This is a genomic window from Pseudomonas sp. GW823-FHT02C02 (assembly GCF_058797635.1).
The window spans coordinates 1-115,343 of sequence record NZ_JBXAJV010000018.1; the positions used below are offsets into that span (position 1 = coordinate 1).

Annotated in this window: 98 protein-coding genes, 1 rRNA gene, 1 other RNA gene and 2 pseudogenes (1 of these 102 running past the window's edge); 68 read left to right on the top strand and 34 right to left on the bottom strand. The window is 59.1% G+C overall.

The features are described from left to right. The 7 genes from rrf to yfiB form a co-directional block, all read left to right on the top strand. A 5S ribosomal RNA gene (rrf, locus tag AC1ROI_RS26520) occupies nt 1-85 on the top strand; the annotation flags it as partial. Between the two features lie 156 nt (nt 86-241). Next, on the top strand, nt 242-3,694 hold the full coding sequence (recC, locus tag AC1ROI_RS26525; protein WP_102595238.1) for an exodeoxyribonuclease V subunit gamma: 3,453 nt from the start codon (nt 242-244) through the stop codon (nt 3,692-3,694). Then, the gene (gene recB, locus AC1ROI_RS26530) at nt 3,691-7,380 is read left to right on the top strand and encodes an exodeoxyribonuclease V subunit beta (protein WP_102595237.1); all 3,690 of its coding nucleotides are present in this window, start codon (nt 3,691-3,693) and stop codon (nt 7,378-7,380) included. The genes recC and recB overlap by 4 nt, the downstream gene beginning before the upstream one ends. Further along, complete coding sequence (gene recD, locus AC1ROI_RS26535) at nt 7,377-9,488, top strand: exodeoxyribonuclease V subunit alpha (protein WP_102595236.1); 2,112 nt, start codon at nt 7,377-7,379, stop codon at nt 9,486-9,488. The genes recB and recD overlap by 4 nt, the downstream gene beginning before the upstream one ends. 114 nt (nt 9,489-9,602) lie before the next feature. Beyond that, nucleotides 9,603-10,178, top strand: coding sequence for a regulatory sequestration protein YfiR (gene yfiR / locus AC1ROI_RS26540; protein WP_010463742.1), 576 nt, complete (start codon nt 9,603-9,605; stop codon nt 10,176-10,178). Then, a complete protein-coding gene (gene dgcN, locus AC1ROI_RS26545; protein WP_102595235.1) occupies nt 10,175-11,443 on the top strand; it encodes a diguanylate cyclase DgcN/YfiN in 1,269 nt (422 codons plus the stop codon). The genes yfiR and dgcN overlap by 4 nt, the downstream gene beginning before the upstream one ends. A 6-nt stretch (nt 11,444-11,449) precedes the next feature. Then, nucleotides 11,450-11,953: an outer membrane lipoprotein YfiB gene (gene yfiB / locus AC1ROI_RS26550; RefSeq protein WP_010463740.1), complete on the top strand. Its 504-nt coding sequence runs from the start codon at nt 11,450-11,452 to the stop codon at nt 11,951-11,953. On the opposite strand, the gene AC1ROI_RS26555 is transcribed toward yfiB, so the two are convergent. Continuing rightward, nucleotides 11,950-12,897, bottom strand: coding sequence for a LysR family transcriptional regulator (locus AC1ROI_RS26555; protein WP_010463739.1), 948 nt, complete (start codon nt 12,895-12,897; stop codon nt 11,950-11,952). The two genes, yfiB and AC1ROI_RS26555, sit on opposite strands and share 4 nt — an antisense overlap. Nucleotides 12,898-13,060: 163 nt before the next feature. On the opposite strand from AC1ROI_RS26555, the gene AC1ROI_RS26560 reads away from it, so the two are divergent. Further along, nucleotides 13,061-14,587 carry a CoA-acylating methylmalonate-semialdehyde dehydrogenase gene (locus tag AC1ROI_RS26560; RefSeq protein ID WP_102595234.1) on the top strand — a complete coding sequence of 509 codons (1,527 nt, stop codon included), beginning with the start codon at nt 13,061-13,063 and terminating at the stop codon, nt 14,585-14,587. Between the two features lie 10 nt (nt 14,588-14,597). After that, nucleotides 14,598-15,485, top strand: coding sequence for a 3-hydroxyisobutyrate dehydrogenase (mmsB, locus tag AC1ROI_RS26565; RefSeq protein ID WP_077747330.1), 888 nt, complete (start codon nt 14,598-14,600; stop codon nt 15,483-15,485). A gap of 219 nt (nt 15,486-15,704) precedes the next feature. Here the strand turns inward: mmsB and AC1ROI_RS26570 are convergent, their stop codons facing one another. Next, nucleotides 15,705-16,049 (bottom strand): cupin domain-containing protein, encoded by a 345-nt coding sequence (locus AC1ROI_RS26570; protein ID WP_007946320.1) that lies wholly within the window; start codon nt 16,047-16,049, stop codon nt 15,705-15,707. 520 nt (nt 16,050-16,569) lie between these two features. On the opposite strand from AC1ROI_RS26570, the gene AC1ROI_RS26575 reads away from it, so the two are divergent. The 11 genes from AC1ROI_RS26575 to AC1ROI_RS26625 all read left to right on the top strand — a co-directional run bounded on the left by AC1ROI_RS26575 (nt 16,570) and on the right by AC1ROI_RS26625 (nt 31,268). Next, a complete protein-coding gene (locus AC1ROI_RS26575; RefSeq protein ID WP_102595233.1) occupies nt 16,570-17,139 on the top strand; it encodes an acyl carrier protein in 570 nt (189 codons plus the stop codon). Between the two features lie 8 nt (nt 17,140-17,147). Continuing rightward, nucleotides 17,148-18,422 (top strand): beta-ketoacyl-[acyl-carrier-protein] synthase family protein, encoded by a 1,275-nt coding sequence (locus AC1ROI_RS26580; RefSeq protein WP_102595232.1) that lies wholly within the window; start codon nt 17,148-17,150, stop codon nt 18,420-18,422. 1 nt (nt 18,423) lies between these two features. Then, nucleotides 18,424-19,482, top strand: coding sequence for a beta-ketoacyl-[acyl-carrier-protein] synthase family protein (locus AC1ROI_RS26585; protein WP_102595231.1), 1,059 nt, complete (start codon nt 18,424-18,426; stop codon nt 19,480-19,482). Next, on the top strand, nt 19,479-20,774 hold the full coding sequence (locus AC1ROI_RS26590; RefSeq protein WP_083375108.1) for a beta-ketoacyl-[acyl-carrier-protein] synthase family protein: 1,296 nt from the start codon (nt 19,479-19,481) through the stop codon (nt 20,772-20,774). Before AC1ROI_RS26585 ends, AC1ROI_RS26590 begins: the two co-directional genes overlap by 4 nt. Further along, a complete protein-coding gene (locus AC1ROI_RS26595; RefSeq protein WP_102595230.1) occupies nt 20,771-21,988 on the top strand; it encodes a beta-ketoacyl synthase N-terminal-like domain-containing protein in 1,218 nt (405 codons plus the stop codon). The genes AC1ROI_RS26590 and AC1ROI_RS26595 overlap by 4 nt, the downstream gene beginning before the upstream one ends. Nucleotides 21,989-22,033: 45 nt before the next feature. Beyond that, a complete protein-coding gene (locus AC1ROI_RS26600) occupies nt 22,034-24,904 on the top strand; it encodes an aminotransferase class III-fold pyridoxal phosphate-dependent enzyme (protein WP_102595229.1) in 2,871 nt (956 codons plus the stop codon). Between the two features lie 9 nt (nt 24,905-24,913). After that, nucleotides 24,914-25,651, top strand: a complete 738-nt coding sequence (locus AC1ROI_RS26605) for a 3-oxoacyl-ACP reductase family protein (protein ID WP_083375105.1) — start codon at nt 24,914-24,916, stop codon at nt 25,649-25,651. Then, nucleotides 25,648-26,412, top strand: a complete 765-nt coding sequence (locus AC1ROI_RS26610; RefSeq protein WP_102595228.1) for an SDR family NAD(P)-dependent oxidoreductase — start codon at nt 25,648-25,650, stop codon at nt 26,410-26,412. The genes AC1ROI_RS26605 and AC1ROI_RS26610 overlap by 4 nt, the downstream gene beginning before the upstream one ends. A gap of 2 nt (nt 26,413-26,414) precedes the next feature. After that, a complete protein-coding gene (locus tag AC1ROI_RS26615) occupies nt 26,415-27,713 on the top strand; it encodes a DUF1302 domain-containing protein (RefSeq protein ID WP_102595227.1) in 1,299 nt (432 codons plus the stop codon). A 69-nt stretch (nt 27,714-27,782) separates the two neighbouring features. Continuing rightward, nucleotides 27,783-28,619, top strand: coding sequence for an outer membrane lipoprotein-sorting protein (locus AC1ROI_RS26620; protein ID WP_010463723.1), 837 nt, complete (start codon nt 27,783-27,785; stop codon nt 28,617-28,619). Between the two features lie 33 nt (nt 28,620-28,652). Next, nucleotides 28,653-31,268, top strand: a complete 2,616-nt coding sequence (locus AC1ROI_RS26625) for an efflux RND transporter permease subunit (protein WP_083375103.1) — start codon at nt 28,653-28,655, stop codon at nt 31,266-31,268. A gap of 64 nt (nt 31,269-31,332) precedes the next feature. On the opposite strand, the gene AC1ROI_RS26630 is transcribed toward AC1ROI_RS26625, so the two are convergent. The 3 genes from AC1ROI_RS26630 to AC1ROI_RS26640 all read right to left on the bottom strand — a co-directional run bounded on the left by AC1ROI_RS26630 (nt 31,333) and on the right by AC1ROI_RS26640 (nt 33,465). After that, nucleotides 31,333-31,743, bottom strand: a complete 411-nt coding sequence (locus tag AC1ROI_RS26630) for a MerR family transcriptional regulator (RefSeq protein WP_102595226.1) — start codon at nt 31,741-31,743, stop codon at nt 31,333-31,335. A 200-nt stretch (nt 31,744-31,943) separates the two neighbouring features. Then, nucleotides 31,944-32,519 (bottom strand): NAD(P)H-dependent oxidoreductase, encoded by a 576-nt coding sequence (locus AC1ROI_RS26635; protein ID WP_077747337.1) that lies wholly within the window; start codon nt 32,517-32,519, stop codon nt 31,944-31,946. 55 nt (nt 32,520-32,574) lie between these two features. Continuing rightward, the gene (locus AC1ROI_RS26640; protein ID WP_102595225.1) at nt 32,575-33,465 is read right to left on the bottom strand and encodes a LysR family transcriptional regulator; all 891 of its coding nucleotides are present in this window, start codon (nt 33,463-33,465) and stop codon (nt 32,575-32,577) included. A 209-nt stretch (nt 33,466-33,674) separates the two neighbouring features. Here AC1ROI_RS26640 and AC1ROI_RS26645 point away from each other — a divergent pair, with 209 nt between their 5' ends. After that, nucleotides 33,675-34,439, top strand: a complete 765-nt coding sequence (locus AC1ROI_RS26645) for a sulfite exporter TauE/SafE family protein (protein ID WP_102595224.1) — start codon at nt 33,675-33,677, stop codon at nt 34,437-34,439. Here AC1ROI_RS26645 and AC1ROI_RS26650 read toward each other — a convergent pair. Then, nucleotides 34,429-34,743, bottom strand: coding sequence for a putative quinol monooxygenase (locus tag AC1ROI_RS26650; protein ID WP_010463717.1), 315 nt, complete (start codon nt 34,741-34,743; stop codon nt 34,429-34,431). The two genes, AC1ROI_RS26645 and AC1ROI_RS26650, sit on opposite strands and share 11 nt — an antisense overlap. 161 nt (nt 34,744-34,904) lie before the next feature. Between AC1ROI_RS26650 and mdaB the strand changes: the two genes are divergently transcribed. The 8 genes from mdaB to AC1ROI_RS26690 all read left to right on the top strand — a co-directional run bounded on the left by mdaB (nt 34,905) and on the right by AC1ROI_RS26690 (nt 43,547). Further along, nucleotides 34,905-35,495 carry an NADPH:quinone oxidoreductase MdaB gene (mdaB, locus tag AC1ROI_RS26655; protein WP_102595223.1) on the top strand — a complete coding sequence of 197 codons (591 nt, stop codon included), beginning with the start codon at nt 34,905-34,907 and terminating at the stop codon, nt 35,493-35,495. 136 nt (nt 35,496-35,631) lie between these two features. Beyond that, nucleotides 35,632-36,543, top strand: a complete 912-nt coding sequence (locus tag AC1ROI_RS26660; protein ID WP_077747341.1) for a LysR family transcriptional regulator — start codon at nt 35,632-35,634, stop codon at nt 36,541-36,543. 103 nt (nt 36,544-36,646) lie between these two features. Further along, nucleotides 36,647-37,540: an NAD-dependent epimerase/dehydratase family protein gene (locus AC1ROI_RS26665; RefSeq protein WP_083375098.1), complete on the top strand. Its 894-nt coding sequence runs from the start codon at nt 36,647-36,649 to the stop codon at nt 37,538-37,540. A 205-nt stretch (nt 37,541-37,745) separates the two neighbouring features. After that, a complete protein-coding gene (locus tag AC1ROI_RS26670; protein WP_083375097.1) occupies nt 37,746-39,191 on the top strand; it encodes a SulP family inorganic anion transporter in 1,446 nt (481 codons plus the stop codon). 182 nt (nt 39,192-39,373) lie between these two features. Continuing rightward, complete coding sequence (locus AC1ROI_RS26675; protein ID WP_102595752.1) at nt 39,374-40,723, top strand: GntT/GntP/DsdX family permease; 1,350 nt, start codon at nt 39,374-39,376, stop codon at nt 40,721-40,723. A 15-nt stretch (nt 40,724-40,738) separates the two neighbouring features. Further along, nucleotides 40,739-41,599, top strand: coding sequence for a MurR/RpiR family transcriptional regulator (locus AC1ROI_RS26680; protein ID WP_077747344.1), 861 nt, complete (start codon nt 40,739-40,741; stop codon nt 41,597-41,599). 1 nt (nt 41,600) lies between these two features. Continuing rightward, nucleotides 41,601-43,058, top strand: a complete 1,458-nt coding sequence (locus AC1ROI_RS26685; protein ID WP_102595751.1) for an N-acyl-D-amino-acid deacylase family protein — start codon at nt 41,601-41,603, stop codon at nt 43,056-43,058. 120 nt (nt 43,059-43,178) lie between these two features. Then, on the top strand, nt 43,179-43,547 hold the full coding sequence (locus AC1ROI_RS26690) for a glyoxalase superfamily protein (protein WP_010463700.1): 369 nt from the start codon (nt 43,179-43,181) through the stop codon (nt 43,545-43,547). A gap of 117 nt (nt 43,548-43,664) precedes the next feature. Here AC1ROI_RS26690 and AC1ROI_RS26695 read toward each other — a convergent pair whose 3' ends face one another. Further along, nucleotides 43,665-44,528 carry a methyl-accepting chemotaxis protein gene (locus AC1ROI_RS26695; RefSeq protein WP_371857859.1) on the bottom strand — a complete coding sequence of 288 codons (864 nt, stop codon included), beginning with the start codon at nt 44,526-44,528 and terminating at the stop codon, nt 43,665-43,667. Then, nucleotides 44,523-45,584, bottom strand: a pseudogene (locus AC1ROI_RS26700) (methyl-accepting chemotaxis protein); the annotation flags it as partial. The gene AC1ROI_RS26695 and the pseudogene AC1ROI_RS26700, both read right to left, overlap by 6 nt. Before the next feature lie 263 nt (nt 45,585-45,847). Between AC1ROI_RS26700 and pmrG the strand changes: the two are divergent. Beyond that, nucleotides 45,848-46,519 (top strand): lipopolysaccharide core heptose(II)-phosphate phosphatase PmrG, encoded by a 672-nt coding sequence (pmrG, locus tag AC1ROI_RS26705; protein WP_102595749.1) that lies wholly within the window; start codon nt 45,848-45,850, stop codon nt 46,517-46,519. 26 nt (nt 46,520-46,545) lie between these two features. Beyond that, nucleotides 46,546-47,409: a phosphatase PAP2 family protein gene (locus AC1ROI_RS26710; protein ID WP_102595748.1), complete on the top strand. Its 864-nt coding sequence runs from the start codon at nt 46,546-46,548 to the stop codon at nt 47,407-47,409. Here AC1ROI_RS26710 and AC1ROI_RS26715 read toward each other — a convergent pair. The 12 genes and pseudogenes from AC1ROI_RS26715 to AC1ROI_RS26770 form a co-directional block, all read right to left on the bottom strand. Further along, nucleotides 47,360-48,799 carry an ArnT family glycosyltransferase gene (locus AC1ROI_RS26715; RefSeq protein ID WP_102595747.1) on the bottom strand — a complete coding sequence of 480 codons (1,440 nt, stop codon included), beginning with the start codon at nt 48,797-48,799 and terminating at the stop codon, nt 47,360-47,362. The two genes, AC1ROI_RS26710 and AC1ROI_RS26715, sit on opposite strands and share 50 nt — an antisense overlap. Nucleotides 48,800-48,883: 84 nt before the next feature. Then, a complete protein-coding gene (gene rimJ / locus AC1ROI_RS26720) occupies nt 48,884-49,471 on the bottom strand; it encodes a ribosomal protein S5-alanine N-acetyltransferase (RefSeq protein ID WP_010463690.1) in 588 nt (195 codons plus the stop codon). A gap of 58 nt (nt 49,472-49,529) precedes the next feature. After that, nucleotides 49,530-49,769 (bottom strand): annotated as a pseudogene (locus AC1ROI_RS26725) (RAD55 family ATPase); the annotation flags it as partial. Nucleotides 49,770-50,045: 276 nt separating this feature from the next. Then, nucleotides 50,046-51,452 (bottom strand): DUF2252 domain-containing protein, encoded by a 1,407-nt coding sequence (locus tag AC1ROI_RS26730; protein ID WP_102595868.1) that lies wholly within the window; start codon nt 51,450-51,452, stop codon nt 50,046-50,048. Between the two features lie 96 nt (nt 51,453-51,548). Then, nucleotides 51,549-51,956 (bottom strand): PIN-like domain-containing protein, encoded by a 408-nt coding sequence (locus tag AC1ROI_RS26735; RefSeq protein WP_077747352.1) that lies wholly within the window; start codon nt 51,954-51,956, stop codon nt 51,549-51,551. Next, complete coding sequence (locus AC1ROI_RS26740) at nt 51,953-52,645, bottom strand: DUF433 domain-containing protein (RefSeq protein WP_102595867.1); 693 nt, start codon at nt 52,643-52,645, stop codon at nt 51,953-51,955. Before AC1ROI_RS26740 ends, AC1ROI_RS26735 begins: the two co-directional genes overlap by 4 nt. A gap of 308 nt (nt 52,646-52,953) precedes the next feature. Then, nucleotides 52,954-53,211 carry a hypothetical protein gene (locus AC1ROI_RS26745; protein WP_077747354.1) on the bottom strand — a complete coding sequence of 86 codons (258 nt, stop codon included), beginning with the start codon at nt 53,209-53,211 and terminating at the stop codon, nt 52,954-52,956. A gap of 34 nt (nt 53,212-53,245) precedes the next feature. Next, nucleotides 53,246-53,629 (bottom strand): DUF6124 family protein, encoded by a 384-nt coding sequence (locus AC1ROI_RS26750; RefSeq protein WP_102595866.1) that lies wholly within the window; start codon nt 53,627-53,629, stop codon nt 53,246-53,248. A 491-nt stretch (nt 53,630-54,120) separates the two neighbouring features. Next, nucleotides 54,121-54,288, bottom strand: a complete 168-nt coding sequence (locus tag AC1ROI_RS26755; protein WP_169856481.1) for a hypothetical protein — start codon at nt 54,286-54,288, stop codon at nt 54,121-54,123. A 172-nt stretch (nt 54,289-54,460) separates the two neighbouring features. After that, a complete protein-coding gene (locus AC1ROI_RS26760; protein WP_102595865.1) occupies nt 54,461-54,979 on the bottom strand; it encodes a DUF4411 family protein in 519 nt (172 codons plus the stop codon). Next, on the bottom strand, nt 54,976-56,148 hold the full coding sequence (locus AC1ROI_RS26765; protein WP_102595864.1) for an ImmA/IrrE family metallo-endopeptidase: 1,173 nt from the start codon (nt 56,146-56,148) through the stop codon (nt 54,976-54,978). Before AC1ROI_RS26765 ends, AC1ROI_RS26760 begins: the two co-directional genes overlap by 4 nt. Nucleotides 56,149-56,434: 286 nt before the next feature. Further along, nucleotides 56,435-57,358, bottom strand: coding sequence for a hypothetical protein (locus AC1ROI_RS26770; protein WP_102616840.1), 924 nt, complete (start codon nt 57,356-57,358; stop codon nt 56,435-56,437). Nucleotides 57,359-57,775: 417 nt separating this feature from the next. Between AC1ROI_RS26770 and AC1ROI_RS26775 the strand changes: the two genes are divergently transcribed. The 10 genes from AC1ROI_RS26775 to AC1ROI_RS26820 all read left to right on the top strand — a co-directional run bounded on the left by AC1ROI_RS26775 (nt 57,776) and on the right by AC1ROI_RS26820 (nt 72,534). Continuing rightward, nucleotides 57,776-58,708, top strand: coding sequence for an NAD-dependent epimerase/dehydratase family protein (locus AC1ROI_RS26775; protein WP_102593585.1), 933 nt, complete (start codon nt 57,776-57,778; stop codon nt 58,706-58,708). A gap of 62 nt (nt 58,709-58,770) precedes the next feature. After that, nucleotides 58,771-61,584, top strand: a complete 2,814-nt coding sequence (locus AC1ROI_RS26780) for a bifunctional glycoside hydrolase/polysaccharide deacetylase family protein (RefSeq protein WP_102593586.1) — start codon at nt 58,771-58,773, stop codon at nt 61,582-61,584. Further along, entirely contained in the window at nt 61,562-65,155 is a 3,594-nt protein-coding gene (locus tag AC1ROI_RS26785) for a tetratricopeptide repeat protein (RefSeq protein ID WP_102593587.1), read from the top strand. The genes AC1ROI_RS26780 and AC1ROI_RS26785 overlap by 23 nt, the downstream gene beginning before the upstream one ends. 28 nt (nt 65,156-65,183) lie before the next feature. After that, nucleotides 65,184-65,702 (top strand): hypothetical protein, encoded by a 519-nt coding sequence (locus AC1ROI_RS26790; protein ID WP_010463662.1) that lies wholly within the window; start codon nt 65,184-65,186, stop codon nt 65,700-65,702. 5 nt (nt 65,703-65,707) lie between these two features. After that, the gene (locus AC1ROI_RS26795; protein ID WP_042932393.1) at nt 65,708-67,075 is read left to right on the top strand and encodes a PelD GGDEF domain-containing protein; all 1,368 of its coding nucleotides are present in this window, start codon (nt 65,708-65,710) and stop codon (nt 67,073-67,075) included. Then, entirely contained in the window at nt 67,053-68,042 is a 990-nt protein-coding gene (locus AC1ROI_RS26800) for a tetratricopeptide repeat protein (protein ID WP_010463659.1), read from the top strand. The genes AC1ROI_RS26795 and AC1ROI_RS26800 overlap by 23 nt, the downstream gene beginning before the upstream one ends. Next, on the top strand, nt 68,039-69,553 hold the full coding sequence (pelF, locus tag AC1ROI_RS26805) for a GT4 family glycosyltransferase PelF (protein WP_010463656.1): 1,515 nt from the start codon (nt 68,039-68,041) through the stop codon (nt 69,551-69,553). The genes AC1ROI_RS26800 and pelF overlap by 4 nt, the downstream gene beginning before the upstream one ends. Continuing rightward, nucleotides 69,554-70,924, top strand: a complete 1,371-nt coding sequence (gene pelG / locus AC1ROI_RS26810) for an exopolysaccharide Pel transporter PelG (protein WP_010463655.1) — start codon at nt 69,554-69,556, stop codon at nt 70,922-70,924. A 193-nt stretch (nt 70,925-71,117) separates the two neighbouring features. Then, nucleotides 71,118-72,074, top strand: a complete 957-nt coding sequence (locus AC1ROI_RS26815; protein ID WP_172792225.1) for an enoyl-CoA hydratase/isomerase family protein — start codon at nt 71,118-71,120, stop codon at nt 72,072-72,074. 37 nt (nt 72,075-72,111) lie between these two features. Continuing rightward, entirely contained in the window at nt 72,112-72,534 is a 423-nt protein-coding gene (locus AC1ROI_RS26820; protein ID WP_102593588.1) for an organic hydroperoxide resistance protein, read from the top strand. A 307-nt stretch (nt 72,535-72,841) separates the two neighbouring features. Here AC1ROI_RS26820 and AC1ROI_RS26825 read toward each other — a convergent pair whose 3' ends face one another. Then, the gene (locus AC1ROI_RS26825) at nt 72,842-73,765 is read right to left on the bottom strand and encodes a LysR family transcriptional regulator (RefSeq protein WP_083375082.1); all 924 of its coding nucleotides are present in this window, start codon (nt 73,763-73,765) and stop codon (nt 72,842-72,844) included. Between the two features lie 143 nt (nt 73,766-73,908). Here AC1ROI_RS26825 and AC1ROI_RS26830 point away from each other — a divergent pair, with 143 nt between their 5' ends. The 11 genes from AC1ROI_RS26830 (at nt 73,909) to AC1ROI_RS26880 (ending at nt 84,214) form a co-directional block, all read left to right on the top strand. Next, entirely contained in the window at nt 73,909-75,462 is a 1,554-nt protein-coding gene (locus tag AC1ROI_RS26830; protein ID WP_083375081.1) for an MFS transporter, read from the top strand. A gap of 23 nt (nt 75,463-75,485) precedes the next feature. Then, complete coding sequence (locus AC1ROI_RS26835; RefSeq protein WP_083375080.1) at nt 75,486-76,679, top strand: MFS transporter; 1,194 nt, start codon at nt 75,486-75,488, stop codon at nt 76,677-76,679. 369 nt (nt 76,680-77,048) lie between these two features. Beyond that, on the top strand, nt 77,049-77,807 hold the full coding sequence (locus AC1ROI_RS26840; protein WP_102593589.1) for a thioesterase II family protein: 759 nt from the start codon (nt 77,049-77,051) through the stop codon (nt 77,805-77,807). A gap of 10 nt (nt 77,808-77,817) precedes the next feature. Next, the gene (locus AC1ROI_RS26845) at nt 77,818-78,618 is read left to right on the top strand and encodes an AfsA-related hotdog domain-containing protein (protein WP_102593590.1); all 801 of its coding nucleotides are present in this window, start codon (nt 77,818-77,820) and stop codon (nt 78,616-78,618) included. Between the two features lie 22 nt (nt 78,619-78,640). Then, on the top strand, nt 78,641-78,946 hold the full coding sequence (locus tag AC1ROI_RS26850; RefSeq protein WP_083375077.1) for a hypothetical protein: 306 nt from the start codon (nt 78,641-78,643) through the stop codon (nt 78,944-78,946). Beyond that, nucleotides 78,936-79,640, top strand: a complete 705-nt coding sequence (locus tag AC1ROI_RS26855) for an SDR family NAD(P)-dependent oxidoreductase (RefSeq protein ID WP_102593591.1) — start codon at nt 78,936-78,938, stop codon at nt 79,638-79,640. The genes AC1ROI_RS26850 and AC1ROI_RS26855 overlap by 11 nt, the downstream gene beginning before the upstream one ends. A 29-nt stretch (nt 79,641-79,669) precedes the next feature. Then, a complete protein-coding gene (locus tag AC1ROI_RS26860) occupies nt 79,670-79,924 on the top strand; it encodes a phosphopantetheine-binding protein (protein WP_083375075.1) in 255 nt (84 codons plus the stop codon). Beyond that, entirely contained in the window at nt 79,921-80,940 is a 1,020-nt protein-coding gene (locus AC1ROI_RS26865) for a 3-oxoacyl-ACP synthase III family protein (protein WP_083375074.1), read from the top strand. Before AC1ROI_RS26860 ends, AC1ROI_RS26865 begins: the two co-directional genes overlap by 4 nt. 24 nt (nt 80,941-80,964) lie before the next feature. Further along, nucleotides 80,965-81,639 (top strand): HAD family hydrolase, encoded by a 675-nt coding sequence (locus tag AC1ROI_RS26870; protein ID WP_083375073.1) that lies wholly within the window; start codon nt 80,965-80,967, stop codon nt 81,637-81,639. 2 nt (nt 81,640-81,641) lie between these two features. After that, nucleotides 81,642-82,832 (top strand): cytochrome P450, encoded by a 1,191-nt coding sequence (locus tag AC1ROI_RS26875; RefSeq protein WP_158243822.1) that lies wholly within the window; start codon nt 81,642-81,644, stop codon nt 82,830-82,832. A 26-nt stretch (nt 82,833-82,858) separates the two neighbouring features. Further along, on the top strand, nt 82,859-84,214 hold the full coding sequence (locus tag AC1ROI_RS26880) for an ANL family adenylate-forming protein (RefSeq protein ID WP_083375071.1): 1,356 nt from the start codon (nt 82,859-82,861) through the stop codon (nt 84,212-84,214). A 26-nt stretch (nt 84,215-84,240) separates the two neighbouring features. Here the strand turns inward: AC1ROI_RS26880 and AC1ROI_RS26885 are convergent, their stop codons facing one another. From AC1ROI_RS26885 to AC1ROI_RS26925, 9 genes are all read right to left on the bottom strand, one after another. After that, a complete protein-coding gene (locus AC1ROI_RS26885) occupies nt 84,241-85,143 on the bottom strand; it encodes a LysR family transcriptional regulator (protein WP_083375070.1) in 903 nt (300 codons plus the stop codon). Between the two features lie 164 nt (nt 85,144-85,307). After that, nucleotides 85,308-85,701: a transfer-messenger RNA gene (ssrA, locus tag AC1ROI_RS26890) on the bottom strand. Between the two features lie 115 nt (nt 85,702-85,816). Then, complete coding sequence (locus tag AC1ROI_RS26895; RefSeq protein WP_010463560.1) at nt 85,817-86,068, bottom strand: PA2433 domain-containing protein; 252 nt, start codon at nt 86,066-86,068, stop codon at nt 85,817-85,819. Between the two features lie 366 nt (nt 86,069-86,434). Next, nucleotides 86,435-86,710, bottom strand: coding sequence for a PA2433 domain-containing protein (locus AC1ROI_RS26900; protein ID WP_010463558.1), 276 nt, complete (start codon nt 86,708-86,710; stop codon nt 86,435-86,437). Nucleotides 86,711-86,916: 206 nt separating this feature from the next. Further along, nucleotides 86,917-89,727 carry an FAD-binding and (Fe-S)-binding domain-containing protein gene (locus tag AC1ROI_RS26905; RefSeq protein ID WP_102593592.1) on the bottom strand — a complete coding sequence of 937 codons (2,811 nt, stop codon included), beginning with the start codon at nt 89,725-89,727 and terminating at the stop codon, nt 86,917-86,919. Then, nucleotides 89,724-90,395 (bottom strand): LutC/YkgG family protein, encoded by a 672-nt coding sequence (locus AC1ROI_RS26910; protein WP_077747379.1) that lies wholly within the window; start codon nt 90,393-90,395, stop codon nt 89,724-89,726. The genes AC1ROI_RS26905 and AC1ROI_RS26910 overlap by 4 nt, the downstream gene beginning before the upstream one ends. Further along, nucleotides 90,395-91,849, bottom strand: coding sequence for a LutB/LldF family L-lactate oxidation iron-sulfur protein (locus AC1ROI_RS26915; RefSeq protein WP_010463552.1), 1,455 nt, complete (start codon nt 91,847-91,849; stop codon nt 90,395-90,397). Before AC1ROI_RS26915 ends, AC1ROI_RS26910 begins: the two co-directional genes overlap by 1 nt. Then, a complete protein-coding gene (locus AC1ROI_RS26920; protein WP_010463550.1) occupies nt 91,846-92,670 on the bottom strand; it encodes a (Fe-S)-binding protein in 825 nt (274 codons plus the stop codon). The genes AC1ROI_RS26915 and AC1ROI_RS26920 overlap by 4 nt, the downstream gene beginning before the upstream one ends. 151 nt (nt 92,671-92,821) lie before the next feature. Further along, nucleotides 92,822-94,516 (bottom strand): lactate permease LctP family transporter, encoded by a 1,695-nt coding sequence (locus AC1ROI_RS26925; RefSeq protein ID WP_102593593.1) that lies wholly within the window; start codon nt 94,514-94,516, stop codon nt 92,822-92,824. Nucleotides 94,517-94,778: 262 nt separating this feature from the next. Here AC1ROI_RS26925 and AC1ROI_RS26930 point away from each other — a divergent pair, with 262 nt between their 5' ends. Continuing rightward, on the top strand, nt 94,779-95,546 hold the full coding sequence (locus AC1ROI_RS26930) for a GntR family transcriptional regulator (protein WP_010463546.1): 768 nt from the start codon (nt 94,779-94,781) through the stop codon (nt 95,544-95,546). A 49-nt stretch (nt 95,547-95,595) separates the two neighbouring features. On the opposite strand, the gene smpB is transcribed toward AC1ROI_RS26930, so the two are convergent. Beyond that, nucleotides 95,596-96,078 (bottom strand): SsrA-binding protein SmpB, encoded by a 483-nt coding sequence (gene smpB / locus AC1ROI_RS26935; protein ID WP_007900551.1) that lies wholly within the window; start codon nt 96,076-96,078, stop codon nt 95,596-95,598. Between the two features lie 118 nt (nt 96,079-96,196). On the opposite strand from smpB, the gene AC1ROI_RS26940 reads away from it, so the two are divergent. The 3 genes from AC1ROI_RS26940 to AC1ROI_RS26950 are packed head-to-tail and all read left to right on the top strand — an operon-like array spanning nt 96,197 to nt 98,349. Next, nucleotides 96,197-97,600, top strand: a complete 1,404-nt coding sequence (locus AC1ROI_RS26940) for a sodium-dependent transporter (RefSeq protein WP_010463541.1) — start codon at nt 96,197-96,199, stop codon at nt 97,598-97,600. Between the two features lie 7 nt (nt 97,601-97,607). Next, nucleotides 97,608-98,042, top strand: a complete 435-nt coding sequence (locus AC1ROI_RS26945) for a type II toxin-antitoxin system RatA family toxin (RefSeq protein WP_102593594.1) — start codon at nt 97,608-97,610, stop codon at nt 98,040-98,042. Then, a complete protein-coding gene (locus AC1ROI_RS26950) occupies nt 98,035-98,349 on the top strand; it encodes an RnfH family protein (protein WP_102593595.1) in 315 nt (104 codons plus the stop codon). The genes AC1ROI_RS26945 and AC1ROI_RS26950 overlap by 8 nt, the downstream gene beginning before the upstream one ends. A 61-nt stretch (nt 98,350-98,410) precedes the next feature. Here AC1ROI_RS26950 and AC1ROI_RS26955 read toward each other — a convergent pair whose 3' ends face one another. Then, nucleotides 98,411-98,938: an outer membrane protein assembly factor BamE gene (locus tag AC1ROI_RS26955; protein WP_010463534.1), complete on the bottom strand. Its 528-nt coding sequence runs from the start codon at nt 98,936-98,938 to the stop codon at nt 98,411-98,413. A gap of 97 nt (nt 98,939-99,035) precedes the next feature. Here AC1ROI_RS26955 and fur point away from each other — a divergent pair, with 97 nt between their 5' ends. Then, a complete protein-coding gene (gene fur / locus AC1ROI_RS26960) occupies nt 99,036-99,440 on the top strand; it encodes a ferric iron uptake transcriptional regulator (RefSeq protein WP_003197684.1) in 405 nt (134 codons plus the stop codon). Between the two features lie 75 nt (nt 99,441-99,515). Here the strand turns inward: fur and recN are convergent, their stop codons facing one another. Then, nucleotides 99,516-101,189: a DNA repair protein RecN gene (gene recN / locus AC1ROI_RS26965; RefSeq protein ID WP_010463523.1), complete on the bottom strand. Its 1,674-nt coding sequence runs from the start codon at nt 101,187-101,189 to the stop codon at nt 99,516-99,518. A gap of 239 nt (nt 101,190-101,428) precedes the next feature. On the opposite strand from recN, the gene grpE reads away from it, so the two are divergent. The 8 genes from grpE (at nt 101,429) to AC1ROI_RS27005 (ending at nt 111,894) form a co-directional block, all read left to right on the top strand. Then, complete coding sequence (grpE, locus tag AC1ROI_RS26970; RefSeq protein WP_077747384.1) at nt 101,429-101,995, top strand: nucleotide exchange factor GrpE; 567 nt, start codon at nt 101,429-101,431, stop codon at nt 101,993-101,995. 103 nt (nt 101,996-102,098) lie between these two features. Further along, nucleotides 102,099-104,015 carry a molecular chaperone DnaK gene (dnaK, locus tag AC1ROI_RS26975; RefSeq protein ID WP_077747385.1) on the top strand — a complete coding sequence of 639 codons (1,917 nt, stop codon included), beginning with the start codon at nt 102,099-102,101 and terminating at the stop codon, nt 104,013-104,015. A 297-nt stretch (nt 104,016-104,312) separates the two neighbouring features. Next, nucleotides 104,313-105,437, top strand: a complete 1,125-nt coding sequence (gene dnaJ / locus AC1ROI_RS26980; RefSeq protein WP_010463516.1) for a molecular chaperone DnaJ — start codon at nt 104,313-104,315, stop codon at nt 105,435-105,437. Between the two features lie 10 nt (nt 105,438-105,447). After that, nucleotides 105,448-106,251 (top strand): 4-hydroxy-tetrahydrodipicolinate reductase, encoded by an 804-nt coding sequence (dapB, locus tag AC1ROI_RS26985; RefSeq protein ID WP_010463514.1) that lies wholly within the window; start codon nt 105,448-105,450, stop codon nt 106,249-106,251. A 258-nt stretch (nt 106,252-106,509) separates the two neighbouring features. Continuing rightward, entirely contained in the window at nt 106,510-107,646 is a 1,137-nt protein-coding gene (gene carA, locus AC1ROI_RS26990) for a glutamine-hydrolyzing carbamoyl-phosphate synthase small subunit (protein ID WP_010463512.1), read from the top strand. Nucleotides 107,647-107,766: 120 nt separating this feature from the next. Further along, nucleotides 107,767-110,988, top strand: coding sequence for a carbamoyl-phosphate synthase large subunit (gene carB, locus AC1ROI_RS26995; RefSeq protein ID WP_010463509.1), 3,222 nt, complete (start codon nt 107,767-107,769; stop codon nt 110,986-110,988). Then, on the top strand, nt 110,985-111,461 hold the full coding sequence (gene greA, locus AC1ROI_RS27000) for a transcription elongation factor GreA (RefSeq protein WP_010463507.1): 477 nt from the start codon (nt 110,985-110,987) through the stop codon (nt 111,459-111,461). The genes carB and greA overlap by 4 nt, the downstream gene beginning before the upstream one ends. A gap of 28 nt (nt 111,462-111,489) precedes the next feature. Beyond that, nucleotides 111,490-111,894: an MFS transporter gene (locus AC1ROI_RS27005; protein WP_102593596.1), complete on the top strand. Its 405-nt coding sequence runs from the start codon at nt 111,490-111,492 to the stop codon at nt 111,892-111,894. Between the two features lie 9 nt (nt 111,895-111,903). Here the strand turns inward: AC1ROI_RS27005 and AC1ROI_RS27010 are convergent, their stop codons facing one another. Then, on the bottom strand, nt 111,904-112,212 hold the full coding sequence (locus tag AC1ROI_RS27010) for a YhbY family RNA-binding protein (protein ID WP_008057408.1): 309 nt from the start codon (nt 112,210-112,212) through the stop codon (nt 111,904-111,906). A 105-nt stretch (nt 112,213-112,317) separates the two neighbouring features. On the opposite strand from AC1ROI_RS27010, the gene rlmE reads away from it, so the two are divergent. From rlmE to folP, 3 genes are all read left to right on the top strand, one after another. Next, a complete protein-coding gene (gene rlmE / locus AC1ROI_RS27015) occupies nt 112,318-112,947 on the top strand; it encodes a 23S rRNA (uridine(2552)-2'-O)-methyltransferase RlmE (protein WP_008005470.1) in 630 nt (209 codons plus the stop codon). Between the two features lie 202 nt (nt 112,948-113,149). Then, the gene (gene ftsH, locus AC1ROI_RS27020) at nt 113,150-115,063 is read left to right on the top strand and encodes an ATP-dependent zinc metalloprotease FtsH (RefSeq protein ID WP_010463496.1); all 1,914 of its coding nucleotides are present in this window, start codon (nt 113,150-113,152) and stop codon (nt 115,061-115,063) included. Between the two features lie 8 nt (nt 115,064-115,071). After that, nucleotides 115,072-115,343, top strand: partial view of a dihydropteroate synthase gene (gene folP, locus AC1ROI_RS27025; protein ID WP_102593597.1) — the start only. 580 nt of this gene lie beyond the right edge of the window; the window shows 272 of its 852 coding nt (coding positions 1-272); its start codon is at nt 115,072-115,074; its stop codon lies off the right edge, out of view.

Consider the following 115,343-nt stretch of genomic DNA (forward strand, 5'->3'; position numbering starts at 1 on the left):
ATCCCATCCCGAACTCAGCAGTGAAACGATGCATCGCCGATGGTAGTGTGGGGTTTCCCCATGTGAGAGTAGGTCATAGTCAAGATTAAATTCCGAAACCCCTATCTGCGTATGCAGGTAGGGGTTTTGTTTTGTCCGCAGGAAAGTTCGTACAGCAACATCGGACGGCTCCCGGCTGTCACAGTCTCCCGACAATGCTAAGGTTCGGCCCTAGCTTTTGTATTTTTCCAAGGAAGCCTTTATGCCGGACGCGACGTCCCTCAGTGCTGGTTTTATGGTGGTTCACGGTAATCGCCTGGACGAGTTGCGCACTCTGGTGGTCAGCTGGATGCGCCGCTACCCGTTGGCTCCCTTGGAAAATGAAATCGCCCTGGTACAGAGCAACGGCATCGCCCAGTGGCTGAAACTGGCTCTGGCTGAAGACCCTGAAGAAGACGACATGGGTGGCTGCGGCATTGCGGCAGCCATCGACGTTCAACTCCCAGGCAGCTTCATGTGGCAGCTCTATCGCATGGTTCTGGGTCGTGATGAAATTCCGGTCAAATCCCTGCTCGATAAAGCACCACTCACTTGGCGTCTGATGCGTTTGCTTCCCCAGTTGATCAATCAACCGCACTTCGAACCGCTGCAACGCTTCCTTACCAATGACACTGACCTGCGCAAACGCTACCAACTGTCCGAGCGGCTGGCTGATCTGTTCGACCAATACCAGGTATACCGGGCCGACTGGCTTGAAGATTGGGCGGAAGGTCGTCATCAATTGCGAAACGGCCGAGGCGAAGCCAAGCCCCTGACCCCAGCCAACTGCTGGCAGGCAGAGTTATGGCGGGCTCTGTTGCTGGATGTGGGTGAGCAAGGCATGGCGCAAAGCCGTGCCGGTGTTCATCAACGGTTCATCGAGCGCATCAACAGCCTCGACGTGGCTCCCAGCGGATTACCTTCCCGGGTCATCGTTTTCGGGATCTCCTCTCTCCCGGCGCAAGCGCTCGAAGCTCTCGCCGGACTGGCGCGATTCAGCCAGGTTCTGCTTTGCGTACACAACCCATGTCGTCATCATTGGGCAGACATCGTCGCCGATAAAGACCTTCTGCGGCATCAATACAAGCGTCAGGCTCGCAAGAGCGGAATGCCTGTTGTGCTTGATCCGCAAACCCTTCACCAACATGCACACCCGCTATTGGCGGCATGGGGCAAACAGGGGCGGGACTACATCAATCTGCTCGACAGCTACGACGATCCCAACAGCTACCGCTCGGCATTCCGTGATGGGCGCATCGACTTGTTCAGTGATAGCCAGCCACAGACCATGCTCAACCAGTTGCAGGACGACATCCTTGAACTGCGCCCCTTGAATGAAACCCGCGAGCTCTGGCCGCCTGTCGATCTCAATCAGGACGAATCCATTCGTTTCCACATCGCCCATAGCGCCCAGCGCGAAGTGGAAATCCTCCACGATCAGTTGCTCGCACGCTTCAGTGCCGATCCAGACTTGAAGCCTCGCGACATAATCGTGATGGTTCCGGATATCGACAGCTACGCTCCGCATATCCGTGCAGTCTTCGGTCAACTTGATCGCTTCGATCCGCGCTTCATCCCCTTCACACTGGCGGATCAAGGCCAGCGCGGTCGAGATCCGCTGCTGATTGCTGTCGAACATCTACTCAAACTTCCCGACAGCCGTTTCCCCGTCAGTGAGATCCTCGATTTGCTGGATGTTCCTGCACTGCGCGCTCGCTTCGGTGTCGAGGAACGTGACCTGCCCACCCTGCATCGCTGGATCGAAGGCGCTGGTATTCGCTGGGGGATGAATGCCGAGCAGCGCGCGGGTCTGGGTTTGCCTCAAGAACTGGAGCAAAACAGTTGGCGTTTTGGCCTGCGCCGGATGCTGCTTGGTTATGCCGTCGGCAGCGCCGCTGCTTGCGAAGGCATTGAGCCTTACGACGAGATTGGCGGTCTGGATGCTGCGCTCATCGGTCCTTTGGTTGCGCTGCTGGACGCGTTGGAGATTGCCCATCAGGAACTGACTCAACCTGCACCGCCTAAGCAATGGGGCGTCAGGATGCAAGCTTTGGTGCAGTTGTTCTTCCAGGCCAGCAATGAACATGACGACTACTTGCTGGGTCAACTTGAAGAACTGCGGGAAACCTGGCTCGAGACCTGCGAATCAGTGGGCTTGCATGATGAGCTGCCCTTGACCGTGGTCCGTGAAGCCTGGCTGGCAGGCCTCGACCAGGGCCGGCTGTCCCAGCGTTTTCTGGCCGGAGCCGTCAACTTCTGCACCTTGATGCCGATGCGGGCGATCCCCTTCAAACTCGTCTGTCTGCTCGGGATGAATGACGGAGATTACCCGCGTGCACAACCGCCGCTGGACTTTGATCTCATGGGCAGTGATTACCGCCCGGGTGATCGTTCCCGGCGCGAGGATGATCGCTATCTCTTGTTGGAAGCCCTGTTGTCGGCACGTGACCAACTCTATATCAGTTGGGTCGGCCGTAGTATTCGGGACAATAGCGAGCGCCCAGCCTCGGTACTGATTGGTCAACTGCGCGATCATCTTGCCGGTGGTTGGCGATTACAGGTCGACAGTGAAAAGCTGCTGGAATCGGTGACTCAGGAACACCCGCTGCAACCCTTCAGCGCACGCTATTTTCATGAAGGTAATGACCTGTTCAGTTTCGCAAGCGAGTGGCAGTTGCTTCATCAAGCCAGTGAACAGGCAACGGACATCAAGCCCCTTGATGCCTATGTTCAGGAAGAGCCGCTGAGCCTCGGTCAATTGCAGGATTTCCTGCGCAATCCCGTGCGACATTTTTTCAGTCAGCGACTCAAGGTGTTCTTCGAAGCGGCTGAAGCCCCCTTGGCCGACGAAGAGCCCTTCGTACTCGACGCTCTCCAACGCTATAGCCTCAGTGACAGTTTGCTCGAAGCGGCGCTCGGGCAACTGGATCACGTCGATCATGCGCTTGAGGCCCAGGCAACGCGTCTGCAAAACAGCGGGCTCTTGCCCATGGCCGGTTTCGGCGAATGCCTGCAGCGAGAGTTGATCGAGCCGCTGCCGGATCTGTTGCAGCGTTATCAACAACTCCTTACGTTGTGGCCAACGCCGCTGACTACTGCATTGCCTGTGAATCTGGAACTGGAAGGCCTGCGCCTGGAAGGCTGGCTCAGTGGCCTGCACCAGCGTGCGGATGGCGGCCTGTTGTCGATTACCACGATTCCCAACAGCATTGGTTCGATCAAGACCCGCAAGTGGCATCGGCTGACGCGACCTTGGGTCAATCACCTGGTCGCTTGCGCCAGCGGCATGTCGATGACCACCGCGCTGGTCGCCAGTGACGACAGTCTGCTACTGGCCCCTTTGGAGCAGGGCGCTGCACGTCATGCCTTGAGTAACCTGTTGCAAGCATGGCAAACCGGCATGCGCCAACCCCTGCCGATTGCCGTGAAAACCGCCTTCGCGTGGCTCTCTCAAACCGACCCGGCCAAAGCCGACGCCGCTGCTCGCAAGGCCTATGAAGGCGACGGTCAAACCACCGACGGCGAACGCCGCGAAAGTCCGGCACTGGCACGACAGTTCGCTGATTACGACGCGCTGACCGCCGAGGAGACTTTCCCCGATTGGTGCAACGCTTTGTACAAACCGATGCTTGAAGCCCCCTGGCGTTCATTGACCAGCGAGGAGGCGCGCTCATGACCACGAAAACACCGCTGGCCCTGGCTTTTCCCCTGAGCGGCAGCCAACTGATCGAAGCCAGCGCCGGTACCGGCAAGACATTCACCATTTCTGCGCTGTACTTGCGTCTGGTCCTTGGTCACGGTGGCGAATCGAGTGGGTTTGGGCGTGAACTCTTGCCGCCGCAAATCCTCGTGGTCACGTTCACTGATGCCGCGACCAAAGAGCTGCGCGAGCGTATTCGTACCCGACTGGCCGAAGCGGCCCGATACTTTCGTGACGAGACCCAGGCACCCGATAGCCTCATCGCGGAGTTGCGTGACCAGTACCTCCCGGAACAGTGGTCCGGCTGTGCAAACCGTCTGGACATTGCCGCGCAGTGGATGGATGAAGCCGCCGTCTCGACCATTCACAGTTGGTGCCAGCGCATGTTGCGTGAGCACGCGTTTGACAGTGGCAGCCTGTTTACCCAGACCCTGGAAACCGATCACAGCGACTTGCTGGGTGAAGTCCTGCGTGATTACTGGCGGCTGTTCTGCTATCCGATGCAAGGTGATGCGCTGAACTGGGTGCGGGGTAATTGGGGAGGGCCAGCGGCGTTATTACCGCGAGTACGTAGTTTATTCGCCAGTGAGCGTGACAGCACTGAAGGCAAGGAGCCTGCCGAGCTGATCGCCGAGTGCTTGCAGGAACGGCGACTGGCCTTGCTCGAACTCAAGATGCCCTGGCGCCAATGGGCGGACGAACTGCTTGCCATCTGTCACCAAGGTGTTGCGAGCAAAAGTGTCGATGGTCGAAAGATGCAGGCACGTTATTTCGAACCCTGGTTCGAAAAGCTCAAAGCATGGGCTGAAGATGAATCCCTTGAGCAACTGGATATCGGCACGGGCTTCACTCGCCTGACGCCTGACGGCATGGCCGAAGCCTGGAAAGGCGACGCCCCCAGTCATCCGGGGCTGGACGCCATGCCCGGGCTCAAGGCCAGCCTCGACGGCTTGCCAACCCCCGACGCGGCCGTTCTGCAACATGCTGCGCAATGGGTCGGGGCACGGTTCGAAGAAGAAAAACGCCGCCGCGCGGAAATGGGTTTCGACGACATGTTGCTGCGCCTCGATGCGGCGTTGCAATCCGAGGGTGGTGAACGCCTGGCGACCTTGATCCGCGAACAGTTTCCGGTGGCGCTGATCGATGAGTTCCAGGACACCGACCCGGTGCAGTACCGGATTTTCGAAAGCATCTATCGCATCGAAGACAACAACCCTGAAGGCGGCCTGTTTCTGATCGGCGATCCCAAGCAAGCGATCTACGCCTTTCGTGGCGCCGACATCTACACCTACTTGCGAGCCCGCCAGGCCACCGCCGGCCGTCTGCATACCCTGGGTACGAATTTCCGTTCCAGCCATGGCATGGTCAATGCGGTGAACCATGTCTTCGAGCGCGCGGAGTCTCGTGAGCTGGGGCGCGGCGCGTTTCTGTTTCGTGAAAAGAACGGTGAGAACCCGGTACCGTTCCTGCCCGTCGAGTCCCAAGGGCGCAAAGAAGTTCTGCACATCGATGGCCAGCTCGTGCCGGCTCTGAACATCTGGCACCTGTCCGCCGATCAGCCGCTGTCCGGCGTGGAATACCGACAAAAACTCGCCGCCGCGTGCGCCAGTGAAATCACCGCGTTACTTAATGGTGGCCAGGAAGGTCGGGCAGGTTTCATTGAGAAGGACATGGACTTCAGGGGCCTGCTACCCGCAGACATCGCGATTCTGGTTCGCGACGGCAAAGAGGCCCAGGCCGTGCGTGGCGAACTGTCTGCACGCGGGGTGCGCAGCGTTTATCTGTCGGACAAGGATTCGGTGTTCGCCGCTCAAGAAGCCCACGACCTGCTGACCTGGCTCAAAGCCTGTGCCGAGCCGGATGTCGAGCGACCGCTGCGAGCCGCATTGGCCAGCATCACGCTGAACCTTTCCCTGGCGGAACTGGAGCGGCTGAATCAGGACGAACTGGCCTGGGAAGCGCGGGTCATGCAGTTCCGCGGTTATCGCGAGCTATGGCGCAAGCAAGGCGTGCTGCCCATGTTGCGGCGCTTGCTGCATGACTTCCAGTTGCCTCGATCGTTGATCGCCCGCAGCGACGGCGAACGGGTACTGACTAACTTGCTGCACCTGTCCGAGTTGTTGCAACAAGCCGCTGCGGAGCTTGATGGCGAGCAAGCGCTGATTCGTCATTTGTCCGAGCATCTGGCGTTGTCCGGTCAGGCCGGCGAAGAACAGATCCTGCGTCTGGAAAGCGACGAGCAACTGGTTAAAGTCGTGACCATTCACAAGTCCAAGGGCCTTGAGTATCCCTTGGTGTTTCTGCCGTTCATTTGCTCGGCAAAACCGGTGGATGGCAGCCGTTTGCCGCTGCATTACCACGATTCAAACGGCAAGGCGCAGGTGACTTTAAAACCGACTGCGGAGTTGATCGCCCTGGCCGATGATGAACGTCTGGCGGAGGATCTGCGTTTGCTCTATGTCGCCCTGACCCGGGCGCAACATGCCTGCTGGCTGGGTGTGACCGATCTCAAGCGCGGCAATAACAACAGCTCGGTGCTGCACCTTTCTGCATTGGGTTACTTGCTCGGCGGTGGTGCCCCTCTGGCCGAGTCCGCAGGTTTGAAACGCTGGCTCGAAGACCTCCAGCAGGACTGCCCGGCGCTTCTGTACGGTGATATGCCGCCAGCGACGGCCGAGCATTACCATCCGCCACGCAATGACGCGACGTTGCTTGCGCCGCTGATACCCAAGCGCAAGGCCAGTGAAAACTGGTGGATTGCTTCGTACAGCGCTTTGCGTATCGGCGACAGTCTGAGCGTAGGCAGTGACGAGGCCCCGGAGAACCCGCAGGCGCAAAAGCTCTTTGACGATGAACGTCTCGATCCGCAGGCGCCACGAGAAGTGGCCGTCGGTGGTGCCGATATCCATCGGTTCCCCCGCGGCCCCAACCCCGGCACCTTTCTCCATGGTTTGCTGGAGTGGGCCGGTGATGAAGGTTTTTCTGCTGCACCACAAGTCGTGGAAGATGCCATTGCCCGCCGCTGCAACCGCCGAGGCTGGGAAGGCTGGATCACCACGCTGAGTGATTGGCTGCAGCACTTGCTCAAGTCTTCGTTGCACCTCGGCGGGGGGCAGCCTCCGGTCGTGTTCGAGCAGCTCACTCAATACCGCGTCGAGATGGAATTCTGGTTCGCCAGCCATAAAGTCGACGTGCTCAAGCTCGATGAACTGGTGCGCCAATACACCCACAACGGCGTCGCCCGGGTCGCCGCTGAACCGGTCTCGCTCAACGGCATGTTCAAGGGTTTCATCGACTTGACGTTCGAACACGACGGCCGATATTACGTTGCCGACTACAAATCCAACTGGCTGGGCCCTGATGACGCGGCGTACACCGAGCAGGCCATGGAGCAGTCGATTCTCGACAATCGTTACGACCTGCAATACGTGTTGTACCTGCTGGCCCTGCATCGCCAGCTCAAGGCGCGGCTTGCCGACTACGATTACGACCGGCATGTCGGTGGCGCTCTGTATTTGTTCTTGCGCGGCACACGGGCATCCACCCAGGGCGTCTATTTCTCCCGTCCGCCCAGAGAGCTGATCGAGCGTCTGGATCGACTCTTCCAGGGCAAGCCAGAACCCAAGGCCGAACCCGCCTGGGAACAGGGAGTATTGTTATGAGCCGCACCTTCGCCGATTTGCTGCCCACGTCATTGGCAGCCGAAACCATGGCGGATCTGGCACCCCTGAGTCGTGCCGATGACTTGTTGCTTTTACTCTCGCGCTGGGTCGAACGCGGCTGGCTGCGGGCGCTGGACAAAGCCTTCGTGGCCTTCCTCCACGAGCTTGCCCCCGACGACGATCCGTTGGTGTTGCTTGCCGCCGCATTGACCAGCCACCAACTGGGTCACGGCCATGTCTGCCTGGACCTGTTCGAGACGCTCAAAGAGCCGGATTTTGCCCTGTCGCTGCCACCCGAAGGCGATCTGCAAAGTGGTGCGATGCTGTTGCCGTCGCAACTGCTTGAAGCGCTGGATGGCGCCCATTGGTGCAAGGTCCTGGCGTCCAGCCGTCTGGTGGCTCTGGCGGTCGATGGTCGTGAGGCTGCGCAATCGCGGCCCTTGGTGTTGTCGGGCAAGCGCCTGTACCTGCGTCGCTACTGGGTTTACGAAAGACGCATCGACAACGCCCTTCGCCTGCGCCTGGCTGAACACGAAACAACGCCGAATGACTTGCCCCAGCGACTCACTGGTTTATTCGGTCCAGCCAGGCCCGGCGAAGTGATCGATTGGCAGAAACTCGCCTGTGCCCTGGCTACCCGCAGTGCGTTCAGTATCGTCACCGGCGGCCCGGGGACCGGTAAAACCACCACGGTCGTGCGGTTGCTGGCATTGCTCCAGGCGCCAGCGGTGGAGGCCGGCAAACCGTTGCGAATTCGCCTTGCCGCACCCACCGGTAAAGCGGCGGCACGGCTGACAGAATCCATCAGCCAGCAAGTCCGGACGCTGGAAGTCGATGAAAACGTAAGAAACAAGATCCCCTCTGACGTGACTACCGTGCACCGCCTGCTTGGCAGTCGCCCCGGTACCCGGCACTTCCGTCACCATGCCGGTAATCGCTTGCCGCTGGATGTGCTGGTGGTGGACGAAGCCTCAATGATTGACCTGGAGATGATGGCGAACTTGCTCGACGCGATGCCGGCTCATGCCCGGCTGGTGTTGCTCGGTGACAAGGACCAACTGGCATCGGTGGAGGCCGGCGCCGTGCTTGGTGATTTGTGCCGCGACGCCGAGGCCGGTTGGTACAGTCCGCAGACGCGCCAGTGGCTGGAGACGGTCAGTGGTGAAAGCCTGCTGGCCAGCGGTTTGCAGGAAGACACTGACGCGACTCACCCCCTGGCCCAGCAAGTGGTGATGCTGCGTCACTCGCGCCGGTTCGGTGAAGGCAGCGGCATTGGCCAGTTGGCGCGATGGGTCAATCAGCAGCAACCGGAGGAAGCCCGCACGTTGCTGGCTGCTCGAAGTCACGCCGACGTGTTTTCCCTGCCCCTCAAAGGTGAGCACGACCGGGCGCTGGAACACTTGCTGCTCGAAGGCCATGGCGACGGACCGCAAGGTTATCGCCACTACCTGAGTGTGCTTCGCAGCCAGCGGCCACCGCTCGACAGCCTGCTCGAAGACTCCCGCTGGACCGATTGGGCGCGTCAGGTATTGCAAGCTTTCGACGCCTTCCAGTTGTTGTGCGCGGTACGCAAAGGGCCATGGGGCGTGGAGGGATTGAATCAACGTGTAACCGCCGCGCTGCTCAAGGCTCGAGTGATCGACAGCGACCAGCAGTGGTACGAAGGTCGCCCGGTATTGATGACGCGTAATGACTATGGCCTGGGGTTGATGAACGGTGATATCGGTATTGCCCTCAAACTGCCGGAACGTGATGGGCCTGAGGCTGGCAAGCACGTACTGCGTGTAGCGTTCCCGCGCAATGATGGCCAGGGTGGCGTGCGATTTGTTCTACCGAGTCGACTCAACGATGTCGAGACGGTTTATGCCATGACCGTACACAAATCCCAGGGCTCGGAGTTTGCCCATACGGCGTTGATTCTGCCGGATGCCCTGAACCCTGTACTGACCAAGGAGTTGATCTACACCGGGATCACCCGGGCCAAGAACTGGTTCACCTTGATCGAGCCACGGGCCGGAGTGTTTGAGGAGGCCGTGCGGCGCAAGGTCAAGCGCTTGAGCGGGTTGATGCTGGAGTTGGACGATGGGGTTGAGCCGAGCCATCGATAGGCTGGCGTGTACGCCGGAAACTGTCCGAAGTGCCGTAGTGCACCGCCTCGCTGGGGGGTAAACGCTATGCTATCGTTGCGACATTATTTCGTAACATCGAAGAGAATCCCCCGCATGAAGGTGGCTGTCTGGACGACAGGGCGCGTCGTTAGCCGCAAGCAAGTGCTGCTCGCGGGGCTCCTCTGCTTGCTGACCGGTGTCGTGTTCGCTCAATCGGAAACCCCGGTGAGCATGGCCGACCAACGTGCCAGATCGGTCACTCAGGTTGTCCTCGGGATTCTCAGTTATGCGCGCTGGCCTGTTGAGCCTGCGCAACTGCGCCTGTGCGTGGTCGGCCCCACCGAATACACCGACGACCTGGTCAAGGGCACAACCCAAGCCACCGGCCGGCCCGTCACTGTGCGCCGGCTGTTGGCCGACAATCCGTCGATCGTCGGTGAGTGCGATGCGGTGTACATCGGCAAATTGACCGACGACGAGCGCCGCCAACTCTTTGCTTCGCTGACAGGACGCCCGGTGTTGAGCATCAGCGAGAGCGATGATCAATGCACCGTCGGCAGTCTGTTTTGCCTCAGGGTCACTGATGATCAGGTATCTTTTGAGGTCAACCTCGATTCCGTCGCCCGTAGCGGCGTGCGCATTCACCCCAGTGTGCTGCAACTGTCCCGCCGCAAGCCGGCGGCGCCATGAGTCTATTCAAACCGGGTAGTCGTCCAACGTTGCGCTCGGTCATTGGCCGGGGACATTTGATCGTCGCCCTGGTCGCCGTGGCCATGGCCAGCGTCTCGCTGACACTGCTGGGTGTATTGGCGTTGCGGGTGTATGCCGACCACAACCTGCACCTGATCGCACGCTCGATCAATTACACCGTGGAAGCCGCGGTGGTGTTCAACGATAAAGCCGCTGCCACTGAGGCCCTGGCATTGATCGCCTCTACTGAAGAAGTCGCTGACGCCAGGGTGCTGGATGAAAAAGGCCGGTTACTGGCCCGTTGGCAGCGACCGGAAAGCGGCTTGCTCTCTGATCTGGAATTGCAGATCGCCAAAGCTTTTCTGGAAAAACCCATTGACATGCCGATCGTTCATCAAGGTCGGGAAATCGGCAGCATTCAGCTCACCGGTCACGGTGGCAGCTTGATGCGTTTTCTGCTCAGCGGCCTGATGGGCATTATTCTGTGTACGGCCATCAGCGCCTGGGTCGCACTCTATCTGGCACGCCGACAACTTCGCGGGATCACGGGGCCTCTGCGAAGCCTGGCCGCCGTAGCCCACGCCGCCCGCAGCGATCGAGCCTTCGACCGGCGCGTGCCACCCGCCGATATCGCTGAACTCGACAACCTGGGCAACGACTTCAATGCCTTGCTCGATGAACTCGAGTCCTGGCAGACCCACCTGCAAAGCGAAAACGAAACCCTGGCGCACCAAGCCAGCCACGACAGCCTCACCGGATTGCCAAACCGGGCGTTTTTCGAAGGCCGTCTGATGCGTGCACTGCGCAATGCGCACAAGCTCAATGAGCGCGTGGCTGTGCTGTTTCTCGACAGTGACCGGTTCAAGGAAATCAATGACAGCTTCGGTCATGCCGCCGGCGACGCCGTGCTGGTTGCCGTCGCCAACAGGGTTCGGGCGCAGTTGCGTGAAGAGGATCTGGTGGCGCGGCTGGGCGGTGACGAATTTGCGGTGTTGCTGACGCCGCTGCATAAAACCGAAGACGCCGAGCGGATCGCTGACAAGATCCTTGCCAGCATGGAAGAGCCCATCCCGTTACCGGGTCATACCCAGGTCCTGACTTCACTCAGTATCGGTATCGCCGTGTACCCGGATCATGGTGCCACCCCGGGCGCATTGCTCAATGCCGCCGATGCGGCGATGTACCAGGCCAAGCGCCTTTCCCGAGGTGCGCAGCACACGTCCGGGGCGGAGCACCCGGTCGCCCACGTACACACCAGGAGCTAAATTGCCGTGTTCTCAATTACCCAGCGTTCCCCGCGATTTTTCGCAATCACCTTGTTCATGGCCGTCCTGGCATTGACCGGGTGCCAGACCGCACCGCAAAAGGGGCTGACCCCGGCGCAAATCACTGTACTCAAACAGCAAGGCTTCGAGCTGACCGATGAGGGCTGGGCGTTCGGTCTATCCGGCAAAGTGCTGTTTGGCAGTGACGATGACAGCCTGAACGCCGCCAGTACCGGGATCGTCCAACAGATCGGCAAGGCCTTGCTGGGTGTCGGCATCGAGCGAGTGCGGGTCGACGGTCACACGGATGCCTCGGGCAAAGAGTCCTACAACGAACAACTTTCCCTGCGTCGCGCGAAAAGCGTCGGCAAGGTGCTGACCACGGTGGGCATGAAAGAAGAAAACATCCAACTGCGCGGTCTTGGCAGCAGTCAGCCGGTGACGTCGAACGACACCGCCTCTGGCCGCACCGAAAACCGCCGGGTATCGATCGTGGTGAGCGCCGATTAGTCGGCGAACAACATCTCCCGGCTTTCGCCCATCAACAGACTCTGATTCTGCTCGGTGACCGAACGGATGTAATCCCACAACAGGGTAATCCGCTTGAGCTTCCTCAGATCCTCCCGGCAGTACATCCAGAACTGCCGCGTGATGTTGATCTCTTCCGGCAACACCGGAAGCAAGCGCGAGTCCTGCGCCGCGAGGAAGCACGGCAGAATCGCCAATGACCGTCCTTGCTGCGCCGCCACGAATTGTGCGATCACGCTGGTGCTGCGCAAGTTGGCGCTGGCGCCGGGCAACACATTCGCCAGGTACAACAGCTCCGAGCTAAACGCCAGATCGTCGACATAACTGATGAATGAATGCTTGCCCAAATCTGCCGGGCGGCGGATCGGCGGGTGCTTGTCCAGATAATCCTGCGTCGCATAAAGCTGCAGTTTGTAGTCGCAGAGTTTGCAGCAGACGTAAGGGCCATGTTCCGGGCGCTCCAGGGCGATGACGATGTCCGCCTCGCGCTTGGACAGGCTGATGAAGTGCGGCAGCGGCAGGATGTCCACCGAGATCGCCGGGTAGGCGTCGACAAAATGGCTCAGCTGCGGGGTGATGAAAAAACTGCCGAAGCCTTCGGTGCAACCCATGCGCACATGCCCGGACAGCGCCACGCCGGAGCCTGAAACCTGTTCGCAAGCCATGTGCAGCGTGCTTTCAATCGATTCCGCGTAACCGAGCAATCGCTGACCTTCGGTGGTCAGGACAAAACCGCTGGTCCGGGACTTCTCGAACAGCAATGTACCCAATGCCGCTTCCAATGAACTGATGCGCCGCGACACGGTGGTGTAGTCCACCGCCAGGCGCTTGGCCGCAGTACTGGCCTTGCGGGTGCGGGCGACTTCGAGGAAAAACTTGAGGTCATCCCAGTTCAATGAGCCTAACGACGTGATGTTTTTTTGCATGATGGACCGGCTTTTATGTGCGTTCTTATTAGAAGTTTGCACATCTATACTCCAAAAACAGTCCGACAACCAATTCGCGACACACGCCTCATCTCAAGGCTGCTTTCTCGCCTTGGCTCTCAAGATAGTTCTCTAGATAACAACAACGTCCCGGAGACCCAACATGAACGCATCGCTCACGCCAAACGAAACCACTGTGCAAACGGTCAAGCTGTTGATCGACGGCGAGTGGGTCGAGTCCCAGACCGCCGAGTGGCACGACATCGTCAACCCGGCCACCCAGCAAGTGCTGGCCAAGGTTCCGTTCGCCACCGCGCAGGAAGTGGACGCCGCGATCAGTGCTGCCCATCGCGCCTTCCAGACCTGGAAGCTGACGCCGATCGGCGCGCGGATGCGCATCATGCTCAAGCTCCAGGCGTTGATTCGCGAGCACTCCAAGCGCATCGCCGTGGTGCTCAGCAACGAGCAGGGCAAAACCATCGCCGACGCTGAGGGCGACATCTTCCGCGGTCTGGAAGTGGTCGAACACGCTTGCTCCATCGGCACCCTGCAAATGGGTGAGTTCGCCGAAAACGTCGCCGGCGGCGTCGATACCTACACCCTGCGTCAGCCCATCGGCGTCTGCGCCGGCATCACCCCGTTCAACTTCCCGGCGATGATTCCGCTGTGGATGTTCCCGATGGCCATCGCCTGCGGCAACACCTTCGTGCTCAAGCCGTCCGAACAGGACCCGATGTCGACCATGCTGCTGGTGGAACTGGCGATCGAGGCCGGCGTTCCAGCGGGCGTGCTCAACGTGGTGCATGGCGGCAAGGACGTGGTGGACGCGCTCTGCACCCACAAAGACATCAAGGCTGTTTCCTTCGTCGGTTCGACTGCGGTCGGTACTCACGTCTACGACCTGGCCGGCAAACACGGCAAGCGCGTGCAATCGATGATGGGCGCGAAAAACCACGCCGTGGTTCTGCCGGATGCCAATCGCGTACAAGCACTGAATGCGCTGGTCGGCGCCGGTTTCGGCGCAGCGGGCCAACGTTGCATGGCCACGTCCGTGGTGGTGCTGGTGGGCGCGGCCAAACAATGGTTGCCGGACCTGAAAGCGCTGGCGCAAAAACTCACCGTGAATGCCGGCAGCGAGCCGGGCACTGACGTTGGCCCGGTGATCTCGAAAAAAGCCAAACAGCGGATTCTCGACCTGATCGAGAGCGGCATCAAGGAAGGCGCCAAGCTGGAGCTGGATGGTCGCGACGTCACCGTTCCAGGCTTCGAGAAGGGCAACTTTGTCGGCCCGACCCTGTTCTCCGGCGTGACCCCCGAGATGCAAATCTACACCCAGGAAATCTTCGGCCCGGTGCTGGTAGTCCTGGAAGTCGATACCCTCGATGAGGCCATCGCACTGGTCAACGCCAACCCGTTCGGCAACGGCACCGGCCTGTTCACCCAAAGCGGTGCGGCCGCGCGCAAATTCCAGACCGAAATCGACGTTGGCCAGGTCGGCATCAACATCCCGATTCCAGTGCCGGTCCCGTTCTTCAGCTTCACCGGTTCGCGCGGCTCCAAACTGGGCGACCTCGGTCCGTATGGCAAGCAAGTGGTGCAGTTCTACACTCAGACCAAGACGGTCACCAGTCGCTGGTTCGATGACGACAGCGTCAACGACGGTGTGAACACCACCATCAACTTGCGTTAAGGAGCGGGACATGAAAATCGCTTTTATCGGTCTCGGCAACATGGGCGCGCCGATGGCGCGCAACCTGATCAAGGCCGGCCACGCACTGAGCCTGGTGGACCTGAACAAAACCGTTCTGGCGGAGCTGGAACAACTGGGCGGCAGCATCAGCGCTTCGGCCCGTGAAGCGGCGCAAGGCGCGGAACTGGTGATCACCATGCTGCCCGCCGCTGTGCATGTACGCAGCGTGTGGCTGGGTGAGGACGGCGTTCTCGCCGGTATCGGCAAAGGCGTGCCAGCCGTGGATTGCAGCACCATCGATCCGCAGACTGCGCGCGATGTGGCAGCCGCTGCGGCCAAGCAAGGCGTGGCCATGGCCGATGCGCCAGTCTCTGGCGGTACGGGCGGTGCGGCGGCGGGGACGCTGACTTTCATGGTCGGCGCCACGCCTGAACTGTTTGCGACCCTGCAACCGGTGCTGGCGCAGATGGGCCGCAACATCGTTCATTGCGGTGAAGTCGGCACCGGGCAAATCGCCAAGATCTGCAACAACCTGCTGCTGGCGATTTCCATGGTCGGCGTCAGTGAAGCCATGGCGCTGGGCGATGCCCTCGGCATCGACACCACCGTGCTGGCGGGAATCATCAACAGTTCCACCGGGCGTTGCTGGAGTTCGGAGATGTACAACCCGTGGCCCGGCATCGTCGAAACGGCACCGGCCTCGCGCGGTTATACCGGTGGTTTCGGTGCCGAACTGATGCTCAAGGATCTGGGGCTGGCCACTGAGGCGGCACGTCAGGCGCACCAACCGGTGGTGCTCGGCGCGGTGGCCCAGCAGTTGTATCAGGCGATGAGCCAGCGTGGGGAGGGTGGTAAGGACTTCTCGGCGATCATCAACAGCTATCGCAAACCCCAGTAAGAAGTTTTTCCGGGGAGTGTGATTAAAGGCTTTTGTGGCGAGGGAGCTTGCTCCCGCTGGTTCGCGAAGCGGACCTGATGCCCGTGAACGAGGTGCGTCAGATAAAACGCAGTTGCTGATTTTACGGCTGCTTCGCAACCGAGCGGGAGCAAGCTCCCTCGCTACAAGGAATACGTATTTACCGGGAGACCACGTCGGGTGGTCTCCCGGTTTTTTGCATCAGGCAAACACGAAATACTTGCGCACGGTTTCAACCACTTCCCACGTGCCTTTCATCCCCGGCTCAATGACGAAAATATCACCGGCACGCAGATGGATCGGCTCTTTGCCTTCCGGGGTGATGATGCAATACCCCTCGCGGAAATCGCAGTATTCCCACTTCACGTATTCCACATACCACTTGCCCGGCGTGCAGATCCAGGTGCCCATGATCTTGCTGCCGTCTTCGCTGGTGTAGGCGTTGAGGTTGACGGTGTGCGGGTCGCCTTCGAGTTTTTCCCATTTGCAGGCGTCGAGCACCGGCAGCGGATGAGTATCGCGAAGAACGGTAATAGGTGCGGTCATGTGGACTCCGGGGCAGTGGATTAGAGAACTGAAGCCGCACCCTATAGCGCCCCGCACTCGGTCAGTTGTCTGTGCTCGACACTCAGTTACCCAGAAGCGCTGTGCCGATTTGCCTGATCGGCTTCTAAATTCTCAAGGCGCATTATCTAAGGGGTAGGTTGAAAGTTATGAAGTTATAACTGTTTTCTTATCCGGTTTTTATTATTGGTACGTCTGTGCTGTCAGCCAGAAGTTAATACTTTCGAGCCCCTCTCTATTTAGCCGGCGATACAGTGTGCACCCCACCATACGCAGCCTTTGTTAAGTAAATAAGTCGACAGGCGTGGGGCTTTGCACCAATCGAGTGCGGTGCGCAGGCCTGTTAGGACGTCTGTCTCAAGTTGTTAAAAAACTTTGAATAGTTCGTTGACTCTCCCCTTAAGGGCAGAGTTTAGATTTCCGCCGCGTCAGAAGTTGCTGTGGGAAAAGTTACTTCTCACATACGGAATTCATGAAGCAATCACGATATAGGGAGATAGAGATGAACAATCCATTGGAGTTGGAAAACGTCATTGTCAGCACCCGCGAGATCCTCGCGCAACTGTTGGTGATGAGCGCCGATGATATCGATGAGAACAGCAGTATCGTCGAGGATCTCAGCGCCGATTCGCTGGACATCGTCGACCTGAGCTTTCAACTGGGCCGTCAGTATGGCTGCACCTTGCCCAAAACCAGCGTGCTCGATCACGCCGTCGCTGTCTGCGGCGACGCCGGCGAGTTCCTGGCCAGCGGTCGCATCACTGAAAACGGCAAGGCCTTGCTTGAACAGAGCCTCAGCGCCTACTTCCCGGATCAACTCCAGTCCGGCATGCAACCGGCGCAGGTATTTGCCGCCACCACCGTGCGCAACTGGGCGCAACAGTGCCGCAACCTCTTCAACTATCTGCCGCAGAACTGCCCCGATTGCGGCGCTCAAAAAGCCGTGCTGAACGAACGTCAGCAAGTGGTCTGTGACGCGTGCAGTGCGCGGCTGGTGCCGGCCGACGGCGACGAGGTTTCACGCCAACTGGTGGAGCAATTTGTGGCCACTCACGTCAAAGAGACGGTGTAGGAGTTCTCATGCGGGCACGAGAAGTCTATGTGACCGGATTCGGTCTGGTGGCGCCCATGGCACTGGACGCCGCCACGTTGTTCGAGCGGATCTGCCAGAAGCAGTCCTGTGTTCGCGAACATCCACGGTTCAAGGCGCTGGGCTTCAACAACAGCGCTGCCGGGTTTATCGATGACGGCCAGTGGCAGCAGATCGCCGCGGGTTTCGGCGGCAATGCTGCGCTGCATCCACGGCAGAGTGTGCTGGCCGAGTTCGTCGCTCGACAAGCCATTCAGCATGCCGGTCTGACCCCGACAGCCTTTGCTCACACCCGCAGTGGATTGTTCCTGGGGGCCAACAAGTACTGCGCGGACAGTCACGATCTGCACCGGGCCAGTCGCTGCATGGATGAGTCCGGGCGTGTCGATCTGGATCAACTGCTGGATAACCCGGCGGCGTCGAGCGCGGTCTTCGGGCGCCGGGTCGATCAGCAGACCCAGCACCTGGCCGAGATGCTCGGTATCCGCGATCACATTTCGACCCACTCCGATGCCTGCGCCGCCGGCACCATGGCGATCGGCAGCGCCTACCGGGCGATCGAGCGCGGTGAAATCGACCTGGCCATTTGCGGTGCCGTCGAACTGATGGCCAACGAGTTGCCGTACTACATGTTCAACAGCCTGGGCGCGCTGTGCCAGGCCGACCTGCCGGCAAGCGAGCAGAGTCGACCGTTCATGCCGGACCGCTGTGGCTTCGTGATCAGCGAGGGCGCGGCCATGATCATTCTCGAATCGGCCGAGCATGCGCAACGTCGCAAAGCCGCGCCGTTGGGGCGCGTGCTGGGTTACGCGAATATGTGCGAGGCACAAAAAATGACCTCCAGCAGCCGGGACGGCAGCAAATACGAGGAATGCATGGAAGCTGCAATCGAAGACGCCGGGCTGCTCAGCAGCGCCGTGCAACACGTCAACACCCATGGCACGTCTACCCAGGCCAACGACAGCTGCGAGGCGTTGGCCTTGCAGCGCGTGTTCGGCGAGTGCCAGGAACATGTGACGTTCACTGCCAACAAATCGGCCATCGGTCATTCCCTGGCGGGCAGCGGCGCGATTGAAGCGGTGCTGTCATTGATCAGCCTGCGGGACGGCGTGCTGTTGCCGACCTTGAACTACGATCACGACCGCGCCGAATACCTCTCACTGAAGTTTCTCAGCGAGCCGGTGCGCCAGTCGATCAATGTGGTGATGTCCAATTCGTTCGGGTTCGGCGGCGTCAACAGCTCGCTGGTTCTGGGGAGGGCATGACATGAGCATTGCCGTTTTCATCCATTCTGCCGCCGTGCTGAACGCCGCCGGCAGCGAATGTGCCGACCTGCTCGGAACGCCACCTTCGCCGCAACCGCTGGCATTTGACGCGACGCGACGGGCATACCCGCTGCCGACACCGCGTCTGGCCAGCGATCTGTTCGACCGCAAAATCCAGCGCAGCGTCGAACCTCAAGGCCTGCGGCTGTTGTATTGCGCGGCGCGTCTGGCGCCCGCGCTCGCGGCCCTGCAACTGCCTCCGGCACGGATTGCCCTGACGGCGGCCATTCCAGAAGTCGACGCGCCAAGCCCTTGCTGGGACGCGGTGCAAGCGATCGGCGAGCAACCGCTAAAGCCACTGGCGCAACTGTTGGCCAATACACCGCCGCTGCATGCCCTGACGCTGCTCAACAGCAGCGTGATGGCCTACGTGGCCGAAGCGTTGCAATGCCACGGGCCGATGGGTGGGTTCTGTTCCCAGGAAAACGCCGGACTCGATGCCTTGATCGAAGCCTGCCAGCAAATTGTCGAGCAACGTGCCGAAGCGGCGCTGGTGGTCAGCAGCAGTCCGAACCTGACGCCCGCCCTGTATCTGCGTGAACCCTATCAGGCAGACGAGCCGACTTATGGCGAAGGCGCCGCGGCACTGCTGCTCGGCTCGACGCCTTCGCGCACCAACCCGAAGGCCTTGCGCATTGCCGGGTTCGCCCGGGGTTACAGCGCTGATCCGCAACGGGGCGCAGCGGTTGCCCGGCGGGTGATCGACCAGGCACTGAGCCTGGAAAAACTGTGCCTCGGTGACGTCCAGCAAATCGTCGCCAATCCTGAGGATGCGCAACTGATGAGCCTGTTCGCCGACCGACCGCAGGACGTTCGCAGCACTCATGCCATGACCGGCGATCTTGGCGCCAGCGCCTTGCTGACCGAAATCGCGCTGGCCTTGCACCTTACCCACAACGCTTCGGCGACACCTGGCTATACGCTGTTGGTCAGCCATAGCCGCGCCGGTCATTGGGGCGCCTTGCTGCTGGCCAGTGAAACCATGGAGAAGCACACATGAGTGCGACACGGATTGTGATTACCGGCATGGGCGCCGTGACCGGGTTCGGTTTCGAATGGCAGACCCTCTGGGAAAAAATGCTTGGCGCCGAACATTGCGTGCGTCCATGGCAGCCCGACGGGGTGGAAGACGGCACGTTCCCGGTGCGCTACGCCGCGGCCGTGGATATGAGCCTGTTGCCTGAGGCCCTGCAGGACCACCCGGCCTGGACCGTTGCATTGGAAAAACGCAGCCGTTTTGGCTGGGTGGCCGCCACCCAAGCGGTGAAAGACAGCGGACTTGCTCCTGAACAGCTACGTGAAGCCGCCGTACTCTGCGCTTCGGGCGCGCCCCAACACATGCTGGCCGACATGCTGTTGACTCAGGCACCGGATGGCTGCACCCCGGGCTGGCAACACCTGATGCCCCGCGCCGGGCAGGTCAGTACCGAGGGCTCGCTGCGTCAGAGCAATGATCGACTGGCTCGGGTGATTGCCGACGGTTTGGGTTGCGAAGGCCCGGTGATCAATATCAGCAGCGCATGCGCCGGAGCCTCCCAGGCCATCGGCAATGCTTTTCAGATGATTCGTCGCGGTGAAGTGAACGTGGCGATTGCCGGCGGCGCCGATTCGGTGCTGAACCTCGACACCATGGCCGCGCTGTACCTGCTCGGCGCGGCATCGAGCGAACAGCGCTGGGGTGTCGATTTGTGCCGGCCATTCGACCGTGATCGCAGTGGCCTGATTGCCGGCGAGGGCGGTGGTTTCTTGGTACTGGAAAGCCTTGAGCATGCGTTGGCGCGAGGAGCGACGCCGTATGCCGAAGTGCTCGGTTTCGGCAGCAGCCTGGACGCCTACAAAGTCACCGCCCCGCAACCCGAAGGTCGGGGCGCGGCGCTGGCGATGCAAGCCGCGCTGGACGACGCCGGCCTGCGTGCGCAACAGATCGATCTGATCAACGCCCACGGCACCTCGACGCCGCTCAATGACGTCGCCGAAACCCTGGCGATCAAAAGTGTGTTCGCCGAGCACAAGCACTACCGGTCCCTGGCCATCAGCGCCAACAAGTCGCAGTTCGGGCATTTGATTGCCGCTGCTGGCGCACCCGAATGCATGGTCACCGCGCTGGCGTGCCTGAACGATCTGGTCACGCCGACAGTGAACCTGCATGAGGTCGATGAGCAATGCGACCTGGACTATTGCGCCGGACAAGCGGTCAGCCGCCGGGTGGATTTTGCCTTGAGCAACTCCTTCGGTTTTGGCGGCCTCAACACTTCGCTGGCCTTGGGCAAATATCGGGAGCACGGACAATGACGGGCGCTACTGTGCGCGTTGCCATCGCCGGCAGCGGTTGCGTATTACCCAGCGGCTGGGGCGTGCAACGCTTTTGGTCAGCGGCCAGTGAAGCCCGCAGCGGTATCGCTTTGCTGCAGTCGAAACTGTTCCACAGTGAGCGCGTGACGGCGTTCGGGCATGTCAGTGATGAAGACCATCAAACCAGTCGCCAGGACGTGGCCCAGAACCTCCAGCGTTACTGCCCGCCGGCTGTGATCTGGGGCGTCAGCGCGGTGCGTCAGGCGTTGGTCGAAGCCGGGCTTGAACCAGGCAATGACGGGCTGCGCTACGGCCTCTATTGCTGCCAGGGCGGTTATACCCATCCGTCGTTGGCGGCCTATGGCGAGTTGCTCCACGAGTGCCGCGATGAGTCCGGTGCCGACATGCGGCGCCTTGCTCAACGGGTGTTGCGGGAGCGCGCGCTCGACCCGTTCCTGGTGCTCAAGAGCCTGAGCAACGGCTTGCTCGGGGTTGTCAGTCTGGCGCTGAAACTGGAGTGCGAATGCAACGCCTACATGCAAGGCGTGGCCGGCAATCTGGCGGCGTTGCGCGAGGCATGCGCGGCGTTGCAAAGCGGTCGTATCGATGCGGCGATTGTGGTCGGTGCCGGCAGTGAACTCGATCCGTTGGCGCTGGCCGCACTGGCCGAGGCTGGCGTGATCAGCACCGACGGTTCGCAAACCTTGCGTGCATTCGATCGCCAAGGCACGGGGGGGATTGCCGGTGAAGGCGCGGCGGCATTGATTTTGCGCAGGGCCGACGATCTACCGGATGGGCCGCAGACCTGCCTGTCGGGACTCACCGTCCATCCACGACTGGGGTCGTTGAACCTGCCGGACAAGCAGGTCGATCTGCTGGTCAGCAGCGCCAGTGGCGATCCGCACAAGGACACCGACCTGGCACGGACGCTGGCCCGCGCCGGTGCCTCGCATATCACCAGTAGCGTGCCGGTGACCGGCATTCTCAGCGGCGCGCCGAGCCTGGTCGACCTGATTCTGTCCCGTCATGCACTGCAGGCCCAGCGTGTGCCGCCGATCATCGGGTTGCAGCAACCGGTGGAACCGCAGTTGCCGTTTGTGCTCGGTGAGGGCCGGGACGCGGTGCTGCGCGACTGCCTGATCATCAACCGTGACGACAACGGTTTCAGCGCCTGTTACCAGCTCGACTATCAGGCGGCCGGTCAGCCGTTTTGAACGTAATGAATCGCTTCTATTTTCTGATCAAGGGATATGACTTTTATGGATTACCGCGATTACGTACGACCTAAATTCGTTGAATTGATGCAGGCCCTGGGCCTGGAATGCCAGTTCCACCGGGCGCTGGGCAGCAAGCTGTTTCACCTCGACAAACAAGGCGCAGAGGTGACCGTCACCGACTTTCTGGGCGGTTACGGTGCGGCGTTGTTTGGCCACAATGACCCGCAGTTCGTCGACCAACTCTGCGGCCTGTTGCGCGCCGATGTGCCGTTCAATGCGCAGATGTCCGTGCGTGGCGCCGCCGGTATGCTGGGCCGCGAACTCAGCGAGGCGTTCAATCGGGAGTTGAACAACAACGAGCGCTACATTTCGACCTTCTCCAACAGTGGCGCCGAGTCGGTGGAAATCGCCGTCAAGCATGCCGAATACCGCCGTCAGAAAACCTTGCAGAAGCAGTTCGACGAACGGGATTTCGCCCTGGCCAACCTGACCGCCAGCGACAAGGCCTATGTCGAACTGGACGTTGATGACCTCGACCTGCCCGTCGGATTGCTGCCGGAAAATCTGTCTTACGTGACCGTGCGCCAAGTGGTGGAAGCGGTGCGTCAACACAACCTCGCGCAGTTGCATGTCGAGCCGGTATTCGTCGCCCTTCGCGGCAGCTTTCACGGCAAACTGGTGAACACCGTCCAGCTGACGTACGGCAAACAGTACCGTCAGCCGTTCGCCCGTTTTGGCCTTAACGTCGAGTTCATCGATCCGCAGCAACCCCAGCAGCTCTTGGATTTGCCGGCCCGCCACACGCGGCATTGGCTTAGCCTTGAGTGGAGCGGCGAGACCTTGCAGGTACGTCGTGACGCTTTCAGCGCGATCACGGCGGTGTTGCTCGAACCGATCCAGGGCGAGGGCGGCATCAACGAGTTCGCCAACGAGTTCTACCTGGGCCTGCGTCGCCTGTGCAACGAGCAGCAATGCCCGCTGATCATCGACGAAGTGCAATCGGGTTTCGGCCGCACCGGCACTTTGCTCGGCGCCAGCCATTTCAACTTGCAGGGCGATTACTACTGCCTGTCCAAAGCGTTGGGCGGTGGCCTGATGAAAATTGCCGCGACGGTCATCCGTGCCAGCCACTACGAAAACGATTTCAGCTACATCCACAGCTCGACCTTCGCCGAAGACGATGCCTCGTGCCATATCGCCCTGTCGGCATTGCGCCGCTTGTTTGCCAACGACAGCGCGATGCTCAAGGAGGTGAACAGGAAAGGCGAATACCTCAAGTCGTCATTGCTCGAACTCAAAGCCGCGTACCCGGACGTGATTGCCGACGTGCGTGGTCGAGGGTTGCTGCTGGGGTTCGAACTGCACGACCTGACCGGCACCAGTTCGCTGGTGCAGGCGTCGGCGCAGTACAACGATGCGCTGGGTTACATCATTGCCGGCTACCTGCTGCAATTCGAATCGCTGCGGGTCGCGCCGTCGGGCAGCAACGCCAACGTGATTCGCCTGGAGCCGCCGGTGTGCATCACCTTCGAGGAAATCGACGGCTTGATCGGCTCGTTGCAAAAGGTCTGCGACATGCTGCGTCGCCGCGATGCCTTCCCGCTGGCGGCGGGTGTTTGCGCCGACAGCATCCCCGAAGTACCGGCCCGCGAGGTGAGCTTCAAGGAACCTGAACACCTCCCAAAGCCTGACGAGAACGTTCGCGTGGTGGCGCGCGTGGCGTTCATCAATCACCTGATCGATTCCGACATGCTCAGTGATGTTGACCCGTCGCTGTCGACCCTCAGCGCCGAACAGAAGCGCGAGTTCATCAAGCGTATGGCCCCGGAGCGGCGTGCTGCGCCAATCGGCCCGGTGCTGATTCGTTCGAAACTCGGTACCGCCGTGGAATTCACCCTGTACCCGTTGTGCATGGACTCCGATGCCATGGCTGCGTACATCGCCAGTGGCGACCTGGACACCATCCGCGACGAAGTCGGTAATCGCATCCGTGATGCCCGGGCGGATGGCTACAGTGTGGCCGGTCTGGGCATGTACACCTCGATCGTCACCAACAACTGTCAGGCGCTGAAAATCCCCGACATGGCGCTGACTTCCGGCAATGCGCTGACCATCGGCATGGGCCTGGAAGCGATCGAGCAAGGCTGCAAGCAGCAAGGCCTGGAATTGAGCCAACAGACGGCGGCGGTGGTCGGCGCGGCGGGCAACATTGCTTCGACTTACGCTTCGTTGCTGTCCACCAGTGTCGAACACCTGATCCTCATCGGCAGCGGTCGCGACGGCTCACTGCGGCGCCTGGAGAAGACCGCCCAGCTGATTTACGCCGAGGCCGCCCGCGCGATTCTCAAAGGTGTCGCCGAGCACGACCGCCTCGCCAGCCGCTTGCAGAAACTCGACGGCATCGACGCGTTGTTGCAGGCCCAGGGTGCTGGCGCCGACCTCGGTTTGCGAGTGCAGCGTCTGGTCGAAGAGCACCTGGGTGCGAATGCGTTCATCACGGTCAGCAATGACCTTGAGGTGCTGAAACAGGCGCGCATCGTGCTCTGTGCGGCGAATGCCCCTCAACCGTTTCTCGGTGCCGATCACTTCGCCGAAAACAGCGTGATCTGCGACATCGCGGTGCCGCTGAACGTCGATCAGAACCTCTCCAGTCAACGGGCCGACGTGTTGTACATGCACGGCGGGATTGTCCAGACACCGTTGGGCGATGGCCTGATTCGTAACGTGCGCGCCTACCTCAAGGAAGGCCAGTTGTATGCCTGCATGGCGGAGTCGGTGTTGATGGGGTTGTCCGGGATGAAACAGCACTACTCCTACGGCGATATCAGCCGCGAGCAAGTGCAGCAGATTCGTGCCCTGGCCGCGACCCACGGCTTCAGCCTCGCGCAGTTCAAGACTGACAACTCACTCTAAGGAACGGTCATGCCGAATAAAGTAGCAGTGGTGACCGGTGGCAGTCGTGGCATCGGCCGGGCGATTGTCCTGGCCTTGGCCGGCGCGGGTTATCAGATCGCATTCAGTTATGTACGCGATGAAGTGGCCGCCATGTCCTTGCGCGACGAGGTTCAGGCACTGGGCCTCGAGTGCCTGGCGCTGCAATGCGATGTCAGCAGCGGCGACAGCATCAAAGCCTTTTTCGAACGGGTCGACGAGCATTTCCAGCGTGTCGATCTGCTGGTCAACAACGCTGGCATCACCCGTGACGGGTTGCTGGCGACGATGCCAAGCCGCGACATCGTCGAGGTGATCCAGACCAACCTGATCGGCACCTTGCTCTGCTGTCAGCAAGTGGTGCCGGGCATGATGCGCCAGCGCAGCGGTTGCATCGTCAACATCAGCTCGGTGGCAGCGCAGAAACCCGGCAAGGGGCAAAGCAACTATGCCGCGGCCAAGGGCGGTGTCGAAGCGCTGACCCGTGCCCTGGCAGTGGAACTGGCGCCGCGCAACATTCGGGTGAATGCGGTGGCGCCGGGCATCGTCAACACCGAAATGAGCACGGCGCTGATCGGCAGTCAGGAACAGGAAATCCAGTCACGGTTGCTGATCAAGCGTTACGCCGAACCTCATGAGATAGCCGAGGCGGTGCTGTACATCGCCGATCGCGGTTTGTACCTGACGGGTGAGGTCCTGCCGGTCAACGGCGGGTTGAAGATGCCATGAGCCGGACCATTCTGATTACCGGTGCCGCCAAAGGCATCGGCCGGGCGGTGGCAGAGAATTTTGCCGCCGACGCCGAGCACCGCTTGATCCTGCTGGATCTGGATTTACCGGAACTGCAACGCTGGGTCGACGAACAACACGGGCAGATCAAGGCCCGTGTCGAAACCCATTCGGCGAATATTGCCGACCTGGAGGGCATGGAAGCCTTCTTCAAAATGCTCGCCAAACAGGTGGACTACGTCGATGTGCTGGTCAACAGCGCCGGCATCTGCAACGAGAACGAACCGGAAGATTTGCACAACTGGCACAAGGTGATTTCGGTCAACCTCAACGGTACGTTCTACGTCACTTCTTTGTGCCTGCCGTTGATGCCGGACCGCGGGCGGATCATCAACATGTCGTCGATCCTCGGCCGCGCCGGCAAGGTCCGCAACACCGCGTACTGCGCTTCGAAGCACGGCATCGTCGGCATGACCAAAGCCCTGGCGCTGGACCTGGCACCACGGTTGATCACCGTCAACGCGATTCTGCCCGCATGGATCGACACGCCCATGCTGCAAGGTGAACTGGCGGCGCAAGCGGCCATTGCCGGGCTGACCCAGGAACAGATCCTGCGCAACGCCAAGAAAAAACTGCCGATGCGCCGCTTCATTCAAAGCGAAGAAGTCGCGGCGATGGTGCGTTACCTGGCCAGCCCCGAAGCGGGCGGGGTCACCGCGCAGAGCCTGGTGATCGACGGCGGTGTCGGGTTGGGAATGTAACCATGCCGGGATCACACATTAACCGCGCCACGTGGGCGGTATTGGCCTGCATGGTCGCGCCGCCGGCGCTGGCTGAATTGACGGTCGACGACCTCAAGCCGGATTACGCCGACGCCGAGGTCGGCGTCGCCACCGCGTTGCGCCTGCACGGTGACGACCAGATCACCCAGAAGGCCATGTATTTCAAGGCCAACCTGGAAGACAACTGGGACGGTGGTTACTACAAGGCCAAGGGCCGGGTGCGTTACGACGCCCGCTACGACGGCAACAATCCGTACAGCGAACGGGCGCGGGACAAATACCGCTTCGACGCCGACTGGCGGCATCTGTACTGGGGCCAGTCGGTGGGCGACGGCGAGGTGACTGTCGGCTGGCAGCAAGTGGTCTGGGGCCGTGCCGATGAGTTGCGGGTGCTCGACCAGATCAACCCGGTGGACTATCGCGATGGCCTGACTCCGCTACTGGAAGACAGCCGGATCGCGGTGCCCATGGTGCGGTTTGCGCAACCGGTGGGCGAGTGGGAACTGGAGGCGCTGTGGGTCACCGACTTTGTGAAAAACCAGCCGCCGGTGGCGGGCAGCGAGTTCGACGCACCGTTATTTGCCGCGCCGGATCCTCAGTATTTCCTGCTCGATTCCAAACCCGGCTACGACGGTGACAAGGGCTTTTCGTATGGCCTGAGCGCCAACGGCCGCATCGGTTCGGTGGACACCAGTTTCGTCGCACTGAACGCGCGCCAGCAGGACCCGGTGTACGCCGTCGAAGGCCTGGCCGATGACGGCCGCACGCGACTGGAGCGCCAGTTTCCCCGTTACACCATGGGCGGCGCGGGGCTGGCGATCGACGCCGGTCACAGCATCGTGGTGCGCAGCGAAATTGCCTGGTTCGACAACTGGCGGGTGACCAATCCGACCCGCGCTTACGGCGCCGACAGCACCTCGATGGTCAAGTCGTTGCTGGGCGTCGACTACTTGCTGCGTGACTGGCTGATTTCCGTGCAGTGGCAGCAACAGCAATTGCTCGACTGGCAAGACGGCATGCTGCAAGACAAGCGCGAGCACCTGTTCACCTTATCCGCCGAGGGCACCCATTGGCAGGACCGACTCAAGAGCCGGCTGGTGGTCGCCGCCTCGCCACCGTTTAACGACGATGCGCTGTTGCAAGGCATCTTCACTTACAAACCGGTGGACTGGATCAAACTCGGGCTGGAAGTGGATGTGTTCTTCGGCAAGCCCGACAAGCCCTTCGGCGAGTATGACAACCGCGATCAAGTGCGGTTGTCCGCCGGTTACCTGTTTTAACCCTATGACGCCTGCGTGCCCCTGGCGCATGGGCTCGACCATATTCATCTGACGAAAAGGGAAGTTCCCATGTTGCCGCTATTCAAAAGTCTGACCGCCGCCGCATTGATCCTGAGCGGCGCTTGCGCCACCGCCGCCGACGGCAAGAATGCCGATGAAATCATCCGCCAGGTGCGGGATCGAAACGACGGCAAAAGCTTCATGTCCCAAGTGTCGCTGATCCTCCACGACAAAAAGGGCAATACCCGGGTTCGCGAGTTCACTTACCTGCAAAAGGATTACCCGGACAGCGACAAATTCAGCATGTATTTCTCCGCCCCCACTGACGTGCGCGACGTGGCTTTTCATATCGAAAACCCCCATGAAACCCTGGGCCAGGAAGACAGCCAGTGGATGTACTTGCCGGTCAGCCGCCAGACGCGGCGGATCTCCACCACCGACAAGCGCGGCTCGTTCATGGGCAGCGAGTACTCCTACGCCGACCTGGACAAGATCAGGGTCAAGGATTACACCCAGACGCTGGTCGGCGAGGAACAGGTCAAGGGCCGCGACTGCTACGTGATCGAGCGTGAACCGGCGTCGCCCGAGGTGCTGGCCAAGACTGGCTACAACAAGCTGAAAGTGTGGATCGACAAGCAGAATTTCCTGGTCATGCGTCAGGACTTCTTCGACGTCAAAGGCGTGCTGGTCAAGCAGATGCGCACGCAAAAGGTCGACACCATCGACTCGATCGACAGCATCGTGTTGAGCGAAACCGAACACTTCATCGACGGCACGCGTTCAGAGATGCGCTTCAACCACCTGCAATACAACGTGCAACTGGAAGACCGTTTGTTCACCCAGACCGCCATCAAGCGCGGGCTGAAAACCGGCGACGTGCCGGACTTTGCCGTGTCTGCCCGCTAAGCACCGATCCCGACGACCCTGGAACGCATGATCATGGAAAGATACCTGAACTTCGTCGAGCGCTATGCGCGGGCGATCGTTTTCCTGCTGGTGGCGGTCACGGCGTATTTCACCTATACGCTGGGCTCGCTGATCTCCGACACCAACCCTTACTTGCTCAAGGAAACCCATCCGGCGCGCAAGACCATCATCGACTTGCAAAGCGAATTCACCGGCACGTTTGACTCGGTGATGGTGGCAATCAACAACCCGCAGACGGTGTTCAACAAGCCGACCCTCAACGCACTGTTTTCGATGTCGCAATCGGTGCGCAAGATGATCCTGGCCAACGACGCCGACAAGGAACAGTTGACGCAAATCGTTGCGAAGCACCCAGACGACAGTCGTGCACAGTTGCTGGCGCGGGACATTCTGGAGAACGGTTTTTCCCAGAACGACTACGCCCAGGCCAAGGCCCTGCGTGATTACGCCAAGAGCCAGAACTGGGATGCCCATGATCAGCTGTTCCTGACTTTTCTCGCCGAGCGAATCAACCCGATCCGTGAAATGGCGTCGATGGGCGACCTGGAAAACATCGTGCTGACCGGCGATGGCGAGTTGCTGATCCACAAGACCCTCAACGCCTACGACATGGACCCGGCGCTGGTCGAGTCGCAGATCATGGGCAACGAGCTGATGGTCGACGGGGTCGTCTCCAAGGACAAGAAAGTCGCGATGCTGGTGGCCGAGCTGGGCACCAAGCAAGACGACGCCCAGGCGCAACTGCGCGCCTACCAGATCGTGCGCGGCATTGTCGCGGACTATCAGGCAGCGCACCCGGAGTTCAAGGATGAGATCTTCATTGCCGGCATGCCGATCTTCATCGCGGCCCAGCAGGAGATCATCGACCATGACCTGGCGGTGCTGTTTCCGATTGTCTTTTTGTTGATCACCCTGCTGTTGATTTTCTTCTTCCGCAAACCGCTGGGCGTGCTGTTGCCGCTGTTCAATATTCTGTTCTGCACCATCTGGACACTGGGCCTGATGGCTTTGTTGCGGGTGCCGTTCGACTTGCTGACCAGTGTCCTGCCGGTGTTTTTGTTCACCATTTGCTGCTCGGATGCGATCCATGTGATGGCCGAGTATTACGAGCAGAAAAACGCCGGTAAAAGTAACCGTGAAGCCAATCGCGAGACGCAACGGCTGATGGTGGTGCCGGTGGTGTTGACGACGGTGACCACCATCGCCACCTTCATGATTTCCACGACCAACAACATCGTCAGCATCCGCAATTTCGGCGTATTCATGTCCATCGGCCTGACGGCGGCGCTGATTATTTCACTGTTGCTGATTCCGGCCTGGATTTCGATCTGGGGCAAGGACCAGACTCCGAAAACCCTCGCTGCCGTGCACAAGGAATCGATCATTTCGCGTTATCTGGTGGCGTTCTGCGCGCGGTTGATCCAATGGCGCAAACCGATCTTGATCGTGACGCTGCCCTTGCTGATCTTGATGACGGTGTTCACCTTTCGCGTCGATATCGAAGACTCTGGCATCGCCTACTTCAAGCCCGAGAGCCATATTCGCGTTTCGGACGAGTTCATCAACCAAGCCGGGGTCGCGGGCACGGCACCGGGCTGGATCGCCATCGACAGCAAAGAGCCGCGCGGCGTGCTGACCACTGAAGTGGTGCAGTTCATCGACAAGCTCGACCACTTCATCAAGCAGCAACCGCACGTCAGTTACGGCTATTCCCTGGCGACTTACGTCAAGCGCATGAACCTGGTGCTCAACGACATGAACCCCGACTACTTGCGCGTGCCCCAGGCGCTGGAGCAGGTGACGTCGGTCAATGATGAGGGGCAGGTCGAGCGGTTCGAGGTGCCGGGCAACTCACTGATCGAGCAACACGTGATGCTGTTCGAGAACGGCGGCGGCTCGGACCTCAATAACGTGCTCAATGCCGACTATTCCAAGGCGTTGACGCTGTACACCATGACGTCGTCGGTGGCCAGCGACTACCAGGCCATGCTGGATCAGCTTGATGCCTGGTTGCTGGTGAACAAACCGGCCAATCTCGAAGTGACGCACGCCGGCACGCCGTTGATCTGGACCGGCGTGTTGCAGGAAATCACCCAGGGCCAGGTCTTGAGTTTTTCCCTGGCGTTGCTGGTGGTCACGCTGATGATGATGTATTGGCTCAAGTCGGTACGGTTGGGCGTACTCGGCATGCTGACCCTGTTGACCACCTCGGTGACGGTCTATGGCTTCATGTTCCTGTTCGGCATCGAGCTGAACATCGGTACGACGCTGGTGACCTTCCTGGTGGTGGGTGTGGTCGATTACGCGGTTCACCTGCTGTCACGGATCAAACTGTTGGTGCAGCAAGGCATTCATATCGACGCGGCCATTTTGCAGGCGATGCACAGCGTCGGCCGTTCGACCGTGGTCAACGTGGTGATTTTCTCCGTGGGATTCATGGCGCTGCTGTTTTCCGACTTCAAGCCGATTGTCGATTTGGGCGCACTAGTGGCGATGGCGCTGTTTTCCAGCGGTGTCATGACCATTCTGCTGGTGACGCTGGTGTCGCCGTGGTTCTTCGCCGCGATTGTTCCGGTGGCGCCGCTGCCGGAAAAAGATCGAGCCGCAGGGAAGCCCGCCTTGATCTGACCTGATGACCGGCAGCGCAGGCGCGCCAGTGACATGCGAGGGATCATCCTGTGCAGCAGGGTAGTCAGTTCAGCGTATTGCCCGGGTTTTTTTCGCCATAGCGGGCGATACGCTCGAACTGACATTCTTCTCGGGCATCGTTGAGGTTGTCTTCGAATTCTTCGAGGCCGTTGTGCAGTTGCTGTAGAGCGACGATCTGGGAGACCAGCTCGGCCTTTTTTTCGGCGATCGCTTTTTGCGCCATGTCCCACGGGAATTCGTCACCGTGGTAGTTGTTCAACATCAACCGCAGCTCTTTGAGCTTGAAACCCAGTTGCTGGGCGCACTTGATGAACGTCAACACCTCGACACTCTGCTGGCTGTAGATACGGTATTTGCCTTCACGCTTGGGCTCGGGTAATAGGCCGATTTCTTCGTAATGGCGAATGCTTTTGACTGTGGTGCCCGACAGCTGGGCGGCTTTGCCGATATACATAAAGATCCGTCTCGATGATCAAACAGGGCGTAGCGCGACCAGACCTCATGCCTGATCGGAGCGAATAATATAGTGAATAACATTCAATGGTTGCAGCGGTGTGTAAATGACGCGCACAGCCGACGAACGACCGCTTGAGAGGGGGACGTGAGGAAGGGCTGACGGCGAGGGTGCGCCGTCAGCAGGCAGCGAAGGGTGCGTCAGCTACCGGCGGTAACCCGGGCCTGTTCGAGCCAGGCGTCACGCTGGGTCGACTTCGAACCCAGGATCGGCCCGAAAGTCAGGGTCTTCAACGGCTTGATGCCGCAGAACTCCAGGGTCGTCTTGCGCATCTGGTGCAGGCCGGGCATGTGATAGACCCATTTGTAATACCAGGGCGGCGTGTCCATGGTCACCAGCAGATGCGCGGTCCGGCCCTTGAGCAGTTTGTCGGGGAAGGCCTTGCCCTCACGGTATTTGAAAGCAAAACCGGGCAGGAAAATGCGGTCGAGAAAGCCCTTCATCAACGCCGGTATGCCGCCCCACCAGATCGGATAAACGAACGTCAGGTGTTCGGCCCAGGTGATATCGGCCTGGGCTTGCAACAGGTCCGGCTCCAGCGGCTGGATAGTGTTATAGCCATGGTGCAAGACCGGATCAAAGTCCAGCGCATCCAGACGCAGCAGGCGCACGTCATGTCCGGCATCCTTGGCGGCCTGGACGTAAGTTTCGCTCAACGCCCCGCAGAAACTGTCGGTGGAGGGGTGGCCCAGAATCACGAGCATTCGTTTGCTCATCGCGTGTACTCCTGAAATGAAGCCCGCAGCATAGAGTCTGCCCCTTACGGTAGAGTCAAGGCGTTCCCGGCGTCAGCGCCTCCAGCAAGGCCCGGGCGTAACCGGGCAGGCTGTCGACATCACGGGCACAGATTTTCAGGGTGCGGTTGGCCCAGTCTTCGGGAAGAGCGCGGGTCGTGACCCCTTGTACCTGTGGCCAGCGCTCGATGGCCACCCGCGGCACGATGGCCAGTCCTGCGCCGTGCGCAACCATGCGAATGACCCCGTCGAAGCCGTCGGCACGAATGCGGATCGGCATGCGCTGGCCAATGTGCAGGGCCTGTTCTTCCACGTGGATGGCCAAGGCACTGCTGGCGCCCAGGGCCACATAGTCATGGTTCAAGGTGTCGGCGAAGGTCAATGATGGCTGGTCGGCCAAGGGATGATCAGGAGGCAGAATCAACACCAGCGGGTCCTCGCGAAACGGCCGGGTGTGCAGGTCATCGGTGTCCACCGCGTCGGACACGATGCCGAGGTCTGCCGCCCCTTGGCGCAGCGCATGGGTGATGCGGGCGCTGGGCAATTCTTGAAGGTCGATGTCGAGGTTCGGATGCTCGCGCAGAAAGTCGGCGAGCAACTCCGGCAGGTATTCGGTGATCGCGGTGGTGTTGCACAGCAATCGCACCTGACCTTTGACGCCTTTGGCGTATTCGGCCAGATCCTGTTGCAGGCGCTCGGCTTGTTGCAGCAGGGCACGGGCGTGTTTCGCCAGGGCTTTGCCGGCCGGGGTGGGTGTGACACCGCGCCGGCCACGCTCAAGGAAGTCGATGCCGAGGGAGGATTCCATGGCCCGGATTCGGGCGCTGGCCGCTGCCAGGGATAAGTGGCTGCGGGCGGCACCGGCAGTGATGTTGCCGGTGTCGAGGATGTTCAGGTAGAGGCGCAGGTCGGTCAGGTCGAAGTGCATGGCAGCAACCTCTAAATATGTGTTGCCTGGAAGGGCGCTTTCGCGAGCAGGCTCGCTCCGACATTGGGAAATGCGTTTTAACTGTGGGGGCGAGCCTGCTCGCGAAGGCGTCAGTCGTAACGACGCAGTTGTCAGCCTCTTGTCAGGCAAGAGGCTGCCTCAGTATATGGCAGATTTTCAACCCGCCAATCCAGGCTCACCATGGCCCCATGAATACTCTCTCTGCGTTCTATCAAAACCTCGGCCTGACCCTTTCCTTGCTGGTGATCGCCACATTCCTGCTGGCCGGCATGATCAAAGGCGTGATCGGCCTCGGATTACCCACCATCGCCATGGGCCTGCTCGGTCTGGCTATGGCCCCGTCACAGGCTGCCGCGCTGCTGATCATCCCGGCAACCCTCACCAATGTCTGGCAACTGGCATTCGGTGGGCATTTGCTCGGTTTGATCAAACGGTTGTGGCCGATGCTCCTGGCGATCTTCATTGGCACCGGGGCAGGCACGGTGTGGATCGGCATGGCCGGTGGTCAGTGGGTGGTGCGGGCGTTGGGCGGGGCGCTGATGCTCTATGCACTGAGCGGTCTATTTCTGCCGGCGTTGCGCGTGAGTGGTCAGAGCGAACGCTGGCTTGGTCCGCTGTGTGGAGTTGTGACGGGCGTCATCACCTCGGCCACCGGCGTCTTCGTGATTCCGGCGGTGCCGTATCTGCAAGCACTGGGTTTGAGCAAGGATGAACTGGTGCAGGCCCTGGGCCTGTCGTTCACCGTCTCGACCCTCGCCCTGGCCGCCGGCCTGTTATGGCGCGGCGCCCTTGGCGGTGGTGAACTGAGTGCGTCGTTGCTGGCGTTGATTCCTGCAGTGCTCGGCATGTTGCTCGGCCAATGGCTGCGTCAGCGGATCAGCGCCGTGCTGTTCAAGCGCGTGTTCTTCATCGGCCTCGGTGTGCTCGGCGGCCATTTGCTAATCAACGGGTAGCGGAGGACGGGCTAATCATCTCGATGGCGCGGATATCAAAATCCCGTTCCAGGTATTCCATGCGCATGTCGCGGAACTGCTGCATGTGCGGCAGGTTCGAGTGCACGTCGAGGTGCGCCTGGGACTGCCAGATCTCGTAGAAGATAAACAGGGTCGGGTCCTGTTTGTCGCGCAGCATGTGGTACTCGATGCAGCCGGGCTCGGCGCGACTCGCTTCTACATGGCCGCTGAAAAACGCTTCGAAGGCGTCGGATTTTTCCGGGCGGGTCTTGGCGTGCAGGATGAAGCCTTGCAGTTCACTCATCAGAAATCTCCTCAAGTTCAGAATCGGCGCAAGTTTATGGCAACAATCCCCTGTTGATTCGTGCGTATTGGTCAAATGTATTTTGCGAATTCAGCGCTTATTCCGCGCGAGGCAGCTCGTTACTCTGCTGCCATCGAATTCCTGACCTTCCGAGATTTCTCATGAAAAAAGTCCTGTTGCTCAATGGCGGCAAAAAGTTCGCCCACTCCGATGGCCGCTACAACACCACCCTGCATGAAGCCGCGTTGAGCGTGCTGGATCGCGGCGGCATCGATGTAAAAGCCACCTTCATCGACGAGGGCTACGACGTTGCTGAAGAAGTCGCCAAATTTCTCTGGGCCGACGTGATCATTTATCAAATGCCCGGTTGGTGGATGGGCGCACCGTGGACGGTGAAGAAGTACATCGACGAAGTCTTCACTGAAGGCCATGGCAGCCTCTACGCCAGCGACGGCCGCACCCGTTCCGACGCCTCGCAAAAATACGGCAGCGGCGGTTTGGTGCACGGCAAGCAATACATGTTGTCGCTGACCTGGAACGCACCGCAGCAAGCCTTTGACGACCCGACCGACTTCTTCGAAGGCAAAGGCGTGGACGCGGTGTACTTCCCGTTTCACAAGGCCAACGAATTTCTCGGCATGAGCGGTTTGCCGACGTTCCTGGCGGTCGATGTGATGAAACGTCCGAATATCGAGGCTGATGTGGCGCGTTATGAACAGCACCTGACCGAGGTGTTCGGCCTCAAGGCGTGAGCTCGGTTACTATCGATACCTGAAGCCAGAACCTGTAGGAGCCAGGCTTGCCAGCGAAGGCGTTTTAGCGGACGCCTTCGCCGGCAAGCCTGGCTCCTACAGAGGCCGGCGCTGAATTGATCGATGAGGGGCGTCCGTGAAAGCCAGATCCGATGAGTTGCAGATTTTCGTCTGCGTGATTGAGTGCGGGTCGATTTCCGCGGCGGCCGAACAGGTTGGGCAGACGCCTTCGGCGGTCAGCCGCACGCTGTCGCGGCTGGAGGCCAAGCTCGATACCACGCTGATCAACCGCACCACGCGGCGCATGGACCTGACGGAGGAGGGCAAGTATTTCTTCGAGCACGCCAAGCTGATTCTCGATCAGATGGACGAGCTCGAAGAACGCCTGACCTCACGCCAGCAAACCCCGTCCGGGCGTCTGCGGATCAACGCCGCCTCGCCGTTCATGCTGCACGCCATCGTGCCGTACATCGACGAGTTCCGCCGCCTCTACCCCGACATTCAGCTCGAACTCAACAGCAACGACCTGATCATCGACTTGCTCGAACAAAGCACCGATATCGCCATCCGCATCGGCGCACTGGCCGATTCAACCCTGCACGCACGCTCACTGGGTTGCAGCCCGCTGCACATCCTCGCCAGCCCGGCGTACCTTGAGCAACACGGCACGCCAACGGCGGTTGCAGACTTGGCCGGGCATGCGTTGCTGGGCTTTACCCAGAACGAGGGCCTCAACCAGTGGCCGCTACGGTATGTGCACGGTGATCGCTGGCCGATTCAGGCATCGATCAGCGCCTCCAGCGGTGAGACGATCCGGCACCTGGCGCTGGAAGGCCAGGGCATTGCCTGTCTGTCGCACTTCATGACGATCGACGACATTCGTGCCGGTCGGTTGCAGGTGCTGCTGGCGGATTTCAACAGCGGCTATCGCCAACCGATCAACGCGGTGTACTACCGCAACTCGCAACTGGCCCTGCGCATTCAATGCTTCCTGGACTTCATTCAGGGCAAGTTGGCGGCTTATGCGAATGCGAACTTCACAGGCTGATTCGTGATCCCTGCGCAAGAGTGATTTGGGTCAGCGGGTCTGTTTCACCACGGGACGGTCCTCGATACTCAATGCATCACTTATTCACGCAGGGAGTTTCTCCATGAACGTATTCGTTACCGGCGCTGCTGGTTTCATCGGCGGCTCCATTGCCACCGGTCTTGTCCGGGCGGGCCATAAAGTCACCGGCCTGGTTCGCAACGCCGACCAAGCCACTGAACTGAGCGCAATCGGTATCATCCCGGTGATCGGCACTCTTGACGACAGCGCACTATTGGCTGAACAGGCCCGCGCCGCCGATGCCGTGATCAACGCTGCCAGCAGCGACCATCGTGGCGCGGTGGAAGCCTTGCTCAATGCGTTGCGCGGCTCCCACAAAGTGTTCCTGCACACCAGCGGTTCGAGCATCGTCGGCGATGCCTCCGGCGGTAAAGCCAGTGACGTCATCTACTTCGAAGACAACCTGCCGGAACCGACCGTCGACAAGGCTGCCCGCGTGGCCATCGACAACCTGATCCTCGCCGCGGCGAAAGACGGCGTGAACTCGGCCGTGATCTGCAACACCCTGATTTACGGCCACAGCCTGGGCGTCAATCGCGACAGCGTGCAATTGCCGCGCTTGCTCAAACAGGCGCGTAAAAGCGGTGTGGTCCGACATGTCGGCACGGGTCAGAACATCTGGTCCAACGTACACATCGAAGACGTGGTGTCCCTGTATCTGCTGGCACTGACCAAAAACGTCCCGGGCACGTTCTACTTCGTCGAAAGCGGTGAAGCGTCCTTCATCGACATGACCACGGCCATGGCTGAAGCCCTGAAACTGGGCAAGGCGCAAGACTGGCCGTTGAAAGACGCCGAAGCCGAATGGGGTTATGAAATGGCCAACTATGGCCTGGGCTCCAACAGCCGGGTGCGCGGCAAGCATGCGCGTGAATTGCTGGGCTGGGTGCCGAAGCGGACGTCGGTGGTTGAATGGATTCGGGACGAGATGGTTTGAGTTCGCTTTAGACCGCGTCGCTGCAATCGCGAGCAGGCTCGCTCCCACAGTTTGATCTTCACAGGACACAGATTTTGTGTGTAACGGAGATCCACTGTGGGAGCGAGTCTGCTCGCGATTGCGTTTTCAGCAACCCGACAACTGGCCGGGTCGCCCCCGATTCCGTAACATCCGCACCCTCTCTCCCTGTCGTGTTCGATTCTCCATGAAACCAAAACGTCTGCGCGCCGATGTCCTGGCCGGACTCACCACTTCTTTCGCCCTGCTCCCCGAATGCATTGCCTTCGCGTTGGTGGCCCACCTCAATCCGCTGATGGGGCTTTACGGCGCGTTCATCATTTGCACCCTGACCGCGCTTTTCGGCGGGCGGCCGGGGATGGTGTCCGGTGCGGCGGGTTCGATGGCGGTGGTGATCGTCGCGCTGGTGGTGCAACACGGCGTGCAGTATCTGCTCGCGACCGTGTTGCTCGGTGGCCTGATCATGCTGGCGTTCGGGCTGCTGAGGCTTGGCAAACTGGTGCGCATGGTGCCGCACCCGGTGATGCTTGGGTTCGTCAACGGCCTGGCGATCATCATTGCGCTGGCGCAACTCGAACACTTCAAGGATGGCGAAACCTGGCTCAGTGGCACGCCGTTGTACCTGATGACCGGGTTGGTGGTGTTGACGATGGCGATCGTTTACCTGCTGCCGCGCCTGACGCGTGCCGTGCCGCCGGCGCTGGTGGCGATCCTGAGTGTCGGGCTGGCGGTGTATCTGCTCGGCCTGCCGACGCGCACCTTGGGCGACATGGCGCACATCGCCGGCGGCTTGCCGACGTTCGCGCTGCCAGACATTCCCTGGAGCCTGGACACCCTGCGCATCATCGCCCCCTACGCGATCTTGATGGCGCTGGTCGGCCTGCTGGAAACCCTGCTGACCCTGAACCTCACCGATGAGATCACCGAAAGCCGTGGCTTCCCGGATCGCGAGTGCGTGGCGTTGGGCGCGGCCAATATGGTCTCGGGGGTTTTTGGCGGCATGGGTGGCTGCGCGATGATCGGTCAGACCGTCATCAACCTCAGTTCCGGTGGTCGTGGCCGGCTGTCCGGGGTGGTGGCCGGGGTGCTGATTCTGCTGTTCATTCTGTTTCTGTCGCCGCTGATCGAGCGCATTCCATTGGCCGCGCTGGTCGGCGTGATGTTTGTGGTGTCGCAGCAAACGTTCGCCTGGGCGTCGTTGCGGGTAGTGAACAAGGTGCCGCTGAACGATGTGTTGGTGATTGTGGCGGTCACGGTCATCACCGTGTTCACCGACCTGGCCACTGCCGTGTTGTGCGGGATCATCATCGCGGCGCTCAATTTTGCCTGGCAGCAGGCGCGCGAGCTGTATGCCGATGCTCATCTCGAAGCTGACGGAAGCAAGCACTATCACCTGCATGGCACGTTGTTCTTTGCCTCGACTACGCCGTTTCTCAATCAGTTCGACCCCGCCAACGATCCGCCTGTCGTGACCATCGACTGCCGCCACCTGAGTTTTGTCGACTATTCGGCCATCGCCGCGCTGAAGACTTTGCGTGAACGCTACGCCAAGGCCGGCAAGCATCTGCGGGTGCTGCATTTGTCCGAGCGCTGCAAGAAGCTGCTCAAACGTGCCCGCGTGAATCACGACTGAAATCAACGCAGGCGCGATGTAAATCCGCCTGCCTGATTTTCATATCCACCGACCTGGCATACCTCTGCGCGACATCCCTTACCTCTGCACGAAAATAACTTTCACCTCGTTTGAATATCGCGCCTCGAAATGATTTAAGAGTTTCACAATCCATTCGACGTGACCCTTTCGAGGAGTACCGCATGACCCTGTCCTTCGGCTATTGGCTGCTGGTGTATGCCGCCATCGCCATCATTGCCCTGATCGTTCTGATCGCCCGCTACCGACTCAATCCGTTCATCGTCATCACCCTGGTTTCCATCGGCCTCGCGCTGCTGGCGGGCATGCCGCCGTCCGGGGTGGTCGGCGCTTACGAGGCCGGGGTCGGCAAGACCCTGGGGCACATTGCACTGGTGGTGGCGCTGGGCACGATGCTCGGCAAGATGATGGCCGAGTCCGGCGGTGCGGAGCAGGTGGCGCGGACCTTGATCGACCGTTTTGGCGAGAAGAACGCGCACTGGGCGATGGTTTGCATCGCCTTTCTGGTCGGGCTGCCGCTGTTCTTCGAGGTCGGTTTTGTATTGCTGGTGCCGATTGCCTTTACCGTGGCGCGGCGGGTTGGCGTGTCGATCTTGATGGTCGGTTTGCCGATGGTCGCCGGCTTGTCGGTGGTGCATGCGCTGGTGCCGCCGCACCCGGCAGCGATGCTGGCGGTGCAGGTGTATGGGGCGTCGGTCGGACAGACCTTGATGTACGCGATTCTGATCGGCATTCCGACCGCGATTATCGCCGGTCCGCTGTACGCCAAGTTCATCGTGCCGCGCATTCAACTGCCGGCGGAAAACCCGCTGGAGCGGCAGTTCCTCGACCGCGAACCGCGCGACAGCCTGCCGGGGTTCGGCATCACCATGGCGACCATTCTGTTGCCGGTGGTGCTGATGCTGATCGGTGGCTGGGCCAACCTGATTTCCACGCCGGGCAGCGGTTTCAACCAGTTCCTGCTGTTCATCGGCAACTCGGTGATCGCCTTGCTGCTGGCGACCCTGCTGAGTTTCTGGACCCTCGGCATCGCCCAAGGCTTCAGCCGCGAATCGATCCTCAAGTTCACCAACGAATGCCTGGCGCCGACCGCCAGCATCACTTTGCTGGTCGGCGCCGGCGGCGGTTTGAACCGGATCCTGGTGGACGCCGGCGTGACCAACCAGATCGTCAGCCTGGCCGACGAATTTCACCTGTCGCCGCTGATCATGGGCTGGCTGTTCGCGGCGTTGATGCGCATCGCCACCGGCTCCGCCACCGTGGCGATGACCACCGCCTCGGGCATCGTCGCGCCGGTGGCCATCGGTCTGGGGTATCCGCACCCCGAGTTGCTGGTGCTGGCGACCGGCGCCGGGTCGGTGATTTTTTCCCACGTCAACGACGGCGGCTTCTGGTTGATCAAGGAATACTTCAACATGACCGTTGCCCAGACCTTCAAGACCTGGACGGTGCTTGAAACCATTATTTCGGTGGTGGCTTTCGCGCTGACCGTGGGTCTTTCTTACCTGATCTAACCGGAGCCGCCTGCCGTGGACATCCTCTACCAGATCCGCGCCCGCCAGGATTCCTTCAGCGCCGGTGAAGGACGCATCGCGCGGCTGATGCTCAACGACGTCGGCTTTGCCTCGGCCGCCAGCCTCGATGAGCTGGCGCAGAGGGCGGAGGTCAGCACCGCCACGCTGTCGCGGTTTGCCCGCACGGTGGGCTGTCGCGACCTGCGTGATCTGCGCCTGCAACTGGCCCAGGCCAGCGGCGTCGGCAGCCGCTTCCTTGACCCGGCGGGGACACCGGATCAGTCGGCGTTCTATGGGCAGATCGTCGGCGATATCGAGTCGACCCTGCGTCAGCATCTGTCGGCGTTCGACGAGTCGCGGTTCGCCGATGCCGTGAAACTGCTGGGCAAGGCGCGGATGATTCATGCATTCGGCCTGGGCGGTTGTTCAACCTTGTGCAGCGATGAGCTGCAAGTGCGGCTGGTGCGATTTGGCTACCCGATTGCGGCGTGCCACGACCCGGTGATGATGCGCGTCACCGCCGCCAGCCTTGATGCCGAACGCGCGGTCATTGCCTGCTCGCTGACCGGCATCACCCCCGAACTCATCGACGCGGTCGAACTGGCCCGCAACTACGGTGCACGGATTATCGCCATCACCCGGGCCGACTCGCCGCTGGCGCAATTGGCCGATGTGCTGCTGCCGCTGCAAGGTGTCGAAACCTCGTTTATCTACAAACCGACGGCGGCGCGCTACGGCATGCTGCTGGCCATCGACGTGCTTGCCACCGAGCTCGCGCTGGCCAACCCTGAAGACAATCAAGAACGTCTGCGGCGGATCAAACTCGCCCTGGACGATTACCGCGGCGGCGACGATCGTTTGCCGCTGGGAGACTGACATGATGTACGACACGCTGATCCGCAACGCCTTGGTCATCGATGGCAGCAACAGCCCCGGTTACCCCGCCGATGTGGCGATTCAGAACGGCCGCATCGCGCGCATCGGCGACTTGCATGAGGCGACCGCCCGCGAAGAAATCGACGCTGCCGGCCGCGTGCTGGCGCCGGGTTTTATCGACGTGCACACCCATGACGACACGGTGGTGATCCGCCAGCCGCAGATGCTGCCCAAACTCAGCCAGGGCGTGACCACGGTGATTGTCGGCAACTGCGGGATCAGCGCGTCACCGGTGAGCCTGCGTGGCGATCCGCCCGATCCGATGAACCTGCTCGGCACCTCGGCAGCCTTCGTTTATCCGACGTTCAGCGCTTACCGCGCAGCGGTCGAAACTGCGAACACCACGCTGAACGTCGCCGCGCTGGTGGGCCATACCGCGTTGCGCAGCAACCATCTCGACGACCTGTATCGCACCGCCACGCCTGATGAAATCAGCGCGATGCGCGAGCAGTTGCGTGAAAGTCTTGAGGCGGGCGCCTTGGGGTTATCCACCGGTCTGGCCTACGCCAGCGCGTTCTCGGCGTCCACCGACGAAGTGATGCAACTGACTGAAGAGCTGACGGCGTTCGGCGCCGTGTACACCACCCATTTGCGCAGTGAATTCGAACCGGTGCTGGAGGCGATGGACGAGGCGTTCCAGATCGGCCGGCATGCGAAATCCCCGGTGATCATTTCCCACCTCAAGTGCGCGGGGGCCGGTAACTGGGGGCGCAGTCCGCAATTGCTGGCCTCGCTTGAGGAAGCGGCGAAAACTCACCCGGTGGGCTGCGATTGTTATCCCTACGCGGCAAGTTCTTCGACCCTGGACCTCAAGCAAGTCACCGACGCCCATCGCATCACCATCACCTGGTCCACGCCGCACCCGGAATTGGGTGGCCGCGACTTGATGGACATCGCCGCCGAATGGAACATGCCGTTGCTTGACGCTGCACGCCGTCTGCAACCGGCCGGCGCGGTGTACTACGGCATGGACGAGGCCGATGTGCGAAGAATCCTCGCCCATCCCTTGTCGATGGTGGGGTCCGACGGATTGCCGGAAGATCCGTTCCCGCATCCGCGCTTGTGGGGCGCTTTCCCACGTGTGCTCGGACATTTCAGTCGCGACGTCGGCCTGTTTCCGCTGCATACCGCCGTACACAAAATGACCGGATTGTCGGCGGCGCGTTTTGGCTTGAAGCAAAGGGGTGAGATTCGTGAAGGGCATTGGGCGGACCTGGTGTTGTTCGATCCGCTGAGCATTCGCGACGTGGCGGACTTCAGTGACCCGCAACAGGCGGCCGAGGGGATTGAAGGTGTATGGGTCAACGGCGTGTTGAGTTACAGCGATGGCCAGGCGAACGGGAAACGGGAAGGGCGGTTTCTTGCGCGGGAAGGGGATTTGCGTGACGGGTTTCAGTAGGCATTCCGAGAAATACGTCACAGTGATGGCACATTGCGATTAAAGAAAGCCAGCGCCAAGCCGAAGCGCTGACATCCAGCCCAACTTCAACGGGTGTCTTTTCAGTCAGGGAGCAACCCAATGAGCTTCGGCAAAACCACCTCGATCCTGCGGATTTTCGACGAGGCCAAGGCATTGGAATTCTACGTCGACTTTCTGGGATTCACCGTCGACTGGCAGCATCGCTTCGAGCCGAATTCCCCGCTGTACCTGCAAGTCTCCCGTGGCGAATGCGTGCTGCACCTGTCCGAGCACCATGGCGACGGCACGCCGGGTTCGGCCCTGCGCATCGAGACCGATGAGCTCGAGGCCTTCCAGCAGCAACTGCTGGCGAAGGCGTATCCGTTTTCGCACCCGCAGATCCAGGCCATGCCCTGGGGAAGCCAGGACATGACCATCAGTGATCCGTTCGGCAACCGGTTGGTGTTTACCAACGCGATCTGCCTGTAAAAAGCTTCATCAGTTCCTCCAAATCACCCGTGAGCGTTACGGACGGATAAATGCTCCGTAAAAATGACGAAGCCCTTTATTTAAAGGGCTTCTGCGGGGCTGGAGAGCGGCGGTGCTTTAAACCCTGAAGTGACTGACCATCATCTGCAACTGATTCCCCAACCGCGCCAGCTCAACGCTGGACTTGGCCGTTTCATCGCTGGCGGCGGCAGTCTGTTCCGACACGTCGCGCACGTTGATGATGCTGCGGCTGATTTCTTCGGCCACGGCGCTTTGTTGCTCGGCGGCGGCAGCGATCTGCTGGTTCATCGACTGGATGTTGGACACCGTGCGGGTGATGTTTTCCAGCGACGTGCCAGCCTTGCGGGTCAGGGCCACGCTGCTGTCGGTCAGGGCGCGGCTGTTGTTCATCACGGTCGACACTTGTTGGGTGCCATTCTGCAGACCGGCCACCAGGCCTTCGATTTCTTCGGTGGACTTCTGTGTGCGCTGGGCCAGGCCACGGACTTCGTCGGCCACCACCGCAAAACCACGACCGGCTTCACCGGCGCGCGCGGCTTCAATGGCGGCGTTGAGGGCCAGCAGGTTGGTCTGTTCGGCGACGGCCTTGATCACGTCCATGACGCTGCCAATCTTGTCGCTTTCCTGTTGCAGCACACTCATGGCTTCGGTGGAGCGCGCCACTTCAGTGGCCAGGCGTTCGATCTGGGCGATGGCTTCGTTGACCACTTTATCGCCTTCGCGGGCTTCACCATCAGCGGCGGCTGCGGCCAGGGAGGCTTCTTCGGCGTTGCGCGCGACTTCCTGCACGGTGGCCGTCATCTCGTGCATGGCGGTGGCCACTTGATCGGTTTCGATCTTCTGGCTGTTGACGCCGGCACTGGTTTGCTCGGTGACGGCGGACAGTTCCTCGGCAGCGCTGGCGATCTGGGTCACACCGTCGCGGATGCCGCTGATCAAGTCACGCAGGGTCACGCCCATGCGTGCGATGCCTTGCTGCAACACGCCGAGTTCATCGCGGCGCGTCACTTTGACGTCTTGGGACAGGTCGCCGCTGGCGATGCGTTCGACCACGGCCAGGGTGTCGCGTAGCGGGCCGGTGATCTGACGGGTGATGATCACGGCTGCAATGATGCCCACCAGCAATGCCAGCAATGTGCTGATCAACTGCAGTGTGCGCGCCTGGGCGCTTTCGGCGTCGCGACGGTCGAGCTGGATCTGATACAGCTGCTCGCTCAGGGTCACGATGGCGGCGCCCTGGTCGGTCATTTCCTTGCGCGCCTGCACGGCATCGCTGTTGGCGGCTTTATAGGCGATCAACGCGCTGCGGTAATTGCCAAGTGCGGTTTCCAGCTGACGCAGGGCATCTTGCTGGGTCTCGGCGAAATGCACGTTCAGCGGTTTCAGGCTGGCAATTGCTGAATCCAGTTGGGCGACGGCTTTTTGCTCGGTCTCGGCATTGGTGGTGGCGGTGTAGCCGCGCACTTCGTAGCGGGCCAGGATGAACGCTTCCTTGGCGGTGGTGACGGCCTGGAATTGTTCGAAACGCCGGTCACTCAGGGGCATTTGTTGCACGCGGGTGCTGATGGCGTCGATTAGCGTGCTGGCTGTTTCAGCGTTGGCGGCCATGGTGTCGCGGGCGCTGTTGCCGGTGCGGTAGGCGCTGCGCATCTTGTTCAGCGACGTCTTGTAGGCGTCGATGTAAGTGCCTTGCTCTTTGAGCAGCTTGAGGTTTTCCGGGCTCTTGAACTTCGACAACAGCGATTGTTGCTGAGCGGAAAAGGCGTCAAGGGTGGTCTGTACGTTCTGAGCGGCGGTTTCGTCGCCGTTGGTCAGCATGTATTGCAGGCGAACCACACGAAGCTTGGTCAAGCCGGAGTTGAGCTGGGTGATGTCGCTCATCCAGTTGCTGCGGTCAATCAACCCGCCCAGGCTCGTCCAGCCGGTCAGGGCCAGTACGCAGGTCAGTGCCAGGACCAGGCCGAACCCCAGGCCCAGTTTCATGTTCACGCTGATGTTGCCGAACCAGCTATTCATCAAATTCCTCCAGGAACGTTGCGCTTTCGATCGTCAGTTGGCTGGAAGATTGTTGTTTTTTTAGGTGCCAGCAAGGGTGTGTAGCAGGCCTGTATCGGCAGCAATCGCGAGAGCTGAAAGGTTTTTGTCGGACTGATTCTGTAACAAGGTTTTTGTGAGCGGCTTAAGCTTTTTTTCACATGGGTTTCACCGGCTGCCGACGCGCGCCTCTCTACCCTCGCGGCTTCGAATAACAATGGTGCATGCCGGCGAGGCGGCTTGATGTGGAATTGAGACTGAGTCTGTTCGGGATAAAACGCTCAATTAACCTGAGCTGTTTGACCCGCCATCGAAACACCGTAGTGGTGCTGGCCTCGGCGCTGCTGGTCATTCCATTGATCGTATGGCTGTTGCAGCCGGCCGCTGTGCCGGACTTGGCCCATGGCAATGTGGCGGGCGCACGAACGTTGGCCACCGAATGGGCCAAAGGCGACGTCATCGTGCTGGTCCGCCATGTCGAGCGCTGCGATCACTCGAAAGCCGCGTGCCTGAGTGGCAACGATGGCATTACCGATCGCTCGCGCAGCGTCGCGGTCAGTGTCGGTGCGCGGTTCGAACAGTTGGGGTTGGACAAGACCGATATCTACAACAGCCCGATGATGCGCACGTCACAGACGGCCGGCTACATGTTCAACAAGGTCGGTGTGGGCGAGGACTGGCTGGTGAGCTGCAAGGGCACGATGCTGCGCGATGCCCTGGCGCACAAAGTGGCGGGTCGCAATTTGATCCTGGTGACCCACAGCGAATGCATGGCGCAACTTGAAAAAGACCTCAAGGTGTCGACCTCCACGCTCGGTTATGGCGCTTCATTGTTTATTTCCGCCAGAAAACCTCTGATACCGAAAATGCTCGGCTTCATTGAAGCCTCTGACTGGCGTTCGGTGACCACCGAATGAATTTTTCCTATGGATCTGGACAGACGATGCTGACTTCTTCCCGCAACCGCTTTTACTGGGCGAACTTCGGTATCCCGTTGGCCTGCGCGGCCTTGGTTTTCCTGATGTTCGACATGACCCGGATCGACATCGCCTTCAGTAATCTTCTGTTTGATCCGGTCGCTCAGATCTTCCCGCTCGACAAGGTTCACTTCTTCGAAAAGCTCACCCACAAGTGGGCGCGCATCATTCCGAACTGGACCGCCGAGATTGCCTTGATCGGTGCGATGCTGTCGTTTGTCTGGCCGCTGATCAACACTTCAAAGCATCCTCGCCTCGGTGGTTTTCTGGAGCGGAGCAAGGCGGCATCGGTGTTGCGATTTGCCAACGAACATCGTCGGGATTTTCTGTTCGTCGTCTTCGCATTTGCCATCTGCACCGGCGTGATCCATTTCCTCAAGGCGCACACCAGCGTGTACTGCCCGATCGAAACAACCCTCTACGGTGGGAAATTGCCCCACGTGGAGTGGTACAACAACTTCCAGCTGTTCAGGGAGGCCGGTGATGGCCGTTGCTGGCCGGGTGGCCATGCTTCCGGCGGTTTTACCATGCTCGCGCTGTACTTCGTGGCTCGCCGCTACCGCTGGCGCTACTCCAAGGCGCTGATGTACGGAGCGTTGCTGCTCGGTTTCGTCTATGGCACGACACGTGTCCTGCAAGGCTGGCACTACATGTCCCACACCTTTTGGGCCGGGATCTTCGTGTGGCTGGCCTGTTTGCTGACGGCGTTGCCATTTTACGGACGAGCGCTGCTGGAGATGCCGGTGCTGCAAAAGGCTGAAGCGCCAACCGTCGAGCCGCTTACTGGTTCACAAAGTAGTAAGCCTGACGCCCCACCTTCATGCTCTTGAGCACTTTCAACGGCGCGGCCGGTTCGATTTCACCAGACATGACCGCCACGTTGGAGGGTGAGGCCGCCAGAAACTCATGCAGTTGCGCCTCGGTGTCCAGGCCCTTGAGCACTTGTCGGGTGTAGAACACGCTGGCACCGCCTACCCGTTCGTTGGCCTGGAACAGGGCGATGTGTTGCCCGTTGGCCTGCATCGTCTGGATCTGTGCAGTCAACGGCAGGAAGGACAGTTTGCGGTCCGCATGGGGCAGCGCCCATTGAGCGGCGGCCAGGTAGCTGCCAATCACCAACGCGATCACGCCAATGGCTGCGCCGCGTCGATGCCGTGCGATGTGCCCCAAAAGGTTCGAGGCCCCTTCGCGCATCTTCAGCCGCTCGAACAGAACGCTCGCATACTCCGCCGCAATCACCGCCGCCGCAGGCGTCATCGACATGAGATACACCGTGCGCTTGCTCGACGCCAATGTCAGCATCACAAACTGCGCCACGATCCACAGGGTGAAAAACAGCAAGTAACGATTGGCCATCAGGCGTTTGCGAAAATGCCACAGCCCCAGGTACACCAGGATATTCCACGGCAGAAACGCCTGGGGCAGCTTGGCCAGGTAGTAGTAGTACGGTTCGTAATGCCCGGCCTCGACGAAGGATCCACTGAAGCGCCCGACACTGTTGGTCAGCAGCACTTCCCCCACGGCCTGCGCACCACCACGCTGGTACAGCACGGCGAGCCAAATCATCAGCGGGATCAATCCAGCCAGCGTCAGTAAACCGGGACGCAACCAGTCGTGGATTTTCAGGCGCCTGTCCATCAAGGTCTCGGCCAGCAGATAGGCGAAAATCACCACGCCCGGCATCGCCAGGCCGAGGACGCCTTTGCTCAGTGTGGCGATAGCGATTCCCGAGGCGAACAGCAGCGCGTTGCCGGGCGTCGATTGACGTTGCCCCTGAAAGAACGCCAGCAACGCCAGGGTCACGCCGAGGGCGAGCAACGCGTCTTCACCGACGCCGCGCACGTTGCTCCAATAGCTGGCCATGGTTGCCAGAAAGATTCCCGCCGTCCAGGCAATCGCCTTGGGCCGGCCGAACCGCCGCAGCATCGCGTACAACAGCATCACGCTGAACAGCCCGGCGAACGCCGAGGCCAGTCGCACCGCCCACGGCGTGCCGCCAAATGCACGGATGGCGCCGGCATCGAGCCACAAGCTCAAAGGTGGTTTTTCCAGAAACGGTTCGCCGAACAAACGGGGCGTTACCCAGTCGTTGTCCAGGTGCATCTGCATGGCGATCCCGGCCACCCGGGCCTCGGTGGACCCTTGCAGTTGATGATTGCCCAAGGCAAAGAAAAACAGCAGGGCGGCCAGCAGGAACAGTGAAGTGGCGGGACGCGACATAGGCTTCTGGCTACCGAGCAGGTGGACCGGGAAGCCCGAGCATACGGTGCGAATGCTTAATGAATTGTGAACGACCGCGAAATATTACGAGAGGCGCCTGGACCAGCGCTGTTCCGGGGTTTCAAAGCGATCATTGATCAACGCGGTCAACACGTGATCCTGCCAGCGCCCGGCGATACTCAGGTAGGCCTTGGCGTAGCCTTCACGTTCAAATCCCAGACGCTCCAGCAGCCGCGCGCTGCGTTCGTTGCCGGGGATGTAATTGGCCATGATCCGGTGCAGTTTCTGCTCATCGAACATGTAGCCGATGCCTGCTTCCAGTGCTTCCTGCATCAAGCCTTGGCCCTGACGGGATTCGTCGATGTGGTAACCGAGATAACACGCCTGAAACGCTCCGCGAGTGATGCCGCTGAAATTGCAGGCGCCGATCATCTGGCCGTTGTCCGGGTCCAGCAGCGCGAAATGCACCGCCAGGCCGGCCTCGAACGCACTGGCTTGCACCTCAAGGCGCGGACGAATGTTTTCAGGGCTGTGGTAGTCGGAGGGGCGAATCGGCGACCACCGGGCAAGGTGCCTTTGGTTGCGCCGGTAGAAATCGCTTTCCAGCGCCGCCTGTTCGGGGGCGAGCACCGCCAGCGTCAAGCGTTTGCAGGGCAGGGACAACAACGGCATAGGGCGCTCCGGTTCGGGGGGATCGTCGCGCAAGCATTACGCGACCAACGGAAAAACTCTGCAGGCCGTTATCATCGATGCTGTACAGGCGCAATTCATCGGAATGGGCGCTGACTTGAACCTTGACCACCGCCATGATGCGCAACAAGCGGCTCTGCACTTCGATGTAGCGCTGGACAATGATTGCATCGGTGAGAAACGCCGTGCCGTAAGGGCTGAAACGCAGGTCGGTGCAGCGGTCTTCCAGTTCCGAGGTCAGCAACACACTGACACCGATGCTCGTCAGTGCGGTGACGAAAACTCCGGCAAACCTCCGCCCAGCACCTCGTCCAGTCCTGGCACGCCGGTGGCAGACATCGAGGGTACACACAATAAGGTGGTTGGGCGTGATTGGCGACAGTTCCAGAGGAGACACTGGGTGACACCGAGCGCCGCTGGTCGATCAAAAGGCAAAAAAAAGCCCGCGGGAGGGCGGGCAAACCGTAGTTTCTTGAATGAGCGGGAGCACTGTACCGGTTGGGGGGAGGTGGTGGGGTGAAGAAAAGTTCATGTGTGGATGGACCGCGTTACCCGCTCAGGGCAAATGATCTGCCGCAAAGTCTGCCTCGGAGCGAGCCTGTAACCGGCCCTTGCGGCAGGCCTGCTGGAATCGCTCAAAGTCTTGCTCATTCTGCGTTGCATAACTTTTCGCATACTTGAACAGCGCGTCGGCCAGCGCATCGCTCTTGCCGATGTAACCGCTGATCTGCGCGGCCTGCCCGGACGATTTGGCATGCGCGCGAGCGAGGGCGCGACCACAGACGCGACCATACGCGGCGAAGGTGTCCGCATCGAACGTCTCGAGTTCGGCCGAGATTTTCATGTCGCGCAATTGCCGCACGTAGAAGTGTCGACCGCTGGGGCCGGTGGTCCAACCGAGAAACAGGTCACTGGCCGATTGCATCAATCGTTGACCCTCAACCACCCGCTGACCGTTATGCCGCACTGTTGATTTTGTCTTCACGTAATCGGCCAGTACCGAGCGCCGTGCTTCCTTGAATTGCAGGAACAGCGGGAATTCCTGATCGTCGGTCAGCAAGACCACCAGACAACGGGTGCCAACACTGCCGACACCCACCACTTTGAACGCCATGTCCTGGGCGTGAAAACGTGAATACAACGCCCGTCGGTCAGCCTGCAGCGTGCCGGGATACTCACGCATGAAGGCGTCGTAGATTGGCCGCCAATCCGAGTGGCGTAGCCAGTCATCATCGGCATCCAGCAATGTGGTGTTTTTGTGCAGGTGGAAAATTTCCGGCAGGTCATCGCGAATGATCAGTCGACCATCGGCGTCACGTTCGCTGATTTTCGGCAGTAGCTCGGCGTGGGATCGGCCCTCGGCCTTTTCGATGGCACGCTCGATATGCTCCAGCGTTTTTTTGTTCGCCTGCTTGCGCAAGTCGTCGTAACGGATGGACTCGTACCAGGTTTCCAGCGAGCTTTGTTCGGCGCACTCGAGCATGGTTTCCTGATAAGCGCTGACCACTCCGCGGCAGACCGTCTCTTCGATCGTTTCGCCATGACGCAGATCGCGGGCGGCCACTACGATACTCGCCACCAGCCGTTTAACGTCCCACTCCCAAGGGCCGGGATGGACCTCGTCGAAGTCGTGGACGCCGAACAACAGATTGCGTTCGGGCGTGGCAAACCCGCCGAAATTCATCAGGTGGCAATCGCCGCAGATCGGTGAGGTCAGGCCCATGTTTGGCGTGGAAGCCAGGTCGTGGGCCTGCAAAAGCGCGGTGCCGCGATAAAAGCTGAAGGGGGAGACGAGCATGCGGCCGTAGCGGAGTTCGATCAGGGACTTGATTCGGCCTTCGCTTGAGGCTTTGATCAGTGGGAGCGGGTCGCGGTTGGTTTTTCCCATGGACGCATGGGAATTGCGGGGGCAATTCTTGCGGGCGTCCTTGCCTTGCTTCAAGCGGTCTTTGAGGGGGGTCATGGGGGCTCGCTGTAGGCGGTGTGCGGATTGAGTGTAGATGGCCATACAGAGCGCGAAATATTCGATGAAATAAAAAGCCCGATTATTAGTCGGGCTCTAAATTTTTATCTGATCAAATTTCCCGTGTGAAGGAAATTTCCACGGGACGCGGAATGCTGCGCCGCCTCTGATCAAGTTTGCTTGAGTTGTAATGGCGGGCCACCAACGCACCAAATTATGTGCCTTGTTCCAATAGGATTCGTTTCCCCAGTGTTTAGCCAAGCAAAACACGGGTAGGCCACATTCGCGAAACGCCCGTTTTTCAATATCGCCTTTTGTAAATTTATCTTGAGAGATAACGGCCCAGCCGCCTTCGTCGCTCAGTACTGAAATCCAATCAACGTCCGTGGTGTTCTGCGGAAATTTATCCTTCAGTGGCAATACCGAATGCCCGTCTGCTTTGGTCAGCTCATTTAATGCGCGGGCAAGGGCGGGGGGAAGATTGTTGTCCAGTAAGAAATTCAAGCAGCATTCCTTTGCTCAAAATTGACCGCCGCTTCAACTGCTGCTGTAGGAATCTCATAGAGGAGTGCCACACGTTTGGTGTTTTCCCCTTCTGTCTTGTAGGCGCTAAAAATTGCCGCCGTATCGATTCCCGTGCTTCCAAGAACTGGTTTCCCAAAGTTCCGGGAGGGATCCAGAACGATCGCTTTACTGCGTTTTACCGGATACCAGCGCTGAGCGGCATCTGATCCCGTGTAATCAATGCCTTCATACAACGAAGGTTTGATGACTTGCTCAAACGCGTACTGTCGTTTGATCAGGTCGAGAAGGGATTCATCCCCTGTTTCGCTCATGACAGTGGCGAAAATACGCCGACCATCGGTTTGAAAACGTTTGCAGGTAAATGGATAGGCTTGATTGAACATCTCTTTTGCTTGCTGCGAGGCATTGCGGATGGCTTGCAGGCTTACACCGTGCTGGCGGAAGGCATGGACGAAACGAATTTCCAGGAGGTCATGAAAGCCTAGTACGCACTCATCCAGGTCGGCCAGTTCCGAGCTCCAAAGCCCCGAATGCTGAACACCATGCGCGGTATATCCGAAAAGCCAACGGCGGATATCGGCAGCTGGAATCCCCGTGTAAAGGGAGGCTTCCGCCGGTGTGTATAAGCCAATACCGACAAGGCGGCTAGGCAGTTTGATGTTTTGCATGTTGGCCTCCTTGTCATCAGGTGATTCGGCGAGGGGATTCTGGTCGTAAGGATGAACTCAAGCAACCAGTCGGGGACGAACAGCCGTTTTGTTTGTTCAGCGTAGATTTAAAGCGTGATCATCACAATCAGCTCAGAGCCGATATGGCTTGCAGGAAATTTCCGAAGAACTTGTCCTGCAATTCGCTCTTGCGACGGATCGAGGGGCCGGGAGTCAATTGAGTCGACAGAAAGTTACAGTTTATGAAACTTTCTGTTGAGTCAAAGCCCAAAAAAGGCACCTGCGATTCTCGTCAGGTGCCTTTTTTGTTACATCGACGAAACCTGCGCCTGCAATCTTCGCCCAACGACATCCATCAAATCGCAGCCATCGCGCAGCGAAGTCACCAACACCCGCGCCAGTTCACTGTGAACCCCCTCGTTCACAGCAAAACTCTCCAGCAATTGAGTTGCCGTGCGAATTCGGTAAGCCGCAGTTTCGTGCAATACGTCCAGCGGTGCTTCGGTGTCGATCAGCAGCGACGCGATGGTGCAGTCGATGCCGGTGACAGGCATGTATCGATCCATGACAAAACCTCCATTTGGTAAAAGAGCGCGACCCTCAGTGGTGGCGGGCGGACGAAACTTCCGACAAGCCATCGGGCGGGTCGAGATTGTCCAGCGCTCGGTTTACCAACAGTTCACCCAGCACCGCCAACTGCTGAATCGCCAGTGCCACGTTGCGGCGCGAGCCTTCGAGGTCGCAGGCCAGGTCGGTGGTCATGACGTTGAGTGAGGCGAGGGTTTCGCAGGCGTGAGCGAGCAGGGTTGGCGTGTCGACGTCGGGGAGGAGGGTGAAAACGTGACTGATGGGATCGGAGTGGTTTGGGTTGCGGAGGCGGGCGCTGATGATGCGTTCTGTGGTTTCGGACAGCTGACTTAAATCGGGCGTGTCTGCTTCTGAAAGTGCGGCAGATTCGGGCGGATTTGGGGTGATCTTTTTCATGATGAAGTTCCTCACACTATTGAGAGAAGCTACCAATCCCCTGCTGTCAAACAGGATTGGGTGGCAGCTGTACACGGGTTGACAGACCGGAAGTGTGAGAACCCGGTGCATCCGAAGATGCCCCGCGCACAGCCGCCATAAACGAGACTGCATGCGCGCTAGCATGCCGCCTGATCAGGAGGAGTGAAAGGTTACACTTTTTTGGCCTGTCAAAGCCGATCGCTGTTTTGTAGCGACACCTGAAGGCTATCGATGCAGAACCGCTTCCGCCAGTTCATGAAAGTCGACACGAGTTGCGGGAAGTTTCCTAGGATGGGGACTACATGCTTACCGATCACCTAACGGATCAGGGAATGATGTCTTTTGAGGGAGTGCCGATAGCTATAGCCGAGGTCGTTACCATGGTTTACGTCTTGCAAAGCTCGTGCTTGAGGTCTGAACGAAAAATTAAAAATCCCGACACTGGCCGGGCTTCTTATGAGAGCAGTCAATTAACCTCTTTTGGCTTTAGCTTCCATCATCACGAGGTTTTGCTGCTTGGTAGCTTCCTCCAGCACTTCGCTGTAGATACGTTTTTTCTGCCTGGACTTAGCGTTACGGATAAAGTCAGCAAATGGGCTCTTGGTGCCTTTACTAAAACCTAGCTTGCTCGGAATCATTGAGGTGCTCCATGCCAACCGAGTCTGATCATCAGGTCGGTTGTCGTGTAATTCTTAGCGATATAGAAGAAGAGTACTCATCTCCCAATTAGTCTCGATTTGTCTCTGTTTCTTTTGTTGGCTTAACAAACACCGCGAGTGGTACTTTGGCACAATGTCGCATGAATTTGAATTATTTATTCCAGCCAGTTTTGAATCCTAGACTTCTCAGCATCGAAAATGTATTGCAACATTCCACTCCGACAGAGCTACACACGTCCGGAACTTTACGATTTGCGCGTTGCTTGCTAGGTTTTGATATTTCTTCAGATACGATTGATCTTGTCTGTCTAGTATTCATCCCGTAGGCAACTAGAAAGGGATCTCTTCCAACCTGCTCAATTTCTGTATCCGTTAAGTCCGTTGCGTATCCTGTTGATAGAACGGAGTTTAGGGCTTCGCCATCAACGTCTTCCTTCAGCATTAGGTGGTCAAGGGTTTCCTTTTCATGCATCCAAATAGTGAGCAAATCCTTTTTTCCACCCCTTACCTCTTCGAATGTTTCGATTGGCATCTTTATAAGGCCTTCAGTAGCCTTGTGCCTTATCCACTCCCAAAATTCAGGGATCATATCTATTGGGTAGTAAAGGCCGTGTGCGTTAATTAACACGTTAGCATCGAGAAGATAAATTTTCTTCAATGGAGGCGTCATCGCATGCCCACCATTGCAGGTACATTGCCAGGGCTAACACCCAGAACTTTAGCTGCTTTCGTCGCGGTAAGTATTCCTTCACCCATACTTCTTCCCACCAAGTTCACAAGTGCGCTTCCTACCCTGTGGCGCCGTACGACGTAATAGTCTGGAGCTCCTTTCTTTTCAGAGTTTTTTTTGCCCTCTTTTTCCTTGCGCCAAAGCTCTTGTAGCTTTTCAGATGCTTCTATCCATTTACTTTTTGGTACTTTTCCAAGTAAGAAAAGAACGTATGAAACCATTGATCCGCTAATTTTTCTTGCTGCAGCGAACCTACAAATATCCTTAATGAATGACTCAAGATTACTACTGTCGAATTCTTGGCTTGATATTTCCTCTCTAGGTAAGAGGATTTGGCTCGCGATTTCGTTACAATAGCGCTCTATTTTTATCTCGGAGAATCCGCCGCTGATACCTGTCTGGCCAAGATAAATATGAGCTAGTTCGTGGAGAAGTGTAAAACTCCATGCTGTTTTGGCATCTTGGTCATTTATTACGATGAATGGTGATGTCCTGTCTGCTAAGGCAAACCCCCGGAATACGTCAGCGCTAATGTTGGAGTGATGAGTTCCTAGGTTTCCAATTAATAATACAAAGACTCCGCGGGCTTCGGTTAGCTCTCTAAGATAAGAAAAGGAGTCTTCCACGGTCCTTAGCTTTCTAAAACGCTCAAGATCAAAATTCAAATCTTCGCAAATCTTGCGTTTTGCCATATCGATGGGAAGGTCGGAAGTTAAGCTTCCCACAAACGCTAATTCATTTGCCTCGTCAGCGTCTTCCAATGCACTTTTGACAAGGCGTTGACGTACATAGACGTCTCTGACCAACGCGTCAAGTTTGCCCTGCTCTTCGATTCTTCGATCTTCAGGTATGGTTCTGAAGTCCTCGCCGCGCTCGCCGCTTCGAGGAGGTGCCTGTAAATAAAAGGTAAGCAATGGTCTACGATAGACTTTTGCCATATTGAGCAGGAGGGGGCGGGATAGCTGCTTTTCACCGGATTCATATTGTCCAAGGGTTTCGCTTCCGGACAGGCGAGAGCCACCAAGCTTTAATGCTTTGGACGCTTCGTCCTCGGAGAGCCCGGCAGTCTCGCGAGCCCAGACCAATATTTTTGGATTAACTTGTGCCATTTTGGTGCTGACCTTGATCTTCTAGGCGCATTCCGTGTCTACCAGTCCATTGCTTACAAGGTAGCTGCTTGAGTGTGACGTCGTTAATTTTTTACTTTAAGCTCTAGAAAACCTCTCGTCGACCTTTTCCGGACCGGTGTCCGGCTCATTCCCACGCATAAAAAGGTGACGAATCAGTTGGGAGGGAAGGATACAGATTTGCGTATAAGGTTCCAGTTCATGATGGTCGTCACAACGTGAAGGAAATTTCCTAGGGCTGTACGCCCAGCTTCTGGTTGCCGAATGCTCAATACTCCGCAACCCCATCCCCCCGCAAAACCCACCCAGCCTCCCCAGCCATCAACCGATACCGAACCTCGCGCATCTTCCCCGTCCTCCCGGCCCCGGCGTCCGCACTCTCATAAACCGGAAACCGCCGCACCAGCACATTTTCCACCACCGCAAACTCATCCTCGCCCTGATAGCCCTCGGCTGCCTCGACGTCCTCACTGACCGGCGGAAGATAAATCTCGCTGAGCGATTTTTTGCGATTCGCCGAGTAGGCGACGAGCTCACCCGGTAACCCGCGTCCCGGTGATCGGGCAAAGACGTAAAGCTCTGGCGAGCCATCCCGATCAAGGTCCGCCACCTCGGCCCGGACGACGTTTCCCGTCAATGGCCGTGTGAAGTCTGAATTATCGGTTTCCAGCCCTTGAGGTGAAATACGCAGCACACGGTGGTCATCGATCCCCTCCGTCGTCACATGAAACCGGATGCCCTGTAATTCAAGCGTCTGGTCAAACGGTCGAGTGCTGTCCGAGGCATCAGCGGGGCTGAGGTTCAATGAAAGGTTGTAGTTCGCCACCTCATTGCGCCGTGCCGCGTTGCGCATGAGGTACACCTGAACCGTGTACTCACCATCGGCGGGTAACGGACCCATGAAATGGTTGCCCATGATCGAGCCGTTAAACAGCGCGTAGTCCGCGCCTTTGGCGGTGATGTTGAAGTAGGCAGAGGTATTGGAAGGCTTGAGGTCGACGGTCAGTATTTGGCCCGCCTTTGCACTCACTCGGTATTGCGCGGTGAGCGGGCCCTGGATCGACTGGTTGAACTCGACAGCGTCGGCGCCTTTTTCGAAAGTGACTCGTTCGACTCGTGGCGTAACTTTAGTGGCCGCTTGTGCAGACAGGGAAACAATGGCCGCAAGCGCGGCGGCAAGCCAGATGTTCATGTTTGATTTCCTGCAAGCGCGACAGCGCTCAATAGCCCGACCCAAATTGATTACAGCTCATCTGATCATATCGTGTGCTTGAAATGATGCTCCCAAGGCTTCACGCCAGCGCGCCGGTCTGATTCGCGAAGCTGAGCTGAAGCGTCGATGATGAGGAGGGCTTGAAGCCTGGCGTGAGTTCCGGCGCAGACGGAGTTTGCGGGTCAGAAGTGGCAATTGTATGACGGCCTGTAACTGATAACTGCCGTCAAATAAGTGACGATTTTAGGGGCGAATTACCGCTCGGCGATAAATTAGACAAAGTATTGACAGTGCCAATCTGATCTCCCATTATCGGCCGCGTTTTGATGGCCTTGCGCCACAAAGTTGGCGGACTTCAACCACTCGTATCCGCTCTAATGTTCAGGGAGAGATTTCATGTTTGTTGAGCGAATACTGGTGACTGGCGGTGCCGGTTTTATTGGGTCGCACCTCGTAGAAGCCTTGCTGGGCAAGGGCTACAAGGTTCGCGTGCTGGATAATTTGTCGACTGGAAAAGTCAGCAATCTGCCGATGGACAATGCCAATCTGAACCTGGTCATCGGTGATGTCGCGGACGGCGCCGTAGTGGCACAAGCCATGCGCGATTGCGGTGCTGTCGTTCACCTGGCCGCAGTGGCCTCGGTGCAAGCGTCGGTGGATGATCCGGTCAGCACCCATCAAAGCAACTTCGTCGGCACCCTCAACGTGTGCGAAAGCATGTTGAAGGCCGGGATCAAGCGCGTGGTATTCGCGTCCAGCGCTGCTATCTACGGCAACAACGGCGAAGGCACGGCGATTCACGAAGACACGCCAAAATCCCCGCTCACGCCGTATGCCAGCGACAAACTGGCCAGCGAGCAATACCTCGATTTCTATCGCCGCGAACATGGTCTGGAGCCGATGATCTTTCGGTTCTTCAACATCTTCGGCCCACGCCAGGATCCGTCATCGCCGTACTCCGGCGTGATCAGCATCTTTACCAAGCTGGCCTTGGCCGAGCAGTCGGTGGCGATTTTCGGCGACGGTTCGCAGACCCGCGACTTCGTCTATGTCCAGGACCTGGTGAGCATTCTCGTGCAGTCCCTGGAAGTCAGTGAACCGAGCCCCGGCGCGGTGAACGTTGGCCTGAGTCGTTCCACCAGCCTCAACGATCTGATCGCCGAATTGGGCACCGTCACCGGCAGCCCGTTGAAGGTGATTCATCACGCGCCACGTCAAGGCGACATTCGCCATTCGCGCGCCAACAACAGTCGCCTGCTGGAGCGTTTCAAGCTCCCGGAACCGACCGCCATCGGCAAGGGGCTGTCGCAGCTTATTCGCAGCCTGTAACCCGGCCGGTTCCACTGTCCGACATCCAAGCAGTATCGGTTCAGTCCATTCAAGAGTGAGTTATGGAAATCGTTTTTCGCAGGACGCGTGTCCGCGCGGCCGCTAAACGGCTGCTCGCCGCTTTAGCGTTGTTCGTGAGTGGGCCCGCTGTTCAGGCCGCAGCATTGCCGCAACCCGCCAGCGTGGTTTTCTGGTACGCCGATCAACCACCCATTTCCGAGTTGGCTCAGTTCGACTGGTCAGTGGTCGAGCCGGGGCATCTGACCGCGGGCGACGTCAAAACCCTGCGCAAGTTGGGCAGCCAACCGTTCGCCTACCTGTCGGTGGGCGAGTTCCATGGTGGCAAGGCCGAGCTCGAAAAGGCATCCCTCACGGGAGCGGTCAGCCCGGTGCGCAATGGCGCGTGGGACAGCCAGGTCATGGACCTCGCGGCACCTGCCTGGCGTGAACATTTGTTCGGCCGAGCCAAGGCGTTGCAAGCCGAAGGCTACGCCGGGTTGTTCCTCGATACCCTCGACAGCTTCCAGTTGCTGCCGGAGTCGGCGCGAGAAACACAGCGTGTGGCACTCGCCGGTTTCCTGCGGGAATTGCATCAACGTCAGCCAAACCTGAAGCTGTTTTTCAACCGTGGCTTCGAAGTGCTGCCCGACCTCAATGGCGTGGCCGCCGCCGTGGCGATCGAATCGATTCATGCCGGTTGGGATGCTTCCGCCAAGCGTTATCGCCCGGTACCGGAAGCCGACCGCGAATGGCTGGAAACCCAGATCCAGCCGTTGCGCGCCAAAGGTATTCCGCTGGTAGCGATTGACTATCTGCCGCCGGAGCGCCGCGATGAAGCGCGCAAACTGGCCAAGCGTCTGCGCGATGAGGGCTTCATTCCCTATATCGGCACGCCAGAGCTGGACTCGATGGGCATCAGCAGCATCGAAATCCAGCCGCGCCGAATCGCGCTGCTTTACGACCCGCGCGAAGGCGATCTGGTGCGCAACGCCGGGCACACCTTGCTCGGCGGTTTGCTCGAATACCTCGGCTACCGGGTCGATTACCTGCCGGTCGACGGCTCGCTGCCGGAGCACCGTTTCAGCGGTTTGTACGCCGGGATCGTGACCTGGATGACCAGCGGCCCGCCGCAGGACGCATCGGCTTTCAATAGCTGGATCGGCAAACGTCTGGACGAACAGGTGCCAGTGGTGTTCTTTTCCGGCCTGCCGATTCAAGACCCGCTGCTGCTCAAGCGACTGGGCCTGAACCGCTCGGCGCCGATCGGTACTCAGGCCTTGACCATCAGCTATCAGGACAAGGCGCTGATCGGCGCGTTCGAAGCCCCGGTGCAGCCCCGGTCCCGTGACCTGACCGCAATCTCCCTGCTGCCCAAAGGCCCGAAAGCCGCGTTGCTGCTGACCGCTGCCGACGGCCAGACATTTGCCCCGGTGGCGACGGCCGAGTGGGGCGGTGTTGCCCTTGCGCCGTACATTCTCGAAACGAATAACGAGCGCAGCCGCTGGATTCTCGATCCGTTCGCTTTCCTCCAGGCCAGCTTACGCCTGCCGGTTCAGCCACGCCCCGACACCACCACCGAAAACGGCCGCCGCATCGCCACCGTGCACATCGACGGCGATGGTTTTCCGTCGCGCGCTGAAGTGCGCGGCACGCCGTATGCCGGCAAGCAGGTGCTCGACGATTTCATCCGGCCCAACCCGTTCCTGACTTCGGTGTCGATCGTCGAAGGCGAGATTTCACCGCGCGGCATGTTCCCGTTCCTGGCGCGCGAACTGGAACCCATTGCCCGTGAGTTGTTTGCCAACCCGAAAGTCGAAGTCGCCACCCACACCTTCAGCCATCCGTTTTTCATGCAGCCGGAAGTGGCGCAGAAACGTGAGAACTTCAACCCGGAATACGGCTTGAAGATGGCCATTCCGGGCTACGACAAAATCGATTTCCGCCGCGAGATTTTTGGCTCGCGTGACTACATCAACCAGCAGCTCACCACCCCGGAAAAACCGGTGAAGCTGGTCTTCTGGCCGGGCGATGCCTTGCCCTCGGCAGCGACCTTGAAGCTGGCCTACGACGCGGGCCTGAAAAACGTCAACGGCGCCGAGACCATGCTGACCAAGGCCAACCCGTCGCTGACCGGCCTCAATCCTTTGCTGCGTCCCACCGAAGGCGGCCTGCAGTACTACGCGCCGATCATCAACGAGAACCTCTACACCAACCTGTGGAAGGGGCCGTATTACGGTTTCCGCGATGTGATCGACACCTTCGAACTCACCGACAGCCCACGGCGCTTGCGCGGCCTGCACCTGTATTACCACTTCTATTCGAGCACCAAGCAGGCCTCGATCAAGGCGATGAACGAGATCTACGGCTACATGAAGGACCAGCAACCGATGTCGCTGTGGATGAGCGACTACCTCGATCGTGTGCACGGTTTGTATCAGGCCAGTCTGGCGCGCACCGCCGAGGGTGACTGGCAGGTTCGCGGCATGGACGCGCTGCGCACCCTACGACTCGACCCGCAAATGGGCTGGCCGGACCTGCTGCGTTCGCAAGGCGTCGCCGGTGTTCGTGACTTGCCGCAAGGCCGGTATGTGGCGTTGAGCAGCGACCAGGCGTTGCTGGTGTTGCGTCCCGACCGGGATGAACGGCCGGCGCTGGAGGAGGCCAACCTGCCGTTGGTGGACTGGAAATATGTGGATGAGAAACACGTGAGCTTTTCGTTTGCCGGTCAAGTGGACCTGAGCTTCTCCGTGCGCTCGGCGAGCAGTTGCCGGGTGGAAGTGGACGGGCAAACTTTTGCAGGCAAGGCATCCGCCGGTCTGTGGACTTTTCAATTACCAATGAAGCAGGTGAGTCATGGCCAGCTCTACTGCATCTAACGCCTCAGCAACTAAAAGCCGCCGCCTGCTCAATCCCTGGGCATTGGCGGTGGTGGCTGTGGCCGTGGGCGGCCTGTTGTGGCTGACGTTCCAGCGCGAAGAAGTGTTCCAGCCGGACGGCCGTGAGCCCGATGCGGTCTCGGCCAACTACGCCGAATTGCTGCTGGCCGCGCACCCGGATGACGATCACCTGCGCTTGCAACTGGTCGATCTGCTGATCCGTCTCGGCGACTACCCGAAAGCGCGCCTGCACCTTGAGAACTGGCCGAAACCGGTCGTTGAGTTGCAGGCCTATTACCGGCTGGAACTCGATGCATTGGAAGCGGCGAAAGCCGATGATCCGATCGCGCAGAAAGCCTTGATCGAACGCCTGCAAAGCTTCGATCACCGCCTGTTGCCGCTGCCGCAATTGCACAACCTGGCCAAGCTGGCGTTGACCTTACAGGCGCCAGCTTTCGCTGCCAGCGTCTACGAAGAAATCGCCGATCGCGACCCGGCCCAGCGCATCGCTTCGCTCAAGTCCGCCGCGCAGTGGTACCTGGCCGGTGAGCAACCTGGTCGCGCCGCCGACATTTATCTGCTGCTCAAACAGGACAGCCAACAAGCGTCCGAGCGTCGCGAATACGCGCAACTGGCGTTCAACAGTCTGTTGGCCGCCGGTCGCGGTGAACAGGCCGCGCGCGTACTGGCCGATGAACTGGATCAGCTCAAGGATCCGCAAACCGACTCGCCGTGGCTGGAGCAGGGCGTCGACGTTGCCGTTGGCAGCAAGCGCTTTGATCTGGCGCAGCGCTTTCTGGATCAGTGGCGCGTGTTGCAGCCGGACAACCCACAAATCCTGCGCAAGGAATTCAGCATGCGCCTGGCCCTCGGCGATTTGGCCGGTGTGTGGGACAGTGGTCAGCAGCTGGTGGCTGAGCACCCGGATGACTTGGCATTGCTCGAGCAAATGGGGCATCTGGGCGAATGGCGTGGCGACAGTCAGGCCGCCTTGGGTTACTGGATTCGTCTGCTGAAACTGCACGAAGACCCGCAAACCCGTGAACACGCCTGGCGTCTGGCGAGTCAGCAGTTCGACTTTGACCATGCGATTCCCTTGCTCGCCGAGATCATGGAGCAACGTGCGCTGACCGACGTCGAACTCGATGCGCTGATCTACGCTCACGAATCGCGCGGCACACCGGCCCAGGCCGAAGCCTGGTTGCACGCCTACTTGCGCAAGTACCCGGCGCATCGCCTGGCCTGGACACGCCTGCTGCAGAACCTGGAAAACACCGGGCAGTTCGCACAGAAAACCGAGGTCTATCAGCGCTACTCGAAACGCTTCGCGCTGACGACGACCGAGCGCATCGACTGGGCCAATACCGACCTTAAGCTGTTTGATAATCAGGCGGCGTGGGAGGTATTGCAGGTTGATAACCGCAAGATCACCGATGAGGGTTACTGGCGCTTGCGTGCTGCGCTGGCGTGGGATCTGGAGCTCGATGACGAGCTGCAGTTTTCCCTGGAGAAACTCCTCGCGCTCAAGGGTTCGCTGAACAGTGGCGACGAGAGTCAGCTGATCACGATGTACCGCACCAGCGATCCGAAGCGGGCGCTGACCATGATGGTCGGCAGCTGGAAGCGCACCCGGGATCCGCAGCGTCTGGTTGAATCCTTGCAGCAAGCCCAGGAATTGCAGGACTGGCCGCAAGTGGTCGCGCTGCTCAAAGACGCCGAGCAATACCCGGAAGCCAACGAGCAAGCACAAGTGCTGGCGATTCGCGGTGCCTTGGCGGTGCAGCAGGGAAATATCGACGAGGCGCAGCGTTTGTACCTGTTGGGCCTGTCGCGTTTCCCGGATGACAACCTGTTCCGCGAGCGCCTGATGTGGCTGTACGTTGATCAAGGCAACACCGCCGCGCTCAAGCCTTTGCTGACGGAATGGAAACCCCAGGCGCGTCAGGACCGAATCCTCTGGCTGCCGTTCGCCAGTGCCAGCCAGATGCTCGGTCGCGATACCGAAGCGTTGGCCTGGTATCGGATGTACCTCAAGACCAGTCCGCAGGATTGGCTGGTGCGTGCGGCCTACGCCGATGCCCTGGAAAGCGCCGGTTATCAGGACGCGGCCCAACGGTTGCGCCTGAAGCTGCTGCGCAGCCCCGAAGGCGAAAACATTCAGCCATCGTCCCAGCGTTATGCGATCTGGTTGCGCTTGATGGCCAGCAGTTATTCGCCGGCCAAGGCACAGCAGGAGGTGGCGAAGTGGAAAGACGGCTCGCCGGCCATGCTGCAATTGTGGTTCGAGCGGTTGCTGGCGCGTCTCGACGCGACGAACCAGGAATCGCAGAAAGACCAGTGGCTGGAGTGGGCGCGCAGCCAAGGCTTGAAGGTTCAGCGTTACGAAGAAATCCAGCAAGCCTTGCGCAGCCGCAACAAGGCGCAAGTCGAAACGCTGTTGGCCAGTAGCGACCTCAACCCGGCGCAACGCGCCCAGGCCTTGAGTCGTCTCGGCCGCTTCGACGAAGCTCTAGACCTCAGCCAGTCCGCGCTGGGTGACGATCAACCGGCTGCCGTGCGCGAGCAGTTGCGCCGTCAGGCTGCCGAGTTGCAGGAATTGACGCCGCAGGGCGCGCAGCTGTCCTGGCATCAACAGGATTTCGGTGGCCTGGAATTCAACACCCCGCGCCTGCAAATCGCGCACAACCTTGGCGCTCAGTGGTACGCCAATCTTGAGTTGGAGAATGGCACCTACAACAGCGATCAGCTGATCGAATCGCGCATAGGCGATGAGCGCAACGCTGCGCTGACCCTGCAACGTTCGGTGGAAGACGGCGGCTACAAACTGTTCGCCGACACCAGCCAGCGCAAGGACGACGACCGCACTGGCCTGGGCCTGTCCCGGACCTGGCAGTTGAGCGCCAGTGACCAGATCGAGACCGGTCTGGACTGGCACCGCAAAAGCGAAGACAGCGGCCTGATGCGCGCTTTCGGCCAGCACGACAGTGTGTGGGTCGGCGGTCGTCACGGGTTCTCGGCGCGGGATCAGATCAGCTGGGAAGTGGCGCAGAAATCGTTCTCGACTCGTGCGGGCGATTCCTTGGGCAACGGCCAGGCGCTGAAGATGGAATACAACCACACGCTGGAATTCGCCGGACCTAACTGGACCGTGCGCAGCGGTGTCGATTATCAGCACAACAACGTCAAGGACCGCACGCTGGAGTACCTGTCCAGCGCCAACGACGGTCCGGTGAAAAGCGTTGATGACTCGGACGATCCCGCGATCGTGACGGCCAACGATCTGCTGCAAAGCCGTTACGGCCAACTGTATGTCGGTAGCTCATGGCGTCGCGGCTTGCCGGGCGCCCTGGTGCGTACTCGCCCGCAATACACCTGGCTGGTGGACGTGACGGCGGGCTGGCAATGGCTGGATCAAACCTTCAACTACGGCATCAACACCGGGATCGGCGTCGAGGTGCTGGGCGGTGACGAATTGGCCCTCACCGTTGGCTACCAATCCGCGCCACAAGGCGGGGACGGTCAGGCGGGCGGAACACTGGGTGTGAGCTACGGCGTGCGATTCGGACGCTGATCATGAAATGTTTACGGGAGAAAAACTGATGCAAGCAATTCGTAATCTGAGCCTGGCTCTGGCAGTCCTGTTCGTCGCCGGTTGCGCCAGCTTCACCGGCGACACCAGCCCGAACTTTGCGCGTACTGCGAAGTGGGGCACCGTGCCGATGATCAACTACTCGCAAACTCCGCAAGCCGGCGAGCGTGCCGAGCAGATCCTGCTCAGCGTGCTCAGCAGCCACGGTCTGCAACCACGTGTTTACCCGGTCAGTACGCAGGGCGAACAAGCGCTGATGGACGACAACGAACGCTTGGCCGGCGCCCTCGATTGGGCACGTGATCAGAAGCTTGATTACGTGGTCGCTGGCAGCGTTGAAGAGTGGCAGTACAAGAACGGTCTGGACGGCGAACCGGCAGTGGGCATCAGCCTGCGCGTGCTCGAGGCCAGCAGCGGTCGTGTGCTCTGGAGCAAGAGCGGCGCGCGTGCGGGCTGGTCCCGTGAAAGCCTCGCCGGCACCGCGCAAACGGTGCTCGACACACTTGTTGGCGCCCTTCGGTTCGAGTGAATGCAATGAATTCTCCTCACATGGATTACAGCCTCGCGCCGCGTGCCAGCGGCCCGGTGTCTTGGCTGGAAACGCTGTTGGTCACCGGCGCGGCGATCGGCCTGGGCTTGTGGCTGACCCCGCAAGACCCGTTGCAAATGCACGCCGGTTTCCCTTGGCCGGTGCTGGCGCCGCTGCTGTTGGGTGTGCGTTATGGTTTTGTGCGTGGCCTGCTCAGTGCGGGCCTGTTGGTGGCGGCGCTGTTTGCGCTGCGCTATATCGGGCATGAAGCCTACGCGCAGCTTGATCCGTCGTTTATTGTCGGCGTGCTGGTCAGCGGCATGCTGGTGGGCGAGGTTCGCGATCTGTGGGAACGGCGCTTGCAGCGTCTGCAGATGGCCAACGATTACCGCCAGTATCGACTCGACGAATTTACCCGCGCGCACCAGATTTTGCGGGTCTCCCACGACCTGCTGGAGCAGCGCGTGGCGGGCAGCGATCAAAGCTTGCGCAGTTCGTTGCTGGGCTTGCGCGACAAACTGCGGGTGATGCCGGACGAAGGCGATGCACTGGCCGCGCTGGCCGACCCGATCGTGGCCATGCTCGGTCAGTACGGTGCGCTGCGCGTGGCCGGGCTGTATCGCGTCGATGAACGCGAAGAGAACGTGTTGCCCGAAGCCCTGGCGACCATCGGCGTCATGGGGCCGTTGGGCACCGAAGACGGTCTGGTCAAGCTGTGCCTGGAACGTGGTGAGCTGGTCAGCGTGCGTCAGGAACTGATTGATGCCGGCAGCTCGGCACAATTCTCGTCATTGCAGGCCTGCATTCCGCTGATCGATGCCGAAGGTCGTTTGCTGGCGATTCTGGCGGTGCGGCAGATGCCGTTCTTCGCCTTCCAGGATCGCACGCTGAGCCTGTTGGCGTTGCTCGCCGGGCACATCGCCGACCTGCTGCGCCGCGACCCGCAAGTGCTTCAACTGGCCGACGCCGATGCGCAGCAGTTCACGCTGCAACTCAAGCGTTCGCTGGTAGATGTCGAGCAGCACAAACTGGCGGCCGGCCTTTTTGCCTTCGAATTGACACGCCCCAACGATGAGCTGTCGCGCCTGTTCGAGCGCAGCCAGCGTGGCCTCGACCTGCAATTGCCGCTGCGTAATAACCGCGATCATCAGCTGTTGCTGGTGCTGTTGCCGTTGACCAGTCCGCAAGGCACCGAAGGTTATCTGGCGCGGATGAACCTGATGCTGCACGAGCACTTTGGCATTGAAAGCAGCCTCGACAGCCTCGGCGTGCGCGTGTTGCCGTTCAACCTGGAGCCTGGCTGTGAACGCAACGGGCTGCGTAATTTCCTGTTCAACGAGTGTGGCCTGAATGATCAGCAAGTGGCTGTTTAGCGGAGCCTTGTTGTTAGAGGCGGGCAGTTGGGCCAGCTTGTGGCTCACCGCGCCCGAGTTGCAACAATTGCTGGTGTTCACCCTCAGCCACGGCCTGGCGTGCGTGATGTTGTGCGCGGCCGTGTGGCTGTTGCTGCCGGCGCGCTACCGTTCGCCGCTGCCGTGGAGCCCGCTGTTTATCTTCAGCCTGGCGTTCTTCGTGCCGGTGCTCGGCGCGGTCGGCGTGGTGGCGGCGATTTTCCCGGCGCTGTACCTGCCGCGCAAACGCGACAAGCAAGCGTGGCAAGCGGTGGGCATCCCGAAACTGCCGTTCCGCGCGCAATTGCAACTGCACTCGCCGATCTTTGCCGATGGCGGTTTGCAGGACGTGTTGCGCCATGCCCCGGATCCGGATCAGCGTCTGGCCGCCCTCTTGGCGACTCGGCGCATGCCCGGCAAAGAAGCGGTGCCGATCCTCAAACTGGCCCTCGGTGACCCGAGTGACGATGTGCGGCTGCTGGCGTATTCGATGCTCGACAAGCAGGAAAGCGACATCAACCTGCACATCCAGATCGCGCTCGGCGAACTGGTCAACGCCAACGCCAAAACGGCGGGTGCGCTGCACGGCCGGCTGGCGCGCTGGTATTGGGAGCTGGCGTATCTGGGCCTGGCGCAAGGTAGCGTGCTTGATCACGTGCTGACCCAGGCCAGTGAACATGCCGAGCAAGGCTTGAAAGCGGGCGAGGGCGGTGAGCTGTTCCTGCTGGCCGGGCGCATCGCGCTGGAGCGTGGCGATGTCGAGCGTGCCGAAGTGCTGCTGAGTCAGGCTCAAGAGAACGGCATGGGCGCGGCGCAGGTGCTGCCGTTTCGCGCCGAGCTGGCGTTCGAGGCCGGTCGTTACCACGAAATTCCCGGTTTGCTCGCCCGTCTTCCCGAGGAAACCCGTCAGCGGCCGCCGTTCGCCGCATTGGTCAGGAGCTGGACATGAGTCACAAGGAACAGGCACCGGTTGCCGACATCTGTCTGCTGCTCGAAGGCACCTGGCCTTACGTGCGTGGCGGCGTTTCCAGCTGGATTCACCAGATGATCCTCGGCCTGCCGGAACTGACCTTTTCGGTGATGTTCATCGGCGGCCAGCGTCAGGCCTATCCGACCCGGCGCTACGAAATACCGGCCAACGTGCTGCACATCGAAGAAGTGTTCCTCGAAGATGCGACCCATCCGACCAACACGCACGTAGAGCCGCGCGAGGCTGACCCGCAGCAATTGCAGGATTTGTATCGCTTCCTGCATCACCCGGATGCGCCAGACCCGGCCCTGGGCGAACGCTTGCTCGACTGCATCGCCCAGGGCCACATGACCCTCGACGACGTGCTGCGCAGCCGCGCCAGTTGGGAGTCGCTGAGCGAAGGCTATCGCCAGCATTGCGCCGATCCGTCCTTCGTCAATTATTTCTGGACCCTGCGCGCGATGCAGTCGCCGTTGCTGATGCTCGCCGAAGCCGCGCAACGGATGCCGAAGGCGCGGGTGCTGCATTCGATTTCCACCGGGTACGCGGGCTTTCTGGGTTGCATCCTCAAGCAGCGTTGGAATTGCACCTACTTGCTCAGCGAACACGGGATCTACACCAAGGAACGCAAGATCGACCTGGCCCAGGCCAGCTGGATCGCCGAGAGTTCCGGCCAGGCGCTGAACCGCAGCCTCGATGCCGGCTCGGGTTACATCCGAACCTTGTGGGTGCGTTTCTTCGAGCGCATTGGTCAACTGACCTACAACAGCGCCGACAACATCATCGCGCTCTACGACGGCAACCGTCAGCGCCAGATCAAGGACGGCGCCCTCGCGACCCGTACTCAAGTCATTCCGAATGGCATTGACCTGCCGATGTGGACCGCAGCGCTGGAATCCCGCGCCCACGGCATTGCGCCTGTAGTCGGTTTGATCGGCCGTGTGGTGCCGATCAAGGACGTGAAAACCTATCTGCGGGCGATGCGCGGCGTGATCAGCGCGATGCCGCAAGCCGAGGGCTGGATTGTCGGCCCGGAAGAGGAAGACCCGGAATACGTCAGCGAATGCCGCAGCCTGATGGCCAGTCTGGGCCTGGAAGGCAAGGTGCATTTCCTCGGCTTCCAGCGCATTCAGGACATCCTGCCGAAACTCGGCCTGATGGTGCTGACCTCGATCAGTGAAGCGCAGCCGCTGGTGATCCTCGAAGCCTGGGCCGCCGGTACGCCGGTGGTCAGCAGCGACGTGGGTTCGTGCCGCGAGTTGATCGAAGGCGGCAGTGCCGAAGACCGTGACCTCGGACACGCCGGCAAAGTGGTGGCGATTGCCGACCCACAAGCCACGTGCGCCGCGATCCTTGAACTGTTGCGCAGCCCGCGACGCTGGCAGGCCGCCCAAGCCAGCGGCTTGTTGCGGGTCAATCGTTATTACACCGAAGCCTTGATGCTGCAGCGTTATCGCGACCTGTATCAAGCCGCCATGGAGAACAGCTAAATGGCCGGTATTGGCTTTGAACTGCGAAAAATCCTTTCGCGTGATTCCTACACGGCGACCTTGCACGCCTACGTCTACGCCGGGCTGATCAGCTCCGGGCCGTGGGTGTTGTCGATCATCAGTGTCATGCTGGTGGGCATCATCAGCATCGGCCTGTTGCTGCCGAACATGCTGGTCGGGCAGTTCCTGGTGACGGTGACGTACCTGATGGCCACTTCGTTGATCCTGACGGGCGGCTTGCAGCTGTTCTTCACGCGCTTCGTCTCCGACCGTTTGTTCGAGCACAAGTACGATCAGATCCTGCCCAACCTCTTGGGGGTGTTGTTGCTGGTCACCCTAGGCGCCGGGTTGTTGGGGATCGTCGTGTTGGGCTTGTTGTTCGATGAACCGCTGATTTACCGCGTACTGGTGTTGGCGAACTTCGTGGTGCTGTGCAACTTGTGGCTGGTGATCATCTTCCTCTCGGGGATGAAGGCCTATAACCGCATTCTGCTGGTGATGCTGGTGGGTTACACGCTGATGGTCGCGAGCGCCTACCTGTTGAGCTTTTTGCAGATGCCGGGCTTGCTGCTGGCGCTGTTGATCGGGCACAGCACGCTGCTGTTCCTGTTCCTCTACGACATCCTGCGCGAGTACCGCGCCGAGAAACTGATCGCCTTCGATTTCCTCGACCGGCGCAACGTTTTCCTCAGCCTGCTGGCCACCGGTTTCTTCTACAACCTGGGGATCTGGATCGACAAATTCCTGTTCTGGTTCAATCCCGGCACCTCCAACGAAATCGTCGGCCCGCTGCGCGCTTCGATCCTCTACGACTTGCCGATCTTCCTCGCGTATCTGGCGATCATCCCCGGCATGGCGGTGTTTCTGGTGCGCATCGAGACCGACTTTGCCGAGTGGTACGACCGTCTGTTCCGGGCGATCCGCGAAGGTGAAACCCTGCAACACATCGGGCAACTGAAAACCGAGATGACCTTGTCGATCCGCCAGGGCCTGCTGGAAATCTGCAAGGTGCAGGGGCTGACGGCGGTGCTGTTGTTCCTGTTCGCGCCGCGCCTGCTGGAATGGCTGGGTATCTCCAGTTATTACCTGCCGCTGTTCTACATCGACCTGATCGGTGTGAGCATCCAGGTGGTGTTCATGGCGTTGCTCAACGTGTTCTTCTACCTCGACAAGCGCACCGTGGTGCTGGAGCTGTGCGTGCTGTTTGCGGTGTTGAACGCGATGCTGACGTTGTTCAGCATGTACCTGGGGCCAAGCTTCTTCGGGTATGGGTTTACGCTGTCGTTGCTGATTTGTGTATTGCTGGGTTTGCACAGGCTTTCGACGGCGCTGGAAGATCTGGAGTACGACACTTTCATGCTGTCTCGCTGACGTTACGGTTCAGGCAAAAAAGGCACTGGCGATCATCGCCAGTGCCTTTTTTTTGTCCGACTGACGTCACTTGTCAGCCGGAGTTGCGCTGCTAGGCTTGTTCAGCCGGACCTTTCCGGCATGCCCATTATCTGCTTCAGACTGTAGAACGTTGTTCGCGGGGACCACATGTTTTTCAACTGGAGGTTTTCCCATGAGACTGCAGCTATTCAATGCCGCGATCATTGTCGCCAGCATGGCGGCCACCGACCCGTCTCTCGCCGGTGAAGCATCGACCGCATCCGCTTCACCCGACAAGACCCCGTCCACCCACGCAGCAAAACAGGAGATCAAGCTCACCCGCCTCACCCCCGAGTATTGGCGCGTCACCTTCCACAATCCGCCGTACAACATCTACGGCCCCGAGACCATGCCGCAACTGAATGAGGTCGTCACGGCCATCGAGACCGATCCGAAAGTGGTGGTCGTAGTCTTCGACAGTGACGTTCCAGACTTCTTCCTCACCCACTACGACTTCGTCCCGCCGCTGACCGACACCACCAGCCTGCCCAACGGCCCCACCGGCCTGCCACCGCTGCCCGATATGCTGGTTCGCTTGAGCAAGGCGCCAGTGGTCTCGATAGTGTCCATTCGCGGTCGCGCCACCGGCGTTGGTAGCGAACTGGCCCTGGCCAGCGACATGCGTTTCGCCAGCCGTGAAAAAGCCATCCTCTCGCAATGGGAAATCGGCGCCGCCCTGGTGCCCGGCGGCGGTCCGATGGCTCGCCTGCCACGGCTGATGGGCCGTGGGCGCGCGCTGGAAGTGCTGCTCACCGGCAACGACATCAATGGCGAACTCGCCGAACGCTACGGCTACGTCAACCGTGCGCTGCCCGATGCCGAACTCGATGCATTCGTCGACACCATGGCCCGGCGCATTGCCCGGTTCGACAAACAGTCGATCGCCGACATCAAGCGCCTGGTCGACGCCGCCAGCCTTCCACCCAACGAAGCCATCGCCGCCGAATGGGACGGTTTCATCGGCTCGGTCAAACGCCCGGCGGCGCAGCAACGCATCACCCAACTGATGGAGCTTGGCCTGCAGAAAAAAGCCGACGTCGAAAAACGCCTGGCGCACTACACCGGCACCCTGGGCGAGGCCTCGAAATGAGCTCGCCGTCGTTCAATCCTGATCAGGAGTCACTGTCATGAGTGCTGCACTGGAAACCGTTCTCTACACCGCAAAAACCCACACAGTCGGCGGTCGCACCGGCACCGGCAAATCCAGCGACGGCGAGCTGGACGTCAAATTCAGCTCGCCCGGCTCGGGCAAGCCGGGCACCAATCCGGAGCAACTGTTTGCGCTGGGGTATTCCGCCTGCTTCATCGGCGCGATACAGGTGGCGGCGGGCAAGATGAAGATCAAATTGCCGGAAGACACGTCTGTGGATGCCGAGGTCGATCTGGGCAAAACCGGCGCTGGGGATTTTCAATTGGCGGTCAGGTTGAACGTCAACTTTCCCGGGTTGGAAGAGAGGGTGAAACGAGAACTGGCTGACGCTGCGCACGAGATGTGCCCATATTCGCGGATGACGCGGGGGCATGTGTCGGTGGATTTGAAGGTGCTTTGAATCCCAGCGGTCCAATGGACTGCTTTTGTGGGAGTGAGCCTGCTCGCGATAGCGATTGTTCATTCAACATGGATGTCGACTGACACACCGCCATCGCGAGCAGGCTCGCTCCTACAAGGGGATTAGCTGCGTGGCGAAGATCTTGGCATTTCAACCGCGACAATCAGTAATTTGTATTTCATGGCGGCGTCCTTGCACGTAGACCGCCAGCATAGGCCCGGTTGTGTCTAACCACAGATCACCAACCCCCAGATGCAACAAAACCCGCACTTGGCGGGTTATGTCTTGCTTCATACGCCACGTCGCCTCATGAGCGCCTCGCATCCGGGTTGTCTACAGCAGGATTAGCAAAAAGGTGCTCCGCAGCAAAGTCCACGAATACGCGGATTTTCGGTGAAAGATGGCGACTGGACGGCCACAACGCCCAGAACTGTCCTTGGTCTTCGGTGTGACCGTCGAGCACCGTTTCCAGGCGCCCTTGGGCGATTGCTTCGCGGGCCAGGAAGTCCGGGACAAATGCGATGCCGTGCCCGTCCACCACGGCCATCAGCATGGCTTCCATGTTGTTCAATGTCAGGGCGGTTGGCAGGCGCAACTGCGTGATCTGGGGGGATGAAGACATACTCCATTCCATTATTTTGCCCGTCGTGACAAATCGATAACGCAAGCACTCGTGATGCTCAAGGTCACTGAGCGTGACAGGCCGTCCCTTACGCTGCAAATAATCAGGCGATGCGCACAGGACAAACTTGAAGGGCCCCAGCTTGCGGGCCATCAGCTTGGAGTCGGCCTGCCCGCCGCTGCGAATGACCACGTCAAAGCCTTCATCGATCACATCCACCAGTTGGTCGTTGAAGTCCAGTTCCAGCTCGATCTCCGGGTAGGCTTTGCGGAACCGCGCCATGTGGGGCAAGAGAAAGCGATAGCCGATGGTGGGCAAGCTGACGCGTAACTTTCCGCGGGGTTCCTGTGTGGCGTGGGAAAGCATCGCCCGGGCATCTTGAAGATCGTCAAGGATCTTGCGGCAGCGCTCATAGAACAACTGCCCCTCCGCGGTCAGGCTGACTTTGCGGGTGCTGCGGTGCAATAACCGCACGTTCAGCGAAGCTTCAAGCTTGGCGACGTTTTTGCCCACGGCCGAGGCAGAAATCCCCAACGTCCTGGCGGCGCTGATGAAACTGAGCGCCTCGGCGGTTTTTACGAATGAGATCACCCCACTAAGACTGTCCATGCCTCGATTACATCCTTTTGGTTCATTATAAGTGGAATAAAAGCCCGTTTATCTTCGATTGTATCCTAACTAGAGTGGGTGAACGATCGCGTGCCTCGGCCTGGACAGCACGGATACTTCACAGATATGCAGGGATTGATTTGATGAACTCAGTGACCGAATCGCTGCCGACCCATGGTCGGCACTCCATTTTGGCTGCCATTTGCCTGGCAGCCCTGGTGTTACCCATGAGTTTTACCGGCGGGGCAGTGGCTACGCCGTTCATTGGTCAAACGTTTGATGCCCAGCCCACGGAACTGGCCTGGATCACCAATGCCTTCATGCTCAGCTTCGGCAGCTTGCTGATGGCCGCCGGTACCCTTGCTGACCTCTATGGGCGCAAGCGTCTGTTCATGTGTGGCATGGCGTTGTTTGCACTGGTGTCGACCCTGTTGGCGGTGGTGCCCGATATTCTCTGGCTGGACCTGTTGCGCGGCGTGCAGGGTATTGCCGCGGCGGCAGCCCTGTCGAGCGGGTCGGCGGCATTGGCTCAGGAGTTTGACGGGCATGCCAGGACGCGGGCGTTCAGCCTTCTGGGCACCACGTTCGGGGTTGGCCTGGCCTTCGGTCCGTTGCTGTCGGGGTTGCTGATCGAGTACATGGGGTGGCGCGCCATTTTTCTTTGCACCGCCCTGATTGCCATCCTTTCTTTGATCTTTGCCCTGCCGAAAATGCGCGAAAGCCGCGACCCGCAAGCACAACGTCTGGATACGCCTGGCGTGCTGACGTTTTCCGGCCTGTTGATCTCGTTCACCACGGCGGTGATTCTGGCGCCCGAGCAAGGCTGGGGCTCGCCGGTGATCCTCGCGCTGCTTGGAGCATCGGCGGTCTTTTTGTTGCTGTTTGTCGTAGTTGAAAATCGGGCGAAACATCCGATGCTGGAACTGGGGCTATTTCTGTTTCCTCGCTTTGTTGGTGTGCAGATCCTGCCGATCGGTACCTGCTACTGCTACATCGTCTTGATCGTATTGCTGCCGTTTCGGTTTATCGGCGTGGAAGGGGCCAGTGCCTTTGAAGCGGGGCTGATGATGCTGGCACTTTCTGCCCCGATGCTGATTGTTCCGATCATTGCTGCGTCGCTGACGCGCTGGTTGTCGGCGGGCGTACTCTGCGCCATCGGCTTCGTTATTGCAGCGACCGGGCTCTACTGGCTGAGTGCGATCCCGGTCGGCGCGCACGCGCAGATCATCGCGGCCATGCTGCTGACCGGTATCGGTACAGGTCTGCCCTGGGGCTTGATGGATGGTTTGTCGATAAGCGTGATCCCCAAGGAGCGGGCGGGGATGGCCGCCGGAATTTTCAACACAACGCGGGTGGCCAGCGAAGGTGTCGCCCTGGCCATCACGGTTGCGGTGCTGACGGCCCTGGTCGCGCACCATTTGAGCCTCAGTACCTCGGTCCAACTGTTCGCCGGTGACTATTCAACGATCGCGCAACGCCTGGTAATGGGTGACATCCAGCACGCGAGCGCCGACGCCAGTCAAATCCCGCTGACGGTACTGCGCTCGGCTTATACCGCGGGGTTCAACACCTTGTTGCAACTGCTGGCGATGTTCACGCTGTTCACTGCCGCCGTGGTCTTTCTGTTTCTTGGGCGCCAAAGCGAAGTCGGCACTCAATCCGCATCCGATGTCGTGCGTCTCTCATCGGACACCTGAAAGCCGCTTTGGAGCCATGCCTGATGTCGCCCAACACACACTTCACGCCGCTGGTTCTGGCGGGCATTGCCTTACTCTGCGGCTTGTCGGTGGCCAATGTTTACTTTAACCAGGCACTGCTGCCGGTCTTCGCCGATACCCTGCACGCCGGTGCCGGGCAAACCAGCTGGATCGCCACTGCATCGCAGATGGGCTATGCCTTGGGGATGTTGCTGATCGTTCCGCTGGGCGACAGAGTGTCGCCCTTGCGACTCTGTCGCGTACTGCTGGCGTGGACTTGCGTGCTGTTATTACTGGCAAGCCAGGCCACCCATCTTTCATTCCTGGCAGGCGCCAGCTTCTTGCTCTGCATGGGCACATGCATCCCGCAGGTGTTGCTCCCCTACCTGGCCGGGCTGGCCACGGCTGGCGAACGCAGCCGCGTCATTGCCTGGGTACAAACGGGGCTGGTCACCGGGATCCTGCTGTCCCGGGCCATTGCCGGATGGTTGGCCGATCACCTCGGCTGGCAGTCGGTCTATTGGGTGGCGGCTTCTGCCATGGTGCTGTGTGCACTGGCGCTGCCGAGCGTTCTGCCACGGCGCGATACGCCTGCGGTGTCCGTTGCCTATGGCAGATTATTGAGCTCGATGCTGCACCTGTTCTGGCACGAGCCGCTGCTGCGCCTGTCATGCGCCCTGGGTGCAGCGGTCTTCGCAGCGTTCAGTGCGTTCTGGTCGGTTATCGCGTTCAAACTGATGGCGCCGCCCTACAGCATGAACGCCGCTGATGTCGGGTTGTTCAGCTTGTGGGGCGCCCTCGCCACCCTGCTGACTCCTGCCGCCGGCAAGGTGTGTGAGCGCTTTGGCACAGTCGCCATCAGCCTCGTCTCTATCTTGCTCTGCGGCCTGAGCTTCGCCTTGACCATCGCCTGGTCCAATAACTTTATTGTGTTGCTGGTGTGCGCCAATCTGCTCAGCTTCGCCCTGCAACTGGGCCAAGTTGCCAACCAGACGCGTATTTTTTCTCTGAGACCGGAAAGTCGCAGCCGCTTGAACACGGTGTACATGGTCTGCAATTTTTGTGGTGGCGCGTTCGGCAGTGCCATGGGAGGGTACCTTTGGCAGCGTTTCGGCTGGACCGGGTGCGTCTTGTTGGGATTGCTATGTGCTGTATTGGCGATGGTTGCCTTGCTGGCTATTCTCAGACCGCGTCAAAAACAACTTTCCGCCATTTAATCATTGAATGACTGAGCGGCCACGCTTGTAACTTGCTATTCCCCTCCTGCACTGACTAGTTGTATTGGTTAGCCACGCCAATGCAACTACCTTCGCCTTCTGATTTCTTCCTGCGTTCAAATCCTCGACTCGTGCCCAATCTACTCATTGGTCTTTCGCGCAATGATGTATTTAGCGTTGCTGGACCTTGGACTTATAGTTCAGACAGTTCAGCCTAAAACGCTCAACCGCTTTGAAATACCCTGAAATACAATTGGCCGCAGCAAACAGATTTTTCGAAAAAAGCAGACAGACTCCAACTTGGCAGAAAGGTCAGGGTGTTCGTTAGTTCCCTGGTTTTAATTTGATCTCTCAAAAAAGGAGTCTTCGATGACTGTCATCGACTCTGAAAAAGTGTGTGTTTTCATACCCTTCGCCGGGGGCAGTGGCTTGTCCTTTGAAGCACTGCGGCGTGCCGTAGGCGATTACATGCCCGTGATTGGCGTCACTTACAATGGGCGCTATCAGAAGAATGTGACGCCGGCACCAGGCACGGTCGAAGCAATGGCGAATGAGGTCATTGCACTTATCGATAATCTGGCGGCGCGTGAGGTCATTGTTTTTGGTTATAGCCTGGGTGCCATCGTTGCTTACGAAGTTGCTCGACGCAAACATGAGTTTGGCACGCGACTGATCAGTCTGGTGGTCGCTGCCTGTCGTGCCCCACATCTTTTTAATTGCGCGCAGGTGACACTCGACGAATCTGAAGAAGTATTTGTTCAAACTGTTTCCAGGTTTGGTGCCATCCCGGATTTCATGCTTAAACACTCGGCGGCGAAGGCACGCATGCTGCCTTCGCTTATCAAGGATTTCCATGCTGCGGCCAAGTATCGCCACATTCCTGGTGAGCCTCTGGACGTTCCCATGATGGTTTTGGGTGGAAAAGAGGATCCGTTTGCACCGATTCAGGATGTTATTGCCTGGAAGGAGCATAGCCACAATTTTGTTCGTCTGGAGTTTTTTGAAGGAAGCCATTTTTTCCTCACTCAGCATATTCCTGCCATCACCCAACTGATTACCGAGTTTGTTAGCCCGGCAGCACCGCTGCCAGTTTCATCCCAATATCTGGAAACATCTGCACGCATATAAAGGTGAAAAAATGGAAGAACTCAGAGTTTCAAATAGCGCTTCTTCGTGCCCGTTTTCTGGGCTTTCCTCGTTCTGCGAAACTCAGCAGGAATCGCCCAGGCATTACATTGTGGTGGGCGATCGAATCAAAAGTCAGTGCAGTGACAATATGTTCATTTCGGTGACGGCAGCAGAAGAAATAGTGACCCAGCTAGATAGAGACGAAAAGTTAACTTTGCATGTTGGTCAAGGTATTACCGATGAGCAACTCAATATTCTGTATGGCTTCAAGGAGGTTTTGTCGCCTGCCTTGAATATTGTTCCAGTTGATCGCCGTCTTCGTGCCTCCTCAACAGCTACTCATAAATTGAAGAGTCATAACATTGCCATCTCTATGCCGAGTGAAAATGGCAACGGTACTTACTCTGCCTCGCTGATGATCGATGATGCCAATGCCGAACTAAGCGATCATCTGACGGGGCAACACGTTTCCGGAATGATGGTGATCGAAGCTGCCCGGCAAATGACCATCGCCGTGGCAGAAGCCTATTACGTGACACCGGCTGCCAAAGGAAAAGTTAACTTTGTCACTAACAAGATGGACGTCACTTACATGGACTTCCTGTTGCCGATACACACGGAAATCCTCTGCGTTCCTATTGAATTACGCCGCTCTGGTGCCTCGAATTTTCGTTTTGGCTGCCGCCTTGAATTCAAGCAACAAGGCCAGTGTCTGGCGGCGCTCGGCTTTGAACTATCGGTCATCGACTCGCGCTATTTCCAACTCAAGGAAGCGCAACTTATTCACCAATTCGTCAAGCGTCTCGCCTGATCTCACATTGAGAGGAACCCCTATGAAAGAGCAAATTCTCGGCATCATTTACAACGCTATCGAAAATGAAAACCGCAGTCTCGTCCAACCCATCAGCCTGGAAAAAGGTGAAGACACCGCCCTCTACGGTGCCGGAGGCGTCCTCGACTCGATGAGTCTGGTGTCCATCGTGATTGATGTCGAGCAGATGATCGAGGAGCAACTGGGGGTCAAAATGACGCTGGTCAACGACAGCGCCATGTCTCCCAAACGCAGCCCGTTCCAGTCGGTAAAGACCTTCGCCAACTACATTCTCGAATTGAATGCACAGGTGTCCCATGCCCGATAACACGCCTGTCACGCTGATTACGGGGACACGCAAGGGCATCGGCAGACATCTTGCCGAGTACTACCTTGCCCAAGGCCATCGTGTGATCGGCTGCAGTCGCTCATCCAGCGATCTGAGCCATCCGGGCTATGACCACTTTATTGCCGATGTGGCCGATGAACAGGCCATCAGTGAACTGATGAGGCACGTGCGCGGCACCTGCGGTCGGCTCGATCACCTGATCAACAATGCCGGGATCGCCAGCATGAACCACTCACTGCTGACGCCCTACAAAACCGCGCAAAATATTATGCAAACCAATGTTCTGGGCACATTCCTGCTCAGCCGTGAGGCAGCAAAGCTCATGCGAGCCGGGCGCCAGGGGCGCATCGTGAATTTTTCCACAGTGGCCAAGCCGTTGAAGCTGGAAGGCGAGGCACTGTACGCCGCGTCAAAAGCCGCCGTGGAAACCCTGACCTGTGTGATGGCCAAGGAGCTCGCCAGTTTTGGTATCACCGTCAATGCCGTGGGTCCTACACCGATCGATACCGATCTGACGCGGGTCATCCCCGCACAAAAGATGAAAGACCTGCTGGCGCAACAATCGCTGCAGCGCTTTGGCACTTTCGACGACGTGACCAATGTGACGGATTTTTTCCTTTCACCGCGTAGCAATTTCATTACCGGCCAAGTCGTGTATCTCGGCGGGCTCTAACTCTCGTTCTCTTGCAAAAGGATCTCACCATGAACCTGGACGCCATCAAGAAAGAACTGGCAGAACTTCTGGAACTGCGCGAATCGGAACTTCAAGTCGATGTATTGCTGCACCCCCTGAGCAATTGGGATTCATTGACCAAGGTCACGCTGCTGGGGGTGTTGAATGACCAGTTCGGTTTCGCCTTGAGCCCTTCCGTGCTCGACGAGGTTGAAACCATGGGTGAGCTGTTCGATGCCATTCAGGCCGATGCGGCTGGCGCTCGCGTCAGTGAGCCTTCATGAGCGCGTCTATCGATGGGGTGTCGATCCGCGCGCTGTCGGCCGCAGTACCCCAGGACGTGATGACCCTGGCCGATTTCGCCACGTTGTTTGGTGAAAAAGAAGTGCAGCGGATCGCCAAGAGTACCGGTATCCATCAAGTGCGGGTGGCCAACCGGCTGTCGACGGTGGATCTGTGTGCCGCGGCTGCCCGGTCGTTGTTCAACGCCGCGGATATCGATCCCGCCAGCATCGATGGCCTGGTGGTCGTCACACAAACGCCCGACAGCCTGATGCCAGCCAGCAGTGCAATCCTGGCGGATCGCCTGGGGTTGAAGAAAGGACTGGCTGCCTTCGACCTCAACTTCGGCTGTTCCGGCTACATCTATGGCCTGTTTCAGGCAGCCATGCTGATCAAGGCCGGTGGCTGCCGTCGAGTCCTGGTATGTACTGGCGATGTGATCAGCAAACTGCTCAACCCTGAAGACCGGCACGTGCGGCTGGTCTTCGGCGATGCCGCGACCTGCACCCTGTTGGAATGCGGCGATCAGACGCTCGGGTTTGCGTTCGATACCGATGGCGCCGGTGCGCAATACCTCAACACTGCGCTGGATTACACGCCCGGCAGCACCAGCCGGGTACAGGCGGCCGGATTGCATATGGACGGCGGCCAAGTGATGAACTTTGCTTTGGAAAAGGTGCCGTCGGCGATCAACGCCTTCCTGCGGGACAAAGGCATCGACCCCGACCGTGTGCCGTTCTTCCTGCTGCACCAGGCCAACAAATTCATGCTCGATTACCTGGCCAAAAAGCTCGGCGTTTCGCCGGCCAGGGTCCCCATCGAAGTCGCTGATGTGGGCAACACCGGCCCCTCGTCGATTCCGCTGATGATCTGCAAGCGGCACGACCGCGAAGACTTGCGGCAAGACAACCTGATTGCCTGTGGTTTTGGCGTCGGATTGTCGATCGGCGTGGCCCATTTGTCGCTGCGCGATGCGCTCATCGTTGACCCCGTAGAAGTACCTGCCCTCCCTAACTGATCTGACAATCAAGGAAAGATGACGATGACTATCCAAGCAATCTGGTTCGACTTCGGCGGCGTACTGTCGCCATCCATCGACGAGCTGTACCGCGTCTACCAGGAAAATACCGGCATCAGCCGCACCCAGATGGAAGCCGCCATGCATGCCGTGGCCAAGCCGCTGAACGTGCAGTTCCAGGCACCCATCGAGCTGGCAATGATGACTCAGATCGAATGGGGGCAGGGCATGAGGAAGGCATTGTCCGAGCTGTATCCGGGCATTGATTTGAGCCGCTGCGACTTTGATCATCATGGCGAGCAGTGGTTTTCCCCGCACAACGTCAACGAACACATGTTCGAGCTCTTCCATGAAGTGAAAGCGGCCGGTCTGAAGTCATGCATCCTCACCAACAACGTGGTGGAGTGGGAAACGCCTTGGCGGCGCATGGTTGGCCTGGATGATGTCGCTGACAGCATCGTCGATTCCTGCAAAGTGAAACTGCGCAAACCAGACCCGAAAATCTTTGCGCTGGCGGCCGACCAGATCGGCGTACCTGCCGACGGCTGCGTGCTGATCGATGACGTCGAAGAAAACTGCGAAGCCGCGCGAGCTGCCGGTTGGCACGCCATTCTGTTCGTGGACAGCCTCGAGACTCAGCAAGCCGTACGCGCCCTCATCGACGCTGCCCGACCTCGTGCGCAGGCAGGTGCCCGATGAACATGCGCGTCCATCCCTGCGTGCTGGATATTCCCAACCTTGATGCGGTGCCCTACTACCAAACCGTGGGTTGGGAAGGTCAACTGCCGCAAATCCGGTTGCCCAGCGGCCACGTCGCCACTCACCTGACTGGATACGCCGATTGCAAGGCGTTCCTGGCCGACCCAAGTATCAGTCGAACCCTGTGTAACGTCGAAAACGGCCCGACCTTTCTTCCCGGACCGACCCAGCCGGAGCTGTTGCTCAATCTGGATAACCCGGCCCACATGCGCTCCCGCGCGACCGTCGCGCGTGCTTTCAGCAAGCGCGGCCTGGAAAGCGTGCGCCAGCACGTGACCACGGTGACCGTCGACAGCATCGAGCTGCTGCGCAAAGGCGAGACGCCGGCGGACCTGTTTGCCTCGGTGCTGGAGCGCCTGACTTCATCGACGGTGTGCCACATCCTCGGTATCCCGGAAGAGGACCGGCTGCTGTTCAGGCCCTGGAGCCAAATGATTCAATCGGCGCCGCCGGACGATATCGCCGGTATCGAAGCGGCGGTCAACGCCAGTTTCGATTACATGATGGACTTCGTGCAGGGCCGCAGGGTGGCGCATCCAGACGGTTTTATTCGCCAGTATGTCGACCAGCGCCACACCCTGGAAGACCCGCTGAACGACCGGGAGTTTGTCGGCGTGCTGCTGGGTATTCTGCTGGGGGGCGACCATAACGCCCTGAGCGTGATGACTAAAAGTCTCTATACCTTGCTGTGCGCGCCATCGCTCTGGCAGTACGTCCGGGAGAACCCCGATCGTTCGCCACAATTGATCGAGGAGCTCATTCGGCTGATTCCCATCGGCAAGTTATCGGCGTTCCCCCGAATCACCACCCAAGCCCTGCAAACTAGCCGCGGGCTGATTGCGGCGAACACTACGGTTTACGCCAACGTGTTCCTCGCCAACCGTGACCCCAGCGTGTTCAGCGCACCGCTGCTGATCAATCCCGACCGCCAGGACAAGGCCGCGCATATGCAATTCGGCCATGGCATCCACAGCTGCATGGGGCCGGCGCTGGCGCGTCTGGAAATAGCCACCGTGCTGTCGACCCTGGTACAGGCATTGCCCGATCTGGAGCTGGCGTGTGACCCGGCGTCGATCCGTTGGATCAACGGCACGGTACTGCGCCGCCCCGACGAACTGCCTGTGCGTTTCTGATGCCATTTCAATCAAGGGAACAAGCCATGATCTTTAAACCGCTGATAAACGGATTTTCGCAGTTTTCGAACCAGATCTTTCTGAATGACCCTGAACACTCCTACACCTACGCCCAGTTGAGCGATGAGATCAGGGTTCAACTGGAGTGGCTGGCCGCCAATGACGTGCCCAGGCAAGCGGTCATATTCATGAGCGGTGACTTTTCGTTCGCGGGCATCGCGCTATTCCTGGCGCTGTACCAGAACGGCCACATCATCGCCCTCAACACCGCTGAAAACCCGGCTGAAATTCAAAACAAGCAGGCGGCGGCAAACCCTGAGTTTGTGATCGATATCGATACCCGCCAGATCCTGCCGTGCGTATGTGCCCAAGCCCCGGAAAACCTGATGATCGGCGAGCTGAAAAAACAGGGGCATGCCGGCCTGATTCTGTTCAGCAGCGGCACTACCGGCACACCCAAGGCGATGTTGCATGACCTGGACCGACTAGTGGGTGAGTTCTCCGAAAAACGATCTCGTCGCCTCGATATCTTTCTGTTTTTGCTGTTTGATCATATCGGCGGCATCAACACGCTGTTGAACATACTTTCCATCGGAGGAACAGCAACGATCGCGGCCAGCAAAACGCCGGACACCGTTGCCCGCCTGATTGAAAAACACCGCATTACCGTGTTGCCGACCTCGCCAACATTCTTGAACCTGATGTTGATCAACGAGGTGTTCGATACCTGTAACCTCAGCAGTTTGCGCATGATTACCTACGGCACGGAGCCGATGCCGGAGAGTTTGTTGCTCAAACTGCGAGAGCGTCTGCCACGGGTAAAATTCCTGCAGACCTTCGGCACCAGCGAGACGGGCATTATCACCACCAGCTCGTTGTCTTCCGACAGCCTGTATATGCGATTCCAGGAAGGTTCGAGTGAACACAAAGTCGTCGACGGTGAGCTCTGGCTGCGCAGTGCGACACAAGTCATGGGCTACCTGAACCACTCGATGGACAGCTTCACCGACGATGGCTGGTTCAAGACCGGCGACCTGGTGGAGGTCAATGCCGACGGTTACCTGAAAATCCTCGGTCGCAGCAAAGAGATCATTAACGTCGGTGGCGAGAAGGTCTACCCCGCGGAAGTCGAATCCGTGCTGCTTCGCCATCCGCAGGTGCGTGATTGCAAGGCGTATGGCGAGGCCAATGGTTTGACCGGGCAATTCGTCGCTGCGCACATCGTCCTGGATAGCGACTATGGGGACTCGACTGCGACGGTGCTGCGCGATATCCGGCAATTTGCCCGGCGGCTGATGGATGCCTATAAGGTGCCGGTACGCTTGAAATCGGTGGAGGCTATCCAGTATTCGACGCGTTTCAAAAAGCTGCTGATCGACTGAATGTGTGGCATGCCCTGAAGGAGCGATCAACCACCTTCAGGGCTGCTCATCAGTTGCGCTTCACCGAGAAAATCAATGAATGCGCGGGTCTTGGGTGACAGCAAGCGGCTTGGCGACCAGACAATCCAAAAATCCCCCTCCAGGCTTAATTCGGGCAACACCCTGATCAATTCGTGGTTGGCCAGGTATTCCTGAATGACAAAGTCAGGCAGGTAGGCCAGGCCCATACCATTACGGCACGCCGCCAGGACCGCCTCCACGCTGTTCATGATCACCGTGGTTTCCAGGTTGATCTTGACGGTGTCGCCATGGACCTTCAGCCACCAGGGCTGGAGTTTGCCGTTCGAGGGGAACTTATAGGCGATGCCTTTGTAGTGCTGGAGATCCTCCACGCTCGTTGCTGTGCCGTAGCGTTGCAGGTAGTCGGGCGCTGCACACAAGACGAACCTGAATGTGCAGATTCTTTTCGCCGCGAGGCTGGAATCGGGCAGTTCGCCGCTTCGGATCACGGCGTCAAAGGCTTCATCGACCACATCGACCAGTCGGTCGCTGAAGTCCAGGTCCAGTTCGATGTCCGGATAGCGATGGTAAAACTCGCGCAAGATACCTGATATCAGACGGTAGCCCACTGCTGGCAAACTGATTCGCAGACGTCCTTTCGGGCGCGTCTTGGAATGGGAAAGCGCAGCCTCGGCATCCTGCAATTGCTGGAGCAAGGTCCGGCAACGACCAAAAAAATCCAGGCCTTCGCTGGTCAGGCTGATTTGCCGGGTACTGCGGTGGAACAAGCGCACGCCAATCCGCTCTTCAAGACGGCTGACACTTTTTCCTACTGCAGAAGACGAGATGCCCAGCGCTCTGCCCGCCAGGGTAAAACTTTGATTCTCCGCTGCCCGCACAAAGGCAATCAACCCGCTCAGATTATCCATATTCCGTGTCCGCCCACTTATCCATTTTGTCGGCAGCCGCAACGACAGGACGCCGTGGTGACTTGCGAAAAACCAGTAACGACAAACCTGCTACAACCCCTGCGGAGATTGACTGGATTTCAGGCACAAAAAAAGACGTCCGTGGACGTCTTTTTTCGTTGAATTGGTGGAGCCGGGGGGATTTGAACCCCCGTCCGCCAGTACTCCGCTGTCGGTACTACATGCGTAGCCGTTTCTATTAAGTTAACCCTCAGCGACCCGAAGGGCAGGGTGCTTTGGGCGAGTTGTGTAAGTTTTAGCCGCTTCGTCCACAACGTACTGCACGGCGATTCTGTTCTATATGACAATCACTTTGGGTTTACAGACATCCCCTGATGATTGCTGGACCCGAAGGTACCAGGAGGGAAGGGCTAAGGCTGCTTACGCAGCGAGAGCGTATTCCCCGTAGGTTTCGTCATTGGCAACTATAGAAAGTTGCAACAGTGGATTTACGAGTTCTGTTACCAACTCGGCATGCACCTAAAGTTTCGCAACCGGCGTCGAATCCTAAACGGCCCCGAGCCTGTTGCTCGGTGAATCAAAGTGAGCAACAAGCCTGCGCATTGTACGCCAACACGCGTGAGAAGGCCAACCCGAAGGTTGGCCGCGAGTGGTTATGGGTTGGGTTCGCTGGTCAGTTTGTCAGCGCCAATGCCTGGATGGCCTCGGTGGCGCATTTTTTGTCGTCCCCGGCGGCTTTTGAAGTTTTGGCGCTGGCCAGCAGTCTTTTGATCTCCGGTGCGTTGGTGGAGGTCGCTGGTAGCGCATTCACTTTGGCTTCGAGTTCCTGCAGTTTGCTCGTGCAAAGGTCGTTGTCCGCTGCAAATACGGGAGAGGCCAACACTGCAGCAGACATGAACAAACCCGCGAGTGCGGTACGTTTCATGGATATCTCCTTGTACTGATGGTCTCGGTGCTGCCGTATGAGCGGGCGGCTCGGGCCAGTCCGAAAAATAAGCCACGATTGATTGGGGCCTACCTAAAAGACTACGACACGGCGCAGAAATTCGGTTTTTTCAGAATGGCTATGAAAAAACTGTTTGATAGTCGATGGGTGCTGTGGCACTAAAAATCGGGGCAATTGCCTCTGTATCGCGGGTGGGGTTGTTAAGTTTTGGCTGCTTGAACCGGCGTCAAATCCTGAACGGCCCCGAGCCTGCTGCTTCGTGATTCAAAGTGAACAACACGCCCGCGCCGTGCGCGCCACCGCGGTGAATAAGGCCAACCCGAAGGTTGGCCTGGTCACACGGGATTACTTGTTGGTTGGGTTTCGCGTTTGAATTTTCTCAAGCAAACCACTAGTGATTCCAACGCACCCCTTGTCGTCCCCTGCGGCTTGGGCTGCTTTTGCTTTGTCCAAACCGGCTTGTATGTTGTCCTTGGCGTTTTCTGATGTGGCGGGATCAGAGTCCAGTACCTGCTGAATTTGGCTTATGTTTTGTTTGCAAAGGTCTTTATCTGCCGCAAACACCGGCGAGGCCAACAGTGCGGTGGTGATGAACAATCCAGCAATTGCAGAGTGCTTCATGGGTATCTCCTTGCGCATGAGGGCTCGGTGCTGCCGGTGAAGTAGGCTGCTGGCCGAGGTGGTTATAAGCCCGTTCACAGGGCCTAGCTAAATGACTATAGCCGCATGCTGGAGTTCGGTTTTTTTTTGAAGGCGTGTCGAGAAGATTGGCGCAACAGCAGTGCATGAAAAAGGGGCGAAATCGCCCCATTTTCACCAAAGTGCCCTCAAGCCGGACGCACTTGCGTCACACGATCCACCAAGTAAACCAGACCGTGATAGTCGATCCCGCCATGTTGGCTCAGGCCGATTTCGCAGGTGCGGCTGGTGGAAATGCCTTCTGCGCAGAACTGCACGGCGTCTTTCAGGCTACGCAGTGAGTGAGCATTCAGTTCGGGGGTGGTGAAGCCTTTGTCCCCCGCAAAACCACAGCAGTGAATGCCCTCTGGAATGACCACGTTTTTGCTGCATTTACGCGCCAGATCAATCAGCGCCTGACTCTCGCCAAGGTGCTGGGTGCTGCAAGTGACGTGCACCGCGATCGGCGCTTCCTGCGGTGTGAAATCCAGGCGATCCATCAAATGCGTACGGATGAATCGCACCGGGTCGTAAAGGTCGAGTCGGACTTCGCCCAAATCCTGAACCAGCCGTAACGTGCACGGGCTGGTGTCGCAATAGATCGGATCGAGCCCGCCGCGACTGGCGTGCAGCAATGCGCCGATCAGTTCCTGACGTTTGTGCTCGGCCTGTTCCGCATAACCTTTGGAGGCAAATGGCTGACCGCAGCAGAGGCTGTCCTGATTGTCGGGAAAGACGACCTGGTAACCGGCTTTTTCCAGCAGCCCACGGGTTTTGTCGTACAGCGACATCTGCTCTTTATCACCCGCCGCCGGGCCCATGACCCGCGAGACGCACGCCGCCAGATACACCACACGAGGGCGTTGGTCCGATACGACCGGGCTGAAACGAATGGCTTTTTCTGGCTGCGGCATAGCGTTGGTCCATTGCGGGACCTGACCTTTGGACAACTTGGTCAACGTCGCCGACAGCTTCGCCAGACGCGGTGCGCCCAGCAGCATCCGCGCACCGTTGGCGACATGCAGGGTGAAACGCGCGCCTTGCAGTGCCGTGGCGAAATTGCCTTCAAGCCAGTTGGCGGTTTTCGTATGCGTCGCCTTGCGGCCGCGAAGCTTTTTCACCAGCTCGCCAGTGTTGATGCCTACAGGGCAACGTTGCGCACACAAACCGGTGGCGGCGCAGGTGTCGATGCCTTGGTATTCGTAGGCGGCTTCAAGTTCGGCGGTGTCGACGCCTGCGCGTTTCTTCGCCTGAATATCGCGCCAGATCACGATGCGCTGGCGCGGGCTCAGGGTCAGTCCTTTCGACGGGCAGACCGGTTCGCAGAAACCGCACTCGATGCACTTATCCACAATCTCGTCGGCGGCCGGCAGCGGTTTCAGGTGCTTGAGGTGGATCTGCGGATCTTCGCTGAGCACCACGTCCGGGTTGAGGATGCCATTAGGGTCGAGCAGCCGTTTGAGTTGCCACATCAGTTGATAGGCATCGCTGCCCCATTCCAGCTCGACAAAGGGCGCCATGTTGCGGCCGGTGCCGTGCTCGGCCTTCAACGATCCGCCAAACTCCACCGCCACCAACTGCGCCACGTCGTCCATGAATGCCTGGTAGCGTGCGACTTCTTCCGGGTTGTTGAAGCCTTGGGTGAAGACGAAGTGCAGATTGCCTTCCAGGGCATGGCCGAAGAGGATCGCCTCGTCGTAGTGATGTTTGTCGAACAGCTCGATCAGGCGGTTAACGCCAATGGCCAGCTGTTCGACCGGGAAGGTCACGTCTTCGATGATCACCGTGGTGCCGGTTTTGCGCACCGCACCGACGGCAGGGAAGGTGTCTTTGCGGATCGCCCAGAGTCGAGCGTTTTCCACGGGGTCCTCGGTGAAGTCGACTTGTTTTTCCACCGGGAAAGAAGTCAACGACGCCATGATCTGCGCCAGTTGTTCCTGTAGCAAAGTGGACGATGCTGCGCGGGATTCGATCAGCAAGGCGCAGGCATTGTTCGACAGCTGTTGTACGAAAGCGGGCATGCCGGGTTTGTCCTGCACCGAGCGCAGGCTGCGACGGTCCAGCAGTTCCACGGCGGACACCGGCTGGCTTTTCAGCACGGTGACGGCGTTGCAGCAGGTCTCCACATCCGGAAACACGATCAGCGCCGAAGCCTTGTTCGGGTGGTCGATGACCGTGTCATAGGTCACCGCGCTGATGAAGCCGAGCGTGCCTTCGGAGCCCACCAGCAAATGGCTCAAGATATCCACAGGCTCGTCAAAATCCACCAGCGCATTGAGTGACAGGCCGGTGGTATTTTTCAGACGGTACTTGTGGCGGATTCTCGCAGCCAGTTCGGCATTGGCGCGGGTTTCGCGGCCCAATGTCGCCAGACGTTCAAGCAGCGCGGCGTGGCTCTGGTGAAACGCGGTAACGCTCGCCGGATCTTCGGTATCGAGACGGCTGCCGTCGGCCAGGACCAGACGAATACCGGCCAGCGTGTGGTAGGTGTTCTGCGCGGTGCCGCAGCACATGCCGCTGGCGTTGTTGGCTACGATACCGCCGATTTTGCAGGCGTTGATCGAGGCCGGATCTGGACCAATCTTGCGCCCGAACGGCGCCAGCCAGGCGTTGGCCTGCGCGCCGATCACGCCCGGTTGCAGGCGGATTTGCGTGCCTTGGCCGCGGATCTCGCGACCGTTCCAGTTATCCCCAAGCACGATCAGCACCGAATCGCTGATGGCCTGGCCGGACAGGCTGGTACCGGCCGCGCGGAAGGTCACCGGGACCTGGTCACGTTGCGCCAGTTTCAGTAGCGCCACCACTTCGTCTTCGGACTCGACACGGATCACCAGTTTCGGAATCAGACGATAAAAACTGGCGTCGGTGCCGAAGGCCAATGTCGACAATGGGTCGTCGAAGCGTCGCTCTTGGGGGATCAGTTGCTGCGCATCTCGCAGGAAAGCCGCCGGTAGAGTCATTGGTCCTCCAGAATCAAAACCACCAGGTCTTTCGGACCGTGCGCACCGTAGGCCAGGACTTGCTCGATGTCGGCCGTTTTTGACGGGCCGGACACCAGCAGGGCGTTGGTCGGCATGCCTTGCGCCCAGTTGAATTCCTGTTGGACCTGATAGAAGTTGTCGCGAATTTCACTGGCCTTCAGCAGGGCAAAATGCACGGGCGGAACCAGGCTCATCAAGCGCGGTTCCTCCCGTGTTGGCCAGAGAATCAGACTTCCGGTGGCGGCAATTGCGCCGAGGGTGGTGGTCAGGCTGGCCGGGGTGTCGTTGAACAGCTCGGCTTTCCACTCTTCAACCGGACGGTCGTAGGATTTGAGTGTCGGTAGATCAGGATTGTTCGCCCAGTGTTGAGTGACGCGTTGCCCATGAGGCGTAGTCGGCGCGATCAACAAGCTCGGCAACTGACGGTCTCGCAACAACTGTGCGAGCAGCGCCGGCCAACCTTCGCCGGACGTGAGGTGGATCTCGGTGTGCACCGCTTCCATCAGTTTGCGCAATTGCGGGATGCGTTGCTCGGCGGTGTAGGTGTAAGGCGCAGTCACCAGCTCGACGTCGAATTCGTCGGGCACGGGCGTGGTGCCTGTCAGACTTTTCCGTAGCTTGGCGAGGATGTTTTGCTTGGCGCTCATCAACGATCTCCCTGTTTGGCCAGATGCTCACGGGCCATGTCATGCAGTGAGCGGGCAGCGGGTTTCGGTGCGCTGTGGTTTTGCGTCCACGGGCCAACATTGTTCGGTGCCAGGGCACGCAGTCGTGTGGCGACAAAGCCGAACAGACGATACAGCGTCGGCGAGCTGTTGAGTCTGGCCCAGGCGTTCCAGATAAAACGTTCCTTGCGCGAATATTTGCTGCCCTGACCGCGCATGACTTGATGCGCACTGTCCGGGGCTTTGACGTTCTCTTCCCGCAGGCGACGCAGCAGTGCCGGGATCGGAATTTTTACCGGGCAAACTTCACCGCAAGCACCGCAGAGCGACGATGCGCTCGGATGGTCCGGGACGTTCGCCAGGCCGACCATGTGCGGGGTGATGATTTTTCCGATGGGCCCAGGGTAAACCTCCCCATAGGCGTGACCGCCAATTCGGGTGTACACCGGGCAATGATTCATACAAGCACCGCAGCGGATGCAGTTCAGGGTCTGGCGCAATTCGCTGTCGGCGAAGGCCTGGCTGCGACCGTTGTCGAGCAGGACCAGATGCACTTCCTGCGGACCGTCGAGTTCATGTTCCTTGCGCGGGCCGGAGATCATGTTGACGTAGGTGGTGATCGGCTGGCCGAGGGCCGAGCGGGTCAACAGCGATAGCAGCGGGACCACGTCGCGCAGGTTTTCCACGACTTTTTCGATGCCGGTCACCGCGATGTGCACTGGCGGCACCGTGGTGGTCATGCGGCCGTTGCCTTCGTTTTCCACCAGCAGCAAGGTGCCGGTTTCGGCCACGGCGAAGTTGACGCCAGAAACGCCGATGTCCGCTTCGAAGAATTTCTGTCGCAAGACTTTGCGACCGATCTGAATGAGTTGGTCAACGTCCTTGGTGTACTCCACGCCAAGTTTGTCGTGGAACAAGGACGCGACCTGACCGGCATTCTTGTGGATCGCCGGCATAATAATGTGTGAAGGCTTCTCGTGATCGAGCTGGACGATGTACTCCCCCATGTCCGACTCCAGGCATTCAATGCCTTGAGCTTCGAGGACATGGTTCATCTCCATCTCTTCGCTGACCATCGATTTACCCTTGATCACTTGCCGCCCCTCGTGAGCGCGGATGATCGAGAGGACGATGCCATTGGCCTCGTCCACCGTTTCCGCCCAGTGCACTGTCACACCGTTGCGGGTCAGGTTCTGTTCCAGCTGTTCGAGCAGGTCGGGCAACTTGGATAACGCACGGGCACGGACAGCATTGCCCAGCGCTCGTAAATGTTCTCTTTCATGGGCATCGCTGAAGGACGCTGCCCGTTTTGTCATCAGAGAATCCATCGCAGTACGAAAGTTGTTTCGCAGCTGCTTGTCACCCAATGCCTTGTGAGCCCGGGTGCGAAAGTCTTCTTCCACGGCAACCGTAGGAATAATCGCGGAAGCGTTCATAGAACACCTCCGGTTCGCTGCCAAAGGAAACTGGCCAGGTGTTGGCCGCGCAACGCTTCCTTCTGTTTCTCCAGCGAGCCGTTGATGTTCATCAGGCAACCACAATCGGCACTGAGGACCTTGTGCGCGCCGGATTCCTTCAACGACCTTGTCTTGTCAGCCACCATCGCGCCGGAAATATCTGGCATACGGACGCTGAACGTTCCACCAAAGCCACAGCATTCACTTTCGTGGCTGTGGTCGACTCGCTCCACGTTGCTCAGTTGCGACAACAACTCGCGACCGTGCAAGTGGGTGTTCATTTCACGCCGTGCCGAACACGAGGTGTGCAACGCCACTTTTACCGGCTCGCCGCCGTCCTTGAGCTGCACCTTGCAGACAAACAGCAGGAACTCGGCCAGTTCGTAAGTCCGGGCCGCCAGCGCCTGAACCTGCTTCAACGTCTGCGGCTCGTCCTTGAACAAGTCGGCGTAGTGTTCGCGCAACATCCCGGCACAGGATCCCGACGGCACCACCACCGGGTAATCCCCGGCGAACAGCGCCAGTTGCGAGCGCGCCACGGTCCTTGCCTGCTCGGTGTAACCCGAGGTGTAGGCCGGTTGTCCGCAGCAGCTCTGCCCTTGCGGGTACTCGACACGGATACCTTCGCGTTCCAGCAAGTGAATCGCGTCCATCCCGGCCTCGGGGTAGAACAAGTCCACCACGCAGGTCCCGAACAGGTAGACCCGTGACGGTTTCTCGCTGGGGTATTGCCGAGGCTCGGGCAGTGGCGGGGCGACGCGGGTCGCATTCGGCACGGCGTTGTAAAAAAGCTCGCTCATCAGGCGTGTCTCCGGGTGGACCCGGTTATCCGTCTGCTGAGGCTGCTGAATATAGAGAGGGAAACTTTCAGCAGCCTTACAGACCGGGTTGTGAATAGCTGACGCCGGAATCGTGGTCCGGCGTCGGTTTTTTCGATGTGGCTTGTAGTCCCTAGTGCACCAACATGCCAGTGAGCCAGTAGGCCTGGACGTAGGTGATCAGGCCGACGATGGTTGCAAAGAACAGGCTGTGCTTGAGGGTGAAGCGGAACAGGTCCGATTCCTTGCCCACCAGACCGGTGGCGGCGCAGGCCACGGCGATCGATTGTGGCGAGATCATCTTGCCGGTCACGCCGCCGCTGGTGTTTGCCGCCACCAACAGCACATCGCTCACGCCGATCTGGTGCGCGGTGGTTGCTTGCAACGAACTGAACAGCGCGTTGGACGAAGTGTCGGACCCGGTCAGGAACACGCCCAGCCAGCCGAGGAATGGCGAGAAGAACGGGAATGCCGCGCCAGTGCCTGCCAATACCAGTGCCATGGTCGAAGACATGCCCGAGTAGTTGGTGACGAAGGCGAACGCCAACACCATGCCGATCGACAGAATCGGCCAGCGCAGCTCGTAGAAGGTCTCTTTCAAAGTGGTAAGACCAGTTTTGATGTTGATCTTCAGCACCAGCATCGAGATCAGCGCGGAGAAGAAAATCGCCGTGCCGGTCGCGGAAATCGGATCGAGTTTGAACACCGCTGTAATGGCGGTCGGCGCAGTCACGATCGGTGCGACCTTGATCACCATCTGATCCAGGTGCGGGATGGCGAAGTTGAACACCCAGCTGTACATCGAACCGCCGGCGGCGAACATGGCCTTGAACGGTTTCAGGGTCCAGATGGTGACCAGCACGGTGAGGATCAGGAACGGCGACCAGGCTTTGACGATTTCAAACAGGCTGTAAGGCGACGCTACGCTGGTGCGCGGCTGGCCGAAACCGCCGGCGCTGGCGGTCACCACGGAGGCCGAGACGGCACCGGCGATGTGTTGGCCGGCGGCGCGTTTTGGCTGCCAGACTTTCAGGAACAGCGTCAGGGAAATCAGGCTGGCCAGGGCCGAGGTGATGTCCGGCAACTCAGGGCCGATGAAGTTCGACGTGAAGTATTGGGTGATGGCAAAGCTCAAGCCGGCCACCAGCGCAGCAGGCCAGGTTTCCCGAACGCCGCGCAGGCCGTCCATCATGAACACCAGCCAGAACGGCACGAACAGCGACAGCAACGGCAGTTGGCGGCCGGTCATGGCGCCGATCTTGAACGCGTCAATGCCGGTCACTTGCCCGGCCACGATGATCGGAATCCCCAGGGCACCGAAGGCCACTGGCGCGGTGTTGGCGATCAGGCACAGGCCAGCGGCGTACAGTGGGTTGAAGCCCAGCCCTACAAGCAGCGCGGCGGTAATCGCTACCGGTGCACCGAAACCAGCGGCACCTTCCAGGAACGCGCCGAAGCAGAAACCGATCAGCAGCACCTGCAAACGCTGGTCGTCGGTGATCGACAATACCGAGCTGCGGATCACTTCGAACTGACCACTCTTGACCGTCAGTTTGTAGAGGAACACGGCCGCGACAATGATCCAGGCAATCGGCCACAGACCATAGGCAAAGCCATAGCCTGCGGCGGCGAAGGCCATATCGACCGGCATCTGGAAGGCAAAGATCGCAACGGCGATGGACAACGCCAGGGTGATGCTGCCGGCCACATGGCCTTTGAGGCGGAACACCGCCAACGCCAGGAAGAAAAACACGATGGGAATAACGGCCGCGAGCGCGGAAACGCCAAGGCTGCCGAGCGGGGTATAGAGCTGTTGCCAGGTTTGCATATGGGGTGGCCCCTAATTGTTGTTGGTCAGGCACTGGTCAGCGTTCTTGGATAATTGGTAATACCAATTTACAATCGCTGTTGGCTAGGGTAAAAGCCTTGTATGCGGTGTGTCAATTTGTCGCCCTAAAACTTTTGTCGAATAAGTGCTGAATAGTGGGCGTGATCCGCTTTAACAAATGCCGTCTGGTAGGTGCTGGCACAGCGCCGATAGGCCAGAATAGAGGGCCCGGCGAGCCGTCGGGACCGTGGAGAATTGAGTTATGGGGTTTGATCAGATTCGTCAGCGCCGTTTGTCTGACGATATTGTCGAGCAACTCGAGGGGATGATCCTCGAAGGCACGTTGAAGTCTGGCGAGCGTTTGCCGGCCGAACGCGCGTTGGCCGAGCAGTTCGGCGTGTCACGCCCCTCGTTGCGCGAGGCGATTCAGAAACTGGCGGCCAAAGGCTTGTTGGTCAGTCGCCAGGGCGGCGGCAATTATGTGGTGGAGTCGCTGGGTTCGACCTTCAGCGATCCGCTGTTGCATCTGCTGGAAAGCAACCCGGAAGCCCAGCGCGATCTGCTGGAGTTTCGTCATACGCTGGAAGCGTCCTGCGCCTATTACGCGGCACTGCGCGCCACGGATGTCGATCGCGAGCGGCTGACGGCGGCATTCAATGAATTGCAGGACTGTTACACGCGTCACGATGAGGTGAGCCGGGCTGAAGAGGGCGCGGCGGATGCGAAATTTCATTTGGCGATTGCCGAAGCCAGTCACAACGCTGTGTTGCTGCACACCATTCGCGGGCTGTTCGATCTGCTCAAGCGCAACGTGGTGACCAACATTGGCGGCATGTACAAGCAGCGCACGGAAACCCGCGACATGCTGATCACGCAACATCGGGAGCTGTACCTGGCGATTATCGAAGGGCGGGCGGAACAGGCGCGGGAAGTCTCCAGCCGACATATTTTGTATGTGCAGGAAGTGCTGGAAGAAGTGCGTCAGGAAGTGCAGCGCATGGCCCGGGCGGAGCGGCGCAAGGGGATGTAGCCATGATCATTCCCACGCTCCGCGTGGGAACGATCATCAGACCGAAAGATTAATCTTCCTTGCCCTTGTTGCGCACCGCACGCTGCAACTCGCGACCGGCGTCGCGTTCGCGTTCGGTATCACGCTTGTCGTATTCCTTCTTGCCCTTGCCCAGAGCGATCTCGCACTTGACCATGTGCTTGCTCCAGTACCAGGACAGGCACACGCAGGCATAGCCTTTTTGCTGCACGGCGGCGGCCAGTTTTTCAAGCTCGCGGCGGTTGAGCAACAATTTGCGGGTGCGGGTCGGATCGGCGATGACGTGGGTGCTGGCGGTCATCAGCGGCGTAATGTGGCTGCCGAGCAGCCAGGCTTCGCCATCCTTGAGCAGCACGTAACTGTCAACCAGTTGCAGCTTGCTTGCCCGCAGACTTTTTACTTCCCAGCCGGCCAGGACCAGACCAGCCTCGAACTTATGCTCGATGAAGTAATCGTGTCGCGCCTTTTTGTTTTGCGCGATGGTCCCTGTTGGGTGTTTCTTCTGTTTAGCCATAGGGGCGGCATTATAGGGAGTTGCACGCGAGTCGGCTACGGTATCGCTACGTGCTTGAGCAGGTTGATTGAATCCCGGACAATGCGGCCTCTTTTTTGAACGCTTGGGCGTGATAACGATGTCGACAGACAAGGTTTCTGTCCACGGCAGTTGGGCTAGCCGCTGGGTCTTCATACTCGCCGCGACCGGTTCGGCCGTGGGCCTGGGTAGTATCTGGAAATTCCCGTACATGGTCGGCGTCTACGGCGGCGGCGCCTTCGTGCTGATGTTCCTGGCCTGTATCGCGCTGATCGGTGTGCCGGTCATGCTGGCCGAAACCCTGATCGGCCGCCGCGCGCGGCAGAGTCCGGCCAACGCCTTGAAGGTGCTGGCGGTGGAGGCGGGGCATTCGGGCAAGTGGTCCTGGGGCGCATTCGCCGGGATGATCACGGCGTTGCTGATCCTGTCTTTCTATAGTGTGGTCGGCGGCTGGTCGCTGGATTACATCATCGACATGGGCCGTGGCGACTTCCAGGGAGCAACGCCCGATCAGGTCGGCGCGTACTTTGGCAATGTGATCGCCGATCCGTGGCGCCTGACACTTTGGCACACGATTTTCATGCTGCTGTCTGCCGTCGTCATCGCCAAAGGCGTGGTCGCCGGGCTTGAACGCAGCTTGCGGATCATGATGCCGCTGCTCTTCGTGATGATTCTGGTGCTGCTGGGCTACAGCATGACCACCGGCCATTTCATGGAAGGCGTGCATTTCATGTTCGACTTCCACCCGGAAAAAGTCCTCGACGGCTTGTTGCCGGCCATGGGGCACGCGTTCTTCTCCCTGAGTGTGGGCGTTGGTTCGATCATGATTTACGGCGCTTACATGCCCAAGCATTCGTCGATCTCCGGCACTGTGGTCGGCGTGGCGCTGCTCGACACCTTCGTTTCCCTGGTGGCTGGTCTGGCATTGTTTCCGATTGTGTTCGCTGCGGGCTTGAACCCGAGCGAAGGCCCGGGCCTGATGTTTGTCAGCCTGCCGTTCGCCTTCGGTAACGTAGCGTTCGGCCAGTTGATGGGCGTAGTGTTCTTCGTACTGGTCGCGGTGGCTGCCTGGAGCTCGGCGATTTCCCTGCTCGAGCCGATGGTGGCTTACCTGGTCGAGCGCACGAAAGTCAGCCGCGCCTGGGTGACTTTCTGGCTGGCGTTTATCTGCTGGTTCGTGGGGTTGGGCACGGTGTTTTCCTTCAATATCTGGAAGGAAGCCAAATTTTTCGTGAACGAAGGCGGGATGTTCCATCTCTATCAATGGGGTGCGGCAGGTGGCCTGGACTTCTTTGGCGTGATCGATTTCTTCACGTCGCGGATCATGTTGCCACTCGGTGGTTTGTGTTTCGTGGTGTTTGCGGGCTGGGTGATGGGGCGTGAGGCGGTGCGCGACGAGTTGTCGGTCCGCAACCCTGCGCTGTTCGCCCTGTCCTTGTTCTTGATGCGCTATGTGGCGCCCATCGGCATTCTCGTAGTGTTTGCCGCACAGCTGTGGAAGTGACGCTGACATGACGACACACATTCAACGTTCGGCTCTGCTGCCTTACCCGGCGCAAGCGCTGTATGACCTGGTCAACGACGTGGCGCGTTACCCGGAATTTCTGCCGTGGTGTTCCACCGCTGAAGTGCTGGAAAGCACTCTCGAGCACATGCGTGCCAGCGTGGGCGTGGCCAAGGGTGGGTTGAGTCAGCATTTTGTTACCAGAAACACTTTAGTGCCCGGCCATTCAATCGAGATGAACCTCGAGGAAGGACCTTTCACCCAGTTGCACGGCATTTGGGTGTTCAAGCCGTTGGGCGAAAAGGCCTGCAAGATCAGTCTGGACCTGTCCTTCGATTACGCCGGGCCGATTGTTCGCGCAACCTTGGGGCCGCTGTTCAATCAGGCCGCAAACACGTTGGTGGACGCGTTTTGCCAGCGCGCCAAACAAATGCATGGTTGAGTCGAAGGTTGACGTCGAGGTGGTCTACGCCGCAGTTGATCGTCAGGTGCTTCTCGCAGTGTCGGTGCCAGCAGGAACGACGGTGCGCGCGGCTTTGCTGGCGTCAGGCGTTGGCGAGACCTTCGCGGAGCTGGATCTGACCCATTGCCCGGTGGGGATCTTCGGTAAAGTAATTACTGATGCGGACACTCGTCCTGTGCAGGCGGGTGATCGCATCGAGATTTACCGGCCATTGCTGGCAGATCCGAAAGAGGTTCGTCGGCTGCGTGCCGCCAAGGCTGCTGAGGCCAAGGCCCGGAATCAGTAAGCCGCCCGAGCGCCAGACAATAAAAAACCCGGACATGCCGGGTTTTTTATTGCGTCGCAAATTATTGCGGCGAGGTTTCCAGCGGTTCTGGCGTCGGGACCGGAACGGTTTCTACACCGTCTACGTCCTTCTGGATCTGGTCCAGCAACGAGCCTGGCTTGACCGGTTTTTCCGGTTTCGGCTTCTCGGCGTTTTCTGCTGGTGCAGTGACTGTTGTGCCACTGTCCTTGCCGAGAATGGCTTCGTCGCGGCTCACGCCTGGCATGAAATCACCAGAGAGGCTGACAAGTTGGTCATTTGGGTTGAAGATAACGCTAATGCGTTCCTGTTGGCGTTCACCGCCACCCGGTTGCAGGCTGTACAGATAATCCCAGCGATCGGCATGGAACGTGTCGGTCAGCAGAGGGTTGCCCATGATAAACCGTACTTGCTTACGGGTCATTCCCGGGCGTAACTGGTTTATCATGTCCTGCGTGACGACATTGCCCTGCTGGATGTCGATTTTGTAAACCCCGGGGAATGAACAACCGGCGAGTGCGAGCAGTCCCACAAAGGTGAAACTGGTTAGCAAGAGCTTGGTGTTTTGCATCGGTGGGCGACTTCCACTATCTTGGCTGGGACAACGTAAACGCCGATCATACCCGCATTAAGAGAAGCTGCGAAGCAGCATCGCGAGAAAGCTGACCATGGTTGAAAATAGCGAACTACGCAAAGCCGGCCTCAAAGTGACCCTTCCACGGGTCAAAATTCTGCAAATGCTCGATTCCGCCGAGCAACGCCACATGAGTGCCGAGGATGTTTACAAGGCGCTGATGGAGGCTGGTGAGGACGTCGGTCTGGCCACGGTTTACCGTGTACTGACTCAGTTCGAGGCAGCTGGCCTTGTGGTGCGGCACAACTTCGACGGAGGCCATGCGGTCTTCGAGCTGGATGACGGCAAGCATCACGACCATATGGTCAACGTCGAAACCAGCGAAGTGATCGAATTCTTCGACGAAGAAATCGAGCGTCTGCAGAAAGCCATCGTCGATAAGTACGGCTTCGAGATGGTTGATCACAATCTGGTGCTGTACGTGCGCAAGAAAAAGTAAGCATGTCGCGCGAATTTTACATTCGCGAAACGAGCGAAGGCGACCCAAGGGTCGCCTTCGTGCTTTCTGCCGTCCTTAAATTTTTGCGGTGACGACCATTTTTTTCGCGTGAGCCAGGGATTCCTTGGTCAGATCGATGCCACCCAGCATCCGCGCTACTTCTTCGACGCGATCATTCTTGCTCAGTTTGGAAACAGCCGTGTGGGTCGCCTCTTCGCCGCGCACCTTGTGCACGAATAGATGTTGATGGCCCTGGGCGGCCACTTGCGGCAAGTGGGTCACTGTCAGCACCTGTCCGCGTTCACCGAGGCGACGTAGCAGTTGGCCAACGATCTCGGCGGTGGGGCCTCCGATGCCCACGTCCACCTCATCGAATACAAGTGTCGGCACTCGTGAGGTCTGCGCGGTGATCACCTGAATAGCCAGGCTGATTCGTGACAGTTCGCCACCCGAGGCCACTTTGGCCAAGGCTTTTAATGGCTGACCGGGGTTGGCGCTGACCAGCAGCTCGACCTGCTCCAGTCCATTAGGCAGCAGTTCGTCGCTGCTGTTAGGGCGTAATTCGATAGTGAAGCGCCCGCCGGGCATGCCCAGTCGCTGGATTTCCTGTTCCACGGCGCTGGCCAGGCTGTTCGAGGCTTGATGGCGCAGGTCGCTTAGTTCTCGAGCCTTCTCCTGATAATGACGGGCATAAGAAGCCAGCTCATCGCTCAGTCGCTCGATGGATTCATCGTTGGCGTTCAGGGTTTCGATTTCATCCAGCAAGCGCTGCTGCATCTCTGCGACTTCGGTCGGCTGGATGCGGTGCTTGCGCGCCATGGTGTAGATCGCATCCAGGCGTTCTTCCAGGTATTGAAGGCGTGCCGGGTCGGCGTCGAAGTTGTCGAGAAAGCGGTTGAGCTCGCCCACGGCTTCTTCGACCTGTATCTGTGCGCTGGTCAGCAGGCTGCTGGCTTCACCCAGTGCGCCGATCGAGTTATTGACGCTCGATAGACGATTGAGGCTGGCGGTCAGCGCGTTCAGGACATTCCCGGAATCACTTTCGCTGCATTGCTCGACCACTTGCCGACAGATACCCAGCAGGGTTTCTGCGTTGGTGAGGTTCTTGTGCTCCTGTTCCAGTTGTTCCAGCTCGTTTTCGCCGAGGCCGAGGTTTTCCAGCTCTTCGAGCTGATAGCTGAGCAATTGATGGCGAGCGCGCTGCTCGTCGCCGGAATTGGAGAGGCGCTCCAGCTCCTGGCGAGTCTGGCGCCAGCGTTGGGCGGCCAGATGCACCTGGCGGGCAAGATCAGTGGCGCCGGCGTATTCGTCGAGCAAGCGGCGGTGAGTGTCGGTCTTGAGCAGGGATTGGTGTTCGTGCTGGCTGTGGATATCGATCAGCAGTTCGCCGAGGGCTTTGAGGTCGCCGAGCGGGCAGGGCGTGCCGTTGATATAGCCACGAGAGCGTCCTTCGGCGGTGATGACCCGTCGCAAGATGCACGGGCCGTCGCTTTCCAGGTCGCGCTCTGCCAGCCAGGCGCTGGCTTCCGGGATGTCGACCAGGTCGAAGGTTGCAAGGATGTCGGCCTTGTCGGCGCCGGGACGGACTACGCCGCTGTCGGCACGGTCGCCCAGGGTCAGGCCGAGGGCGTCGAGCATGATCGACTTGCCGGCACCGGTTTCCCCGGTTATCACGCTCATCCCGCGATCGAGCTCGAGATCGAGATGTTCAACGATGGCGTAGTTATGTACGGACAGGTGCACCAGCATAAAGGCCGCTCCCAGGCTTTAGGTCTGGTTATTTATACAGTGTTTTATTTGCGGCTGACAATGCCCCTGAAGTGCTCGATCGCCTCGGTCTGACGAAATGCCTAGTCGTCGCGTAATCACAATGCAGCGTTTTTTGTAGGGTTAATCGCAACCCGCCCCTTGAAGCTGATTTTTGCGGCCCCATATACCGGGACAGAAGCGCGAGTTGAGCTCGCGGACGTTATTGAAAGGAGAATTCTATGGCTGACGAACAGACAGTGGATACGCAAAATCTAGACGCCGATCAGGCTGCCCCGGATTCGGGTGATGAACTGGCGGCTCGCGTACAAGTGCTCGAGGAGCAATTGGCTGGCGCTCATGATCAAGCTTTGCGTGTAGCGGCTGATCTGCAGAACGTCCGCCGTCGAGCCGAGCAGGACGTAGAAAAAGCGCACAAATTCGCCCTGGAAAAATTTGCTGGCGATTTGTTGCCGATCATCGACAGCCTGGAGCGTGGCCTGGAGTTGTCCAACCCGGATGACGAAAGCATCCGCCCAATGCGCGAAGGCATCGAGCTGACCCTGAAAATGTTCCAGGACACCCTGAAGCGTTATCAGTTGGAAGTGATCGATCCGCATGGCGAGCCGTTCAATGCCGTTCAGCACCAGGCAATGGCCATGCAGGAAAGCGCCGACGTTGAGCCGAACAGCGTGCTCAAGGTGTTCCAGAAAGGGTATCAGCTCAACGGTCGTCTGCTGCGCCCGGCCATGGTTGTGGTGAGCAAGGCCCCTGCGCCAGTTTCGCCTTCTATTGATGAGCAGGCTTGAAATTAGCCACAAGGCCCCCATTTAGAAGTCAAGCGTTTAAGTGCTACCGCAGTTAGCCACCACTGCTGCGGCAACCAAATCCAAAAGTTTCGGGAGAATAAACATGGGCAAAATTATCGGTATCGACCTGGGGACTACCAACTCCTGCGTCTCCGTGCTTGAAAACGGCGTAGCCAAAGTTATCGAAAACGCTGAAGGCGCGCGTACCACGCCGTCGATCATCGCTTACGCCAACGACGGCGAAATCCTGGTTGGCCAGTCCGCCAAGCGTCAAGCTGTGACCAATCCGCATAACACCCTGTACGCGGTGAAGCGTCTGATCGGTCGTAAGTTCGACGAAGAAGTCGTACAGAAAGACATCAAGATGGTCCCGTACAAAATCGCCAAGGCTGACAACGGCGACGCATGGGTAGAAGTGAACGGCCAGAAAATGTCGCCGCCACAGATCTCGGCTGAAATTCTGAAGAAAATGAAGAAGACCGCCGAAGACTACCTCGGCGAGCCAGTGACCGAAGCGGTCATCACCGTTCCGGCTTACTTCAACGACAGCCAGCGTCAAGCCACCAAAGACGCCGGCCGTATTGCTGGCCTGGACGTAAAACGTATCATCAACGAACCAACCGCGGCCGCTCTGGCCTACGGTATGGACAAGGCGAAGGGCGATCACACCGTGATCGTTTACGACTTGGGCGGCGGTACCTTCGACGTTTCCGTGATCGAAATCGCTGAAGTCGATGGCGAGCACCAGTTCGAAGTATTGGCCACCAACGGTGACACTTTCCTGGGCGGTGAAGACTTTGACATTCGTCTGATCGACTACCTCGTCGACGAATTCAAGAAAGAAAGCGGCATGAACCTCAAAGGTGACCCGCTGGCCATGCAGCGCCTGAAAGAAGCCGCTGAAAAAGCCAAGATCGAACTGTCCTCGAGCATGTCGACTGATGTGAACCTGCCGTACATCACTGCAGACGCCACCGGTCCTAAGCACTTGAACGTGAAAATCTCCCGCGCCAAGCTCGAAGCGCTGGTAGAAGACCTGGTTCAGCGCACCATCGAACCTTGCCGCATCGCGCTGAAAGACTCCGGTATCGACGTTGGCGCCATCAACGACGTGATCCTGGTGGGCGGTCAGACCCGTATGCCACTGGTTCAGAAGTTGGTGACCGAGTTCTTCGGTAAAGAAGCACGTAAAGACGTGAACCCGGACGAAGCCGTTGCCATGGGTGCTGCTATCCAGGGTGCCGTACTGGCCGGTGACGTGAAAGACGTTCTGCTGCTCGACGTCAGCCCGCTGACCCTGGGTATCGAAACCATGGGTGGCGTGATGACCGCGCTGATCGAGAAAAACACCACGATTCCTACCAAGAAATCGCAAGTGTTCTCGACTGCCGACGACAACCAGGGCGCCGTGACCATTCACGTGCTGCAAGGTGAGCGTAAGCAAGCGGCACAGAACAAGTCCCTGGGCAAGTTCGACCTGGCCGAGATTCCACCAGCACCACGTGGCGTGCCACAAATTGAAGTGACCTTCGACATCGACGCCAACGGCATCCTGCACGTAGGCGCCAAAGACAAGGCCACCGGCAAGACTCAGTCGATCGTGATCAAGGCCAACTCCGGTCTGTCCGAGGAAGAGATTCAGCAGATGATTCGCGATGCTGAAGCCAACGCCGAAGAAGACAGCAAGTTCGAAGCGCTGGCCGCAGCCCGCAACCAGGGCGATGCACTGGTTCACTCGACTCGCAAAATGGTCGCTGACGCCGGCGATAAAGTGACGGCTGAAGAGAAGACTGCAATCGAAGCCGCTGTTGTTGCTCTGGAAGCCGCTGTCAAAGGCGACGACAAGGCTGCAATCGAAGCCAAGGTTGAAGAGTTGTCCAAAGTCTCCGCACCAGTGGCGCAGAAGATGTACGCCGAACAGGCCCAGCCTGCCGAAGGCGCGGCACCTAACGACGAAAAAGCCGAAAAAGCCGACGACGTTGTTGATGCCGAGTTCGAAGAAGTCAAAGACCACAAGTAAGTTGTTGGTCGCCCGGTTGACTGCCTTCTGGCGGTGACTGGTAGGATGTCGCCGCGCGGGAGCTTGCTCCCGCGTTGGCGTGTCTGGAGTTAGCGAATTTTTACAGCATGCGACAACGCTCGAATGCTGGCGGTATGGCCGGGAATGCTCCTGCTTCTCGAGCTGAAAGTACTGCATTGAATCAAAGACCAGGATCGTTGAATTGACGTGAGTTGGGTCCGGGCCTGTATTGGGGCTCAACGAGTTTGGCGAGGCTCAGGAGGGGTTTGCCGGACGTCCTTAAGAGTGCAAAGACTTATGGCAAAGCGTGACTATTACGAAATATTGGGTGTTGAGCGTGGGTCAAGCGAAGCAGACCTGAAAAAGGCCTACCGTCGCCTGGCGATGAAGCATCACCCGGACCGTAATCCCGATGACAAAGCGTCGGAAGAGATGTTCAAGGAGGCCAACGAGGCCTACGAAGTCCTGTCCGATTCCAGCAAACGCGCGGCCTACGACCAGTACGGTCATGCCGGCGTCGACCCGAGCATGGGTGGCGGCGGTGCCGGATTTGGCGGTCAGAACTTCTCCGACATCTTTGGTGATGTCTTCAGTGACTTCTTCGGTGGTGGTCGCGGCGGTGCCCGTGGCGGCGCTCAGCGCGGCAGCGACTTGCGTTACACCCTGGAGCTGAACCTGGAAGAAGCGGTGCGCGGCACGACCGTGAATATCCGCGTTCCGACACTGGTCAACTGCAAGCCCTGCGATGGTTCGGGTGCCAAGAAAGGCTCCTCGCCAGTGACCTGCCCGACATGCGGCGGTATTGGCCAGGTGCGCATGCAGCAGGGCTTCTTCTCGGTGCAGCAGACCTGCCCGCGTTGCCATGGCCAGGGCAAGATCATTTCCGACCCGTGCAACTCCTGTAACGGCGAAGGCCGTGTCGAAGAGTACAAAACCCTCTCGGTGAAAGTACCGGCCGGTGTGGATACCGGTGATCGCATTCGTCTGTCCGGCGAAGGCGAGGCGGGTGCGCAGGGTGGACCGACGGGCGATCTGTACGTGGTGATCAATGTGCGCGAGCACGCGATCTTCCAGCGCGACGGCAAGCACCTGTTCTGCGAAGTGCCGATCAGTTTTGTTGATGCTGCACTGGGCGGCGAGCTGGAGATTCCGACCCTTGATGGTCGAGTCAAACTGAAAATCCCTGAAGGGACCCAGACCGGCAAGCAGTTCCGTGTTCGCGGCAAAGGCGTTGCGCCTGTGCGTGGCGGTGGAGCCGGTGACTTGATGTGCCGTGTGGCGGTCGAAACCCCGGTCAATCTGGGTCGTCGTCAGCGCGAATTGCTGGAAGAGTTCCGCAGCTCGCTGGCGGACGACAACAGCCATTCGCCGAAAACCACCGGTTGGTTCGAAGGCGTGAAGCGCTTCTTCGGCGATTTGTAAGGAGACGGGCATGCGACGTATTGCAGTGATGGGCGCCGCCGGGCGCATGGGCAAAACCCTGATCGAGGCCGTGCAGCAACAGCAGGGCGCGGGTCTGACGGCGGCCATTGATCGTCCGGACAGCTCGCTGGTCGGCGCAGATGCCGGCGAACTAGCTGCGCTGGGTCGTATCGGAGTGCCGCTGTCGGGTGATCTGGATCGCGTGGTCGACGAGTTCGACGTGCTGATCGACTTCACGCACCCGACGGTGACGCTGAAGAACCTCGCGTTCTGCCGCAAGCATCACAAGGCGATGATCATCGGTACCACCGGTTTCAGCGTTGAGGAGAAGCAGTTGCTGGCGGAAGCGGGCAAGGACATTCCGATTGTCTTCGCGGCCAACTTCAGCGTCGGCGTTAATCTTTGCCTGAAGCTGCTCGACACCGCTGCCCGGGTGCTGGGTGATGATGTCGATATCGAAATCACTGAAGCCCATCATCGGCATAAAGTCGATGCGCCGTCCGGTACTGCCGTGCGCATGGGTGAAGTGATTGCCGATGCGCTGGGGCGTGATCTGAAGAAGGTGGCGGTTTACGGTCGTGAAGGCCAGACCGGCGCCCGCGCTCGCGAAACCATCGGCTTCGCCACGGTGCGCGCCGGTGACATCGTCGGTGATCACACCGTGCTGTTCGCCGCTGATGGTGAGCGTGTCGAGATCACGCATAAAGCGTCCAGTCGCATGACCTTTGCCAAGGGTGCAGTACGTGCTGCCTTGTGGCTGGATGGGCGCGAGCCGGGTCTTTATGACATGCAAGACGTGCTCGACCTGCGTTAAGAAGTGCCTGAAATCGGGTTCAAACACGGCGTTTGAGCCCGGTTTTACTCCGCCAAGCGACGTCCTGTCGCATTCTCCGGCCTTTAAGGCTCATTGGCGGTAGACCGAAAATGCCTTTTTCTGTAAGCTACAGCTTTAGTGTGTTCACTAAAAGCGCGCAGAATAATTCAGTGAATGAGCGGGGTGACGTGTCCATACGTCACTCCGCTTTTTTACACCTGCGATCGCCCTTTCAGGCTTTATTTACGGGAGGTCTTCTTGACTAAGCCAGCCATACTCGCCCTTGCTGATGGCAGCATTTTTCGCGGCGAAGCAATTGGAGCCGACGGTCAAACCGTTGGTGAGGTGGTATTCAACACCGCCATGACCGGCTATCAGGAAATCCTTACCGATCCTTCCTACGCCCAACAGATCGTTACCCTGACTTACCCGCACATCGGCAACACCGGCACAACGCCGGAAGACGCCGAGTCCGACCGCGTATGGTCCGCTGGCCTGGTCATCCGTGACCTGCCACTGGTTGCGAGCAACTGGCGTAACACGATGTCCCTGTCCGACTACCTGAAAGCCAACAACGTAGTCGCAATCGCCGGTATCGACACTCGCCGCCTGACACGCATTTTGCGTGAAAAAGGCGCGCAGAACGGCTGCATCATGGCAGGTGACAACATCTCCGAAGAAGCCGCCATCGCCGCCGCCCAGGGTTTCCCTGGCCTCAAAGGCATGGACCTGGCGAAAGTCGTCAGCACCAAAGAGCAATACGAGTGGCGCTCGACTGTCTGGGATCTGAAAACCGATAGCCACGCGACCATCGAAGCCTCCGAGCTGCCCTACCACGTGGTTGCCTACGACTACGGCGTCAAGCTGAACATCCTGCGCATGCTGGTCGAGCGCGGTTGCCGCGTGACCGTGGTGCCGGCCCAGACTCCAGCCGCTGACGTTCTGGCGATGAAGCCGGACGGCGTGTTCCTGTCCAACGGCCCTGGTGACCCGGAGCCTTGCGACTACGCGATCCAGGCGATCAAGGACGTGCTCGAAACCGAGATTCCGGTCTTCGGCATCTGCCTCGGTCACCAGTTGCTGGCCCTGGCCTCCGGTGCCAAGACCCTGAAAATGGGCCACGGCCACCACGGTGCCAACCACCCGGTCCAGGATCTGGATACCGGTGTAGTGATGATCACCAGCCAGAACCACGGTTTTGCGGTAGACGAAGCGACCCTGCCGGCCAACGTCCGCGCGATTCACAAATCGCTGTTCGACGGCACCCTTCAAGGCATCGAGCGTACCGACAAAAGCGCCTTCAGCTTCCAGGGTCACCCTGAAGCCAGCCCTGGCCCGAACGACGTAGCGCCATTGTTCGATCGCTTCATCAACGAAATGGCCAAGCGACGCTAATCGCTCGCCTTGATGTTGCAAAGCTTGAGGGGCGGTCCCGAACATCGGCGGCCCCCTCAAGGCTTCACAGATTGAACAAGACGGCTTGCCGACTGACCTGCGGATTTGAGTGACAAACCCATGCCAAAACGTACAGACATTAAAAGCATCCTGATTCTCGGCGCTGGCCCGATCGTGATCGGCCAGGCCTGCGAATTCGACTACTCCGGCGCCCAGGCCTGCAAAGCCCTGCGCGAGGAGGGTTACCGCGTCATCCTGGTGAACTCCAACCCAGCGACCATCATGACCGACCCGGATATGGCTGACGCCACCTACATCGAGCCGATCAAGTGGCAGACCGTTGCCAAGATCATCGAGAAAGAGCGTCCGGACGCGCTGCTGCCGACCATGGGTGGCCAGACTGCTCTGAACTGCGCCCTGGACCTGGAGCGCGAAGGCGTTCTGGAGAAGTTCGGCGTAGAGATGATCGGTGCCAACGCTGACACCATCGACAAGGCCGAAGACCGTTCGCGCTTCGACAAGGCGATGAAATCCATCGGCCTGGACTGCCCGCGTTCGGGTATCGCCCACAGCATGGAAGAGGCCAACGCAGTGCTCGAGAAGCTTGGCTTCCCGTGCATCATCCGTCCGTCCTTCACCATGGGAGGCACCGGTGGCGGTATCGCTTACAACCGCGAAGAGTTCGAAGAAATCTGCGCCCGCGGTCTCGACCTGTCGCCGACCAAGGAACTGCTGATCGATGAATCCCTGATCGGCTGGAAAGAGTATGAGATGGAGGTTGTCCGCGATAAGAAGGACAACTGCATCATCGTCTGCTCCATCGAAAACTTTGACCCGATGGGCGTGCACACCGGTGACTCGATCACCGTTGCTCCGGCACAAACCCTGACGGACAAGGAATACCAGATCATGCGTAACGCCTCTCTGGCGGTACTGCGCGAGATCGGCGTGGAAACCGGCGGCTCTAACGTCCAGTTCGGCATCTGCCCGGACACTGGCCGCATGGTAGTCATCGAGATGAACCCGCGTGTATCCCGCTCTTCGGCACTGGCCTCGAAAGCCACTGGTTTCCCGATTGCGCGTATCGCTGCCAAGCTGGCGATCGGCTACACCCTGGACGAACTGCAGAACGAAATCACCGGCGGCGCTACTCCTGCATCCTTCGAGCCGTCCATTGACTACGTCGTGACCAAGTTGCCACGCTTCGCCTTCGAGAAATTCCCGAAAGCCGACGCGCGCCTGACCACTCAAATGAAGTCGGTCGGTGAAGTCATGGCGATCGGCCGGACCTTCCAGGAATCCCTGCAGAAAGCTTTGCGCGGCCTGGAAGTGGGCGTTTGCGGCCTGGACGAGAAGCTCGACCTGAGCAATCCGGAAAGCATGAGCATCCTCAAGCGCGAACTGACCGTGCCGGGTGCCGAGCGTATCTGGTACGTGGCTGACGCGTTCCGCGCCGGTCTGTCGGTCGAAGACATCTTCGGCATGAACATGATCGACCCGTGGTTCCTGGTGCAGATCGAAGACCTGATCAAGGACGAAGAGAAGGTCAAGACCCTGGGTCTGGCTAGCATCGACCGCGACTTGATGTTCAAGCTCAAGCGCAAAGGCTTCTCCGACATGCGTCTGGCCAAGCTGCTGGGCGTGACCGAGAAGGCGCTGCGTCGCCACCGTCACAAGCTGGAAATCTTCCCGGTCTACAAGCGCGTTGACACCTGCGCGGCCGAGTTCGCCACCGACACCGCCTACATGTACTCGACTTACGAGGAAGAGTGCGAAGCCGCACCGACGGGCCGCGACAAGATCATGATCCTGGGCGGCGGTCCTAACCGCATCGGCCAAGGCATCGAGTTCGACTACTGCTGCGTACACGCGGCACTTGCCCTGCGCGCCGACGGTTACGAGACCATCATGGTCAATTGCAACCCGGAAACCGTTTCGACCGATTACGACACCTCCGATCGCCTGTACTTCGAGCCGGTGACCCTGGAAGACGTGCTGGAAATCTGCCGCGTCGAGAAGCCAAAAGGCGTGATCGTCCAGTACGGCGGCCAAACCCCGCTGAAACTGGCTCGCGCCCTGGAAGAAGCTGGCGTGCCAATCATCGGCACCAGCCCTGACGCCATCGACCGTGCCGAAGACCGTGAGCGTTTCCAGCAAATGGTTGAGCGCCTGAACCTGCGTCAGCCGCCAAACGCCACCGTGCGTAGCGAAGACGAAGCGATTCGTGCTGCCGCCAAGATCGGTTACCCGCTGGTGGTTCGTCCGTCCTATGTTTTGGGCGGTCGTGCGATGGAAATCGTCTACGAAGAAGAAGAACTCAAGCGCTACCTGCGCGATGCGGTGAAGGTGTCCAACGACAGCCCGGTGCTGCTCGACCACTTCCTCAACTGCGCCATCGAAATGGACGTGGATGCGGTCTGCGACGGCACCGACGTGGTGATCGGCGCGATCATGCAGCACATCGAGCAGGCCGGCGTTCACTCCGGTGACTCGGCGTGCTCCCTGCCGCCGTACTCGCTGCCTGCGCACATCCAGGACGAGATGCGCGAACAGGTCAAGAAAATGGCCTTGGAACTGGGCGTTGTCGGCCTGATGAACGTACAGTTGGCGCTGCAAGGCGAAGACATCTACGTCATTGAAGTCAACCCGCGCGCTTCCCGTACCGTACCGTTCGTGTCCAAGTGCATCGGTGTTTCCCTGGCCATGATCGCGGCACGCGTGATGGCCGGTAAAACCCTGAAAGAAATCGGCTTCACCAAAGAAATCATTCCGAACTTCTACAGCGTGAAAGAGGCGGTGTTCCCATTCGCCAAATTCCCTGGTGTGGACCCGATCCTGGGCCCAGAGATGAAGTCCACCGGTGAAGTGATGGGCGTGGGTGACACCTTCGGCGAAGCGTTCGCCAAGGCACAGATGGGCGCCAGCGAAGTGCTGCCGACCGGCGGCACCGCGTTCATCAGCGTGCGTGACGACGATAAGCCACTGGTTGCAGGCGTGGCCCGTGATCTGATCAACTTGGGCTTCGAAGTGGTCGCCACTGCCGGTACTGCCAAGCTGATCGAAGCCGCAGGCCTGAAAGTGCGCCGTGTGAATAAGGTGACCGAAGGTCGTCCGCACGTGGTCGACATGATCAAGAATGACGAAGTCACCCTGATCATCAACACCACCGAAGGTCGTCAGTCGATTGCTGATTCGTACTCCATTCGTCGTAATGCCCTGCAGCACAAGATCTACTGCACCACGACTATTGCTGCTGGCGAAGCCATCTGCGAGGCGCTCAAGTTCGGTCCCGAGAAGACCGTACGCCGCTTGCAGGATCTACACGCAGGATTGAAGGCATGATCAAGTACCCTATGACCGTCCAGGGCGCGAAAGCCCTGGAAGAAGAACACGCTCACCTGACCAAGGTCGTCCGTCCGAAGCTCAGCCAGGACATCGGCACGGCCCGCGAGTTGGGTGACTTGAAGGAAAACGCCGAATACCACGCTGCCCGTGAGCAGCAAGGGATGGTCGAGGCGCGGATTCGTGACATCGAGGGCCGGATTCAGAACCAGGTGATCATCGACGTCACGACCATTCCTCACACCGGCAAAGTGATTTTCGGTACCACCGTTGAAATCGCCAACGTCGAGACTGATGAAAGCGTCACTTACCACATTGTGGGTGAGGATGAGGCTGACTTTAAACTCGGCAAGATTTCGGTGGGCTCACCACTGGCCCGCGCCTTGATTGCCAAGGAAGAGGGTGACGTGGTTGCCGTGAAAACGCCTGGCGGCGTTATCGAGTACGAGATTGTCGAAGTACGCCACATCTAAACGCAGGCGCCCGCTCCGTGCGGGCTCCATGCTTTGGCAGCTCACTCAGATGTTGTGGGTGGGCGGCTTGTGGCTGTTACACATCGGTCTGCTGCCGGTGCTGGGCCAGATTGGCCTGGCGCCGCTGCTGATTGACGAAATTGCAGGCATGCTTGATGCGCTGATGGTGGGTTTCGCCGCAGCGTGTGTGATTTTTCAGGCTTTGGTGCTGATTCAGGCCGAGGGCCTTGTCAGTCTATGGCGCGATATTCGTGGGCAACTGCTGCTGATGGCGCTGTATGCCTGCGGGATGTTCTTCGCGGTGCGCGTCGGTTGGCCGGATGCCGTGCGCTGGCAGGTGTTCAGTTACCTTGTTCTGGGCTTTTCCGGGGGGGTGCTGGTGTTGCAGCCGGTGCCAGGATGGAGTGGCAGGGTGCGCGAAGCACACCCTTGACCCTTGCCATCACTTGAAGCGATGAACGTTCGACAGCTGCTTGTTGACGCTGAAGTTCTTGCGGTAAATCAGTGCCATCTTGCCGATGACCTGAACCAGGTCCGCTTTGCCGACCTTGCACAGTTCTGCAATGTTCGCCAGGCGCGACTCGCGATCGAGGATGTTGAGCTTGATTTTAATCAGCTCGTGATCCGCCAAAGCGCGTTCAAGTTCGGCTAACACACCTTCAGTCAAACCGTTGTCAGCCACAATCAAAACTGGTTTCAGATGATGGCCAATGGATTTGTACTGTTTCTTCTGCTCTTGAGTGAGCGGCATAATCTGACCCCTGCGTCTGATCTTGTAAAAAGCGGCGGCCAGTTTACCCGAGCGAGTCCGGGACCGCCCAGTTAATCACGACCCGTTTTATTTTCGAGGTGGCCCGTGGCCCGTTCCAAGACAAGCCTTAAATGGCTGCAAAGACATGTCAATGATCCCTATGTGAAGCAGGCGCAGAAGGATGGTTATCGCTCGCGTGCGAGTTACAAGCTTCTGGAGGTCCAGGAGAAATACAAACTGATCCGTCCGGGTATGAGCGTTGTCGACCTGGGAGCGGCGCCCGGCGGCTGGTCGCAGGTCACCAGTCGGCTGATCGGTGGTCAGGGGCGACTGATCGCCTCGGACATCCTGGAAATGGACAGCATTCCGGACGTGACTTTCATCCAGGGTGACTTCACCCAGGACGAAGTGCTCGCTCAGATCCTCGAAGCCGTGGGTAATTCGCAGGTGGACCTTGTGATTTCCGATATGGCCCCCAATATGAGTGGTACGCCTGAGGTGGATATGCCCAAAGCCATGTTTCTATGTGAGCTGGCTCTTGATCTGGCGGCTCGGATACTCAAGCCGGGTGGTAATTTCGTGATCAAGGTGTTTCAGGGCGAAGGGTTTGATGCTTACGTGAAGGACGCTCGTCAGAAATTCGACAAGGTCCAGATGATCAAGCCGGATTCTTCCCGTGGCAGTTCCCGCGAGCAATACATGCTGGCTTGGGGCTACCGTGGCCGTAGCGAGTAAATCGAGGTTTTTTTGCGGGTCGATAGGATTTTCGTATTTCGCCCCGTGAGCATTAGCGAATATTGTGTAGAAAGTGTTTCACAAAGGGTTACAGACGGCGCCTGCCAGAGTCGTAGGTAATGTAGTAAGTTAGGCCGGTGAATATCATGCGAAGCGCGCGCCATTAGCGGAGCTTGCTTCAGAGGGTAGTTAATTGAACGATATGGCAAAGAATCTGATCCTGTGGTTGATCATCGCGGCTGTCCTGGTGACGGTGATGAACAACTTCTCCAGCCCTAACGAGCCGCAGACCCTCAACTATTCCGACTTCATCCAGCAGGTCAAGGATGGCAAGGTCGAGCGCGTAGCAGTTGACGGCTATGTGATTACCGGTAAGCGCACCGATGGCGATAGCTTCAAGACCATTCGTCCTGCCATTCAGGACAACGGTCTGATCGGCGATCTCGTGGATAACCACGTCGTGGTCGAAGGCAAGCAGCCTGAGCAGCAAAGCATCTGGACTCAACTCCTGGTCGCCAGCTTCCCGATCCTGGTGATCATCGCCGTGTTCATGTTTTTCATGCGGCAGATGCAGGGCGGTGCGGGCGGCAAGGGCGGGCCGATGAGCTTCGGCAAGAGCAAGGCACGCCTGCTCTCCGAAGATCAGGTGAAAACCACCTTGGGTGACGTTGCCGGTTGCGACGAAGCCAAGGAAGAGGTCGGTGAACTGGTCGAGTTCCTGCGTGATCCGGGCAAGTTCCAGCGACTGGGCGGCCGCATTCCACGCGGCGTGCTGATGGTGGGTCCTCCGGGTACCGGTAAAACCTTGCTGGCCAAGGCGATTGCCGGCGAAGCCAAAGTGCCGTTCTTCACCATTTCCGGTTCCGATTTCGTCGAGATGTTCGTCGGTGTCGGTGCCAGCCGTGTTCGCGATATGTTCGAGCAGGCCAAGAAACACGCACCCTGCATCATCTTTATCGATGAAATCGATGCTGTCGGTCGTCACCGTGGCGCCGGTATGGGTGGCGGTCATGACGAACGCGAGCAGACACTCAACCAATTGCTGGTTGAGATGGATGGCTTTGAAATGAATGACGGCATCATCGTCATTGCAGCAACCAACCGTCCCGACGTACTGGACCCTGCGTTGCTGCGTCCGGGCCGTTTCGACCGTCAGGTTGTGGTCGGTCTGCCGGATATTCGTGGTCGTGAGCAGATTCTCAAGGTTCACATGCGCAAAGTGCCAATGGGTGACGACGTCGCTCCTGCGGTGATTGCACGTGGTACGCCTGGTTTCTCTGGTGCCGACCTGGCTAACCTGGTGAACGAGGCCTCGTTGTTCGCTGCCCGTACCGGCAAGCGCATCGTCGAAATGAAAGAGTTTGAACTGGCGAAAGACAAGATCATGATGGGCGCCGAGCGCAAATCCATGGTCATGTCGGAAAAAGAGAAGCAGAACACCGCTTATCACGAAGCGGGTCACGCCATCGTCGGTCGTGTCGTGCCAGAGCACGATCCGGTCTACAAGGTGTCGATCATCCCGCGCGGTCGTGCGCTGGGTGTGACGATGTTCCTGCCGGAAGAAGATCGCTATAGCCTGTCCAAGCGTGCGCTGATCAGCCAGATCTGCTCGCTGTACGGTGGCCGTATCGCTGAAGAAATGACCCTGGGCTTTGACGGTGTTACCACCGGCGCGTCCAACGACATCATGCGTGCCAGCCAGATTGCGCGGAACATGGTGACCAAGTGGGGCCTTTCGGAAAAACTCGGTCCGTTGATGTATGCCGAAGAAGAGGGCGAAGTATTCCTTGGTCGCGGCGGCGGTGGTCAGGGTGCGAGCTTCTCTGGTGAGACAGCCAAGCTGATTGACTCCGAAGTGCGCAGCATCATTGACCAGTGCTACGGCACGGCCAAGCAGATCCTCACGGATAACCGTGACAAGCTCGACGCCATGGCGGATGCCTTGATGAAGTACGAGACGATCGATGCCGATCAGATCGATGACATCATGGCCGGACGTACCCCTCGCGAACCACGCGACTGGTCGGGTGGCGGCACCGGTACTTCCGGGACACCTCCGGTGGTCCAGGATGAGCGTCCGCAAACACCGATCGGCGGTCCGGCTGCTGACGTCTAAGGTTTGAAATGACTTCTGTTCAGTCCTCGACCCGGTTGCCTTGCGGCAACCGGGTTCTTGATTTGGCCCAGACGCATGTCATGGGTATTCTCAATGTCACTCCCGATTCCTTTTCTGATGGCGGCCGATACAGCCAGCTCGACGCGGCCCTGCGCCACGCCGAGGCGATGGTAGCGGCGGGCGCCACGCTGATCGATGTCGGTGGCGAATCGACCCGGCCCGGTGCAAGGGCGGTTTCGCCACTTGAAGAGCTGGAGCGCGTGGCGCCTATCGTTGAACT

Bases quoted from the DNA above. Each gene is read 5' to 3' on its own strand.
- AC1ROI_RS26910 (WP_077747379.1), bottom strand. From the start codon at position 90,395: ATGAGCGCCAAGCAAAACATCCTCGCCAAGCTACGGAAAAGTCTGACA.
- AC1ROI_RS26955 (WP_010463534.1), bottom strand. From the start codon at position 98,938: ATGCAAAACACCAAGCTCTTGCTAACCAGTTTCACCTTTGTGGGACTG.
- recC (WP_102595238.1), top strand. From the start codon at position 242: ATGCCGGACGCGACGTCCCTCAGTGCTGGTTTTATGGTGGTTCACGGT.
- AC1ROI_RS26740 (WP_102595867.1), bottom strand. From the start codon at position 52,645: ATGCAAAACATCAAACTGCCTAGCCGCCTTGTCGGTATTGGCTTATAC.
- AC1ROI_RS26715 (WP_102595747.1), bottom strand. From the start codon at position 48,799: ATGTCGCGTCCCGCCACTTCACTGTTCCTGCTGGCCGCCCTGCTGTTT.
- dgcN (WP_102595235.1), top strand. From the start codon at position 10,175: ATGAGTCTATTCAAACCGGGTAGTCGTCCAACGTTGCGCTCGGTCATT.
- recD (WP_102595236.1), top strand. From the start codon at position 7,377: ATGAGCCGCACCTTCGCCGATTTGCTGCCCACGTCATTGGCAGCCGAA.
- AC1ROI_RS26615 (WP_102595227.1), top strand. From the start codon at position 26,415: ATGCCGGGATCACACATTAACCGCGCCACGTGGGCGGTATTGGCCTGC.
- AC1ROI_RS26685 (WP_102595751.1), top strand. From the start codon at position 41,601: ATGATGTACGACACGCTGATCCGCAACGCCTTGGTCATCGATGGCAGC.
- AC1ROI_RS26625 (WP_083375103.1), top strand. From the start codon at position 28,653: ATGGAAAGATACCTGAACTTCGTCGAGCGCTATGCGCGGGCGATCGTT.
- AC1ROI_RS26560 (WP_102595234.1), top strand. From the start codon at position 13,061: ATGAACGCATCGCTCACGCCAAACGAAACCACTGTGCAAACGGTCAAG.
- AC1ROI_RS26580 (WP_102595232.1), top strand. From the start codon at position 17,148: ATGCGGGCACGAGAAGTCTATGTGACCGGATTCGGTCTGGTGGCGCCC.
- AC1ROI_RS26610 (WP_102595228.1), top strand. From the start codon at position 25,648: ATGAGCCGGACCATTCTGATTACCGGTGCCGCCAAAGGCATCGGCCGG.
- AC1ROI_RS26675 (WP_102595752.1), top strand. From the start codon at position 39,374: ATGACCCTGTCCTTCGGCTATTGGCTGCTGGTGTATGCCGCCATCGCC.
- mdaB (WP_102595223.1), top strand. From the start codon at position 34,905: ATGAAAAAAGTCCTGTTGCTCAATGGCGGCAAAAAGTTCGCCCACTCC.
- AC1ROI_RS26930 (WP_010463546.1), top strand. From the start codon at position 94,779: ATGGGGTTTGATCAGATTCGTCAGCGCCGTTTGTCTGACGATATTGTC.
- AC1ROI_RS27010 (WP_008057408.1), bottom strand. From the start codon at position 112,212: ATGCCGCTCACTCAAGAGCAGAAGAAACAGTACAAATCCATTGGCCAT.
- AC1ROI_RS26755 (WP_169856481.1), bottom strand. From the start codon at position 54,288: ATGATTCCGAGCAAGCTAGGTTTTAGTAAAGGCACCAAGAGCCCATTT.
- AC1ROI_RS26885 (WP_083375070.1), bottom strand. From the start codon at position 85,143: ATGGATAATCTGAGCGGGTTGATTGCCTTTGTGCGGGCAGCGGAGAAT.
- AC1ROI_RS27005 (WP_102593596.1), top strand. From the start codon at position 111,490: ATGCTTTGGCAGCTCACTCAGATGTTGTGGGTGGGCGGCTTGTGGCTG.
- AC1ROI_RS26775 (WP_102593585.1), top strand. From the start codon at position 57,776: ATGTTTGTTGAGCGAATACTGGTGACTGGCGGTGCCGGTTTTATTGGG.
- AC1ROI_RS26790 (WP_010463662.1), top strand. From the start codon at position 65,184: ATGCAAGCAATTCGTAATCTGAGCCTGGCTCTGGCAGTCCTGTTCGTC.
- AC1ROI_RS26695 (WP_371857859.1), bottom strand. From the start codon at position 44,528: ATGGGCGTGACCCTGCGTGACTTGATCAGCGGCATCCGCGACGGTGTG.
- AC1ROI_RS26590 (WP_083375108.1), top strand. From the start codon at position 19,479: ATGAGTGCGACACGGATTGTGATTACCGGCATGGGCGCCGTGACCGGG.
- AC1ROI_RS26900 (WP_010463558.1), bottom strand. From the start codon at position 86,710: ATGAAGCACTCTGCAATTGCTGGATTGTTCATCACCACCGCACTGTTG.
- AC1ROI_RS26605 (WP_083375105.1), top strand. From the start codon at position 24,914: ATGCCGAATAAAGTAGCAGTGGTGACCGGTGGCAGTCGTGGCATCGGC.
- dapB (WP_010463514.1), top strand. From the start codon at position 105,448: ATGCGACGTATTGCAGTGATGGGCGCCGCCGGGCGCATGGGCAAAACC.
- AC1ROI_RS26940 (WP_010463541.1), top strand. From the start codon at position 96,197: ATGTCGACAGACAAGGTTTCTGTCCACGGCAGTTGGGCTAGCCGCTGG.
- AC1ROI_RS26570 (WP_007946320.1), bottom strand. From the start codon at position 16,049: ATGACCGCACCTATTACCGTTCTTCGCGATACTCATCCGCTGCCGGTG.
- AC1ROI_RS26760 (WP_102595865.1), bottom strand. From the start codon at position 54,979: ATGACGCCTCCATTGAAGAAAATTTATCTTCTCGATGCTAACGTGTTA.
- AC1ROI_RS26665 (WP_083375098.1), top strand. From the start codon at position 36,647: ATGAACGTATTCGTTACCGGCGCTGCTGGTTTCATCGGCGGCTCCATT.
- AC1ROI_RS26855 (WP_102593591.1), top strand. From the start codon at position 78,936: ATGCCCGATAACACGCCTGTCACGCTGATTACGGGGACACGCAAGGGC.
- AC1ROI_RS26635 (WP_077747337.1), bottom strand. From the start codon at position 32,519: ATGAGCAAACGAATGCTCGTGATTCTGGGCCACCCCTCCACCGACAGT.
- dnaJ (WP_010463516.1), top strand. From the start codon at position 104,313: ATGGCAAAGCGTGACTATTACGAAATATTGGGTGTTGAGCGTGGGTCA.
- AC1ROI_RS26840 (WP_102593589.1), top strand. From the start codon at position 77,049: ATGACTGTCATCGACTCTGAAAAAGTGTGTGTTTTCATACCCTTCGCC.
- AC1ROI_RS26745 (WP_077747354.1), bottom strand. From the start codon at position 53,211: ATGGATCGATACATGCCTGTCACCGGCATCGACTGCACCATCGCGTCG.
- AC1ROI_RS26780 (WP_102593586.1), top strand. From the start codon at position 58,771: ATGGAAATCGTTTTTCGCAGGACGCGTGTCCGCGCGGCCGCTAAACGG.
- AC1ROI_RS26895 (WP_010463560.1), bottom strand. From the start codon at position 86,068: ATGAAACGTACCGCACTCGCGGGTTTGTTCATGTCTGCTGCAGTGTTG.
- AC1ROI_RS26815 (WP_172792225.1), top strand. From the start codon at position 71,118: ATGAGACTGCAGCTATTCAATGCCGCGATCATTGTCGCCAGCATGGCG.
- rimJ (WP_010463690.1), bottom strand. From the start codon at position 49,471: ATGCCGTTGTTGTCCCTGCCCTGCAAACGCTTGACGCTGGCGGTGCTC.
- AC1ROI_RS26865 (WP_083375074.1), top strand. From the start codon at position 79,921: ATGAGCGCGTCTATCGATGGGGTGTCGATCCGCGCGCTGTCGGCCGCA.
- AC1ROI_RS26670 (WP_083375097.1), top strand. From the start codon at position 37,746: ATGAAACCAAAACGTCTGCGCGCCGATGTCCTGGCCGGACTCACCACT.
- AC1ROI_RS26845 (WP_102593590.1), top strand. From the start codon at position 77,818: ATGGAAGAACTCAGAGTTTCAAATAGCGCTTCTTCGTGCCCGTTTTCT.
- greA (WP_010463507.1), top strand. From the start codon at position 110,985: ATGATCAAGTACCCTATGACCGTCCAGGGCGCGAAAGCCCTGGAAGAA.
- AC1ROI_RS26640 (WP_102595225.1), bottom strand. From the start codon at position 33,465: ATGCACTTCGACCTGACCGACCTGCGCCTCTACCTGAACATCCTCGAC.
- carB (WP_010463509.1), top strand. From the start codon at position 107,767: ATGCCAAAACGTACAGACATTAAAAGCATCCTGATTCTCGGCGCTGGC.
- AC1ROI_RS26765 (WP_102595864.1), bottom strand. From the start codon at position 56,148: ATGGCACAAGTTAATCCAAAAATATTGGTCTGGGCTCGCGAGACTGCC.
- AC1ROI_RS26630 (WP_102595226.1), bottom strand. From the start codon at position 31,743: ATGTATATCGGCAAAGCCGCCCAGCTGTCGGGCACCACAGTCAAAAGC.
- AC1ROI_RS26825 (WP_083375082.1), bottom strand. From the start codon at position 73,765: ATGGACAGTCTTAGTGGGGTGATCTCATTCGTAAAAACCGCCGAGGCG.
- recN (WP_010463523.1), bottom strand. From the start codon at position 101,189: ATGCTGGTGCACCTGTCCGTACATAACTACGCCATCGTTGAACATCTC.
- AC1ROI_RS26585 (WP_102595231.1), top strand. From the start codon at position 18,424: ATGAGCATTGCCGTTTTCATCCATTCTGCCGCCGTGCTGAACGCCGCC.
- AC1ROI_RS26950 (WP_102593595.1), top strand. From the start codon at position 98,035: ATGGTTGAGTCGAAGGTTGACGTCGAGGTGGTCTACGCCGCAGTTGAT.
- AC1ROI_RS26595 (WP_102595230.1), top strand. From the start codon at position 20,771: ATGACGGGCGCTACTGTGCGCGTTGCCATCGCCGGCAGCGGTTGCGTA.
- AC1ROI_RS26925 (WP_102593593.1), bottom strand. From the start codon at position 94,516: ATGCAAACCTGGCAACAGCTCTATACCCCGCTCGGCAGCCTTGGCGTT.
- AC1ROI_RS26915 (WP_010463552.1), bottom strand. From the start codon at position 91,849: ATGAACGCTTCCGCGATTATTCCTACGGTTGCCGTGGAAGAAGACTTT.
- AC1ROI_RS26880 (WP_083375071.1), top strand. From the start codon at position 82,859: ATGATCTTTAAACCGCTGATAAACGGATTTTCGCAGTTTTCGAACCAG.
- mmsB (WP_077747330.1), top strand. From the start codon at position 14,598: ATGAAAATCGCTTTTATCGGTCTCGGCAACATGGGCGCGCCGATGGCG.
- AC1ROI_RS26555 (WP_010463739.1), bottom strand. From the start codon at position 12,897: ATGCAAAAAAACATCACGTCGTTAGGCTCATTGAACTGGGATGACCTC.
- AC1ROI_RS26650 (WP_010463717.1), bottom strand. From the start codon at position 34,743: ATGAGTGAACTGCAAGGCTTCATCCTGCACGCCAAGACCCGCCCGGAA.
- AC1ROI_RS26795 (WP_042932393.1), top strand. From the start codon at position 65,708: ATGAATTCTCCTCACATGGATTACAGCCTCGCGCCGCGTGCCAGCGGC.
- AC1ROI_RS26850 (WP_083375077.1), top strand. From the start codon at position 78,641: ATGAAAGAGCAAATTCTCGGCATCATTTACAACGCTATCGAAAATGAA.
- AC1ROI_RS26820 (WP_102593588.1), top strand. From the start codon at position 72,112: ATGAGTGCTGCACTGGAAACCGTTCTCTACACCGCAAAAACCCACACA.
- dnaK (WP_077747385.1), top strand. From the start codon at position 102,099: ATGGGCAAAATTATCGGTATCGACCTGGGGACTACCAACTCCTGCGTC.
- AC1ROI_RS26835 (WP_083375080.1), top strand. From the start codon at position 75,486: ATGTCGCCCAACACACACTTCACGCCGCTGGTTCTGGCGGGCATTGCC.
- AC1ROI_RS26750 (WP_102595866.1), bottom strand. From the start codon at position 53,629: ATGAAAAAGATCACCCCAAATCCGCCCGAATCTGCCGCACTTTCAGAA.
- AC1ROI_RS26620 (WP_010463723.1), top strand. From the start codon at position 27,783: ATGTTGCCGCTATTCAAAAGTCTGACCGCCGCCGCATTGATCCTGAGC.
- recB (WP_102595237.1), top strand. From the start codon at position 3,691: ATGACCACGAAAACACCGCTGGCCCTGGCTTTTCCCCTGAGCGGCAGC.
- pelG (WP_010463655.1), top strand. From the start codon at position 69,554: ATGGCCGGTATTGGCTTTGAACTGCGAAAAATCCTTTCGCGTGATTCC.
- AC1ROI_RS26710 (WP_102595748.1), top strand. From the start codon at position 46,546: ATGCTGACTTCTTCCCGCAACCGCTTTTACTGGGCGAACTTCGGTATC.
- AC1ROI_RS26830 (WP_083375081.1), top strand. From the start codon at position 73,909: ATGAACTCAGTGACCGAATCGCTGCCGACCCATGGTCGGCACTCCATT.
- pelF (WP_010463656.1), top strand. From the start codon at position 68,039: ATGAGTCACAAGGAACAGGCACCGGTTGCCGACATCTGTCTGCTGCTC.
- AC1ROI_RS26785 (WP_102593587.1), top strand. From the start codon at position 61,562: ATGGCCAGCTCTACTGCATCTAACGCCTCAGCAACTAAAAGCCGCCGC.
- AC1ROI_RS26870 (WP_083375073.1), top strand. From the start codon at position 80,965: ATGACTATCCAAGCAATCTGGTTCGACTTCGGCGGCGTACTGTCGCCA.
- AC1ROI_RS26730 (WP_102595868.1), bottom strand. From the start codon at position 51,452: ATGACCCCCCTCAAAGACCGCTTGAAGCAAGGCAAGGACGCCCGCAAG.
- AC1ROI_RS26600 (WP_102595229.1), top strand. From the start codon at position 22,034: ATGGATTACCGCGATTACGTACGACCTAAATTCGTTGAATTGATGCAG.
- AC1ROI_RS26920 (WP_010463550.1), bottom strand. From the start codon at position 92,670: ATGAGCGAGCTTTTTTACAACGCCGTGCCGAATGCGACCCGCGTCGCC.
- AC1ROI_RS26905 (WP_102593592.1), bottom strand. From the start codon at position 89,727: ATGACTCTACCGGCGGCTTTCCTGCGAGATGCGCAGCAACTGATCCCC.
- fur (WP_003197684.1), top strand. From the start codon at position 99,036: ATGGTTGAAAATAGCGAACTACGCAAAGCCGGCCTCAAAGTGACCCTT.
- AC1ROI_RS26645 (WP_102595224.1), top strand. From the start codon at position 33,675: ATGAATACTCTCTCTGCGTTCTATCAAAACCTCGGCCTGACCCTTTCC.
- ftsH (WP_010463496.1), top strand. From the start codon at position 113,150: ATGGCAAAGAATCTGATCCTGTGGTTGATCATCGCGGCTGTCCTGGTG.
- AC1ROI_RS26770 (WP_102616840.1), bottom strand. From the start codon at position 57,358: ATGAACATCTGGCTTGCCGCCGCGCTTGCGGCCATTGTTTCCCTGTCT.
- yfiR (WP_010463742.1), top strand. From the start codon at position 9,603: ATGAAGGTGGCTGTCTGGACGACAGGGCGCGTCGTTAGCCGCAAGCAA.
- AC1ROI_RS26945 (WP_102593594.1), top strand. From the start codon at position 97,608: ATGACGACACACATTCAACGTTCGGCTCTGCTGCCTTACCCGGCGCAA.
- smpB (WP_007900551.1), bottom strand. From the start codon at position 96,078: ATGGCTAAACAGAAGAAACACCCAACAGGGACCATCGCGCAAAACAAA.
- AC1ROI_RS26875 (WP_158243822.1), top strand. From the start codon at position 81,642: ATGCGCGTCCATCCCTGCGTGCTGGATATTCCCAACCTTGATGCGGTG.
- AC1ROI_RS26800 (WP_010463659.1), top strand. From the start codon at position 67,053: ATGATCAGCAAGTGGCTGTTTAGCGGAGCCTTGTTGTTAGAGGCGGGC.
- AC1ROI_RS26860 (WP_083375075.1), top strand. From the start codon at position 79,670: ATGAACCTGGACGCCATCAAGAAAGAACTGGCAGAACTTCTGGAACTG.
- AC1ROI_RS26690 (WP_010463700.1), top strand. From the start codon at position 43,179: ATGAGCTTCGGCAAAACCACCTCGATCCTGCGGATTTTCGACGAGGCC.
- AC1ROI_RS26575 (WP_102595233.1), top strand. From the start codon at position 16,570: ATGAACAATCCATTGGAGTTGGAAAACGTCATTGTCAGCACCCGCGAG.
- grpE (WP_077747384.1), top strand. From the start codon at position 101,429: ATGGCTGACGAACAGACAGTGGATACGCAAAATCTAGACGCCGATCAG.